Below are 115,343 nucleotides of genomic sequence, written 5' to 3'. Positions count from 1 at the left end.
TTCGCGTGGGTGACGCGCCAGTGTTCGATCACACCGGCCGACGCAGACTCGGCATCCGGTGCCTCGACGGTCAGGGTGCACGGAGGGCTCATCCAGTTGAGCGGGGCGTGCTGAATGTCCCGATGGAACGCGACGGTGCCGTCGGCCTTGATCATGATCAGGCGGGTCGCCAGCGGAAGATGGGTGTTCAGCCGTCCGGAGTAGTCGACGGAGCAGCGGGCGATGATGAGACGCACTCGTCCAGTCTCGCAGGGCGCGCGGGGAGAACCCGCGCGGTCGCTCAGAAGGGTGGCACGGATTCCGCGGGTGGATGCGGTGGTGGGTCGACCGTGAACGCCACGAGGGGGACGGGGGCGTCTTCTCGGTAGACCCGTCCGGTGGGTGAGGTCCATTCGAGGATGCCGCCGGGGTGTTGTCGCACTCTCCACGCGGTGAACTGCTTCATCGAGTGGTGCCGCTGACACAGGTGGGCGAGGTTCCAGAGGGCAGTGGGGCCGCCCTGCGCGTGGTCGACGGTGTGGTCGATCTCGCAGCGGATCGCTGCCCGTCGGCATCCGGGGAACCGGCAGTGCTGGTCGCGCGCGCGGAGAAATCGACGCTGCGACTGTGCGGTGCGGTACCGATCGACGGCGATCACGGTCCCGTCGACGGGGTCGGTGAGGATCCGGGTGAGCGTGGGCGCGTTTGCGGCGAGAGCGCGGGCGGTATCGGCGTCGACCGGGGTACGTCCGACGAGGTCGGCGGGTCCGTCGTCGGCGTCGAGCAGGGTGAGTGCGGGGACGATGACCTGAACCTGCGCGCGGATCGCGCCCAGGGCCCCGGGCCGGTCGCCGACCGCGCTGGGGTCGAGGGTCGGGCTGCCGGTGAGCAGCATGTCGCAGAGCACGTCGGCGCGAATCTGATCCATCGTCCGCGTATCGCCATCGCCAACGCCGTCGCCCTCGTGATGGCGGCTGTCGGCGATCACCATCGCCTGCTGCGTAAGACGGTCGAGGATGCCGTGGGCGATGACCGTCGGCACTGTCGCGACGAGGTCGGACATGCCATCAGCCCCGGGGATCACCCGGACCCGGCGGCACGCGCTCGCCGTGCGGTGGCGCTCGGTGAAGGAACGCTCCGCGGTGCGTTCGGCGAGAATCTCCACCGCCGCCCGCACCCGGTTGGGCGTATCCCCCTCACAGAGCCGGATCGCCTCCGCTTCGAACTCCGCCCGCCGCTCGGCGGGAACGAGCCCGCCGGCATCCACGATCACCCGCACATGACCACGCGTGATCCGCTCCGCCTCCCACGCGTCGAGGGTCGCGGGGTAGCTTTCGACGAGTTCACGCGCCTCACCGATCCGCTGCTGCACCGTCCGATCGGTCACCCGCAGCACCCCACCCAGCTCCGCCGCGATCGAGCGCAACACCATGTCATGCTCCCGCACCGACCCCCGCTGTGCCGCCGCCTCCCGCTCCGCGAGCTGACCCGCCCGCGCCAGCACCCGCACCTCCGCGACCTGCGCCGCCGTTACAGCGCGAGCCACCGCCTCAGCGTCCGCAACGAGACCCGACAGTACAGCCACGAACCGGCCGCCGCTCTCGATGACGCCCCCCGGCGCGATCTCCGTCATACCCCGAGTGTACGGCGACATTCGGACATTTGTTCGATATATCCACAGGTGACCGTCGCGGCATCCCGGGGAGAGCGACCGCCTCAGTGGTGTCCCGCGCCCACCTTCGACCCCGCGATCGGCTTGGCGGCGCCGGATGCCAAGCCGCTCATGGCGATGAGCCCGACGATGATCCAGAGGGTGTTCAGGATGCCGATCTGGTGGCTGACCCAGCCGAGGACGGGCGGTCCGCAGAGGAAGGCGACGTACCCGATCGTCGCCGCTGCGGAGACGGATGCCGCGGCCTTGCGGGGATCGTCGGCCGCAGCCGACATGCCGAGGGGGAAGCCCAGCGACGCGCCCGCCCCCCACAGGGCGACGCCGATGAAGGCGACCGGAAGGTTCGGCGCGAGAATGAAGACGACCAGACCCACCCCGGCGGCCACCGACAGGGCTCGCAGGGTCCACACGCGACCGATGCGGTCGACGAGCGGGCCGCCCACCGCGCGGAACACCGTCATCGCGACGGAGAAGACCGTGAGGAAGACCGCTCCGGTGGCCTCCGACTCGTTGTGACCGTCGACGACCGCGATCGTCAGCCAGTCGTTCGCACTGCCTTCGGCGAAGGCCATGCCGAGGATGATGGCGCCGATCGCGTAGGTGCGCGGATCGCGCCAGACCTCGAGCGCGGCATGCAGACGCTCGCGACGCCCCGGAGACGCGGCGTCGGGGTTGACCGAGACCTGCTCCTGCAGGGGGATGGATCGCAGCGCGTTGGCCGTGATCACGAGCCAGACGACGGCCACGGTGCCGAGGTGCCACGATGCACCGACGCCCCAGGCCGTCATCGCGACGCCGATACCGGCGCCCGCGACGGTGCCGAGGCTGAAGAACGCGTGGAAAAGCGGCATGAGAGTGCGCTCGAACGCCTGCTCGACCTCGGCCGCCTCGACGTTCATCATGACGTCCGTGGCGCCGAAGCACAGGCCGAGGGTCGCCAATCCGATCACCGTCAGGGGATAGGACGACAGCGCGTCCACTCCCAGCGCGGCCAGGAACAGGCCGATGGCGATGCCCACGATCGTGACGGACAGCCCGCGCTTGGCGCCCCAGCGAACGACCACGACGTTGGCCGACATCACGCCGATGAGCGAGCCGGCACCCATGGCGAACAGCAGGATGCCGACCTCGAAGTCGTCGATCGCGAGGTTCTGCTTGACGGCCGGCAGCCGCGACGCCCAGGACGCGAAGGTCACGCCGCACAGGAGGAACAGCGTGAAGATCGAGGTGCGCCAGCGGACGAGCTGGCGGCGGTCGAGGTGGGAGCGGGAGATCACCCCCTCACTGTATCCACATTTCTCGAATCGATTCGATCCTTCGACGACGAGCGCGCCACGTCCCCGATCTCCGGCCCGAAACGATTCGACGCGGGTTAGCATCGGGGAGTGACGAACCGCCGGGCCACCATCGCCGACGTCGCCCGCGTCGCGGGCGTCTCGCCGTCGACGGCGTCCGTCGTCTTCAGCGGCAAGACCCCGGTCTCCGACACCACGCGACTGCGGGTCATCGAGGCCGCCGACTCCCTCGGCTACACCGGGCCCGACCCCCGCGCCGCCTCGCTGCGTCTGGGCCGCAGCGGCATCGTCGCCGTGGTCGTCGGTTCATCCTTGAACTTCATGTTCGTCGACCCCGTCCAGCGTCTCCTGATGGACGGGCTCGCCGAAGCCGTCGCCCCCCTCGGTGCGGGCCTCCTCCTCCTTCGCCGCGACGCCGAGCTCGACATCGAGAACGCCCCCACCCTGACGACGGCGTCCATCGACGCCGCGGTGCTCATCGGCTGCGATGGGTCGCTCCGCGCGTCGCTGCCGATCGTCCAGGCCCGCGGCATCCCCGTCGTGGTGGTCGAAGGAGACGCCGGCGAGGGCATTCCCCGCATCGCTCTGGACAACCGTGACGCGCAGCGGCGGGCGGCGCAGCACGTCCGCGATCTCGGCCACACCCGCGTCGCGATCGTCACGCTGTGGCAGGACGCCGCCGGCACGGTCGGGTGGATCGCGCCGGATGCCGAGATCGCGGTCGACGTGACGCGCGATCGTCTTCAGGGAGCTCGTGACGTCTTCCCCGACGCGCCGGCCTTCGCGTGCGCGGGCAGCTCCATCGACGACGGATTCGCCGCGGGGCGCGTGCTGTTCGCCGACCCGCGCACCCGGCCCACCGCCGTCATCGCGCAGAGCGACCTTCTGGCCGCCGGTGTCATCCGCGCCGCCGAGGATGCCGGTCTGCGCGTGCCCCAGGACGTCAGCGTCACCGGGTTCGACGGCGTTCCCGTCGACGGGCTCGCCCCCTACGAGCTGACCACGCTCGTCCAGCCCGCGACGGCCAAGGGCCGCGCGGCAGGCGCCGCGATCGCTGCGATGCTCGACGGGCGTGAACCGGAGTCGGTCGACCTCACTTCTACATTCCGCATCGGTAATACGACCTCGCGCGCCGGGTGACACCGGGCGCCCGGTAGACTGGCCTTCCGACCCCCGCGACCCGTCAGGAGGCCAGATTGCTCGTGCTCCTGGCTGCGTTCGCGGTGATTCCGCTGGCGCTGCCGTGGCTGGTCGGGCGAATCGGCTCGCGAGCATTCTTCGTCGCAGCGCTGCTGCCGGTCGTGGCCTTCGTCCACGCCGCCATGGCCACGCCCGAGGTCATCGCCGGTCGGGTGCCGGCCGAGTCCCTTCCTTGGATCCCCCAACTCGGCATCGATCTCTCGATGCGCATGGACACCCTCAGCTGGGTCCTCACGCTCATCGTCACGGGGGTGGGAGCGCTCGTCCTGCTGTATTGCCGCTGGTATTTCGACGGCAAGACGCAGGGCGTCGGCCTGTTCGCCGCGGTGCTCCTCGGGTTCGCAGGGGCGATGTACGGACTCGTCCTGACGGACGACATCATCGTGCTCGTGATGTTCTGGGAGATCACCAGCATCCTGTCCTACCTGCTCATCGGCTTCTACCACGCGCGCGGCGCGAGCCGACGAGCCGCCCTCCAGGCGCTGCTCGTCACGACACTCGGCGGACTCGTGATGTTCGTCGGCGCGGTCATGCTCTCGGTGATCTACGGCACGAACAGCATCACCGCGATCGTGAGCGGTGCGGCGGCCCTGCGGCCGGGAAGTGACGGACTGCTCGCCACCGCGATCGTTCTCCTGCTGGTCGGTGCGCTCAGCAAATCGGCCATCTTCCCCTTCCACTTCTGGCTCCCCGGTGCGATGGCCGCGCCCACGCCCGTGAGCGCGTATCTGCATGCGGCCGCGATGGTCAAGGCCGGCATCTATCTGATCGCCCGGCTCGCGCCGGCGTTCGCCGAGAACGAGCTGTGGCGACCGATCGTCATCGGTCTGGGCATCTTCACGATGCTGCTGGGCGGCTTCCAGGCGCTGCGCGAATCCGATCTCAAGCGCATCCTCGCGTTCGGCACGGTGAGCCAGCTCGGCATGCTCACCGTCGTGTTGGGCTACGGAGAGCGCAACTCCGCGCTCGCGGGCCTCGCGCTGCTGATCGGCCACGCGCTCTTCAAATCGGCGCTCTTCCTCGTGGTCGGCGTCATCGACCGTCAGCTGTCGACCCGTGACATCGGCGAGCTGTCCGGTGTCGGTCGCCAGGCACCCACGCTCGCGGTGGTGTCGATCATCGCCATCGCGTCGATGGTGGGGTTCGCCCCCACCGTCGGTTTCGTTGCGAAAGAGGCGGTGCTCAGCTCGCTGCTCGAAGGCGGCACGCGCCCTGATGCGCTCATCCCTCTGCTCGGCATCCTTCTCGGCTCGATCCTCACGACCGCGTACGGTCTGCGTTTCGTGTGGGGCGCCTTCTGGACGAAGAAGGATGCCGCCGGCGCGGCCCGCCCTGCCACGCAATGGCCCGATCCACCGCTGGGCTTCCTCGCGGCGCCGATCCTGTTGGCCGTCCTGACTCTCGCCGCCGGCTTCGCGGCACCGTTGCTCGATCACGCCTTCTCCGGCTACGCCGACACGCTCCCCACCGCCGGCGGATATCCGTATCACCTGGCGCTCTGGCACGGATGGGAGCCGGCCCTGTTCCTGTCGCTGGCCAGCATCGCTGTGGGCGCGCTGGTGTTCACGATCGCGCAGCGCACGGGCCGCATGCCGCGTCGCGTGCTGCCGTTCACGGCCGCCGACGTCTACAACCTGGTGCTGCGCATGATCGCGCGCATCGCCGTGTGGACCACGACCTTCACCCAGCGGGGTTCGCTTCCGGTGTACGTCGGCACGATCTTCGTCGTCTTCGTGGCGGCCGAGGGCACGGCGCTGTTCGCGGGCGGCGACTGGCAGATCTCGCTCGACGCCTGGCAGACGCCGATGCAGCTGGTCGTCGCGCCGATCATGATCGTCGCGGGCATCTTCGCGGTACGGGCTCGGAAGCGCTACACCGGCGTCGTCCTCGTCTCGGCGACCGGACTCGGCATGATCGCCCTGTTCGCGACGAGCGGGGCACCCGACCTCGCACTGACGCAGATCCTCGTCGAGACGGTCACGCTCGTGGCGTTCGCGCTGGTGCTGCGACGGATCCCCGCGCGCCTGGGCGAGCACAACGCCTCGGTCAAGCCGATCCTGCGGGCGATCCTCGCCGTCGCCGTCGGCGCCACGATGGCGATGGTCGCGATGGTCGCGACCGGTGCGCGCGTCGCGACGCCGATCTCCGATCGCTTCCCCGACCTCGCCTATGAGCTCGGGCACGGCAAGAACGTCGTGAACGTCGCCCTCGTCGACCTGCGCGGCTGGGACACGATGGGCGAGCTGTCGGTCCTGATCCTCGCCGCCACCGGGGTGGCCTCGCTGGTGTTCGTCACCCACCGCTCCGATCTCATCTCGCGATCGATCTCGGCGCTGCCGACGGGGGTCACCCGCACGCGGCGGCCCCTCATCGAGACCGCGGAGGGGCCGCGTCCCCGCGGAAGCGATCCCGACAGCACGCGTCAGACATGGCTCGTGGGTGGACAGAAGGTACGCCCGGAGAATCGGTCGATCCTGCTCGAAGTCATCGTTCGGATCCTCTTCCACACGATCATCGTCGTGTCGATCTACCTGCTCTTCGCCGGTCACAACCTTCCCGGCGGCGGCTTTGCGGGTGGCCTGGTCGCCGGTATGGCGCTGGTCATGCGCTACGTCGCCGGTGGTCGGTACGAGCTCGGGGCGGCCGCCCCCACGGATGCCGGGCGCCTTCTCGGTGCGGGGATGACGCTCGCCGTGGCCTCCGCGGTGGTGCCGCTGCTGCTGTTCGGCCTGCCGCCCCTGAAGAGCGTGTTCTGGGAGGCGGAGATCCCGGTCGTCGGTCACATCGAGTTCGTGACGTCGACGCTCTTCGACATCGGTGTCTACCTCGTCGTGATCGGTCTCGTGCTCGACGTGCTGCGTTCGCTCGGTGGCGAGGTCGACCGGCAGACGCAGGAGCTTCGCGAGAGGGGGGTGCTCGTCTCGTGACCGTCTCGGCCGTTCTCATCGTCATCATGGCCGCCCTCTTCGCGTGCGGCGTCTACGCCATGCTCGAGCGCAGCCTCACCCGCGTGCTCATCGGCTTCCTGCTGCTGGGCAACGCCACCAACCTGTTCCTGCTCGTCGTCATGGGCCGCCCCGGCATCGCCCCGTTCTTCGGTGCGGGCGGCGTCGACGAGATGAGTGACCCGCTGCCGCAGGCGCTGACGTTGACGGCGATCGTCATCACCTTCGCCGTCTCGGCCTTCCTGCTCGCGCTCATCTACCGCTCGTGGCAGCTCGGCCAGGCCGACACGGTGGTCGACGACGAGGAAGACATCGCCGTGCGTGATCGCGGTGCCGTCGAAGAGGACGAGATGGACGACGAGACGTCCATCGAGGACGAGGATGAGGACGCGACGACCGACTTCATCGGCACCGAGACCGCCCCGATCACGGTGCTGCACCATCGCGATCTCGACGGCATCCGCGACGACGCCCCCGTCGACCGTCCGGGTCGAGACGGCCGAGACGGCGGTGATGCGCGATGAGCGCTCTGGTTCCCCTTCTCGTCGCCCTGCCGCTGCTCGGCGCCGGCATCGCGCTCGTCTTCGGTCGCCAGCGCCGCGTTCAGGTCGGTGTGTCGGTCGTCACGCTCACCCTCGTGCTGGCGATCGCCGCCGTGCTGCTGTACACCGTCGACTCGTCGGGGCAGGCGATCGCCGTGTCGGTGGGCGGCTGGCCGATCCCGTTCGGGATCGTGCTGTACGTCGATCGTCTCGCGGCGCTGCTCGTGGTGATCTCGAGCATCGTGCTGCTTGCCGTTCTGCTCTTCTCCGTCGGGCAGGGCGCCGCCGACGGCGACGACGACACCCCCGTGACGATCTTCCACCCCTCGTACCTCATCCTGTCGGCGGGCATCTTCAACGCGTTCATCGCGGGCGACCTCTTCAACCTGTACGTCGGCTTCGAGATCCTGCTGGTCGCCTCGTACGTGCTCATCACCCTCGGTTCCACGGAGTCGCGCATCCGCGCCGGGGTCGTCTACATCGTCGTATCGCTCGTCTCCTCGATCCTCTTCCTCGCCGCCATCGCTGCCATCTACGGCGCCCTGGGCACCGTCAACATCGCGCAGCTGGCCGAGCGGATGACGGAGCTTCCCGATTCGACGCAGCTCGTCCTGCATCTGATGCTGCTGCTCGCCTTCAGCATCAAGGCGGCCGTGTTCCCGCTGTCGTTCTGGCTGCCCGACTCGTATCCGACGGCGCCGGCACCCGTCACGGCGGTCTTCGCAGGCCTGCTGACGAAAGTCGGCGTCTACGCGATGATCCGCACCGAGACGCAGATCTTCCGGGACAACGACGTCAACACGCTGCTGCTGATCGTCGCGTTGGCGACCATGATCGTCGGCGTCCTCGGTGCGCTGGCCCAAGCCGAGCTCAAGCGCATCCTGTCGTTCACACTCGTCAGCCACGTCGGCTACCTCGTGTTCGGGCTCGCGATCGCGACGCCCCTCGCCCTCGGCGCGACCATCTACTACATGGTCCACCACATCATCGTGCAGACCACGCTCTTCCTCGCGGTCGGTCTCGTCGAGCGTCGTGCCGGCTCGACATCGATCCTGAAGGTCAAGGGGCTGATGCGCGCCGCACCCCTGCTCGCGGTGCTGTTCTTCATCCCGGCGATCAACCTCGGCGGGCTGCCGCCGTTCTCGGGATTCATCGGCAAGCTCGCGCTGTTCGACGCGGCGGCCGAGGTCGGCACGCCACTCATGTACCTCCTGATCATCGGCGGCATCGTCACGTCGCTGTTGACCCTGTACACCCTCATGCGCGCGTGGAACCTCGCCTTCTGGCGCGAGGACGACGACCATTCGGAGGAGACCGGCGTCGTCGAGCGCATCTCGTACCTCGGTGACGCCCCGGCCGCCGACGACGAGGGCGCGCGCCGCGTCATTCCGCGCATCATGACCGCGACGACGGCGGGGATGGTCGCGGTCACGGTCGCCCTCACGGTCTTCGCCGGTCCCCTCTACGCGCTGTGCGCGAGCATCGGCGACGCGCTGCTCACGCCCGTGACACTGGTGCAGCTCGACGACGGGGGCGGATCATGAGTCCGACGTCGTCGGTGGCGGCTGCCGTCTGGCGCCAGCTTCCCTTCTTCGTGTGGCTGGTCGCCCTGTGGATGCTGCTGTGGGGTCAGTTCACGGTGCTCGCCGCCGTGACCGGCGTCGTCGTGGCGCTCGTGGTCACCCGCGTGTTCCGACTGCCGGCGGTCGAGCTGTCGGGACGGGTGAACCTCTGGTACGGCCTCGTCTTCGTGGTGATGTTCTTCCTCGCTCTGATCCGTGGATCCTTGCTCGTCGCGTGGCAGACCCTCAATCCGCGGCGCTATCCGGGCACCGCGGTGATCGCAGTGCCGCTGCGCACCGACGACGACCTGATCATGGCCCACGTCGGCGTGACGGCGTCGCTCATCCCGGGCTCGCTGATCGTCGACGTCGACCGTGACCGGCGCATTCTCTTCCTGCACGTCATCGGCGTCTCCTCCGCCGAGGATGTGGAGAAGCAGCGCCGCGCCGTGCAGGGCTGGGAGGCGCGCATCGTGCGCGCGGTGGGATCGCGCGCCCAGCTGCGGGCCATTCAGCAGATCGGTGCGCGCTCGCCGCGGGAAGGCGGCGCACCTCGATGACCGTTCTCATCATCGCCATCTACGTCGTCTTCGCGGCGGCGGGCCTTCTCACGCTGTGGCGCATCATCGTGGGGCCGTCGATCCTCGACCGCGCCGTGGCATCGGACGTGCTGCTGACGCTCGTCATGTGCGCCCTGGGCGCGGACATGGTGATCAACCACCACACCCGGTCGCTGCCGGCGCTGCTCATCATCGCTGCCGTCGGTGTCTTCGGCTCCATCGCGGTGGCGCGCTTCGTCGCACGGAGGGACAACACCGACCGATGAACGATCTCCTCGACATCGCGGCCCTCGTGCTCGTGCTCATCGGCGGTTTGCTGTGCGTCACGGCGGCGATCGGGCTGCTGCGCTTTCGCGATGTGCCGACGCGGCTGCATGCCGCGACGAAGCCGCAGGTGCTCGGGCTCATTCTCATCTGCCTCGCGATCGCGCTGTCGCTGCGCAGCTGGCCGGTGGTCGCCTTCCTCGTCCCCGTGGTGATGATGCAGCTGGCCACCGCGCCGCTGTCGGCGCACATGGTCGGACGCCAGGCCTATCGCAACGGCACGATCGACGAACGCTCGCTGTACGTCGACGAGCTCGACGAGGCCCGTCGCACGCCCCCTGCGGCGGGCGGCTGAGCGCGAGAACTCCTCCCCATCGGCGGATGTGCGGGCGCTGCCGGCGGCACTTGTGGACAACGGCGCACTCGTCCGGCATCGCCGCCACACTGGACGAGTCGGGGGCCGGACCGTCAACTGGGGGGTCACAGGTCCGGCCCCGGCATCCCTCCGCTCGGTCCGCGGCCGCGTCCCCCGATCGGCGGGAAAGTCCGGACGCTCGGGCGATGCGGCCGACGCGGCGCGCTGGTGGACTGGAAGAACCGCGTGAGAGAGGCACGAATCATGACAACCGCGAGCACGCCACCCCTGACGCTCGAGCCGGCGATCCGCGACGACCTCGCCGACGTCGGTCGGCGCATTCAGGCGGCTTTCGCCCCCGCCGTGGAGAAGGAGACGGGGCAGCCCAGCACGGAACCCATTCCCAGCGATCGTGAGCTCGCAGAGTCGTTCGATGCTCCCGATGCCGAGGTGCTGCACCTGCTCGAGAACGGCGAACGCGTGGGAGGGGCGGTCGTCGTTCCGGGCCGGGAGGCGGGCCGCCGCGCGCTGGAGCTGTTCTTCATCGATGTCGGTCGCGAGGGCAAGGGACTCGGTCGGCGGGCGTGGCGCGCGATCGAGGAGCGCTACCCCGACACCCGCGTCTGGGAGACCTTCACGCCGCACTTCGAGGTGCGCAACATCCACTTCTACATCAACGTCTGCGGCTTTCACGCGGTCGAGTTCTTCCACGAGGGCCACCCGCATCCCGGCCCGCCCGAGGAGCCGGATGCAGCGGATCGACCGGGTGAGAGCTTCGACGGCGAGGATCGCGGCTTCCGCTTCGAGAAGGTCATGCTGCCGCTGCGGTGACGCGCCTCGCGCAGCGACCTCAGGGTGCGAGTGACGGCGTGCGGGCCATCCCGAACTCGTGTCGCAGCACGCTCCGCGCGGCGAACCATCCCGACTGCCCGTGCACCCCCGGCCCAGGGCTCGTCGCCGCGCCGCAGAGGTAGACGCCCGGCAGGGGTGTGCGCCACGGCTCGGCACTGAGCACGGGCCGTGCGAGCAGCTGGCGCAGGGTCGCGGCGCCGGCCGCGATGTCGCCGCCGATGTAGTTCGGGTTGTCGGCCTCGAGCTGCGCGGCCGACGTGCTGCGCGACGTGATGATGACATCGCGGAATCCGGGTGCGACGTTCTCGATCGCGCGGGTGACGGCCTCGGTCTGGTCGAGCGTCGAACCGGCCGGAACGTGCGTGTACGCCCAGAGGGCGTGGTGGCCGTGCGGCGCCCGTGTCGCGTCGAAGACCGATGGCTGGGAGACGAGCACATAGGGGGATGCCGCGTGTCGCCCGGCGAGCACCTCGCGTTCGGCCGCAGCGATGCGGGCGCGTGTGCCGCCGATGTGCACCGTGCCGGCCTCGGCGATCCGCTCGTCGGCCCAGGGGACCGGACCCGAGAGAGCGAACTGCACCTTGGCCGAGCCGCTGCCGTAGCGGAACTGCTCCAGGCGCCGCCGGTAGCCGCTCGGCATCCGCTCGCCGGCGAGCCGCACGAGCGCGCGCGGGGTGACGTCCAGCACCACCGCGCGAGCGTTCAGCTCGTCGAGCGAGGCGATCTCGTGGTCGAGCACGATCTCGCCGCCGTGTGCGCGGAGATCGTCGGCGAGGGCGTCGGAGATCGCCTGGGAGCCGCCCATCGGGATCGGCCAACCGGCCGCGTGCGCGTGCGTCTGCAGGGCGAGGCCGGCGGCCGCGGCGATCAGACTCGGCTGCGGCGCGATCGCATGGGCGGCGACGCCGGTGATCATCGCCGGAGCGACGGCGCCGCTGAAGGGCGCATTCCAGGCGGCGCTGCCCTGCAGAACCGCTCGCGCGCCGAAGCGGGCGCTGACGAGAGGATGCGGAGGCACGCGCAGCAGCGGGGAACCCGTGAACCGGGCGATCTCGCGCGAACGCGCGGCGAGCGGCGCGATCAGGCGGCGGTAGGCGGCGCCGTCGCGGCCCAGGCTCTCGACCGTGCGCTCCAGATCGCGATAGGCGATGCCGGAGCCGCCGTCGGCGGCGCTCAAGGGATGTGCGAACGAGATCTCCGGTGTGACGAACTGCACGCGACGCGCGAGCCCGAAGGCGCGGAAGAAGGGTGAGGCCAGCGCCAACGGGTGCACGGCCGAGCACGTGTCGTGGTGGAATCCGGGCGCGACCGTCTCGGCGGTGCGGGCTCCGCCGCCGAGGTGCGACATCCGCTCGAAGACGCGCACTGACAGGCCCGCGCGTGCGAGGGTGACGGCGGCGGCCAGTGCGTTGGGGCCTGAGCCGACGACCTCGACGTCGGTCATCGGCCATGCGCTGGTCGCCATGGAGCCTCCTCCGGGGTCCCTTCCCATCGTAGAGGCGGCCCGCCCGCCGTCGTCGGGCGGGCCGCCCGCCGTCGCCGGGCGGGCAGCCGACGGGACGATGCCCCGGCGCCCTATCCGATGAGACTCGGCTGCAGGTCGCGGAGCGTTCGGCGGTGGGTCATCCGGGTCACCCCCACCGCCGCCAGCGCCAGCGCCCCGCCGAGCCACAGCAGCAGCACGCCGATGTCCGTGCCCACGCGGGCGAGGTCGCCGCCGTACATCAGCTGGCGCATCGCGTCGACGACGTAGCCCATCGGCAGCACGTGATGCAGTGCTGCCAGCGGTGCCGGCAGCGTCTGCCAGGGGAAGGTGCCTCCCGCCGTCACGAGCTGCAGCACCATCAGCACGAGACCGACGAACTGGCCCACCGAGCCCAGCCAGACGTTCAACGCCAGGATGATCGCCGCGTAGGTGAAGGAGGCGAGCATCAGGATGCCGAGAGTGCCGAGTGGGTTCGCGAACCGGAAGCCGAGGGCGAACGAGAGCACGCCGAACAGCGCGACCATGCCGACGCTGCCCAGGAAAGCCGGGGTGAGCCAGCCCGCGATGGTGACCCGGACGGGCGAGCGCAGCGCCGTGACGGCTCGGCGCGAGATCGGCTTGACGATGAGGAAGAGGGCGTAGATGCCGATCCAGCCGGCGAGGGCAGCGAAGAACGGCGCGAGCCCGGCACCGTAATCGCCCGCGGAGGTCTGCGCACTCGAGCTCACCGCGACCGGATCGGAGATGGTCTTGGCCTGGGCGTCGCGGGTCGCGGCATCCGTGTCGGGAATCGCCTGCACCCCCGAAGCCAGACCGTCGCGCAGCTGTGCCGCGCCGCCGGCGACCTGACCAGCACCGGACGCGAGGGTCGCCGCGCCGGCCGCGGCCTGGTCGGCGCCGTCGCGGAGCGAGCCGGCGCCGCCGGCGACCTGCGTCGCCCCGGCGGAGACCTGCGCGGCGCCGGATGCGACCTGCGCTGCCCCGGACGCCAGCTGATCGACCTGTGACACCGCCGCCTGAAGACGGTTGTTGCCGGTCACCGCGGCGTCTCCGATGGGATCCAGCGCGGCGAGCACCCGGTCGATCGTGGCCTGGTCGACGCCGCGGTCGGCCAGCAGCGTCGCGATGTCGGCGCGGGCTTGCGGGAGGGCGGCGACCACCTGCTGCCCCGCGGATGCCGCGCGATCCGCGTATCCGTCGAGCGTCGCCGTCCCCGCCGAGACGCGGTCGGCGCCGTCGGCGACCTGCGCGGCGCCCGAGGCGACCTGGTTGGCGCCGTCGGTGAGCGTTCCCGCGCCCTGCGCCAGCGCGGCGGTGCCCTGCGCCAGTGTCGTGCTGCCTCCGGCGACCTGGGCGGCCCCGTCGGCGAGGGTCGTGGCGCCGTCGGACGCCTGCACGAGCTGGGCGCGGATGTCGGCGAGCCCTCCCAACAAGCGCGAAGCCGCCTCCTGGCCGACGAGCTCGGCGACCGAGCGGCGGATCTTCTCGACGGCCTGGGTGCCGATGGTCGATGCGAGGTAGTTGTTGGCGTCGTTGGTCTGCAGGCCGATGGTCGCCTGGCGCGGTGCGGAGCCGCCGGAGGAGACGAGGGCCGCGGAGAAGTCCGAGGGGATCGTGACGATGAAGTCGACCGTCCCCTCGTGCAGAGAGGTTGCGGCATCGGCCGCGCTCATCGCGCGCCAGTCGAAGGCGTGGCCGTCGATCAGCTGCTGCGAGACCTGGCTGCCGTACTGCGCCGCATCGCTGCCGGTCCCCGACCCCTCGTCGAGATCGACCAGGGCGACGGGAACCTCGGAGAAGTGCCCATACGGGTCCTGGTTGGCCCACAGGTACAGCCCGCCGTAGAGGACGGGCACGAGCATGAGGGCGACGAGAGCGATGACCGACATGCGCGTCGCCGTCAGGCGCCGCAGCTCGGCGGCGATCATGGCGGGGATCTTCATCGGTGGCCTCCGGCGAGGGGAGCGGTGGTGCGCAGGCGCACCCGACTGGGCTTGAGGACGCGGGCGCTGGAGGGATGCGGCGCCAGGGATGCCGAAGTGTCGATCAGGGCCGACGCGGCGGCCTCGCCGGCGATGACGAGCACGGCGTAGCCTCGCTCGCCGAACTCCTCGGCGAGCTCCCACCACTGCACGGGGTCGCCCCCGTGGCGGTCGGGGGAGACGAGGACGAGGCCGTCGACCCCGGGGCGCGCAGAGGCGAGTTCGAGAAGGATGCGCAGTCGGTGCGCCGGTGCGAGGTCGGCGATCGGCAGTCGCGCCGACGAGCGCAGGTCGTGCTCGTCGAGCCACCGTCGAGCCGACAGAGGATCGGAGGCGAGGCCTGCGAACATGAGCTCCTCGGCGACGACACCGGCCACCGCGATGTTCGGGGCGGGCTCGCTGACGTCGGGAGCATCGACCAGGGCAACCCGGCGGCGCAGCGCGTTGTGCGCGCGGCGGTCGGTGGCGTCATCGAGTGCGACGGTGCCGGCGTCGGGGCGCATACGCCCCGACGCGATGAGACCCAGCACGGTGGGGCGCTGTTCGGTCTCGGCGACCGCGAGCGTGGCGCGCCCGCTGCGGTAGGTGAGGCTCGTCGCCCCCAGGGCCTCGCCGCGGCGCCCCTTCTGCACCTCATCCAGACGTACGCGCATCACTTCGTCTCCAGCACATCGGGGTGGGCGTTCAGCAGGGCTTCGGACTCCCGCCAGGACAGCCCGGCGATGCTGAGGACGGCCCGCACGGCCAGCGAGGTCGCGATGGGCGACGATGCATCGATGCGGCTGACCGCCGCGCGCGCCGTCTCCTCGATGAGGCGGGCGAGAGTCGGGGCGGCCATGTCGACGCGGAGGGTGCCGTCGTCCTGGCCGGCGCGGACGACCTGGACGAGGGTGCGCCGCAGGGGGGCGAGTGCGGCGGCGGTCTGCTCGAGGCGGGTGTCGTCGAGCGCGAGCGCGGCGGCCACCTGCACGTGGGCGGCCTCCGCCCACAGGGCCGCCGTCAAGCGTGCGAGAGCGAGCGGGGGATGCGGCTCGTGGAGCGACGAGGCGATCGCATTGAAGCGCTGGGCGCCGGCGGCGATGAGCTCGGTGAGCAGTGCCTGACGGTCGTCGAAGTGTCCGTACAGCGCACGCCGTGACAAACCCGCCGCGCGCGCGATCTGATCGATCGAGGCGGACGGATCGAGCGCCAGGGTGGTCGCGGCCGCCTGCAGGATGCCGGCACGATTGGCAGCGGCATCCTTTCGGGGGCGTCGAAGGGGTGCGGTGGTGGTCACCCGATCAGTGTATTAACGTGCACAGCAGTGTGCAAGTTTCCTGAGCGAGGAGCGCAGCGACGGGTCGAAACGCGGACGAGTCGGAGCGCAGGCTCAGTCGGCGCCGAAGTCGAACGACGCCGACTCGGATGCCTCGTCGACCGCCTCGGCGAGCTGTTCGCGCGCCTCGTCGAACGGAGCCGCATGCCCGGTGATCTCCGCCGACGCGCCCGATGCGAGCTCGCCCACCAGTTCGGCGGTCGCACCGCCGATGAGCCCGAGACCCGCGTACTGCTCGAGACGGGCCCGCGAGTCGGCGATGTCGAGGTTGCGCATCGTGAGCTGGCCGATGCGGTCGGTCGGACCGAACGCGGCGTCTCCGACGCGCTCCATCGAGAGCTTCTCCGGCGAGTACGACAGGTTCGGCGACACGGTGTCGAGGATCGTGTAGTCCTCGCCGCGGCGAAGACGCAGGGTGACCGTGCCGCTGATGGCGGAGCCCACCCACCGCTGGATCGACTCGCGCAGCATGAACGACTGCGGCTCCAGCCAGCGTCCCTCGTACATGAGGCGGCCGAGCCGGCGACCCTGCTCGTGATAGGTCGCCAGCGTGTCTTCGTTCAGGATGCCGTTGACCAGGCGCTCGTACGCGATGAACAGCAGCGCCATGCCCGGCGCCTCGTAGATGCCGCGGGACTTCGCCTCGATGATGCGGTTCTCGATCTGGTCGCTCATGCCCAGTCCGTGACGGCCGCCGATGGCGTTGGCCTCCTTCACGAGCGCGACGGTGTCGGTGAACTCGGCGCCGTTGATGGCGACGGGACGACCGGCCTCGAAGGTGATCGACACGTCTTCGGTCGCGATCTCGACCGCCGGATCCCAGAAGCGCACGCCCATGATCGGGTCGACGATCTCGAGTGAGACGTCGAGGTGCTCGAGGGTCTTCGCCTCGTGTGTGGCGCCCCAGATGTTGGCATCGGTGGAATAGGCCTTCTCGACCGAATCGCGGTACGGGAAGTCATGGGCGACGAGCCACTCGCTCATCTCCTTGCGACCACCCAGCTCGGTGACGAAATCGGCGTCCAGCCAGGGCTTGTAGATGCGCAGGGCGGGATTGGCGAGCAGGCCGTAGCGGTAGAAGCGCTCGATGTCGTTGCCCTTGTAGGTGGATCCGTCGCCCCAGATGTCGACGCCGTCCTCCTTCATCGCGCGCACGAGCAGCGTGCCGGTGACGGCGCGGCCGATCGGTGTCGTGTTGAAGTAGGTACGGCCGCCGGAGCGGATGTGGAACGCGCCGCACGAGAGGGCGACGAGCCCCTCTTCGACCATCAGCGGCTTGCAGTCGATGAGGCGCGACTTCTCGGCGCCGTACTGCAGCGCGCGACCGGGGATCGATGCGATGTCGTCTTCGTCGTACTGCCCCAGGTCGCCGGTGTACGTGTACGGAACGGCGCCCCTGTCGCGCATCCACGCGACCGCGACCGACGTATCGAGCCCCCCGGAGAAGGCGATGCCGACGCGCTCGCCGACGGGCAGGGACTGAAGGACCTTCGACATGGAACCTCAGTCTACTGAGCGGCGGCGGTGCAACCTGCGGAGGCGGCCCCCCCACTCGCGGGGGTCACCGGATTCGCATAGCTGTGCATGTATGCCCTATGGTCGGACCCACGTGCGCCCTCCGATGTGGGATCGGGGCTGCCGACGTGGGGTCGGTGGCAGGGGCGCTCTACCTTGGGGGTAGTTGGCATGCGCGCTGCGCGCTCTTCTGTCGTGTCCGCGAAGCGTCCGTTCGTCGCGGGGCTTCTCGTCGTTCTTCTGGCGCTGGGCGGAGTCGTCGGCGGCATCGCGCCGGCAGCGACCGCCGCCGGCGGTCCCGGCGACTACCTGCAGATCGACAAGAGCGTCGACAAGCCGACGCCGCTCCCGGGTGACACGTTCACGTACACGGTCAAGGTCACGTGTTCGGAGCAGGACTGCCTGGGCGCTCAGCTCACCGATGCCTTCCCCGCCGCGCTCGTGGGCTTCGACATCGAGAGCGTGCGATTCGCTCCCGACACCACCCCGTACGCCGTGACCTGGACCGGGGGAGCGAGCACCCCGCCGGCGAAGGTCGCCGCCGGCACCGCCGTGACGGTCGACATCAAGGAAACGACCGACACCCCCGTCGGCGTCGGTATGTCGGCGGGCACCACCTTCTCGATGCTGGTCAGCCTCCGCGTGCCCGACAACTACCCGCCCGGCCAGAGCGGCGACATCGTCAACACCGCGAAGGTCACGGCGACCAACGCGAACCCGGTCGACAGCTCGGCGACGATCAACATCAACGTTCCCGAGAACATCGCTGTCGGCGTGACGAAGACATGGTCGCCGAACCGTCTGTCCTACGCGCCCGGAGCCGCGTCGGCCATCGCCCTCGGCGTCTCCAACGCCTCGAACGTCAACGTCGACAAGCTCGTCATCCAGGAGCCCAAGACCGCCGTCGACGGAGCGTCCACGCTCGACGCGAGCAACCCCTTCACGATCACCGACTTCACGGGGTTGCAGAACGTCTCGCTGCCGGCGTCGTGCACGTCCGTCCAGGTCGACGCGTATGTCTTCCAGGGCGGTACCTGGACGTGGAAGACGGGCCCGCCCGCCGCCACCCCGACCCTGCCGAACGGCGTCACGAATGCGCAGGTCGGCGGCATCCGCCTCACCTGCGTCGGCACCATCGCGCCCGGTGACACCGTCGCACTGGGGCTCGGCCTCGCCCAGCGCTCCACCCAGCGCGACACCGGAGCCGATCTGTCCACTGCCGAGCACCGCGTCGACAACGTGGCCAACGGCATCGCGGCCGTCGGTACGCGCACGGCCACGAAGGATGCCACGGCCAGCTACACGGTCGCACCCTCGATGCCGACGGTGCAGACCGCGAAGAACATCGCTCCCGGTCAGATCACCGCCGGCCAGAAGGCGTCGTCGACGCTCTCCGCCACCAACGGCGCGGTCCCCGTCAGCGAGCTGCGCGTGGCCGACCTCGACTTCTTCTCGACCGACGTGGCCTTCGGCGGGTTCACCGCCGCGCCCGTGTGGCCGGCCGGCGCCAGCGCGGCGAAGGTCGTCTACCACCTCGCCGCCGGCGGAACCCAGGATGTCTCCTTCGCGAATGGCGCCGTGCCGGCCGCGCCCGGAGGGCCCGTGACCGGCTTCGAGCTCGTCTTCACCGGCTCGCTGATCCAGGCGAACGCGACCGCCAACGCCGCCTTCACGATCGCCACCACCGAGAACGCGACCGGCGCAAAGCCGAGCGTCACGCTGACCAACACCGTCGCCTCGACGGTGACCGCCCCCAACGGTCTGACCGCGAAAGCGACCGACGATGCCACGCTGACGGTCATCGACCCGTCGGTCTCCGTCACGATCGACAAGACGGTGCGCCCGGGTGCCCCCGTCGCCCCCGGTGACAGCGTCATCGCCTCCCTGCGCACCGTGGCCTCGGCCACCGGTGACGGAGCCCGCATCAATGACATCGTCGTGGAGGACGCCTGGAACGGCGCGCAGGACGCGTTCTGGAACGCCTTCAGCTTCACCTCCGTCGCGCCCACACAGGTGCCGGCCAACACGACGCTGACCGTGCAGGTGCGTCGTCACGACGGAACGTGGGTGACGCTGGCGACCGCGCCCGCGCAGGCGCAGGCGTTCGTCTTCCAGATGGATGCCGCGGCCACCGCGGCCGCCCTCGCGCCGCTGGCTGCCGCCGACGTGGAAGGCATCCGTTTCACCTTCCACAGCGACGCGGGGTTCGCCGATACCACCAACGTCACGCCGAACCTCGTCTTCGACGCCCGCGCCGATCGTCGCACGGGCGGCGCGACGACTCCCGGCCCCGACAAGCCCACGACCTACACGAACACCGCGGTCTCGAGCGTCACCGGCAAGAGCGACGGCGGCAAGACGCTGATCGACGATGCGACCGACACGGCACCGGGAACGATCCAGACCGAGCAGAACCCGCCGGGCCCCGGACCCGACATCCAGAAGCGGTGGACGCGTGACTTCCTCGATGCCCAGTCCGGGCAGCGTGCCGACACGACGCTGCGCTGGAACGTCTCCTCGGGCTTCGCGCCGGTGACCATCACCGACCCCGCCACCGACGCCGGCACACCGTCGTCGACGGCCTATGACGCGTTCGACCTCGTCTCGGTGGCGGCGATCGCCCCGAGCGCCGACCCGTACAGCAACGGTTGGTACCTCAAGTACGACACCGTGACCGCGGTCGAACTCTTCTTCGACGGCACGTGGCACACCGTCGCCGCGCCCGGTGGCAGCTGGATGACGGCAGGCCGCGGCTTCGTCGGATACACCCTCACCGCGGAGGAGTCGGCGAAGACCACCGGCGTCCGCCTGGTGATCGATGAGACGGCGGCCGACACCGCGGCCCGTCAGGCCGCGCGCCAGACCGGTCCCGCTTTCGATCCGTTCGCGCCCGCCCCGGGCTCGGGAGTCGGCTCCGGCAGCGTGCAGCGAGAGTTCGACCTCACCTGGCAGCTGCGTGACGTCACGCGCTCCTCGGGAACCCCGATCACGGCGGACTCGCTGCTGAACACCTCCACCAAGGGCATCGTCGACAACGCCGTCCAGATCAGCTCGCACCCTCTCGCGGGCGGCGCGGACATCACCGACGGCGACCACGACACGATCCAGATCCTCAACCAGCCGCCGGGAGTGAAGGTCACCAAGTCGGCCACGCCGACGAGCCAGATCTTCACGCCCGTCACCGGCACGCCCGCGCAGAGCTATCCGACGGCGCAGTGGACGATGACCGCGCACAACGACGCCACGGCCAAGGCGAGCGCGTTGCGGATGACCGATCCGGCCACCTGCAGCCAGACCGCACTGGCCGGGTGTCAGTCCGATGTCTCCGCGGCCTTCGCCGACCCGTTCGACACGTCGAAGAACTACCTCACGGACAGCGGCACTCCGACGCCCTTCGATCGCTTCGACGCGACCAAGATCACGATTGCCTCGAGCATTCCTGCCCAGATCGACGCGTCGGGCTCCACGGTATGGCTCCTGCATCACTCCGGCGGCACGTACACGACGACCTCGCACACCATCGCTCAGGTGAACGCGTTCACCGCCGAACAGCTCTCCGACGTCGTGGGCGTCAGCGTCACGTTCCGCGGCGTGAGCGCGGCGAACACGGGCACGATCGACCAGAGCAACGTCTTCACGGTCACGATCGACAGCCGACTGCGACCCACGCTGCGATCCAGCGGCGATGCGCAGGTGCTGCCGGCAGGAAAGACGGTCGACGTCTCGAACCGCGTCTTCGCCCAGTCGTACGACCCGGTGCTGGCGCCGACCACGAAGACGGGTGACGTCGCCGACGCGAAGGTCGTCCTCACCGGCGGTGTCGTCAACATCACCCCGACGAAGTCGGTGAGCGCGGCCTCCATCGCCGAGCCGGCGAAGAGCACGCCCGTCACGGTGACCCTGGGTGCGAACCAGGGATCGAACCCGCGCAGCACCCTCTCTCCGAACGTCGTCGTCGTCGAGGACTTCGCCGACGCGACCGCCTTCTGGAACACGTTCGACCTCGTCGGGCTCGGCACGGTGACCCTGCCGGCAGGCGCCGACCGCGTGCGGGTGGATGTGCACACCGGGGGACGCTGGATCCAGGGAACCGCCGCGGCCACCGCCGCGCTGCCCGCGGGCACCGACGTCACCGCTGTCGACGGCATCCGCTTCACCTTCACGCGCGCCGACGGTGCTCTGTTCTCCAACACGCTCCCGGCGGCCAACTGGTCGGCATCGGCGGCCTTCACCGTGAAGGTGCGCGACGCCTACCGCGACGCCAGCGGTCCGGTGAGCTTCGACCACACCGTGACCAACACGCAGTCCTCGCAGTCGACGCGCGTCGACGGCAACGACTCCGCCCTGAAGCAGGCGTCCGCCCAGATCGCGCTCACGCAGGGCACGCACCAGATCGCGGTGAACAAGCTGAGCAACAACGGCGACCGCCTCGTGTCGGTCGGCTCGCCCGTGCCGTTCGATCTCACCTTCCAGAACACCGGCACCGGCTTCCTGACCGTGTCGGAGCTGACCGACACGCTGCCGGTGCAGCTGGACTACCTGACGACACCGGCGCCCGTGTTCACCAAGCAGGCCGACGGCCTCCTGTCGGACAAAGTCACGGTGGGCCTCAGCCCCGACGGTCGCACGGTCACGTTCACGTGGCCGTCGGACGGCAACCGCATGAAGCCCGGTGAAGTGTTCAAGGTGCGGCTGTTCCTCGAGCTGCAGCCCGGACTGTCGCAGGGCGACCGCGCGACCAACACGATGACGGTGAAGACGGCGCAGCAGCTCACCGCGTGCCGCAACACCGTACCCGGCGGATCGACGACCAGCGCGTTCGCGAACGACCCCACGACGTGCGGCACCACCGACTACGTCGGCGTGGTCGCCGGCTCGAACCTGTACACCGTCAAGGGTGTTTCGGGCGCGCTGCCCGGTGCGTACCAGCCGGGCGCCTCGGATGCGATCTGCCAGCAGAATCTCGTCGTCGGCGACAAGGGCTACTTCCGGTCGCCGTGTGTCGCGAACTCCGAGGTGGGCGGCACGGACGACTGGGTGCTGCACAACGTCAACGCGGGGACCGTCCCGGTCGCCGAGATGACAGTGTTCGACCAGCTGCCGACGCCGGGTGACACGCTGCTCATCTCGGGCACGGGTCGCGGCTCGACGCTGCGCCCCGAGCTCCTGGCGGGCTCGCTCAAGGTCGCCGCTCCGGCCGGCACGACGCAGACCGTCGAGGTCACCACCAGCACGGGAGTGTGCGTCAACACGTGGTCGACGCTCACGACCGCGCCGGTCTGCGAGCAGAACGGTGAGAAGTGGACCGTCGCGTCCGACGGCACCGATTGGTCGAAGGTCACCGGCATCCGCGTGCACCTCGACTTCCGCACGACGCCGGCCAAGGCGCTCACGCCGGGTCAGGCTGCCGACGTCACGTTCTCCACCGTGAACAAGCCGGCCGCCGCTGACCGTCCCGACGGCGCGTCGACGAGCGTCCCCGCGAGCGATCAGTTCGCCTGGAACCAGTACGGCGTCAAGTACGAGCTGACCACCGAGAGCACGTTCCGCAAGATCGCTCCGGCCGTCGTCGGCAGCCACCTGCGCTTCGGCTCGATCGCGGTCACCAAGAAGATCACGGGACCGGCGGCGCAGTACGCGCCGACGAGCTTCCTCGCCGATGTCGTCTGCTCCGCCGGCGGGTCACCGCTCGACCTCGGAGCGGCGTCGACCGTCACCCTCAGTGCGGCCAACGACTACACGGCGCGCATCGACGGCATCCCGCTCAGCGCCGAGGGCACGACGTGCACCGTCACCGAACAGGGCGCCGTCGGCGCGTTCGGTGAGACCTCCCGCAGCGGATCGCCCACGACGATCGCCGTCACCGAGCCGGCCCCGCAGGACGGCGATGCGGGCGACGTGCCCGCGCTGCAGGTCGCGACGCTGACGAACGACTACCAGTACAGCGGCCTGTCGGTCACGAAGCAGGTGCAGACCGAGGCGACGGCCGGCGAGTTCGGACCGTTCACGTTCTCGCTGACGTGCACGAGTGCGACGGGAATGCCGGTGGCGTTCGACGATCAGGGTTCCCACGAGCTCACCTTCACGCTCGAGGCGGGCCAGACCTGGACCGCTCCGGCCGACCGCATCCCCGCCCGGGCACGCTGCACGGTGACCGAGACGGACTCGTTCTTCGCGAACCACATCGTGTTCACGGGCACGAACGTCGTCGACGCCGGTGACGGCTCGGCCACGGTCACGCCCGGGGTGGATGCCGCCGCGGTCACCGTGACCAACGGGTACGACGCGGGTCGACTCACGGTCGGCAAGGTCGTGACCGGTGCGGGCGCCGACCTCTACGGCACGGGTTCGTTCGACTTCTCCGCCGTCTGCACGTACCAGGGTCAGAGCCTGCTCGACCAGCGCTTCTCGCTGCGCCACGGCGACACCGAGACGTTCGGTGTGTACCCGACCGGCACCGTGTGCGACGTGAAGGAGCTGACGACGGGCGGTGCGACCGCGGCGACGCTCGACCCGGCCGACGGCCAGGTCACGATCGTGGCGCCGACCGACCCGGTCGCGATCGGCGACGTCAAGGTCACGGCCACCAACCGCTTCGACCTGGCCTCGTTCGACGTGGTCAAGGAGCGCCAGGGCAACATGCTCAATCCCGGTGCGGCGGGACCGTTCACGGTCAGCGCGGTCTGCACGTACGTCGTGGACGGCACCGTCACCGACATCGCCGTGCCCGGGGGAGCGGAGCGCCAGCTCACCGCCGCGAACGACTACCGGGCGGCCTACACCGACCTTCCCGTCGGCGCGACGTGTGAGGTCACCGAGACCGTCACCGGTCACGCGGCCTCCACGAGCATCACGGTGGACGACGCCGACCCCGTGACCGGGACGAGCGCGACGATCGACCTTCACGGGGGCGACGAGCCGCAGCTCATGACCATCGCCAACACCTTCACCGCCGGTCAGATCTCGGTGACGAAGACGGTCAGCGGCACCGCGGCATCCGCCCACACCGGCGACACCTTCGGTGTGACGCTCGTGTGCACCTGGTACGGCGAGAACCTGCCGATCCCGGGCGGCGCCGTCCGCGATCTCACCGTGGGAACGCCCGTCGTCTACACCGATCTGCCGACGGATGCCGCGTGCGTGCTCACCGAGACGCGCACCGGCGAGGCGAAGCAGGTCACCATGACCGTCGACGGCGGCCACTCCGCCAACCCGGCGAGCGTCGTCATCACCGCCGACAGGACGATCGCGGTCGGCGTCGACAACCGCTTCGACAAGCCGTTGCCGGCCACCGGTGGCAGCTCGGCGCTCGTGCTCGGGGTGTCCGGCTTCGGGATCGCAGGTCTGATCGTCGGCATCGTGCTGTTGACGCGCCGCCGCCGTCGCGAGATCTGACGGATGCGCTGAGCGGACGGGCGAGGTGACCCTCGCCCGTCCGCTCAGCGGTGTCGGAGCGCAGGACGGGCCGCTCGATAGGATGGGGTGTACCGGCATTCCCGGTGCAACCGTCCGATATGCGCCAGAAGGCCGAAAACGGGGGAGCAGTCCATGCCAGGAATCGTGATCGTCGGCGTCCAGTGGGGAGACGAGGGCAAGGGCAAGGCCACCGATCTGCTCGGTGAGCGCACCGACTGGGTCGTCAAGTTCAACGGCGGAAACAACGCCGGTCACACCGTCGTCATCGGCGATGAGAAGTATGCACTGCACCTCTTGCCCTCCGGCATCCTGTCCCCCGGCGTCAACGCCGTCATCGGCAACGGCGTCGTCGTCGACCTCGAAGTGCTCTTCGCCGAGCTCGAGGCGCTCAACGCCCGCGGCCTCGACACGTCGCGCTTGAAGATCAGCGCGAACGCGCACGTCATCACCCAGTACCACCGCACGCTCGACAAGGTCACCGAGCGCTTCCTCGGCAAGCGCATGATCGGCACGACCGGTCGCGGCATCGGCCCGACGTACGCGGACAAGATCAACCGCGTCGGCATCCGCATCCAGGACCTCTTCGACGAGAACATCCTCCGCCAGAAGGTCGAAGGCGCGCTCGATCAGAAGAACCACCTGCTGGTGAAGGTCTTCAACCGCCGCGCGATCACCGTCGACGAGGTCGTCGACGATCTGCTCTCCTACGTCGAGCGCCTGCGCCCGATGGTCTGCGACACGGGGCTGCTGCTCAGCCGTGCCCTGGATGCCGGCGACGTCGTCGTCTTCGAGGGCGGCCAGGCCACCATGCTCGACGTGGACCACGGTACCTACCCGTTCGTGACCTCCTCCTCTGCCACCGCCGGTGGTGCGTCGACCGGGTCGGGGGTCGGTCCCAACCGCCTCGATCGCATCGTCGGCATCGTCAAGGCCTATACGACGCGCGTCGGTTCCGGACCCTTCCCGACCGAGCTGTTCGACGACAAGGGCGAGTGGCTCCGCAAGCGCGGCTTCGAGTTCGGCACGACGACGGGTCGGCCCCGCCGCGTGGGCTGGTACGACGCGCCGATCACGCGCTACGCGACCCGCATCAACGGCATCACCGACCTCGTGCTCACCAAGCTCGACATCCTCACCGGGCTCGAGCAGATCCCCGTGTGCGTCGCGTACGACGTCGACGGCGAGCGGTTCGACGAGGTGCCGGTCAACCAGAGCGACTTCCACCACGCGACACCGATCTTCGAGTACTTCCCGGGCTGGCAGGACGACATCTCCGGCGCGCGGAGCTTCGAGGATCTGCCCGTCGCGGCGCAGGAGTACGTGCTCGCTCTGGAAGCGATGAGCGGCACGCGCATCTCGGTGATCGGTGTGGGTCCCGCCCGGGACGCGGTCATCGTGCGCCACGATCTCGTCGACTGAGGTGCGCTTCTTCCTCGGCGGGTATTCCGCCGACATGGGCGGTCGCGCGGAGGGCATCAGCACGCTCCTGGCTGGAGACCCCGACGATGGATCGGCCGGGGGAGAGCTCGCCCGGCGCGCGGAGGTCGCCGTCGGCGCCGAGTCGCCGTCATGGATCGCGTGGCATCCGACGCGTGCGGTCGTCTACGCCGCGCTGGAGGGGCGCGGCGTCGTGCAGGCATATCGCCGCACCGGCGAGGAGGGCTTCATCGCCTTCGGCGCCCCCGTGGAGGCCGGCGATGCCGTCTGCCATCTCGCCGTCGCCCCCGCCGCCGACGCATTGATCGCGGCCTGCTGGGGGGATGGGCGCCTCGTGCGCATGTCGCTGGATGCCGAGGGACGCCCGTCCCAGCCGAGCGTGCTCGCCCCCGCGTCCGATCCGTATGCCCTGGTCGGCATGTCGCAGGAGCCGCGGCCGTCGCGCGCGCACCACGTGCGGTTTCTGCCGCGCGACACGATGGCGACGACCGATCTCGGGCTCGATCTCGTGCGTTTCTGGCGGGGCACGGGGACGCAGGGCTCGCGCGACGTCGCGCTTCCGCGGCAGACCGGGCCGCGCCACAGTCGATGGCATCCGTCGGAGCACCTCTTCGTGGTGACCGAGCTGTCGAACGAGCTCTATGCGCTGGCGCCCGACGCGAGCGGGCAGTGGCGCGTCGCCGCCGGCGTGGCGTTGTCGCCGGGCGCGCTCGCCGGAGACGCCGCGGCCGAGCTCGCCTTCTCGCGTGACGGCCGCTTCGTCTACGCGGGGCTGCGCGGTTCGAACACGATCGCCGTCGTGGAGGTGCGCGGTGACGGGGCGCAGCTGCGTCCCGTCGCGCTCGTCGACGCGGGCGTGGACGGGCCCCGGCATCACGTCGTCGTGCGCGACACCCTCCTCGTCGCCGGTCAGCACTCCGACGAGATCGCCGCGCTCACGCTGAACGAGCGCACCGGGGTGCCGGGGCGAGCGCGACGCCGTGTCGACGCCCCCTCGCCGACCTGTCTGCTCCCGGCATCCTGAGGCGTGGGGCTCAGACGGCGAACAGTTCGCTGCGGGGAGTGTCGATCAGTGCCGTGATGGGCATCAGCGCCGATCCGAGCGCGACCGTGTCGCCGCCGAAGGACGCCGGGACGATCTCGAACTGGGTGCCCAGGCGCGTCAGGCAGTTGCGCCGCACCGCATCGGCGATCCGTGCGGATCCGTGCTCCATCAAGCGCATCCCGACCCATCCGCCGACGACGATGCGTTCGGGGTTGGTCAGGTTGACGACGCTTCCCAGCGCCGCGCCGAGCGCCTCCACAACCCCGTCGACGACGGCGCGCGCGTCCGTGTCGCTGTCCGCCGCGGCCAGCAGCGCGCCGATCGCCTGCCACCCCGAGCCCTCGAAGGAGCCGCCCCGCGTCTGCCATTCGGCGAGGATCGCATCGGCGCCGAGGTAGGCCTCGACGCAGCCGTTCTGTCCGCACCGGCAGCGCGCGCCGCCGACCACGATCTTCGTGTGACCCCACTCGCCGGCGCTGCTGAACGCGCCGTGCGCGAGGGCTCCGTCGCTGATGACGCCGAGCCCGACGCCGCGACCGAGGAGGGCCACGACGGCATGGTCGATTCCGCGTGCGGCGCCGTACCAGAGCTCGGCCCGCGCCTGCGTCTTGGCACCGTTCTCCGCGAAGACGGGCAGATCCGCATCCAGGTCGCGCGGGATCGGCCACGGCTCCCAACCGAGACTCTGGGCGTAGAGCACCTGGGCACCGTCGGGTCCGGTCTCCACCACACCCGGAAGCCCGAGCCCGATGCCGAGGACACGCGGCCACCGCTCCTGATTGCGCATGCGCAACGCGGCGATGGCTTCGACGAGATCGCGGTGGATGTCCGGCGGGGTCTCGTCGTGGCCTCCGCCGCGGAATTCGCGGTCGACCATCGTCAACGACAGGTCGAAGAGCTCGACGGCGACGCCGCGCTCGCCGACATCGACGCCGATCGCGTAGGCACCTTCGGCGCGGGGCGCGATGAGTGAGATCGGTCGTCCGCCGCGCGAGGAGACCGAGCCGACCTCGGCCAGCAACCCGTCATCGATGAGCTCGGAGGTGATGTTCGCGGCGGATGCCGAAGAGAATCCGCAACGCCGCGCGAGATCGGCCCGGGTCGTCTCGCCCTGCTGCAGCACGAAGCGCAGAGCGGCCGCACGATTCTGCTGACGCAGCGTCGTGACGGTCGCCGAGGCGGGCGCCGCGGAGGCGGCGCCCCGCGCCTGTGCACTCATGGTTCGACGATAGCCCGTCACATGCTCACCTCGAGCCGTCGCACCCGCACGCGCTCCGAGGCGCTGAGTCGGAGGCTGCCCTCGTGCCAGTCCGCCGTCACGGCGTGGGATCGGTCGGCGTCGACCCGCCAGGATGCCGGGCGGGACGAGAACGCGAACGCGAGGCGGTCTCCGGGGGCGATCTCCACCGGAACGTACTCGGCGGCAGCGTAGGCCGCCCCCGCCGTGTGATGCCAGAGGCCCTCCGGCAGCGGGGCGGCCACCTGCTCGGAGATCGAAGTCTCCGCCTCGCCGCCCACCCCGGCCCACGCCGGCAGCTGCAGAGCGGGGCGCGCGAACAGTGCATCGAGAACGGCCGTGCGCACGTCGCAGCGCTCGACGGGGACGGCCGCCAGGAACTCCCGCAGAATCCGCCACGCGTGGTCGGGGTCGAGCTGCACCGTCGGGTCGGCGATCAGCTCCCAGCCTTCGGGGGTGCGCGCGGACAGCGGCGAGGTGAGAGTGTCGAGCTTCTTCCAGGGCCAGAAGTTCCATCCGATCCCGTGGCGCTCGTACAGGCGCGTCGCCGCGTAGATCCACCCGGGCGTGTTCTCGCCACCTTCGCCCATGTAGATCGGCAGTCCCGCGTCGCGACGCAGCTGGAGGAAGTCGGCGATGCTCGTCTCGTCGGGGGCGCACCAGTAGCGGTGGAACTGCACGGCCTGGTTCTCGTCGAAGCGCACCCGCACCGGGTCGGGGTTGGTCGCCCAGTGGCTGCCTTCGTACATGAGCAGGTGATTCGGGTCGATCTCGCGGATCGCCGCGGTCAGCTCGCGGTAGAGATCGACGAGCTCGTCCTGGTAGCGGTGCTGCCACTCGTTCGGCAGCGGTTCGTTGAGGAGGTCGTAGCCGAGCACGGTCTCGCTGTCGCGGAAGCGACGGGCGATCTCGCGCCATAGCGCCACCGTCTGCGCGCGGTAGTGCTCCGCCATGAACAGTTCCGGGATGCCGTGCGGCGAATCGTCGATGTTCGTTCCGGTCTGCCCGCCGGGAGCGCCGTGCAGATCGATCAGTACCCGCAGACCGTGGCGCTCCGCCCACTCGACCGCCCGGGCGATCAGTGCGAAGCCGTCCTCTTGGAAGCTCCCGTCATCGGCGATCACGCCGCGCGCGTTGAGAGGCAGGCGGACGTGATCGAACCCCAGCTGCGCGATGAGCGCGAAGTCCCTCTCGGTGACGAACTCGTCCCGGAACCGGCGCCAGAACTCGGCCGCCCGCGCGGTGCCGACCAGCTCGGCGATCCGCGCTTCGATCTGGCGCGGAGAGGCCAGCTCGTCGCCGAAACGCCACATGTACCCTTCCGCGAGCAGCCAATTGCCGAGTCCCACGCCGCGAAGGAGCAGCGGTCCCTCGTCGTCGACGAGCTCTGTGCCGACGGCGCGGACGAAACCGCGGGGGCGACGGGGTGGTGTCATGGTGTTCCTCACGGGACGGATGCTCATTTCAGACCGGACAGGGCGAAGCCTTGGACGACGTAGCGCTGGAAGACGACGAAGACGATGAGGATGGGCACGACCATCAGCGTCGACGCCGCCATCTGCAGCGACGGGTTGGTGGAGATCTGCTGATTGAGCAGCGAGATTCCCACCGAGAGGGTGTAGAGCCCCTGGTCATTGGCGATGATCAGCGGCCACAGGAAGCTGTTCCATCCCGCGATGAAGGTGAGCACCACCTGCACGGCCAGGATCGGTCCCGACATGGGCAGGATGATCCGGAAGAAGATGCGCCACTCTCCCGCGCCGTCCATCCGTGCGGCCTCGAGGATCTCTGTCGGGATCGTCGCCATGAACTGCCGGAACAGGAACACGGCGAATCCCGACACCAGCATCGGCAGGGCGATGCCGATGAGCGTGTTCGTGAGCTTCATCCCGTTGAGGATGAGGTAGCTCGGGATCATCGTGACCTGGCCGGGGATCATCATCGTCACCAGCACCAGGAAGAACAGGGCATCTCTGCCGGGAAAGGCGAACTTGGCGAAGCCGTAGCCGGCCGCCGCCATCAGCAGCAGGCCCACCATGCAGATGACGACGATCAGCAGGGTGTTCAGGAGGTAGCGCCCGAAGTCCAGCTCGGTGAAGAGCTGGATGAAGTACTCGAGCGTCGGATTGCGCGGCAGCAGCTGCGGGGGGAACGCGACGGACTCGCTGCGCGGCTTGACGGAGGCGAAGATCATCCACAGGAACGGGAACGCGGTGATCAGCGCGCCGACGGTCAGCAGCGCGCCGATCACGATGGTGCCGGTGCGGCCGCGGCGCCGTCCGGCTCGGGTGCCCCGTCGTGCGTCCGACGTCTTTGCGAGGCCCCGTCCGCCGCGGGTGATGAGCTCAGTGGTCGACATCGGACCTCCTCAGGCGCAGCTGGACGATGGTGATCGTCGCGATGATCGCGACGAGGACGACCGAGCCCGCACTGGCGTAGCCGAACTGACTCGACGAGAAGCCCTTCTGATAGAGAAAGAGCGCGATCGACGTCGACGAACCCAGCGGTCCGCCCTTGGTGAGCACGAAGGGTTCGTCGAAGAACTGCAGCCATGCGATGACGGTGGTGATGGTGACGAAGAAGATGGCGAAGCGCAGCAGGGGGAGCACGATCGAGACGATGCGGCGCAGCCCCGAGGCGCCGTCGATCGCCGCCGCCTCCAGGTACTCCTTCGGCACGCCTTGCAGGGCCGCGAGGAAGATGATGACGTTCAGCCCGAGGCCGCGCCATACGGCGACCAGCCCGACGGAGAACTTCACGACCGTGGGGTCGGAGAGCCAGGGAACCGGCGGCAGCCCGACGAGCGAGAGCAGATAGTTGAACAGGCCGAACTGCGTGTTGTAGAGGTAGCCCCATACGAGAGCCACGGCCACGATCGCGGTGATGGCCGGGACGAAGTAGAACGAGCGCAGCGCGCGGAAGAAGCGGCCCTGCGAGCTGTTGAGCGCGAGCGCGATCGCCAGGGAGAGGACGATCACGCTGGGTACCCCGACGACCGCGAACAGAGCGGTGTTGCCGAGGGCCTGCCAGAAGTCGGGGTCGGCGAACAGCGCCGTGTAGTTGTCGCCGCCGATGAACTGGATCCGCGACCAGTTTCCCAGGCCTGCGAGATTCATGTCGGTGAAGCTCACGAGGAGCGCCACGGCGATGGGCAGGATGCCGAAGACGATGAGCAGGAGCATCGCCGGGGCGATGAACGTATAGGGGACGATGCGGTTCTTCATGGCCTCGTGGCCGGGGGTGCGCGGTGATCGGGTCACCGCGCACCCCCGGAGCTCAGTTCGCGGGGGTCCCCGCGGTGGTCGTGAACAGCGTCTTCAGTGCGTCGTCGCGGTTCGCGCCGGTGAGCACGATCGAGTTGAGCGCGTCGAGCAGCGCCTTGCCCGTCTCGCCGTCCCAGTTCGGCACGAGCGGCAGCAGGCGGGAGGACGCGAGCTGCTTCGTGTAGACCGACACCATGGGGTCGCCCGTCAGCGCGCTGTCGGCGAGCGCCTTCTTCACTGTCGGCAGCTGCCCGTCGGACTGGTACCAGCTCACCTGCACGTCGGGCTGCGAGAGGTAATCGAGCAGCTGAAGTGCGCCGTCCTTGTTCTTCGTGGAGCCCCAGACTCCGAGGTTCGACCCGGCGAGCAGCGACGTGTCCTTCGCTCCGGACGGCACGGTGGTCACGTTCCACTTCCCAGCCAGCTCCGGCGCCGACTGCGAGATGGCGGCCGCAAGGTAGGGACCGCTGACGAGCATCGGCGTGCTTCCCGTGATGAAGCCCTGCGTCTGGTCGAAGTCGCTGTTGGTGGGCACGCTCTTGTCGGCGTAGAGGCCGGTGTACAGGTCGACCGCCTTACCGAACGCGGGCGTATCGAAGTCGATCTTGCCCTGGCTGTCGACGATGTCGCCGCCCTGGTCCCACGTCATGATCACGGGCAGTGCGCTGTCCCATTGGGGGATGTAGTAACCGTACGAGCCGTCACCGCGGCCGCCCAGTGTCTTCGCGTCGGCGCGCAGCTGATCCCAGGTCGCCGGCGGAGTGCTGATACCCGCTGCCTGGAGGATGTCGCTGCGGTAGAAGAGAACGCGCGTGTCCGACACCCACGGCACGGAGACGACCTTGCCCCCGATGGCGGTCGCATCTCCGGCGACGCCGTCGACGAAGTTGGATGCCGCGAGGTTCTCGTGACCCGACAGTGCCGCGTCGTCGAGGGTGAGCAGTGCGCCGCTGTCGGCATAGGTGCGCAGCTTGGAGAGTCCGATCTGCAGCACGTCGGGGCCGTCGCCCGAAGCGACCGCTGTCGTGAACTTCTGGTCGACGCTGTCCCAGGGGATGGCGACGGTCTTCACGTCGATTCCCGTCTTTTCTTCGAACGGCTTGACCAGCGCATTGAAGTGGGCAGAGCTGTCGCCCATGACCCAGACGGTCAGTTCCTTGGCGGCGGTGCCGCCGTCGGCGGGTGCGGATGACGAGCATCCGGCGAGGGTGGCGGCCGTCAGGGCGGCGGTGCCCAGCGCGAGCCAGCGCATTCTCTTCATCGAGAGGTCCTTTCGGGGTGCAGGAGGTGCGGTGTCGAATCGGGATTCGGCGGCGAGAGGACGGGAAGAGACTCCCTCGTCCTTTCTCTACGACTTAGATTAAGGCATGTCCCATTGTCTGGCAAGAGGCGGAGCGGCGAAACGAGCGCAGGGGGCCGCCACGTCGCGACCCCCTGCGCCGATCGTTGTCAGTACGACGAGTAGACCGTCACCTCGTCGATAGACCACCACTGCGGCGCCACGCCCGTCTGGGTGATGCGGATGTACCGCGCGCTGACCGGTGCGATCGAGATCGGACGCTTCCATCCGTAGGCGATGCCCGTGGCGGCTGTCGTCCACGACGAGCCGTCGAGGGAGGTCTCGACGGTGAATCCGCGCGGATAGTCCCACGTCGACGAGCTGTCGGTCTGCACCGTGACCATCGCGACCGTGCGGGTCGAGCCCATGTCGATGCGGTACCACTCCCCGCCCGCCATGGCCTGGCCGCTCTTCCACGATGTGCCGTTGGCGCCATCGATGCCCGCACTCGGCGAGCTGCCCGCCGCGGTCGTGGACGCCGTCGCGGTCCAGCCGGTGTGGCTCACCGCGGACGGGGCGAACGTCGACAAGCCGCCGGCGTACTTGGCGATGGTGGCGACGAACCGCGCGTTCTGCGTGAAGTTGGCGGTTGCGAACTGCGACAGCTTCGACTGGAAGGTCGCCGCATCGTCACTGTTGATGACCGGCACCGGCTTGCGGTCGTCGTAGTACATGCCCCAGTAGGCGAAGCCGTCCTCGGCCGAGCCCTTGACCTTGTATGACCAGTTCGACCACGACACCTGCGAGGCGTTGAGTCCCGCCATGAACCGTGCCCAGACGTCGTCGTTGTAGTACAGGGAGTATTCGCCGTAGAGGATCGGCACCCCCGGATTCGAGAGCTTCGCAGCCAGTCCGCCCAGTTCGTTCGTGACGAGTTGGTTCTGGGCCGTCCAGTCCTTCGAGTTCGGCATGTCGTACGGGTGGTATTCGTAGACGACGTTCGTCCACCCGTAGGTCGACGGCGGTGCGATCTTGTCCAGGCCGAAGAACGCGCCGAGGAAGATCGCGTGATCCGCATCGATGGCACGTACGGCGGTGTACAGCCGGTTGTAGTAGTCGCTCTTCTGGGCCACATCGTCGCTGTCTTCGTTGTAGTCGATCAGCGGCTCGTTGATGAGGTCGTAGCCGGCCACCGCGGGGTTGCCGTTGTAGCGCGTCGCGATCTTCTTCCAGATGTCCTCCACCCAGTTCTGATAGGTCGCGCTGCCCCAGAACCCGTTGGGGTTGGGTCCGATGCGACCGCACGACCCCCACGGGCAGCCGCCGCCCGGCACCGTGTGGAGGTCGATGAGGACATAGATTCCGCGCGCCGCGGCTTCGTTCACGACCCAGTCGATCTTCGACCACGGATTCGACTTCCAGGTGCCGTCGAGATTGAGGAACACGTTCCACCCGATCGGCACACGGATGAAGTTCATTCCCGTGGCCTGGATCGCGTCGAGGTCGTTCGCCGTGAACCATGTGTCCTGATGCGTGCCGACGACCGAGGCGGTCGTCGTCGCGCCGAAGCGCGCGGTCATCGTGTTCGTCAGCGAGTAGTCGTCGTTGTAGAGCCCGGCGGTGAGCTCGCCGATCGACCACCAGTTGCCTGCGGAGCCGGTCTGAGTGAGGCGGAAGTACCGTGCTGCCTGAGCCGTGAACCCGATGGTCGACGCCTTCTTGGTTCCCGCCCCGGTTGCGACAGTGCTCCAGGAGGACCCGTCGCGTGAGAGCTGGAGCGTGTACCCGCGCGGCCAGTCGTCCTCGTCGGTGGTGTTCTTCGCGGTGTCGGTCGTGACGTTGTTCAGCGTGATGAGCGCGCCCATGTCCACGGTGACGGCCTGACCCGGCGCCTGGGCCGCACCGGTGGTCCACCGCGTCGAGGTGGTGCCGTCGATCATGTTCGACGGGGAGGCGCCCAGCGAGGAGGTGACGACCCATCCGCCGCGATCGAGGGAGGTTCCGCTCGAGATCGCGACCTCGGCCACCGACCACCACTGCGACGAGGTGCCGTTCGAGGTGATCCGAAGATAGCGACCGTTCTTGGTCCCTTGGAAGTCGGCCTGCACGACGCGATTCGCGCCGTAGCCGCTCGCGACCTTCGTCCAGTTCGCGTTGTCGTAGGACGTGAAGACGTCGTAGACCCGCGGGTAGTCGTTCGCGGTGGTCGCGCCCGCATCGAACAGGACTTTGTCCATGTCCACGTTGCGCCCGAGATCGATCGTCAACGACTGCCCGGGCGCCTGCGGGGCACCGCTCTGCCACACCGTGGAGACGTTGCCGTCGAGCGTCATCTGGGCGTTCGTGCCGGGGGCGTTGGAGGTCGCCGTCGCGGTATGCGTGCCGTTGAACAGGACCGGGTCGCTGTAGAGGTTGATCTCACCGACCGACCACGCAGCGGCCGCGGCGCCGGTCTGTGTCACCCGCACGTAACGCGCGACCTGCGGGGCGAACTTCACCGTCGTGAGACCGTCCGTGCCGGGCTGGGCCGCCACGCTGGTCCAGGTCGAGCCGTTGGACGATGTCTCGATGTTGAGTGCTCGCGGCCACTGGCCCGCGTTGGCGGTGTTGTCGATGGTGAGCCGGTTGAAGAGAGTGGGCGCCCCCAGGTCGAGACGAATCCACTCCCCGCCGGCCTGATTCGCGCCGGTCGTCCACCGGCTGGTTCCCGATCCGTCGAGGGCGTTGGCCGGTGCTCCCGCGGACGCGGTTGCACTCCAGCCGGTGCGGTCGGCGGCGAACTCGCCGAGGGGCGACATCCAGTCCTCCTGGGTGAGCCATCCGCCGATGTTCGTGCCGCGGAGGTTCACCGCGGCGCCGGTCCCCGACGATTTCTTCAGGACGTTGCCGCTGGCTTTGAGGAAGTCGGCGGAGGTGAGGGCGGCGGCATGCGCCGCCGTCACGGGTAGGACGGCAATGGCCGCCACGGCCGCAGCTGTCACCAGCGCGGCGAGAACACGTCGTTTCACGATCCTCCTTGATCAGTGCGGAGCATGGCTGCGCTCCGTCGCTGGTCAGCATCGCGAGACGACGTCTACTTTGTCAAGGACTTAAAATAAGCCCAGCACTTACTGGGGCTCAGAGTGCGGCGTCCTGCTTGGGGATGAAGACCTTCTTGATGATCAGCAGGATGGAGGCGGTCACGGGAATCGCGACGAGCGCGCCGAGCAGGCCCATGAGCGTCCCCCCGACGAGCGCGCCGATCACGACGAGGGCTCCCGGCACCGCGATGGCCTTGTTCATCACCTTCGGCGTGAGCACGTATGCCTCGAGCTGCATGTAGACCAGATACGCGACGGCGAAGATGAGCGCCGACAGGGGGCTGGCGAAGAGCGCGACCACCGAGGCGATGCCCCAGAACAGCACGGTTCCGACGAGCGGAATGATCGTGAGGCAGAAGGCGACCACCGCCATCAGTGCGGGGAAGGGGAGGCCGAGAACCGTGTACAGGATGAAGCTCACGACCGCGTTGAAGAAGGCGAGCACGACCATGCCGCCCAGGTAGCCGCCGACCGACTCCGTGATCTGTTCGGTCAGATCGGCCGTGAGTGCGCGACTGCGGGCGGGCACCATGCGGTAGAACGCCTGCTTGATCTCCGGCAATGACGCGAGGAAGTACAGGCTCAGCACGATGATGATGATCATCCCGGAGATCGTCGTGCCGATGGAGATGCCGATCTGCAGCACGCCCCCGCCGATCGCCGCCAGATGGCCCGGATCGGTGAGGAACTTCTGCACCTCGGCGACGATCGCGGGCACCTGGTCGCCGAACTGATCACGTGCCCAGTGGTAGAGGTCGGTCTGCTGGAACGACGTCACGAGAGTCGGGACGTCCGTGATGAACTGGGCGATCTGGCGCACCACCGTGGGCACGATGAGCCACAGCACGGCCACGAGCAGCAGCGCCAGGGCGAAGTACACGATCACGATCGCCCAGGCTCTGCCGACGCCGTGCCGCTGCAGGCGCTGCACGACGGGGTTGAGTCCGAGAGCGACGAACAGGGCGAAGGCGACGTAGATCCACACCGTGACCAAGCTGGTGACGGCCATGCCCAGCAGGATCGCCACCAGGCCGCCGAGCGTCAGGAAGAAGCCCACGACGAAGGGGCGGTTCAGGGTCGTCCACACCGCGCGTCCCGTGTGCGGGCGATGCGCAGCAGCCTCGGACGACACCGCACCGTCGGTCGTTCTCGCCCGGTCGGAGTCCGCCGCGGTCTTCGCCCCACGCCGGAGGGAACGCGGGCGGGGCTCGTTGGATGCTGCTGCCATGGTCACACTCTAGGGCTGTCAGCGGATGCCGCTGGGAGAGGCGGTAATGTCGGCGAGGACGAGAGGAAGCCCATGACCGACGCCGCCGTTCACCTGCAGCGCCTGCGTGCCAGCATCGACAACATCGACGCGGCGCTGATCTTCATGCTCGCCGAACGCTTCCGCTGCACGCAGCAGGTCGGGGTGCTCAAAGCGGAGCATCGGATGCCGGCATCCGACCCCGCTCGCGAAGAGCAGCAGATCGCGCGTCTGCGTCGCCTCGCTCTCGAGGCCGACCTCGATCCCGAGTTCGCCGAGAAGTGGTTCAACTTCGTCGTCGCCGAGGTCATCCGCCATCACACCGCCGCGGCGGCCGCCGACTGATTCCGGCGCCCGTCCGGCGGCCCCGATGCGTCAGGGGATGGCGCGGCGCAGCGTGAGGAACGACGCGGCACCGAGGATGCACGTCAGCACGGCCAGCACCGCGGTCAGCCCCATCGGCCCCAGGTCGGCGAGCCACGTCCACACCGTCGCCCAGGCATCCATCCGCCCGACGAGCCACAGGGCGGCGATCAGCAGCACCCCCACGCCCAACAGCGTGAGCGTCAGCCCGAGAGCGCCGAAGCGGCGGTAGAGCGTCGCGCCCCAGAACCCGGCCACGAAGAGCACCATCGCCACTACGGCGAAGAAGAGCCCGGCGCCCCCGGGGCCGGCGGTCCACACCCAGTCCAGCGAGAAGAAGTAGCCGTTGACACCCCAGCCGCCCGTGGCGCGTTCGATCGCGCCGCCGACGGCGAAGACGGCGCCCAGCAGGACGGCCGTCACCAGTGCCGCGAGCATCGTGCCGAAGAAGAACTCCCGGCGCGTGATGCTGAGGGCCTGCGAGAACGGGAAGGTGTAGCTCAGCGACATGATGCCCAGGCCGAAGAAATACCAGATCGGAGCCTGGCTTCCGCCGCCGTACTTCGCCCCGCCGTAGGGGATGAGCGCGAAGATCGCGATCGAGAGCACGAGGCTGACGACGAGGATGAGCAGCGGCAGCCACACGAACGTGTACTTGTTGACGAACTGCATCCGGGTGACGGTGAAGACCCGATTCATCGGCGTGCTCCTTCGGCGGTGGTGGCCGCGGCGGCGTTCGCCGTGGCCGAGGATTCGGCATCGTGCTGGGTCAGGCGGACGATCAGCTGCTGCAGAGAGACCGCACCCACCTCGAGCCCGGATGCCGCGAGCTGCGCCCGGTCCTGGATGCCGAGTTCGCCGAGAACCGTCGCGCTGGCCACGCGGCCGAGGCTCTCGCGGTGGAGTACCTCGCGTCCCGCGGTGAAGGCGTCGACGGCGACGGCGTCGCCGATGATCGTCGAGGCCCGGCCGCGGACGGCATCGGTCTCCTCGTCGAGGATGATGCGCCCGCGATCGATGACGATCACCCGTTCGATGAGGTCGGCGACCTCGTCGATGAGGTGACTGGACAGCACGATGGTGCGGGGATGTTCGGCGTAGTCGGCCAGGAGGCGGTCGTAGAAGATCTGGCGGGCGACGGCATCCAGTCCGAGGTAGGGCTCGTCGAAGAACGTCAGCTCGGCGCGCGAGGCGAGTCCGATGATGACACCGACCGCCGACAGCTGCCCGCGGGAGAGCTTCTTGATCCGCGTCTTCATGGGCAGCTGGAACGCATCGATGAGCTCGTCCGCGAGATCCTGGTTCCAGTGCGGGAAGAACATCGCCGCCATCCGGAAGGCGTGGACGGGTCGGGCGTCGTCGGGATAGCGCTGACTCTCGCGGACGAAGCAGATCCGGCCCAGCACGCGGCTGTTCTCGTACGGGTTCTCGCCGAAGACGCTGACCTCGCCGCTCGTCGCGAAGTTCTGGGCGGTCAGGATCGACATCAGGGTTGTCTTGCCGGCGCCGTTGCGGCCCAGCAGGCCGTAGATGACGTTGGCTTCGAGCGTCAGCGACACCCCATCCAGGGCGGCGGCGTTCCTATAGCGCTTGACGAGATCGGTCACCTGGACGACGGTCATCGGGCGCCTCCTTCCGTGGTCGATGTGATGTGGGCGGCCGCGTGGTCGCGGACCATCGTGGCGAGTTCGTCGGCACTGAGGCCGAGCGTGTGAGCTTCTGCGAGCAGAGGCTCGATGAACCGGGCGGCGAAGGCGGCACGCCGCTCGGCCCGCAGGCTCTCGCGGGCGCCGACGGCCACGAACATGCCGATTCCACGGCGCTTGACGAGCACGCCCTTCTCCACGAGCATGTTCACTCCTTTCGCGGCCGTGGCCGGGTTGATGCGGTAGAACGCCGCCAGTTCGTTGGTCGACGGCGCGCGTGTGTCTTCGGGAAGGCTCCCGTCCACGATGGAGTCCTCGACGCTCTCGGCGATCTGCACGAAGAGCGCTCGTCCCTCATCGATCACGTGGCCTCCCGGCATCCAGTGAATTGGTTAGTTACTTGACTAAGTAACCACATAACGCTGGCGACGTCAAGCGCTGCCGGAGCGCCTCCGCCTTCGCGTGCGCGCGATAGCGAGAAGTCGGCGTCGCGTCCAATTTGCGTGCGCATTCACCCGGATGAAACGGTGGTGGCGGCCCCCACGCGGGGTCGACCCCCAGACCAGTCCGCGACCGCTGTCGTGCCCGTTGGCACCGGCGGACGTAAGGTCGGCGGCCTGTGCCCGGATCCGATGTCCGGTGCCGAGCGCTCTGCCCGAGCGCGAGTGGCCGTCACCCGGGCGTGACCGATGCAGCCTGTGCACCGGGCTGCCGAGGTGTTCTGTGACCGACGCTGTTTCTGCTGCGCCCCTGTTGGAGGCGCGGCATCTGTTCAAAGTCTTCGGGCGTGATCCGAAGGATGCCGTGGCGCGCCTGCGCGCGGGTCACTCCCGCGCCGACGTGGCCGATGCCGGCACCGCGGCCGTGGTGGACGCGAGCTTCACGGTGAACCGCGGCGAGATCTTCGTCATCATGGGGTTGTCCGGGTCGGGCAAGTCCACGATCATCCGCATGCTCAACGGCCTGCTGACCCCCACCGCCGGCGAGGTGACCATCGCCGGCCGCAACGTCACCACGGCCTCGCCGGCACAGCTGCGCACCATCCGCCGCGAGTCGGTGTCGATGGTCTTCCAGCACTTCGCCCTGCTGCCGCACCTGAGCGTGCTCGACAACGCGGCGTACGCGCTGGAGATCCAGGGCGTCGGCAAGACCGAGCGCCGCGAACGTGCGCGTGACATCCTCGAGCGCGTGGGCCTCGGCGATCGCGCCGATGCGCTTCCCGACCAGCTCTCCGGCGGCATGCGTCAGCGGGTCGGCATCGCGCGCGCCCTGACGGCCGGCACCGACATCCTGCTGATGGACGAGGCCTTCTCGGCGCTCGACCCGCTCATCCGCCGCGAGATGCAGGAGCAGCTGGTGGAGCTGCAGCGCGAGCTCGGCCGCACGATCGTGTTCATCACGCACGACCTCAACGAGGCGATGTTCCTCGGCGACCGCATCGCCGTGATGCGTGACGGTCGCATCGTGCAGAACGGCACACCGGAAGAGATCCTGACCGACCCCGCCAACGACTACGTGGCGCAGTTCGTTCAGGACGTCGACCGGGCGCGCGTGCTCACGGCATCCGCCGTCATGGAGCCGCCATCGCTGTCGACGCCGATCACGGCGGGCGTGCGCGGGGCACTGCGCACGATGCGTGAGAACCAGGCCGGTGCCGTGTTCGCGACCGAGAACCGCCGCCTCGTGGGCGTGGTCACCGACCGGGCGGTGATCCGAGCGGTGAAGTCGGGCGAGAGCGACCTGCGGCGCATCGTCGACACCCACGTGCCGACGGTCGGTCCCGACGACCTGCTCACCGACATCGTCGAGACCGCCGTGGAGGCGTCCGTTCCCCTGGCCGTCGTCGACGATCAGGGACGTCTGCGTGGAGTGATCCCGCGCATCACACTGCTCGCCGCTCTCGGCAACGTTCCGGCGACGACGCGCGAGATGGCGGTCGTGCAGACCCCGCTGGAGATGGTGGCCGAGTTCACGCCGCTGGTGGATGCCGCGACGGAGGGAGAGCGCTGATGGACGGGTTCCGCATTCCGGTGGGCCAGTGGGCCGAGACGGTCGTCGATGTCGTCGGCGACGCGCTGCGCGGACTGTTCGACGCGGTGGCGCTCGTTCTGGGCGTCGTCTACGACGCGGTGGACGCCGTGCTCATGGCGCCGCCGTTCTGGCTGCTGATCGTCGTGCTCGCCGCGGCGGCGTTCGCCGTGAGCGGCTGGCGCCTGGCGCTGGGCACCACCCTCGGCCTGCTCGTGATCGTGGGCGTCGATCAGTGGGACAACGCGATGGACACCCTCGCCTTGGTCATCGTCGCGGCGCTCGTCGCGATCGTGATCGCGATCCCCGTCGGCATCTGGGCCGCCCGCAGCGACGCCGTCTCGCGCATCGTGCGCCCCGTGCTCGACTTCCTGCAGACGATGCCCGCCTTCGTCTACCTCATTCCCGCGATCATCTTCTTCGGCGTCGGGGCGGTGCCGGGCATGATCGCGACGATCCTCTTCGCGATCGCCCCCGGCGTGCGGCTGACCGAACTCGGCATCCGCGGAGTCGACAGCGAGGTCGTGGAGGCGGGGTACGCGTTCGGGGCTTCGCCGGCGCGTGTGCTGCGGCAGATTCAGATCCCGCTGGCGCTGCCGTCGATCATGGCCGGCGTCAACCAGGTGATCATGCTCAGTCTCTCGATGGTCGTCATCGCGGGCATGGTCGGCGCCGGCGGACTCGGCGGCGAGATCGTTCGCGCCATCGGGCGCATCAACGTGGGCCTGGGCTTCGAAGCCGGCCTGTCGGTCGTCATGATCGCGATGATCCTCGACCGTCTGACTTCGGCGCTGGGCCGACCTCGTGCCCCGCGCCGGGCGGGTGCGGCGCGCCGCACCCGCAACGGCGGGTCGACGGCCCGCCCCAGCCGCGGAGAGTCCGCGGCTGACACCGACCGATCCGCGGACAGCACGCGGATGGAGAGGACGTCAGCATGAACAAGACCAAGAGCATCCTGGGCGGTATCGCCCTGAGCGCCGCCGCAGCGCTCACCCTGAGCGGCTGCGCCGGCGGCACGGGAGGCGCGGGCGGTTCCGACGCGAAGTCGATCGAGATCGCCGTGTTCAACGGGTGGGACGAGGGCATCGCTGCGTCGTACCTGTGGCAGTCGATCCTCGAGGACAAGGGCTATGACGTGACGCTCACGTTCGCCGACGTCGCGCCCGTCTACCAGGGCCTCGCTCGCGGCGACTTCGACCTCGTGCTGGACACCTGGCTGCCCACCACGCACGCCGACTACATGGAGCGCTACGGCGACAAGGTCGACGACCTCGGGGCCTGGAACGACGACGCGCGACTCACCGTCGCCGTCAACGCCGACGCGCCGATCGACTCGCTCGATCAGCTGGCCGCGGCATCCGACCAGTTCGGCGGTCGCATCGTCGGTATCGAACCGGGCTCGGGGCTCATGCGCATCACCGGCGACGATGTCGTTCCCGGCTACGGGCTCGAGGGGATGGAACTCGTGGAGTCGTCCACGCCGGCCATGCTCGCCGAGCTCAAGAAGGCGACGGATGCCGGGCAGAACATCGCGGTGACGCTGTGGCGGCCGCACTGGGCGTACAACGCGTTCCCGGTGAAGGACCTCGCCGACCCGAAGGGTCTGCTGGGGGATGCCGAGAGCATCCACTCGGTGGCGGCGAGCTCGTTCGCGAAGGACCATCCCGAGGTGCACGGCTGGATCTCGAACTTCACGATGCCCACCGACACGCTCGCCTCGCTCGAGAACGCGATGTTCAACGAGTACAGCGGTGACGACTACGCGCCGGTGATCAAGAAGTGGATCGCCGAGAATCAGGAGTGGGTCGACAGCCTCACGTCCTGACGATCGCGGTCAGGAACGGGGTCCGGCGTCCGCCGGGCCCCGTTCGTCGTCGGGGGTCGGGCGCGGACGCTCGAGCTGCAGGGCGACCTTGGTCTCGAGACGCTCGACGGCCTCGTCGGAGAGGGCCAGCAGGCCGTCGACCTCCTCCCGCACCCGGCGATAGGCGACCTGACGCTCCGCCGGGGTCGCGGACTGGTCGAGCGCGACGGCCAGCAGCTGTTGCGCCGTGGCCAGACGCTTGCGCTCGGCATCGCTGAACTGGGAGTCACGCACGCGCCGGGCGTCACGCTCTGCGAGATCGAACGCGACCTCGTAATCGGTGACGGCGCCGCGGTACTCGGCGACCTGTTCCGCGCTGACCCGCGCATCCGCCGACGCCGGGCGCAGCCGGTCGGCGATCTTCTTGGCGCGCAGGAACGCGGCGGTCAGGGGCTGCCGCCCGTCGCTCATGGTGGGAAAGGCGATCATGCGAGCGACGTCGAGCTCGTACTCCAGCCAGCGCGCGGTGACGTCGTCGTGCACCGCGAACAGTTTCTCGAGCTGATCGGGCAGCGGTGACGGCTTCGTGATCGGTTGTGGTTCGCCGGCGCTGCTGACCCGTGTGGACGCGGTGACGGACTTCAGTTCGGCCTTCGCCCGCATGACCTCAAGCCGGCGCGCGTGACGGCGCTGCGCCAGCACGTCCCAGCGACGCACGACGCCGCCGGCCACGCCGAGAAGGGGGAACACCAGCCACCAGTAGCTGCCGGCGAAGGTCCAGAAGTGATCCACGGGCTTACCTTACGCGCGCGGGCGCCCGGGGACGGGCCACACGCGACGCCCGTCATCACCGTCGGCATCCGGACCTCCCGCGGCGCCGGCTCCGGTCGCCGTGCCCGAGGATGCCGTGGGGCGCGTCGCCGGCGACGTGCGCGCCGCCACCACCCGGGCCAGCGCTTCGGTGCCGCGCGCGAGCGCGGTCTGCGTCAGGCTCTGCGCGATGATCGTCCACTGCTCGCGCACCGGGGCACCGCCGCGCGCGGCATCCGGATCTCCGGTTTGGGGGCGTGCGGGTGCGTCACCCGCCGCGCGCGCCTGCCGCCAGGCCTCGGCCTCGGCCACGGCGAAGGCGCGCCCGGCTGCCGCCACCGCGTCGCGGTACGCGGTGAAGCGAGCGGGTGCGACACGGGCGTGCGCCGTGGCGGGGCGGTGCTGTCGCGCCACCTGATCGGCGGCGAGGAAGGCGGCGGTGGCGGGCTGGCGCGCGTCGGTCATCGCGGGGAAGGCGATGAGCCGCGCCGGGTCGGTCTCATAGGTCATCCACCGCGCGATGATCTCGTCGTGTGCGGCCATCACGCGCGCGAGCGGCAGGTGCGCGTCGTCTCCCGCCGGCGGCAGTGCCGCACGAGCGGCCGACACGTGTGCACGCCGCGAGCGGGCCGTCGCGGCCGCCACGCGGACCTCGTCGGTGGCGCGATCCAGCTCCCGACGGGCCGCGGCGACCTCTGCCGCGCTCGCCCGACCGGTGGTGCGCTCAGCCTGCAGCCGATCGAGCTCTGCGCGCGCCACCCGCACCGCGGCACGGGCTGTCGCCGCATCGCGCTTCGCGGTGCGCAGCTCGAGTCGGGCCGCGTCCAGCTCGATGCGCCGGCGGCGCTCGCGCCGTTCGCGGCGCAGGCCGAGCCAGCCGAGGGTGCCGGTACCGATCGTCGCCGGTCCGATCCACCAGAACTCGGCGATCGTCGCCCAGAGCGGATCCACGCCCTCAGCCTAGCCAGCCCGCCTGGGAGCGCTCGCAGAGAGGGATGCCGCGGCATCCGCCCGGGTGAGCCGTGACGAACTCCGCAGATTGTGACGAACTCCGCACGTGCGCAGGCGTTGCGCCGCGGAGTACGTGCGTTCCTGCGGAGGTGGTGGCGTGGCTCAGCCGAAGAGCAACGCGAGCACGGTCGCGCCGCCGCCCACGAGGATGAGGGCGACGATCGTGACCCAGGCGATGATGCGGGTACGGCGCGTGCGCGCCTCGTTCATGCCCTCGTACTCGTCCTGCTCGCTCATGCGGCTCAGCCTACGGGCTCGACCACCGTCGGCCCGAACGCGGCCGGCAGTGTCGCCTGCGACCGCGCGCGCAGCTCGGAGACGGTCAGGGTGAACACGTCCTGCACCTCCAGGGCGTTCTCGGCCGCGTCCGTCGCGGCGTCGGTGACGCCGATGCGCAGCACCGGGTAGCCCCGACCCTCGCACAGCCCGCGGAACTTCACGTCCTCCTCGCGCGGCACCGAGACGATGACGCGGCCGGTGGACTCGCTGAACAGGGCGGTCGCGGCATCCACACCGTCGCGCTCCATGATCTCGCGCAGCCAGACGCGGGCGCCGACGCCGAAGCGCGTCACCGCCTCAGCCAGGGCCTGGGCGAGCCCGCCCGACGAGAGGTCGTGGGCGCTGGAGACCAGCTCCTGCTGGGATGCCGCGTGGATGAGCTCCGCGAGACGCTTCTCCTGGGCGAGGTCGACCGCCGGCGGGCGTCCGCCGAGGTGGCCGTGCACGGTCTCTGCCCACGCCGAGCCGCTCAGCTCGGTGGCCGTGACGCCCAGCAGGTAGATGTTCTCGCCGGCATCCTGCCAGCCGCTCGGAATGCGACGGGCGACGTCGTCGATGATGCCCAGAACGCCGACGACGGGTGTCGGGAAGATCGGGGTGTCGCCGGTCTGGTTGTAGAAGCTGACGTTGCCGCCGGTGACCGGCACGCCGAGCTCGAGGCACGCGTCGGCGAGACCGTCGACCGCCTGACCGAACTGCCACATCACCTCGGGGTTCTCCGGGCTGCCGAAGTTGAGGCAGTCGGTGACGGCGGTGGGCACCGCACCGGTGACGGCGACGTTGCGGTATGCCTCGGCGAGGGCCAGCTGCGCGCCCGCGTAGGGGTCGAGCTGGCAGAAGCGTCCGTTGCAGTCGGTGGCGATGGCGAAGCCGAGGCCGCTCTCCTCGTCGACGCGGATCATGCCGGCGTCGTCGGGGAAGCTGAGGGCGGTGTTTCCCATGACGTAGTAGTCGTACTGGTTGGTCACCCAGCTGGTGTCGGCGAGGTTCGGGCTGCCGAGCAGGTCGAGGAACTGCGCCTTCAGCGTCGCGGCGTCATCGGTACGGGGCAGGGCGGATGCCGAGTCGTCTCGCAGGGCGTCGATCCATGTCGGGTAGGCGACGGGGCGCTCGTAGACGGGGCCGTCGACGGCCACGGTCGAGGGGTCGACGTCGACGATCTGCTCGCCGTGCCAGAAGATCTGCAGCCGGCCGTCGCCGGTCACCTCGCCGAGGACGCTCGTCTCGACATCCCACTTGCCCGTGACGGCGAGGAACGCGTCGAGCTTCTCGGGCGCGACGATCGCCATCATGCGCTCCTGGCTCTCGCTCATGAGGATCTCCTCCGGCGTGAGCGTGGGGTCGCGCAGCAGCACGTTCTCGAGGTCGACGCGCATGCCCGAGCCGCCGTTGGCGGCCAGCTCGCTCGTCGCGCAGGAGATGCCCGCGGCGCCGAGGTCCTGGATCGCCTCGACGAGTTCGTCGCGGTACAGCTCCAGGCAGCACTCGATGAGCACCTTCTCGGCGAACGGGTCGCCCACCTGCACCGCGGGACGCTTGGTGGGGCCGCCGTCGGCGAAGGTGTCGGAGGCGAGGATCGACGCGCCGCCGATGCCGTCGCCGCCGGTGCGGGCGCCGAAGAGCACCACCTTGTTGCCGGCGCCGGTGGCGTTGGCGAGTTTGATGTCTTCGTGGCGCATGACGCCCACCGCGAGGGCGTTGACCAGCGGGTTGCCCTGGTAGACGGAGTCGAACACCGTCTCGCCGCCGATGTTCGGCAGGCCCAGGCAGTTCGCGTAGAAGCTGATCCCGCTGACCACGCCGTGCACGACGCGGGCGGTGTCGGGATTGTCGATGGCGCCGAAGCGCAGCTGGTCCATGACGGCCACCGGGCGCGCACCCATCGAGATGATGTCGCGGACGATGCCGCCCACGCCGGTCGCCGCGCCCTGGAAGGGCTCGATGTAGCTGGGGTGGTTGTGGCTCTCGACCTTGAAGGTGACGGCCCAGCCCTCGCCGACGTCCACGACGCCCGCATTCTGGCCCATGCCGACCATGAGGCGGGCCTTCATCTCCTCCGAGACCTTCTGGCCGAAGCGGCGCAGATAGATCTTCGACGACTTGTAGGAGCAGTGCTCGCTCCACATCACCGAGTACATCGCCAGCTCGCCGCTGGTGGGACGGCGGCCGAGGATCTGCTTGATCTGGTCGTACTCGTCGCTCTTGAGTCCGAGTGCCGCGTACGGCTGCTCCTTCTCCGGCGTCTGGACGGCGTTCTCGACAGTGTCTGCGACCTTGCTGTCGGATGCGGGGGTGCTCACGCGGCGGGACTCCAAGACTCGGGTGCCGGGGACGGCCTCAGTCTAGCCGGGCCGCCGTCGGCCGGGCGGCCCCGAGCTCCGCCACCCGCGGTGAGATGGAGGAGGCCGGGGCGGGCCCGGTCAGGCCTCGTCGTCGATCACGCCGATGCCCACGGCGTGATGGCTGGGTTCTTCTGCCTGCGGCAGCGTGGGTTCGATCGGGTTCGGGGCCAGCGGCTCGTCGGGGTTCGGGGCGAGCGGCTCGTCCGGGTGCGGCGCCAACGGCTCTTCGCCGGGATCCTTCTCCGTGCTCGGCTCGGTCAGCTCCTCGGTATCGGGCTCGGTCGCGGCGGGGGCGTCTTCGGTCCCGACGCCAGGCGTCGTGTCGGGGGATGTCTGCGGGGTGGTCATGTCGTCCTCCTTCGTCATGAGCTCCACTGTTCGCTGCCGTCGGCGGCGACGCACGGGGGTTGACAGGAGGGGTCGTGGATGTCGTCGCCGCGACGTATCCTCGCCCTCATGACCGGACTCACTCCGTACCTCTCCTTCGACGGCACCGCACGCGACGCCCTCGAGTTCTACCGCGGGGTGTTCGGCGGCGAGCTCGTCCTCGCGACGTTCGGCGAGTTCGGGCGCGACGACGGGCCCGCCGACCGCATCGCGCACGGCATGCTGCAGGGGGTCGTCGAGCTCTTCGCCTCGGATGCCGCGGCCGGCCAGCCCACGCTTGCGCTCAGCGGCATCCTGTTCTCCCTGCTGGGGACGGCCGAGCCGGCCGTCTTGGAGGAGTGGTTCGCGGCGCTCGCCGACGGGGGCGACGTGCTCGACCCGCTCGCCTTGCGACCCTGGGGTGACCACGACGGTCAGGTGCGCGACCGGTTCGGGGTGACCTGGCTCATCGGCTACCAAGGATGACCGACCCGGTCGACCGGCTTCGCGCCCACGCGGCGGAGCTCGACGCGTTGTGGGCCCGGCTGGACGCCGACGAGGCGTCGGTGCTCTCCGACCGTGCCGACGCGACCGCCGACGACGAGCACGATCCGGAGGGGTCGACCCTCTCCGGCGAGTGGCAGCGCATCGACGCACTGCGTCGTTCGGTGCAGGACGAGCGGGCCGAGGTCGCGGCCGCGCTTTCCCGCGTGGATGCCGGGACCTACGGCATCTGCGTCGTCTGCGGCGGGCCCATCGCCGCGGGCCGGCTCGAGGCCCGGCCGATGGCCACGACCTGCATCGCTTGCGCCGCCTGAACGGAGCCGTGCGGACCCGCGAGGCGGAGCGATGTCAGGCCTGACGCTGCTCCCGGCCGTCCAGCAACCGCGTGTGGGTCTCATCGCCCGGACGTGCCATCACGGCGTTCACAACTCCGGAACCGTAGCCAGAGAACCCCGCGACGCGCCGAGGTCTCGCCGTCATGGCCGCGAATCTCCGGAGTTGTGGACGGCATGACAGTCGGCGCCTTCCCGACGCTCGACGACGAGGGTGTTGACACTCGGCATCCGCGGTTCTAACCTACAACCAAATGGTTGTACAAACTGAGTTGAGCGACGATGAGACCGACCGGCTGTTCCACGCCCTGGCGGCGGCGACGCGGCGCGACATCCTGCGCCGCACCATCGTCGACGAGCAGTCGGTGTCGGCACTCGCCGCGGACTACGACATGTCGTTCGCCGCGGTGCAGAAGCACGTCGCCGTGCTGGAAGCGGCCGGCCTCGTCATCAAGCGCGCCGAGGGACGCGAGCGCCTCGTGCGCGCCGATCCGCGCATGATCGCGCGTGCCCGAGCGCTGCTTGCCCGCTACGAAGAACTCTGGCGCTCGCGGATCGACCGCCTCGACGCCCTGCTCGCTGAACCCCACGATCCCCGTCCCACGCAAGGAGACTGACATGCCCGTCACCGACATCACCACCGATCCCGAGAACCTCACGATGACCCTCGTCGCGGATGCCGCGGCACCCGTGTCCCGCCTTTGGGAGGCCTTCACGAACCCGCGTCAGCTGGAGCGGTTCTGGGGCCCTCCCGGGTGGCCCGCCACCTTCACGGCGTTCGACCTCCGCCCCGGCGGCCGCGTCGACTACCGGATGACGAGCCCGCAGGGCCAGCGCTCCGCCGGATCGTGGGAGGTGCTGAACGTCGACCCCGGACGCAGCTTCGAAGTCCTCGACTCCTTCGTCGGCGACGACGGCGAGAAGCTCGACGGCTTCCCCTCGATGCGCATGGTCTTCTCGTTCGAGGCGACCGCCGACGGCTCGCGACTCACCAACACCACCTACTTCACCTCGCTCGAGGCGCTCGAGCAGGTCGTCGCGATGGGGGCGATCGAGGGTTCGCGTCTGGCGATGAGCCAGCTCGACGCCGTGCTGCAGGACCTCCGGGCGTACGCGCAGGGCAAGGGCACTCGCACCGAGCTGCTGACCGATCAGCACGTGCGCATCACGCGGCTCATCGAGGGTTCGCGCGAGCTCGTCTGGCGTGCCCACCACGAGCCGGAGCTGCTGCGTCAGTGGCTGCTCGGCCCCGACGGCTGGCAGATGGTCGAGTGCGAGGTCGGCGAGACCACCCGCTTCGTGTGGCAGCAGGGTGACGACGAGTCGACCCGCTTCGGCTTCGAGAGCGAGCGGCTGCTCAGCGAGCCGATCTGGCGCGAGGTGTCGACGGAGCGCATGATCGGCACCCCGGGGCCGTCGACGGTCAACGACCTGCAGTTCTACGAGGAGGACGGCGCGACCCTGCTCACGCTGCTGATCGAGTACCCCGACAAGGAGACCCGCGACATGATCCTCGCGACGGGGATGACCGACGGCATGGAGGCGTCGTACGCGCGCCTCGAGGCGGTCGTCGCGGGCTGACCCGTCTGCGGCGCGGGTCAGTCGCCGAGCACGAGTCGGTAGCCCATGCCCTGCTCGGTGAGCAGATGCTGGGGATGCGCCGGATCGCGCTCGAGCTTCTTGCGCAGCTGCGACATGTAGAGGCGCAGATACCCCGAGTCGGCCACCTGATCGGTTCCCCAGATGTCTCTCAGCAGGTTCTGCCGGGTCACGAGCGTGCCGGGGTTGCGGGCGAGGAACTCGAGCATCCGCCATTCCGTGGGCGTCAGGTGCACGACCTCGCCGCCGCGGACTACCCGGGTTGCGGCGAGGTCGACCTCCACATCGCCGAAGCGCACGACAGGCGTGTCCACGGATGCCGCCGCTGCCACGCCCCGCCGACGTACGAGGGCGCGCAGGCGTGCGAGCAGCTCGTCGATCTGGAACGGCTTCGTGACGTAGTCGTCGGCGCCGGCATCCAGAGCTTCGACCTTGTCGGCCGAGCCCGTCCGTCCGGACACGACGAGGATCGGCACGTCGGTCCACCCGCGCAGCGCGTGGATCACCTCGATGCCGTCCAGGCGCGGCATGCCGAGATCGAGCATGACGACATCGGGGCGCGCCTGCGCCGCCGTGGCGATCGCGGCGGCGCCGTCGGGCGCGGCGATGACGTCGTAGCCGTGCGCGGCGAGGGTGATCCGCAGCGCCCGCACGAGCTGCGGATCGTCGTCGGCGACCAGGATCTTCACGACCTCATCCTCCCGCTTCGGCGACCGAGGGCGCGGCGAGAGTGGATGCCGCGGCATCCACCGGCAGCGAGACCACCATCGTCAGCCCCCCGCCGGGCGTGGTCTCGGGCGTCAGCGTGCCGCCCATGCCCTCGGTGAAGCCCTTCGACAGGGCGAGCCCGAGCCCCAGCCCCGTGGTGTTGTCGGTGTCGCCGAGCCGCTGGAAGGGAGCGAAGATGTCGTCCTGGCGGTCGGCGCTGACGCCCGGGCCGTGGTCGACGATCCGCAGCTCGACGGTCGAGCCGAGCCGGCTGGATGCGATGCGTACGCGCGTGCCGGGCGGCGCGTAGCGGCGCGCATTGGCGAGGACGTTGACGATGACCCGCTGCAGCAGCACGGGGTCGGCGCGCACCGCAGGAACGGTCGGATCGAGCGCGAGTTCGACGACGTCGGGTCCGATGCCCAGCTCGTCGAGGGCTTCGAGAACTGCCCCCGCGAGATCGACGGGGGAGAGCGAGACGGCGAGCACCCCCGCTTGCACGCGGCTCACATCGAGGAGGTCGGTGACCAGCGCCGCGAGCGCGGCGAGCGACTCGTCCGCGGTTTCGACGAGTTCGTCGCGGTCGGCTGCGGTGAGCGAGGGCCCCGCGGCACGCAGGCCGCCGACGGCGGCGATGGCGGCCGCGAGCGGCCGGCGCAGATCGTGGCTGACCGCCGACAGCAACGCCGTGCGCACCTGGTCGGTCGCGGCCAGGGCGTCGGCGGTGCGGGCCGTCTGCGTGAGCTCGCTGTGCTCCAGGGCCGCAGCGAGTTGCGCGGTGATGACGTCGAGGAGGCGTCGTTCGGGGCCGCCGACATCGCCGCCGTGCAGCTCCAGCGTGGCCCGAGGGCCGCCCGCGGCATCCGTGCCGACGGGCACCACGACCGCCCGGCCGTCGCGCACCGGCTCGCCGTCGGTCGCCAGCACCTGCTGCGTCGATCCGTCTCCGGCCAGCAGGCGCGCCCCGCTCACGCCGAACGCTTCCCGCGTGCGACTGACCAAGGCCGGAACGGCGCTCTCGCCCCGCAGCACGCTGCCCGACACCGTCGCCAGCAACTCCGACTCCGCAGCGGCGCGCCGTGCCCGGCGGGTACGCCGCGCGGCCTGGTCGACGATCCAGCTCACCAGGATCGCGATCACGACGTACAGCACGAGCGCCAGCGCGTGCAGCGGGTTGTCGATCGTGACCGTGAAACGCGGATGGATGAAGAGGAAGTCCAGCGTCAACCCCGACAGCACCGCCGCGAACAGCGCCGGCCAGATCCCGCCGATCAACGCGACGACGACCACGAGCAGTTGGTAGGAGAGCACGTCGGAGGTGATCGTCTCTTCGTTCGCGGTCGCGAACAGCAGCCACGACAGCAGCGGCCCGCCGGTGAGAGCGACCACCAGCCCCAGGATGCGCCGCCGCCAGCCCAGCGCCCCTCCGGTCAGCCGCGGCAGGTGCAGGTTTCCGCCTGCGGCGGCGTGGGTCACGATGTGCACGTCGATGTCGCCCGACTCGCGGATGACCGTGGCCCCGATGCCCGGACCGGTGAAGGCCGCGCCGAGCCGGCTGCGACGACTGGCGCCCAGCACGAGCTGGGTCGCGTTGACCGACCGGGCGAACTCGACCAGCGTCCGCGGCACGTCCTCGCCGATCACCTGGTGGTAGCTGCCGCCGAGCGACTCGACGAGTGCGCGCTGGGCCGCGAGGGCACCGGGGGCGGCCGCACGCAGCCCCTCCTGCGTCGTCACGTGCACCGCGAGCAGCTCGCCCCCGGCGGCACGCGCGGCGATGCGCGCTCCGCGCTGCAGGAGCGTGTCGCCCTCCGGGCCGCCGGTGAGGGCGACGACGACCCGCTCGCGCGCCTGCCACGCCCCGCGGATGCCGTGCTCCTCGCGGTAGCTCTGCAGCGCGCTGTCGACCTCGTCGGCGAGCCAGAGGAGGGCGAGTTCGCGCAGGGCCGTGAGGTTTCCGAGGCGGAAGTAGTTCGACAGGGCCGCGTCGATGCGCTCGGCGGGATAGACGGCGCCGGCGGCGAGCCGGTCGCGCAGCGACTGCGGCGCGAGGTCGACGACCTCGATCTGGTCGGCGGCGCGCACCACGGCATCCGGCACCGTCTCGCGCTGAGTGACCCCGGTGATCTGCGCGACCACGCCGCCCAGCGAGGCGATGTGCTGGACGTTGACGGTCGTGATCACGTCGATGCCGGCGGCCAGCAGCTCCTCGACGTCCTGCCAGCGCTTCTCGTTGCGGGAGCCCGGTGCGTTGGTGTGGGCGAGCTCGTCGACGAGCGCGATCTCGGGATGCCGATCCAGCAGGCCGTCGAGGTCGAGTTCGTCGAGGTCGACCTCGCGATGGCGCAGACGCCGGCGTGCGAGCGTGGGCAGGCCCTCCGCCCGGGCCGAGGTGGCCGCGCGGCCGTGGGTCTCGACGATGCCGACGACCACGTCGCGCCCGTCGGCGAGCAGACGGTGTCCCTCGGACAGCATCTCGTAGGTCTTGCCGACGCCCGGCGCCGCTCCGAGCAGCACGCGCAGTCTGCCCCGCTTCATGCGTTCACCCTAGTTCTCCCGCCGCCGCGCAGCCGCCCCGACCGACGTGCAAGCGATGTCGGCGGACGCGCCGCGTCGCACGTCACCGCAGCCATCGTCATCGCGTGGCGGCGTCGAGGGCGAGGTTCAGCTCGAGCACGTCGACGCGGGGCTCGCCCAGGAAGCCGAGGTCGCGCGAGCTCGTGTGCTGATCGACGAGCGCCGAGACCACCGCCGGGTCGAGGCCGCGCGCCGCGGCGACCCGGGCCACCTGCAGTTCGGCGTACGCCGGCGAGATATGCGGGTCGAGTCCCGACCCGGATGCCGTGACGGCGTCGGCCGGGATGTCGCCCACCGCCACGCCGTCCGCCGCGGCGATCGCGGCCTGGCGCTCGCCGATCGCGGCCACGAGGTCGCTGTTCTCGGGTCCGAGGTTCGACCCGCTCGAGGCGGTGCCGTCGTAGCCGGTGCCGGCGGCGGACGGGCGCGACTGGAAGTACTGGGGGAGGGCGGCGCCGTCGGCATCCGTGAAGGACTGGCCGATCAGCGCGCTGCCGACGACCTGACCGCCGGCGTCGCGCACGAGGGAACCGTTGGCCTGCGCGGGCAGGACCACCTGGCCGATGCCCGTGATGACGGCGGTGTAGGCGATGCCGAGGACGACCGTGGCGAGGAGCATCGCGCGGGCGGCGACGCCGAGATGGCGGAGGGAAGTGCGGGTGGACATGACGATGCCTTTCGAAGAGACCGGTCAGAAGCCCGGGAGAAGGCTCACGACGAGGTCGATGAGCTTGATGCCGACGAAGGGGGCGATGACTCCGCCCAGTCCGTAGACGAGGAGGTTGCGCCCGAGGATCTGCGAGGCGCTCGCCGGCCGGTAGGCGACGCCCTTCAGCGCCAGCGGGATCAGCACCACGATGATGATCGCGTTGAAGATGATGGCGCTCGTGACCGCCGACGCGGGCGAGTGCAGCTGCATGAGGTTCAGCGCGGCGAGTCCCGGGAAGACGCCCATGAACATCGCCGGGATGATCGCGAAGTACTTCGCGATGTCGTTGGCGAGGGAGAACGTCGTCAGTGCTCCTCGGGTGATGAGCAGCTGCTTGCCGATGCGGACGATGTCGATGAGCTTGGTCGGGTCGCTGTCGAGGTCGACCATGTTGCCGGCCTCTTTCGCGGCCGACGTGCCCGTGTTCATTGCGACGCCGACGTCGGCCTGCGCGAGCGCGGGGGCGTCGTTGGTGCCGTCGCCGGTCATCGCAACGAGGGCACCACCGGCCTGTTCGCGCTGGATGAGCGCCAGCTTGTCCTCCGGGGTGGCCTCGGCGAGGAAGTCGTCGACGCCCGCCTCGGCGGCGATCGCCCGCGCCGTCAGGGGGTTGTCGCCCGTGATCATCACGGTGCGGATGCCCATCGCCCGCAGCTGCGTGAACCGCTCGGCGAGGCCCTCCTTGACGACGTCCTTCAGGTGCACAACGCCGAGCACGCGCGCCCCTACGGCATCCTGAACGGCCACCACCAGCGGCGTGCCGCCCGACTGCGACACGGACTCGATGTCCGAGGTCAGCTGCGTGCGCACGGAGGCCGACACCGGACCGGTCTGCTCCATCCAGGCGAGCACGGCGCTGCCGGCGCCCTTGCGGATGACGGTGCCGTCGGCGAGATCCAGACCGCTCATGCGGGTCTGGGCGGTGAACGGGACGGCGACGGCATCCGCCGGGGCGGAGACCTCGACGCCGCGCGCGCTGGCGAGCTCGACGATCGACACCCCTTCGGGGGTGGGGTCGGCCAGCGACGACAAGGCGGCGGTGCGGGCGAGTTCGGTCTCCTCCACCCCGGTCAGCGGCAGGAAGGCGCTCGCGCGACGGTTGCCGTAGGTGATCGTGCCGGTCTTGTCGAGCAGCAGCGTCGTGACGTCGCCGGCGGCTTCGACCGCGCGGCCCGACATGGCCAGCACGTTGTGCTGCACGAGACGGTCCATGCCGGCGATGCCGATCGCCGACAGCAGCGCACCGATCGTCGTGGGGATGAGGCAGACGAGCAGCGCCACGAGCACGGGGATGCTGACCGGGCTCGCCGCGTACGAGGCGATCGGGTTGAGGGTCAGCACGACGACGACGAACACGATCGACAGGCTTGCCAGCAGGATGCCGAGGGCGATCTCGTTGGGGGTGCGCTGACGGTTCGCGCCCTCGACGAGAGCGATCATGCGGTCGACGAAGGTCTGACCGGGCGTGGACGTGATGCGGACGACCACGCGGTCGCTGAGCACCCGCGTGCCGCCGGTGACGGCGCTGCGGTCGCCGCCGGATTCGCGCACGACGGGGGCCGATTCGCCGGTGATGGCCGATTCGTCGACCGTCGCGATGCCCCAGATGACGTCGCCGTCGCCGGGGATGAGCTCGCCGGCCGACACGACCACGACGTCGTCCAGGGTCAGCTCCGACGAAGCCACGTCTTCGGTCGCGGCGGTGGTGGCCGCGGCATCCGCGGCGGCGTCGTAGCCGCGCACTCGGTGCGCGACCGTGGCCGTGCGGGTCGTGCGCAGGGCCTGCGCCTGCGCCTTGCCGCGGCCTTCGGCGACCGACTCGGCGAGGTTCGCGAACAGCACCGTCAGCCAGAGCCACACGGCGATTCCCCACGTGAAGCCGCCCGGCACCGGGGTGCCGCCCGAGCTCTGCGGACCGCCGAGGAAGGGCTCGGCGATCGCGATCGCGGTGGTGAGGGCCGCGCCCACCCACACGAGGAACATGACGGGGCTGCGCCAGAGCTCCGCGGGGTTGAGCTTGCGCAGCGCCCCCGGAAGCGCCTCGATCAGCTGGCTCCAGCCGAAGGCGCGGCGGGTCGGAGCGGGCGAGGACGCACGGTCGTCACCGGTGGGTTGCGGACGGTCGAGGACCGGAGCGGACGTGTTCATTTCAGGAAAGACCTTCTGCCAGGGGACCCAGCGCGAGAACGGGGAAATACGTCAGTGCGGTGATGACCACGGTCACGACCGCGAGGAGCCCGACGAACTGCGGGCGGTGCGTCGGCAGCGTGCCGGCGGTGGCGGGCACGCGCTCCTGCGCGGCGAGCGAGCCGGCCAGGGCGAGCACGAGCACGATCGGGACGAACCGTCCGAGCAGCATCACCACACCCAGCGCCGTGTTGAACCAGGGCGTGTTCGCGGTGAGTCCGGCGAACGCCGAGCCATTGTTGTTCGCGGCCGACGTGAACGCGTACAGCACCTCCGTCATCCCGTGGATGCCGGGATTGAGGATCGAGGTCGCCTCGACGTCGGCGCGCACGGCGGGGATGCCGAAGCTCAACGCCGTTCCCGCCAGCACCAGGGTCGGAGTCACCAGGATGTACAGGCTCGCGAGCTTGATCTGGGTCGGGCCGATCTTCTTGCCGAGGTATTCGGGGGTGCGACCGACGAGCAGACCTCCGACGAACACGGCGATGATCGCGAGAACGAGCATGCCGTACAGGCCCGAGCCCACTCCGCCGGGGGCGACTTCGCCGAGCATCATGTTCAGCAGCGGAATCATGCCGCCCGTCGCGGTGTACGAGTCGTGCATCGAGTTCACGGCGCCGGTCGAGGTGAGCGTCGTGACGGCCGCGTACAGCGCCGAGCCGACGATGCCGAACCGCTGCTCCTTGCCCTCCATCGCGCCGCCGGCCAGCTGCGGGGCGGTGCCGTGTCCGGCGACCTCGAGCGCGCTCACCGCGGCGATCGACGCGATCGCGAGGGTCGACATGACCGCGAGGATCGCGTAGCCCTGGCGGTTGTCGCCGACCATGCGACCGAACGTGCGCGGCAGCGAGATCGGGATGACGAGGATCAGCAGCAGCTGGAACAGGTTCGTCCACGGCGTCGGGTTCTCGAAGGGGTGCGCGGAGTTCGCGTTGAAGAACCCACCGCCGTTGGTGCCGAGCATCTTGATCGCCTCCTGCGAGGCGACCGGTCCGCCCGGGATCGACTGGGTGGCGCCCGCGAGGGTGTGCGCATCGACGAAGCCGTTGAGGTTCTGGATGACGCCGCCCGCCAGCAGCACGACCGCAGCGACGAGCGCGATCGGCAGCAGCAGTCGGCCGAGGCCACGCGTGAGATCGACCCAGAAGTTGCCGATCGTGCTCTGCCCGCGCCGCGCGAACCCGCGCACGAGCGCGACGGCGACGGCGATGCCGACGGCGGCCGACACGAAGTTCTGCACCGTGAGGCCGGCGAGCTGCACGAGGTAGCCCATCGTCGCCTCGGGGGAGTACGACTGCCAGTTCGTGTTGGTGACGAAGGATGCCGCGGTGTTGAACGCCAGGCCCTCGGGCACGGCCGGCAGCCCGAGCGAGGCCGGCAGGAACGCCTGCAGGCGCTGGAGCGCGTAGACGAAGAGCACACCCATGAGTGAGAAGGCGAGGACGCCCCGGGTATAGGCCTGCCAGGTCTGTTCGCTGCGCGGATCGACCCCGATGAGGCGGTAGACGAACCGCTCTGCGGCGGCATCCTTCTCGCCCGTGAAGATGCGGAACATGAGGTCGCCGCCCGGGCGGTACAGCAGTGCGAGCAGCAGGACGAGGGTGGCGATCTGGAGCACACCGAACCAGATGTCGGCGGAATCGACGCCCATCAGAAGCGTTCCGGTTTCACGAGGGCGACGACGAGGTAGACGACGCTGGCGACGCCCAACACGGCGCCGATGATCGAGAAGACGTCCATCAGAGTCGCTCCGCCCCCTTCGCGACGAGGGCGACGATCGCGAACACCGCGACCGTCACGACGACGTAGATCACATCGAGCACAGCAACTCCCGGACACTGACCACGCTCCGACGTCGGCGCGGGCGCCCACGGTGGGCACGGCATCCGATCCAACTCCTGCGCGGCGGCCGCTCCCGGCGTCCTTACGGTTTCCCTACGGCTCGGCGGGCGGTCCTCACGGCACGCTCACGTCGCCGGCGGGGGTGGGGCGTTTCGACTCGCTGCGCTCGCTCGACGACCGGGGACTGCGCTCGCTCAACGACCGGGAGCTTCCCCGCTGTGGTGCGGTCGAATGTGACGGTCGTGTAAAGCTTCGCCGAATATCTGAAAAAAAACTTCATAACGTGGTTCACTGGGCGACGTCACCTTCCGCACCGTCTCGTGAGGACACCATGAAGCGAAATCTTGCGATCGTCGGCGCCGCTGTGGTCGCTCTCGTCGTCATCGGCGGCGTCTCCGCCGCCGCGCAGGCGCCCAGCGCATCGGCGCCGACTGCCACCACCGCCGTCGCCGTCGCGACGGCCGACGCCGCTGCCGCCGAGGCCGACGGCTGGACTGTCGCCTCCAGCGAGGGGAGCGCGGTGCCGCAGGGCGGTCGTGTCGTGGCCGCCGCGCCACACGACGTCGCGCCGATCCAGGTCTCGCTCGACCAGACCTCCATCGAGCAGTACTGGATGTGGGCGTCGGGTGTCGAGGTGACCGCTCACGGCATGACCCCGGGTGCGACGGCGACGATCTCCATCACGTTCGCCTCGGGCCTGCAGAAGCACTGGGCACCGGTCACCGCGGATGCCGACGGCTCGATCGTGACCCGGGTGCGAACCCTCGACGTCGACCCCGAGAACACCCAGCCGGAGCCCGGCGTCGCCCGCATCACCGTCGAAACCTCCACGGGAGAAGCAGGGTCCGCTCTCCTGGACATCACCGTCCCCGCCGGCGAGCGCCTGAAGGTGTGGAGCGACCCCGCATCGATCACCCAGGACGAGTTCCTGGACAAAACCGTCGTCGTTCACGCGAGCGGCTTCGCCCCGATGACCCACGTCTTCTTCAACCTCGGCATGCCCGACACCACGATGGTGGCGATCGGCGAGAACGAGGGGCTGCACTCGGATGAGAACGGCGATTTCTCTTACGAGATGCAGATGATCTCCGTCAACGCGCTCGTCGGCGAATGGCTCATCAGCCTGCAGTCCGCGGACGGCACCCAGCAGGGCTCCGGCACGTTCTTGGTCACCCCGGGGGCACCGCGCACGCAGAACAAGACGCTCACACCGTCCACACCACAGATCTCGGCCGCCGCGTTCGCGACCGCGCCCGGCATGGCCTTCGACGTGACCGGCTTCATCCCCTTCGATACGTACGAGCTCACCCTGGTGACCTCACGCGGCATTCGAATCCCGCTGGGCATCTCGCGGACGAATGGCGAGGGACGTCACCACAACAGCGTCAAGGCGCCCGACGGTGTGCCCGAGGGCGTCTACACTCTGGAGGCGCGCTCCACGATCACCGGTGACTACGCCATCGGGACGTTCACCGTCACCGGAAATCCCGACGGTCCCACGTCCTCGTTCGCGTTGACGCCGTCGACGGTCGCGGCCAGCGTGCTCAGCGATCCTGCCGGAGGGATCGTCGTGACCGGCGCGGGAATCCCGTCGGGAACATCGCTGCGGGTGTCTCTCCGGGACGCGCAATGGAAGCGGATGCCGCTGACCGCCGGCGCCGATGCCTACGTCGATGCCGGGGAGGACGGCACCATCCGGATGCCGCTGGTCACCCTCGACCCGATCGCCGCGGGCTCCTACACCGTGTGGATCACCGCCGGCAGCGCGCCGTTCGGGTACAGCATCCAGCTGCCGCTGATGGTCACCGCAGAAAGCTCCGCCGCGCCCAGTGCGGACAGCGCTCCGCGCTCCGGCGCCTCCAGCAGTGCTGTGGCTCCCGCTCCGAGCTCGCCGCTGGCTGCCATCACGCCGTCCACGACGATGCCGCGCGTCGACCGACCCGCTCCACCCGCGCCGAGCCCGTCGCCGTCGCCAGATGTCGATCCGCTCGAGGGCGACATCGCACCCTCGGCGCTTCCCGTTCCCACCTCGCCCGCTCGTTGAACCCAGGAAAGCACACGATGCCCCGCACACCCCTTCGCGCTCGGGCGGCCGCGGCCGCCCTGATCGCCAGCTGCCTCGTCGCCGCCGGCGCCGCGCCTGCCTTCGCTGACACCGGCTCGCTGGACGAGATCCCCATTGCCCCGGCATCCGCCGGCGGGCGCACGGCAGTACTGCCCGACAGCATCGCCTCCGCCGCCGGCCCCGTGGACGTCTTCATCCAGACGGACGGCGAAGGTGCGCTGGCCGCGAGTACTGACCAGCGGCGGCAGGGCGCATCCTCCGCCACGGCGAGTTCGGTGGCCGAGGACGTCGCGGCGAAGAACGAGGAGAAGACGAAGGACGTCGCGGCTGATGTCACCGCCGTCGACAGCGACGCGCGCATCCTCTACACCTCGACGTATTCCGTCCCGGGTGTCGCCGTGACCGCTGACGCTGCGACGCTGGCTCAGATCGCCGAGCGCCCCGACGTGGTCAAGATCTCGCGCATCGTGCCGCAGTCGATCGAGGTCCCCGCTGTAGATGGGGCCACGCCGAGCAACGGCGCCTCGGATGCGTTGACGCGAGCCGTCGACACGTGGCAGCAGACGGGGCACACGGGCACGGGCGTCACGGTGGCCGTCATCGACACCGGCGTCGACTACACGCACGCCGATTTCGGAGGCCCGGGCACGTCTGCCGCCTACGCCGCGGCGCTGGCGTCCACGGACGCGCCTCAGCCCGGTTCGTACGATCCGAGCGTGTATCTCGGCGGGTGGGACTTCGCCGGTCCCACCTACAACGGCGCCATCGGTCAGCCCGGCTACGATCCCATCCCGGTGCCCGACGCCAACCCCATCGACGGCCCGGGCGGAAACCACGGCACGCACGTTGCCGGAACGGTCCTGGGGCGCGGCGTCAGCAACGACCTCACCACCTTCCGCGGCGACTACCGCAGTCTGTCGTCGGAGAGCGTGCAGAAGGACTTCTCGATCAGCCCCGGGGCTGCGCCGCAGGCCGGCCTCATCGCGCTGAAGGTCTTCGGCGACGGCGGCGGCAGCACGTCGCTCACCGGAGCGGCACTGGAGTGGATCGCGCAGAAGGTCGCGTCCGGAACCGAGATCGATGTCGTCAACCTCTCCCTCGGCACGAACTACGGCGCCATCGACGACCCCGACAACGCGAAGCTCGATCAGATCGTCAAAGCAGGAGTGCTGCCCGTCGTCGCGGCGGGCAACTCCGGCGATGTGACGGACGTGGCCGGCAGCCCGGGCACCACCGAGAGCGCCTTGACCGTCGCGGCATCCGCGAGCGGTCACGGTCTCGCCGACGCGGCGCTGGCGACGATCGGCGATCCGGCTCAGAACGCCGCGGAGCAGATCCGGGTGCAGTACGGCCAGTCCTACGTGTGGGACTTCGACGTCACCGCCTCGGTCATCGGGCTCACCGACACGAGCAACCTGGACGGATGCCGGCCGTTCAGCGCGGCGGACGCGCAACGAGCGAGCGGCAAGATCGTGTGGCTGGAGTGGGACGACAGCAACGTGGCGTGCGGTTCGGCGACGCGTTTCGACAACGCTCGCGACGCGGGGGCCGTCGGCGTCGTCCTCACCAGCCAGTCCGACAGCTTCGAGAACGGCATCGCCGGCAACGCGGACATTCCCGGTGCGCAGCTCACCGGCGGAGAGTCGCAGAGTCTGCGCTCCGCGATGACGTCCGGCACACTCGTGATCGAACTGCGCAGCGACCTGCGGCACGTCATCGATCACACCGACCCGTCGCGCATCGATACGATCGCCTCGTTCACCTCCCGTGGAACGCACGGCTCGATCGACAACGTGCTCAAGCCCGATGTGGCCGCCCCCGGCGTGACGATCACGTCGGCCGGGAACGGCAGCGGCGCAGGGCGCGAGGTCATGAGCGGTACTTCGATGGCCACCCCGCATGTTGCGGGCATCGCCGCGCTCGTGAAGGAAGCGCATCCGGATTGGGCGCCCGAGCGGGTGAGGCAGCAGATCATGAACACCGCGGCTCACGACGTGCTCACCGTCGGCAGCAACCCGATCGCATACGGCCCGGCGCGCGTCGGCACGGGACGGATCGACGCGCTCGCCGCTGTCGGCGGGACGATCAGCCTGCTGTCGGAAGAGAACGGGGATCTGCTGAGCGCGTCCTTCGGCGTCGTCAACGTCGGCACCCAGCCGGTCGTCCAGACCCGGACCATTCGGGTCGGCAACGATGGACCGACCGCCCAGACCGTCGCGTTGCGCTACGCGCCGCGCACGGAGACACCGGGCGTCAGCTACGACGTCTCGCCGGCCTCCGTGACCGTTCCGGCGAAGGGGTCCGTGGCGGTGACGCTGACCTTGCGCATCGACGATCCGACCGCACTTCGGCACACGATCGATCCGACCATGTCGAAGATCGTCGACACGGCGCCGCGGCAGTTCGTGACCGACGCTTCCGGTGTTCTCGAAGCGATCGGGCCGGTCGGCACCTTCCCGGTGCGCCTGTCCGTGTACGCTGCACCGCGTCCGTACTCCGAGACGCATGTCGACGGTGTCGCATTCCAGGGCGCCACCGGCTCGCTCGCCATGTCGGGCCGCGGGCTCGACCAGGGCGCCGGCAGCGAGCGCTACCGGTCGATGATGGTTCCGCTCATCCTCGGCGCGACCTCCCCTGCACTGTCGTTCCCGGCCGGATCGGCGCAGCACACGCTGAAGAGCGCCGACATCCTCGCCGTCGGAGCGTCGTCGACGGCGCCGCTGCTGAGCGACCCCACGCAGGGCGTGCTGACGTTCGGCGTGCAGATGGCCGGCGAATGGGCGCGGATGTCGCCGCTGACGTGGCCGATGGTGCAGTTGGATGTCAACGGCGACAGCCGCCCCGACTTCATCGTGCAGCTGCAGCCCGGGCAGGACGCCGACGGGGACATCCCGGTCGCGATGACGATCGACGCGGTGACCGGAGACGTCATCGAACAGCGTCCCGTGAATGTCCTCTTCGGCGACCAGGGCACCAACGTCTTCGACAACACGGTGGTGACCCTGTCGACCTCCCTGTCGGCGCTGGGCTACACCGCGAAGACCACCGCGACGACGGTGCGCTACATCGTGCAGACCCGTTCGTTCTACAACCCGGCCTTCGACGGCGGCATCCGCAGTGCGCTCGTCGATCAGACGGCGCCGGCGACCATCGACGCCTACCGGCCCTCACTGCAGTTCGGCACGACCGGAACGCCGATCTTCGCCGACCAGCCCGGTTCGCTGACGGTGACCCGTCGTGGCGACGCCTTGCCGCAGATGCTCGTGCTGCACCTGCACGGCGACGGTGCGGCGCGCGCGGAGGTCGTGACGCCCACCGCGACGGATGCCGGTGGGTCGACCCCGACCCCCGTAACGCCCGCGCCGGGAGGCTCCACCCCCGGCGATCCGACGGGATCGGGCGGCTCGGTGAGCAGCGCGCCGCGGGGTGGGTCACTGGCCACATCCGGGCAGGACGGGACCGGAGTGCTCCTCCTGGCGGCGTTCGCCGGCATGCTCGTCGCGGGCGGCTCGGTGCTCGTGTGGCGTCGTCGCCGCCGGTCCTGACCGCCGTCGTCGCAGGCGCCCCGCATCCCGAAGGGTGCGGGGCGCCCGCGGGCGCGGCAGACTGGGCAGGGATGTCCTCGCATACCCTCCTGATCTCCGACCCCCGCGCGGTCCGAGCCATGGCGAACCCCTTGCGCCAGGTGGCTGTCGACGAGCTGTATCGCCGCCAGGGGCCGGCCACGGCCACCGAGCTGGCGGAGCTGGTCGGGTTGTCGCCGAGTGCGATGAGCTACCACCTGCGCGCGGTCGAGGCGACCGGGCTCATCCGCCGCGGGGAGTCCACCGACGGCCGGGAACGGCCGTGGCTTCCCGCCGCCCCGGACTACTCGCTCGTCGCGAGCGCCGACGCCGACGCCGTGCACCGCACCATCTTGATCGACTCGCGACTGACCCCGATGCGTCAGCGCATGGAAGAGGTCCTGGCGGCGCGGTCGGTACGACCTCCGGATGCCGATATCGCCTACATGGTGCTGGCCACGGGCCAGATGCTCCTCGCTCCCGATGAGGTGGCCCGTCTGCAGGAGCGCGTGCAGGAGATCTTCGACGAGTACGAGGCATTGAGCGCCGACCGTCGTGAAACCGGGGATCTGCGCCGCTCGCGCTACATGTGGTCGGTACTTCCGGAACGCGTCGAACCGGAGGACTAGACCGTTCCTGCTTCCGAGACGCCTCCGCGGAAGTGGGCGATCTTGTCGTCCATGACCGCGATCGCGCGAGACAGCACCCGCCGGCGCTCTTCGAGGGCGGCACGCCGCTCCCGGAGGAAGTCCACGGGGTTCACCGCCCCGCGCGACCCGTGCAGCAGATCGGCGAACGTGCGCAGGTCGTCGATGCCGAGTCCGGCATCCTTCATACACGTGACCACGCCGATCCAGGCGAGATCGCTGTCGCTGAACACCCGATGATTGCGGTGATCGCGCTCGAGCGGGCCGATGATCCTCTCGTCCTCGTAGTAGCGGAGGGTGTCGGCCGAAAGGCCGCTCGCCGCGACGGCCTCGCCCATCGTGAGCATCGTGGTCATTGCGCATCCCTTCCGTCGAGCGTGGCGCGCGCCTCGGAATCCAGCTGCAAGGCGAGCGCGTCCATCGCCTCATCCAACTGTGCGATGTCGGACACGCCGACGATGGGCGTGACCGCCGGCGTGCCGCCGATCAGCCACGCGAGCACCACCTGGCTGCGCGTGGCGTCGAGGCGTTGCGCGACGCGGTCCAGCGCAGCCAGGCGCCGCTCGGTGTCGGGATGCCGGTACGCGTGCGGTAGCCGCTCCGGTCGTGCGTACGCGCCCGAGAGCAGCGTCGTGTAGGCCCACATGCCGAGCCCCTCGGCGGCGGCGTAGTCGAGGGATTCGGCGGTGGCGGCCATGTGGCCCGACGGCAGCGGCACGAAGGGGATCGCCTGGAGGTAGCTGTGCCGCAGTTGGATGGCGTCGTAGGAGGCCCGTCCGCGCGTGCGAGCGAGGGCACGGGCACGCTCGACGCGCCAGGTCGCGTGGTTCGACGCACCCAGTCGGCGGACGCGCCCCTCGGCGACGAGCGATCCGAACGCCTCGACTTGCTCCTCGAGGGGAGCCGCGCGGTCCTCGATGTGCGCCCAGAGCAGATCGATGACGTCCACACCGAGACGGGCCATCGACGATGCGAGCGCCTCCTCGACGGCGCGCGGGCCCAGACCCTCCATCGGTGCGTCCCACGTGCCGGGCACCGTCGGGTTCGCGCCGACCTTGGTCGAGATCGAGATGTGCTCGCGGATGCCGGGGTTCCGGCGCAGCCATCGTCCGATCACGGTCTCGCTCGCGCCGCCGTGCCCTGTGGGTGACTCCCAGAAGGCGTAGTTGTCGGAGGTGTCGAGCCAGCGGCCGCCCCGCGCCACGTAGTGGTCGAGCAGCGCGAACGCGGTGTCCTCATCCTGTCGCGTTCCGAACCAGATCGTGCCGAGAGCCAGCTCGTTGCGGTGAGTGGTGTCCATGGCTCCACAGCACACCACCTGGAGCGCGCTCCATGTCAAACGCAGAACGGGAGCTCAGCCACGCGACCCAGCCGTGTACCTTAGGTAAGGCAATCCTTATCCAAGATCGGCCCCGGTCGTCGTCCCACAGGAGCTCCCGTGCGCCCTGCCCCGTTTGCGCGTTCCGCCGCGATCGCCCTGCTCGCGGTCGTTGCGGCCGTCTCTCCCGCAGACCCCGCCGCCGCGACGGGAGAGGCCGATCCCGCCGACTGCACGGTGACGTCCGCATCGCTGACGTGGGGGTTCAAGGAGTCGTTCCGCTCCTACATCTCGGGCTCGATCGCCCGCGGTGGGTGGGAGACGGTCGATGGTGCGACATACACCACGCCCGCCTTCCACTGGTCCGCCGGCACCGGCACCGTCGCCCCGGACGGCACCGTCGGCGCGGTCTCCTTCCCCGGCGGCATCCGGTTCACGGGGCACGACGGACTGCTCGACACGACCGTCGCCCACCCCACGCTCGAGCTGTCGGCGGATGGGGCTCGGCTGCTCCTCGACGTCGCGGGCGTCTCGATGGAGAACGCAATGGCCGGCGACGGCACCGTCGACACGGTCACTCAGACGCCGTTCGTCACGGTCGACGCGGCCGCGATCGAGTACATGCGTGCCGGTGACGTCGTCACGGTCTCCGCGACGGATGCCGCGACCGCCGTGACCGAGGAGGGCTTCGCCGCCTTCGGCAGCTATCCGGCCGGAACGGCGTTCGACCCGTTCACGTTCTCGGTCACGGCCTGGTGCCCGGCATCCACCCCGACCGCCGAGGTGGCGCCCGGCGCCCCTGCGGAATCCGGGACGGACGACGCCGCACTCGCCGCGAGCCGTGAGCCCTCGGCGCCGGTCGGGGCGGTCGCCGGAGCGGCCGCCGTTGTCGTCGCGGCCGCAGCGGCCGCGCTGCTCTTCGTCCGTCGGCGTCACAACCGCGCCGGCGCGGAAGGGGAGGGCTCGTGATCCTCCGCCGCGTCGCGGCGACGGCGCTGAGCCTCGTCGTCGTGCTCCTGGCCGGCTGCTCCGCCGCGGCGGCGCCCGCCGAGCCCATGGCGTCCGCTCCGCGCGTCGCGTTGTCGGAAGTCAGCCCGCTCGCCGACCCCAAGGCGTACGTCGGCCCCTCGACCGCGACGCTCGACGACGCCGCGATCGAGCCCGTCCTCGCCTCGCCGTCGTCGCAGCTGCCGGTCACCGTGACCTCCCACGACCTGTCGGGCGATGTGGAGGTCACCGTCACCGACGCCTCCCGGGTCATCGCCATGGACCTCTCCGGTTCCCTCGCGGCGACCGTCGCGGGGCTCGGCTTCGCGGATCGACTGGTCGGCCGCGACATCTCGACCACCTTCGCGGGCGTGAGCGACCTGCCCGTGATCACCTCCAGCGGCCACTCCGTCAACGCCGAGGCGATCATCGGGCTCGCGCCGACGCTCGTCATCACGGACGGGAGCATCGGTCCGGCCGACGTCGTCCAGCAGCTGCGCGACGTCGGCATCACGGTGGTGTTCGTCGAGCGCTCGTCCTCGTTCGCGGGCGCCGTCGCGCAGGCGCGCGCCGTCGCCGCGATCTTCGGTGCCGCCGACGCCGGAGACCTGCTGGCAGGCCGCATCGAGGGCGAACTGCAGACCGTCACCGCGCAGATCTCCCGGATCGCGCCCGCCGCCGAGTCCGACCGACTGCGCATGGTCTTCCTCTATCTGCGCGGGACGTCGGGCATCTTCTACCTGTTCGGCAGCGAGTCCGGCGCCGACGACCTCATCGGCGCCCTCGGCGGCATCGACGTCGCCGGCCAGCTGGGCTGGCGCGGCATGCAGCCGCTGACCGACGAGGCGATGGTCGCCGCCGATCCCGACCTGATCCTCGTCATGACCTCCGGCATCGCCTCGGTCGGCGGCATCGACGGGCTGCTCGCCGAGAAGCCCGCGATCGCGCTCACCGCCGCGGGCCAGCACCGACGCTTCGTCGACATGGCGGACGGACAGATCCTCTCGTTCGGCCCGCGGTCGGCGGAGGTGCTGGACGCGCTCGCGCGGGCGGTCTATGCGCCCGACGATCCGTCGGATGCCGCGTCGCGGGCCGTGCCGGGGGAGCCGGGCCCGTGACCCGGGTCGCCCCCGCCATCTACGCGGTGACGGCGGCCCTGCTCGTTGTCGGGGTCATCCTCTCGGCGGGGATCGGTCAGTTGCCCATCGGCCCGGCGGAGGTCGTCGGCTCCCTGCTGCGCTCCCTCGGCATCCCGAACGCCTGGGCACCGTCGACGCCGTTGATCGAGCAGACGCTGTGGCAGATCCGGTTTCCCCGCGTGGTCATGTCGGTGCTGGTGGGAGCGTTGCTGGCGCTTGCCGGCGCCGTCATGCAGGCCATCTTCGCCAACCCCCTGGCCGAGCCCGGCGTCGTCGGGGTGTCGTCGGGCGCCGCCGTCGGGGCCGCCGCCGCGATCACTCTCGGCCTCACCCCCCTCGGCGGCTGGGCGACCGCCGCGTTCGCCTTCGTCGGAGGGCTGGCGGCGACCCTCGTCGTCTACGCGACGTCGCGGTCGCAGGGGCGTACCGAATCGGTCACGCTGATCCTCACCGGCATCGCGGTCAATGCCTTCACGGGAGCCGCGCTCGCCGTGCTGATGTTCGCGGGCGACACGGCTTCTCGCGAGCAGATCGTGTTCTGGCAGCTCGGCTCGATGAACGGCTCCCGGTGGACCGAGGTCGGGCTCGTCGCCCTGGTCGGGCTGGCCGCGGCATCCGCCACGGTCGGTCTCGCCCGCCGGCTCGACCTGCTGGCCCTCGGCGACCGGACGGCGGCGCACCTGGGGGTGCGGGTCGAACGGCTGCGCGTGGTCGCGATCGTGCTGGTCGCCCTGCTCACGGGGGTCGCCGTGGCCTTCGTGGGCATCATCGCCTTCGTGGGGCTGGTGGTGCCGCACGTGATGCGGATGCTGCTGGGTCCCTCCAACCGCGCGCTGCTTCCCGCCTCGCTGCTCGGCGGGGCGGTGGTGCTGGTCTACGCCGACCTTCTCGCCCGCACCGTGATCCCGTCCGCGGACCTCCCCATCGGCGTGCTGACGTCGCTCGTCGGCGGGCCGTTCTTCTACGTGCTCATCCGCCGCACCCGTCGCCGCGCCGGAGGCTGGGCATGAGCGGGCTCGCCTATGCGCTCCGCGACGTGTCCTATCGGGTCGGGGCGCCCGGGGGAGGCGTCGAGATCCTCGCGGGCGTCACCCTCGACATCGCGTACGGACGGGTGCTGGCGCTCGTCGGCCCCAACGGCGCCGGGAAATCTACTCTCCTGAGCGTGCTGACCGGGGATGCCCCGCCTTCCGCCGGCACGGTGGAGCTCGACGGGCGTCCGCTCGCCCAGTGGCGGGCGCGGGAGCTCGCACGCGCACGGTCGGTCCTTCTGCAGTCGCATCAGGTCGCATTCTCGTTCACGGCGGCCGACGTCGTGGAGATGGGCCGAGCGCCCTGGATCAACACGGCGCGGGCCGACGACGACGATCGCCTCATCGCCGAGGCGCTGAGGCGGGCGGACGTGTCGCACCTGCGTGAGCGGGAGTTCCCGTCGTTGTCGGGCGGCGAGAGGGCGCGAGTGTCGCTGGCCCGCGTGCTGGCGCAGGACACGCCCGTCGTGCTGCTCGACGAGCCCACGGCCGCCCTCGACCTCCGTCACCAGGAGGACGTGCTGCGGATCGCGCGAGAGCTGGCGGCGGAGGGGCGCGCGGTGGTCGTGGTGCTCCACGACCTGTCGCTCGCCGGCGCCTACGCAGACGAGATCGCGGTCATCGATCGCGGACGACTCGTCGCGCACGGCCAGCCCGCGGACGTCTTGGCGGAGGAGCGGATCGCCGAGGTCTACGGCATCCCCGTGCGCGTGCTGGCCGACCCCGACACCGGCCGGCCGATCGTCCTCGTCCGGCGCGGTCCATCGCGATGAATGGACTAAATAAGGTTAGGCTAAGCTAAGTTAAAGCTGAGCGTTTGCCCTGCGGCATGCGCATCCTTTCGCCACACTCCTGGAGGTTCTCCCGTGCACAGAACAAGGAGGCCGTCGCTCAGACGCGCCCTCGCAAGCGGGCTGGCCGCCGTGCTCGTCACCGCCGGCGCGCTCGTCGGCGTCGCCGCGCCCGCGCAGGCCGCGTCCGATCCCGCGCTGACGGCCACCGTGACCGTCAACCCGGGGAGCGGCATCGAGATCGCGGTCGCAGGCACCGGGTTCCAGGACGTGCAGGCCCAGCCGGGTCAGACGGCACCGAGCGTCTACCTCGCGCTGGTGACGCGCGACGGCTACGACGTCGACCAGGCGAGCACTCCGAACACGGACGCGGTCGTGGGTGCCGACGGGAGCATCGCCGGAACCCTCACGCAGACCGCCGCGAAGCTGGACCGCGCGACGTCGTACGACGTGATCGCGTGGCCGTCGCGATCGTTCCCGTCGGCGTCGAATCTGCTCGCGCGCGCCGCGGTCACCATCGACGGGGAGGCGCTGTACCCGCCCGCCTCGACCACGACGACCCTCGCCGTGTCGCCGAGCGGGACCGCCGCGTCGGGCACGAGCGTGGGACTGACCGCGACCGTGACGCCCGCGGCATCCGGCGCCGTGGAGTTCTTCGACGGCTCCGCGTCGCTGGGCTCCGTCACCGTCGCCTCCGGCTCGGCGCGGGTGAGCACCTCGACATTGAGCGTCGGTGGCCACACGCTGACGGCCGTGTTCACCCCGACCGACACCGCCTCCACCGGCTCGACGTCGGATGCCGTCGCCTACGACATCACCGCGGCCGTCGAGCCCGAGAAGCCGACACCCGCCGTCTCGGTGTTCCTCGCCGACGGCGTCACGGCGTACACGGGTCAGCCGCTGTACGACGGCGACACCGTCGTCGTGAAGGGCAGCGGCTTCGTGCCGAACGCACCGGCGACGGACGGGACGCGTCCGCCTCTCGCGGGTGCCTTCGGCGGCGCGTACGTGGGCTTCGGCTCGTACGCCGGCGACGTCTGGACCTCGGCGGGCCGCACCGCGGAGTACACCAAGTGGGCCGTCTCCGAGGGCGATGTCGCCAAGATCGGCGGTGCGACGGCGGGTGCCGTGGCCATCGCCGCCGACGGCACCTTCTCCACGACGCTGAGCGTCGTGCGCAGCGCGACGGCACCCGACGGCGCCCGCTTCGGCGTGCGCACGTGGGCTGCCGGCGGTGCGGTCTACGCGCCGTTCTCGACGTTCACCGTCGTCGACGCGTCGGGGCCGGCACCGGAACCCACCCCGACCCCGAAGGTCACCGTGTCGAAGACCGCGGATCTCGACCCGAACGGCGAGACCGTGACGGTCACCGGCTCCGGCTTCCTCCCCCACGCGCCCGACACCGACGGCACCCGGCCGCCGCTGCAGGGCTCGTTCACCGGGGCCTACATCGTGTTCGGGTCGTTCGCCGCCGACTGGCGACCGAGCACCGGCGCGATCTCCTCCGCGCGCAAGGGCTTCGACACGAAGTGGGGCCTGCTCGCTTCTGACATGGCGAAGGTCGGGGGCGCCGCCGCCGGCGCCGTCGAGATCGCCGCCGACGGCAGCTTCTCGACCACGCTGCACGTCTCGAAGGCCGACGGCGCTCTCGCGGACGGCACGTGGGGGGTGTACACCTACGCCGCCGGCGGTGCGACGTACGCGCCGTTCGAGACCGCCACGCCGCTCTCGTTCGCGGCCGAGGTTCCCCCGGCCGATGGTCCGAAGGTCACCGTGACCCCGGCATCCGAGGTGGACCCCGCCGTCGAGAACGTCCTGACCGTCTCGGGCACCGGCTTCAGCGGACCCGGTGCGGCCAACGGCGTCTACGTGCTGTTCGGCGAGACCTCGCTGTGGTCGGGGCAGTCCGCCCTCCCCGCCGGCGGGTGGATCGCGCAGGCCTGGGTCCCGACGATCCTCGACGGCGCGTTCACCACGACGCTGACGATCCCGGCCGGCACCCTCGAGCCGGGCACGAGCTACCAGGTCGCGACGTCCGCGGCCCACGGACTGTCGTTGACGGACCGCACCCTCGACACCTTCACGCCGGTCGCGGTGGCGACGCCGACCACTACGACACCCACCGTGTTCCTCAGCGCGCCCAGCGTCGTCCAGGGCGGCTCGCTCACGGTGCGCGGCAGCGGCTTCCCCGCCGGGGTCGCCGTCACCGTCGAGGTGCACTCCGACGTGGTCACCCTCGGCACCACGACCGTCGGCGACGGCGGCCTCTTCTCGGTCACCGGCGTCATCCCGGCCACCCTGCCCGCGGGCGCGCACACGGTCGTCGTCCGTGCGGGCGACATCACCGTGGAGCAGCCGATCGCGGTCGAGGCCGCATCGGCATCCCCCGCACCCGAGGCGGTCGCCGCGCCGGTCGCGGTCTGCACGGCGCGTGCGATCGACGGGGCCGCCCTCACGTGGGGTGTGAAGCAGAGCTTCGTGTCTTACGTGAACGGCCCGATCGCGAAGGGCTCCGCGTCGATCGCGTGGCGCAGCGGGTCGGGGGCCTTCAACACCGAGGAGGGCATCGGCCGGGTGGCCTTCGGCGGAGCGGCGAGCTTCACCGGACACGGAGGACTGCTCGACCTGACGATCTCGAACCCCGTGATCCAGGTCACCGGCGCGCGCACCGCGACGCTCAGCGCCTACGTGCAGTCGAAGGGATACGGCGGCAGCCCGTCGGTCGACGGCCGCGTCGTGCTCGCGAACCTGACGCTCCCGGCGGCGATGACCCGCGGCGGCGCGCTCGCGTGGGCGGATGCCGCGGCGACCCTGACCGCGGCCGGAGCGGAGGCCTTCGGAGGCTTCTACTCGGCGGGCGAGAGCCTCGACCCCGTGTCGTTCACCTTCCCGCTGGGTGCGGAGGTGCCGTGCGACACGGCGACGTCGGGAGCACTCGCGGCCACGGGTGGAACGATGCCGGACGGAACCGTCTGGGTGGGGCTCGGAACGCTCCTGCTCGGTGCGGGCCTGGTCGCACTCCGCCGACGCGCTGTCGCAGGTCGCTCGGCCTGAGCCCTCGAACCCGCAGCGCCCGCCTGGCTTCGGCGGGGCGCTGCGGCGTTCCGGCCCGCCGCGGCTCGACGCCACGCGGGTCGGTGAGGTCAGGCGAGGGGCGAATCAGTCGCCATCGACTCCGGCGCTCACGCCGGCGTCGGCATCCGCGGCCGCGCGCTGCTCGGGCGTGAGCCGGCGGCGCTGCGCCTTCGACGGTCGGATCGCCGGCACGTCGCCGACGATCGGCACCGGCGTCCGGTACAGGTGCACGCCGTAGCGCGCGACCAGACCGATGAGCACCATCAGCTTGTTGCGCGGACCGAGCAGGCTCGTGATGTGGACGAAGAGCCACGTCAGCCAGCCGAACGAGCCGGTGAGGGCGACCGTCTTGCGCAGGAGCGGAATCTTCGAGAGGAAGCGCAGACGGTGCAGTCCCGGGAGGTTGGCGATGCCGGGCAGCTCGCCGATGGCGGCGCGTCGGCCGATGATCGCCAGCTGCCCCTTGTCGTAGTACGAGAACGGCTCCGTGGGCTGTCCCGCGATGAGCCGCACGATCTGGCGGGCGACGTGCTCGCCGCCCTGGATCGCGGGCTGGGCGAGCTGGGGGAGGTCCTGTGGAGCGACGGCGACGTCGCCGGCGGCGAACACTCCGTGCAGTCCCTCCACCTGCAGGTCCGCGCCCACGCGGATGCGGTCGCCCGTGTCGAGCGGCAGGCTCCAGTCGCGCACCTCCTCGTGGGGCGCGACGCCGGTCGCCCAGACGGTGAGATCGGAGGGCAGCACGGTGCCGTCCGAGAGCACGACGGCATCCGGTCGCACCTCGTCGACGCCCGCGCCGAGGCGCAGCTCCACGTCGCGGCGCCGCAGCTGCGCCGCCGCGTAGTCGCGCAGCTTCGGCAGGAACGGCTTCAGGATCTCGCTGCGCTGCACCAACGTGATGCGGAACGCGTCACCGTCGAGTTCGGGGTAGGCCGGCTCCAGGCCTTGGTCGCGCAGCTCGGCGAGAGCTCCCGCCATCTCGATGCCCGTGGGGCCTCCGCCGATCACCACGACCGACAGTCCCTTGGTGCGCCCGTCCCGCACGGCCGCTCGCTCGAGCCGGGTGAAGAGGGAGTCGCGGATGGCGATCGCCTGCGAGCGCGAGTACACCGCGAACGAGTTCTCCTTCGCGCCGGGCGTGCCGTGATAGGCCGTGGTGACGCCGTTGGCGACGAGGAGGTAGTCGTACGACATCTCCTGGCCGTCGAGCAGTCGCACCGTGCGGCCTTCGGGATCGATCTCCATGAGGTGCTCGTGCACGACATCGAGGTTGGGCTGGCGCACCCGCAGGCTCCGGAGGAAATGGGTCACGTCGCCGGGGTTCAACCCGCCCGTGGCGACTTGGTACAGCAGGGGCTGGAACGTGTTGTACACGCGGCGATCGATGAGCGTCACCCGCACGTCGGCGTGCCGCAGGGCTCGCGCGGCGCTGATCCCGGCGAAACCGCCACCGACGATGACCACGTGCGGCCGCGTGTCGTGCGTCGTGTTCGTCGAGCCGTCGGAAGCCTGGGATGCGGATGCCGTCATAGCCGCAGATTACCGCGACCGCGTGAACCGCCCCTGTCGCACCCCCATGCTTGACACGGTGGGACAATGGGTGCATGAGCTCCTCCGCCGCGCACCGCATCGAGACCGCGCAGGTGCGCCGCAGCCCGCGATACACGGTGTTCCTGCTGGCGGGCGCGGTCCTCGGCATCCTGGCCGCCCTCGTGCTCACGTTCGCCTTCGGAGGCGGCGAGAACGAGAGCGCGACCACCGGCGTCTCGTACTCGACGACGCAGGTCTTCGGGTTCATCTGCCTCTTCGCGATCCCGGTCGGCGTCGCCGTCGGCGGTGTGGTCGCGCTCGTTCTCGACCGCTCGCTGGCCCGTCGCGCCCGTGAGGTGCGCGTCGAGCGCGAGGTCATCACGATCGCCGACGCGGAGTAGTCGCGCCGCGCCAGAGCGCCCGTGCTCGGCCGCGCGGCGGACGCCGCGACCGGCGGACGCCGTCAGGCGATGTCGGCGATGATCGGCGCGACCGCGGCGTCGAAGGCGGCGATGTCGCCGCGCAGGCCGTCGGTCACCGCGATCGTGAGCGCCCCGATCCACCAGACGCCGCGCTGCGTGAACGGCAGCACTTGGACGTTGAGTTCGAACGAGTGCGCGCGCCGTCCCACGACGCGTTCGTGTTCGGCGATCGCGCTGGCATAGGCGCGGTACGACGCACCCGTACCCAGACGCGACCGATAGCGCTGATGCTCGGCGCGGGCGTAGGCCACGGCATCCGTCCCGTGCGGGGCGATCGCATCGGCGAGCTCGTCGAAGCCCTCGACTGGGAGCGCCACCACCGTCTCGAACCCGTCGATGAGCTCGAGGGGCACGGGAGAGGGATTGGCCTGCGGCTCGACCGTCAGATCCCAGTACGCGCGCCACTGCCGCTCGATCGCCGAACGGTCGTCGTACTCGCTGATCGGTGCGCTCAGGGGAGGGATTCCGCGCAGGTGCGGAAGCTCCTCCGGAAAGCGGATGCCGAGGACCTGGCGCAGATACAGCGCGACGAGCACCGGAAGCGTGGCGTCCTCGCGGACGATCCACTCCGGTGCTTCCGCGGCTGCCATGTCGCCATCCTAGGGACAGCGCTCGGCGCGGCGACAGGGTGCGATCGGCTCCTCTGCGCCGACGGTCCGCGCGTCCCGCCCCTGCCGGTAGGCTGTTCGCGTGGCAGAAGCCCCACAGAATCCCTATTCCGAAGCCGGCGTCGACACCGCGGCGGGAGATCTCGCCGTCGAACTGATGAAGTCGGCTGTTCGTCGCACCCACGGGCCCGAGGTGCTGGGCGGTGTCGGCGGGTTCGCCGGCCTGTTCGACGCCTCGGCGCTGCAGTCCTACGAGAAGCCCCTGCTGGCCACCTCGACCGACGGCGTGGGCACCAAGGTCGCGATCGCGCAGGCGATCGACAAGCACGACACGATCGGCCAGGACCTGGTCGGCATGGTGGTCGACGACATCGTGGTGGTGGGCGCGAAGCCCCTGTTCATGACGGACTACATCGCGTGCGGCAAGGTCTTCCCCGAGCGCATCGCCGACATCGTCCGCGGCATCGCCTCCGGCTGCGAGCAGACAGGCACGGCGCTCGTCGGCGGCGAGACCGCAGAGCACCCGGGCCTGCTCGGCGTCAACGACTACGACGTCGCCGGAGCGGCCACCGGCGTCGTGGATGCCGGCGACGTGCTCGGCGCCGACCGCGTGCGCGCCGGCGACGTCGTGCTGGCCCTGGCCTCCAGCGGAGCGCACTCAAACGGCTACTCGCTCATCCGCCACATCGTCGCGGGCAAGGGCATCAGCTACGGCGCCCCGGCCGCCGACTTCGGTCGCACGTGGGGTGAGGAGCTCCTCGAGCCCACGCGCCTGTACACGCTGCCGCTGCTGAACGTGCTCACCGCGCTGCCCGGCGCCGTGCACGCGCTCAGCCACGTGACCGGTGGCGGTATCGCCGCGAACCTCGCTCGCGTGCTGCCGCCGCAGGCGTGGGTCGAGGTCGACCGTTCGACGTGGTCGCCCAGCCCCGTGTTCCGCGTGCTCGCCGATCTCGGCGGGCTGCGTCTGGAAGACACCGAGGGCACGTGGAACCTCGGCATCGGTTTCGTCGCTGTCGTCGCGCCCGAGAAGGCGGATGCCGCGGCATCCCTCCTGTCGGACGCCGGTATCGCGACCTGGCAGGTGGGCGTCGTCCAGGAGGGCGCGCGTCCCGAGGGCCATTTCGAGCAGGGCGCCAAGGGCGTGGACGGCGGCGCCGTGCGCCTCGTCGGCGCGTATTCATCAGCCGTCTAGGTTCATCGGCCGCCGAGGTGCATCACCGTCTCGGCGCAGAAACGGATTGAGCAACACCACATGTGCGGAATCGTCGGCGTTGTCGGACAGGGCCCGGTCAATCAGGACATCTACGACTCGCTGCTGCTGCTGCAGCATCGCGGTCAGGACTCGACGGGTATCGCGACGGCCGAGACCAGCGGCGTCTTCCATCTGTTCAAGGCCAAGGGTCAGGTGCGCGAGGCGTTTCGCACCCGCGACATGCGCGCCCTCCTGGGCAACATCGGCCTCGGCCACGTCCGCTACGCCACGAAGGGCACCGCGTCGAGCGAGGAAGAGGCCCAGCCCTTCTACGTCAACGCGCCCTACGGCATCGTGCTGGTGCACAACGGCAACCTCACCAACACGCGTGAGCTGACCCAGGAGCTCTTCAGCAAAGACCGCCGTCACCTCAACACGAGCTCCGACACCGAGCTGCTCGTCAACGTGCTCGCCAACGAGCTGCAGTCCTCCATCTCCGGCCTCGAACTCGACCCGGCGCAGGTGTTCCAGGCGGTCACCCGGGTGCACGAGCGCGTCGAAGGCTCGTACGCGACCATCGCGCTCATCGCCGGTTACGGCCTGCTCGCATTCCGCGACCCCTTCGGCATCCGCCCCCTCATCCTCGGCACGCGTCCCGCGGTGGATGCCGAGGGCAACGCCACCGGTCGCTACGAGTGGATCGTCGCCTCCGAATCGCTGGTGCTGGAAAACGGCGGCTTCGAGGTCGTCCGTGACGTCGAGCCGGGCGAGGCCGTCTTCATCGACGTGGACGGCCGCCTACACACGCAGCAGTGCGCGACGAACCCGCAGCTGGTCCCGTGCTCGTTCGAATACGTCTACCTGGCGCGACCGGACTCGATCATGAACGGCATCTCGGTGTACGAGGCGCGCCTGCGGATGGGTGAGCGCCTGGCCGACACGATCGCCAAGTACACCCCCGCCGGCACGATCGACGTCGTCATGCCGATCCCCGACAGCTCGCGCCCGGCGGCCATGCAGGTGGCGCGCAAGCTCGGCATCGAGTACCGCGAGGGCTTCTACAAGAACCGCTACGTCGGCCGCACGTTCATCATGCCCGGCCAGGCGGTGCGCAAGAAGAGCGTGCGTCAGAAGCTGAATGCCATGTCGAGCGAGTTCAAGGGCAAGAACGTGCTGCTCATCGACGACTCGATCGTGCGCGGGACGACCTCCAAGGAGATCATCCAGATGGCTCGGGATGCCGGCGCCAAGACGGTGACGTTCGCCTCGGCCGCCCCGCCCGTGCGCTTCCCGCACGTGTACGGCATCAACATGCCCTCGCGTCACGAGCTCGTCGCGCACGGCCGCACGATCCCCGAGATCGCCGAAGAGCTCGGTGCGGACTACATGGTCTATCAGGAGATCGACGACCTCAAGGCCGCGATCCTCGAAGGTTCGCCCGACGTCGACGACCTCGACATGAGCTGCTTCGACGGGCGCTACATCACCGGCACCGTGTCAGAGGAGTACCTCGCCTGGGTCGAAGGCACGCAGGAGAGCTGACCCTTCCCCGCGCGCCCTAGGCTGGATCGGGTGACCGATCCCCGCCCGCGCTCCCTCTGGCGGGGACGCCTCCTCGCGCTGGTGGGCGTCGTGCTCGTCGCGTTCTCCCTGCGTTCGGCCGTCGCCGCGCTGTCGCCGATCATCTCGGAGGTGCAGGCCGACTTCGCCGTGCCGACGTGGGTGGTGGGTCTCATCGGCACCGCGCCGCCGGTCTGCTTCGCCGTCTTCGGCATCGTGACCCCGATGCTCGAACGCCGGTTCGGGCTGGAGCGGCTCGCGGCGGCATCCATGCTCATCGTCACGGCCGCCCTCCTCGCGCGCGCTCTCGCGACGGACGCGGCCACGCTGCTGCTGGCGACGACGGTCCTGTTCGCGGCGGTGGGCGTGGGCAACGTCGTGCTGCCGCCACTGATCAAGACGTACTTCCCCGACCGCGTGGGCACGATGACCGCGCTGTACTCCGCCCTTCTCGCGATGGCCGCGTTCGTGCCGCCGTTGGTGGCGGTGCCCGTCGCGGATGCCGCGGGGTGGCGGTTCTCGCTGGGCATGTGGGCGATCCTCGCACTTCTGGCGGTCGTGCCCTGGGTGACGCTCGTGGTGCGCGCGAACGTCGCCCGCACCCAGGCGCCCGCCGCGGTGGATCTCGACGCCCCGGCGCCCGGCGTGTTGGGACGCCTGCCGCGGCTGTCGCTCGCGTGGGCGCTGGCCGGGACCTTCGGCATCTCTGCGGCGAGCGTGTATGCGTGCTTCGCCTGGCTGCCGGTGGTGCTCGTCGACGTCGCGGGCGTCTCGCACGCCGAGGCCGGCGCGCTGCTATCGCTGTTCGGCGCGATGGGCCTGCCGTGGTCGATCATCGTGCCGATCCTGATCACACGCTTGCGCAGGGTCGGCGTCGTGTACGCCGCCGCCCTGATCGCGGGGCTTTCGGGCGTGGCGGGAATGCTGATCGCGCCCGGGACGGCCACGGTCCTCTGGGTCGTGCTGCTGGGAACGCCGCAGGCGTTGTTCCCGGCGGTGCTGGTGCTCATCCAGCTGCGCTCGCGCACCCACGAGGGCGCCGTCGCGCTCAGCGGCTTCGCGCAGAGCGTCGGGTACGGCATCGCCGCGCTGTTCCCGCTGATGTTCGCGGTCGTCCACGAGGCGACCGGACAGTGGCAGCCGGTGCTCGTGGTCTTCGGCCTGCTGTTCCTCGCGACGATTCCGACCGGCCTCGTCGTCACGCGGCCGCGCACGATCGAGGACGAGTGGGAACGTCGCCACGGCGCGTGGTGAGTGGACGTGCGTGAGGGCGACCTTTCCGCCACGATGGTCGCGTGGATGAGCATGACGCGTCACCGAAGGGACGTGCCCCCGCCGAGCGACGGGCGCTGAGGGCGCACCCGGCGCTCGTGCTGGCGACGGTCTGCGGCGCGCTCGCGCTGGTGTCGATCGACGTGACCATCCTCCACGTCGTCGCGCCGACCATCGCCCGCGAACTGGGCGCCACCGACACCGAGCTGCTGTGGATCATCGACATCTTCCCGTTCGTCATCTCGCCCCTGCTGCTGTCGGCGGGCGTCATGAGCGATCGGTACGGGCGGCGCGCGTTCCTGGTCGGCGGGCTCGTCGTCTTCGCGCTCGCGTCGGCGGCCGCGGCCTTCGCCTCCAGCCCGCAGTTGCTCATCGCGGCGAGGGCCGCGATGGCCGTCGGCGCCGCAGGGGTTCTCCCGTCGACGATGTCGCTGCTGCGCGTCGCCTACCCCGATCGGGACAAGCGCGTGCGCGCCGTCGCGATCTGGTCGATGTCGTCCGCCGCCGCGGCGGCGGCGGGACCCGTGATCGGCGGCTTCGTCGTCGAGCACAGCACGTGGGGTGCGGTGTTCCTCATCAACCTGCCGCTGTGCGCGCTCGTCATCATCGCGGCGGCGGCGTTCGTTCCGGAGTCGCGCTCCACGCGGCCGGGCAGCACCGACCTCGTCAGCCAGGGGCTCGCGATCGGAGCGGTGCTGGCGGCGGCCGTGGCGATCAACAGTCTGGCCGAACACCATGTCGAACTCGTCCTCGGCGGACTGGTCGTCGCGGCCGGGTTGGGCACGCTCTTCGTCCGGCGACAGCGCGCGACGGTGCGTGAGCGACGGACGCCGATGCTCGATGTCGCACTCTTTCGCAATCGCGCGTTCTCCAGTGCGCTGATCGCGGTCGCGCTGGCGATGTTCGCCATCGTCGGCCTGGAACTGCAGTTCGCGAGATACCTACAGCTGGGGCGCGGCTTCGAACCCCTGGATGCCGCGATCGCGCTGATCCCGCTCGCGTTGGCCACCCTGGTGGGCGCCTTCCTCTCACCGTGGTTCCTGCGGCGCCTCGGTCATCGCGCGGCGATCTCGGGCGCCCTCATCGCCGCGGGGGCGGCGCTGGCGGCGGTCGCGTTCGCGCCCGACCCCGTGCACCTGGCCGTCTTCGCCGTCGCGACTGGACTGGCAGGACTGACGATCGAGATCGCCGCCGTCGGGGCGAACGATCTGATCGTGTCGTCGGCCGGCCTGCACGAAGTGGGCGGAGCGGCCGCGCTGGAGGAGATCTCCTACGACCTGGGCGGCGGCTTCGGCACCGCCGTGCTCGGCGCGATCGCCGTGTCGGCGGCGTCGGTGACCGAGGGCTTCCACGCCGCCGTCATCGCCTCGGCGGTGATCCTCGCGGTCGCCGGGGTCGCGATGATCCTCACCCTGCGTCCCGCGCGAGCGGCCGCAGCGGCGCCGCGGCACTGATCACGGCGCCGACGGATCACATCACCCACACGACGGCGCCGGCCGAGGCCGCCGGAAGAGCGTCAGGCTGTCTCCAGCTCGTCCTCGTCGTCGGCGTACTGGTCGGCCCACTTGTCGACGTACGGGTCTTCCTCGTGGTGTCCGAGCTCCTTTTCGAGCGCGGAGTAGTTCACGTTGTAGGTGTCGTACTTCAGCTCGCGAGCGATCTTGGTGTGCTTCGCTTTCTGACGGCCACGCCCCATGCGAGACCCCCTCATTTCTGAGTCACGGACGATGCGGGTTTTCCGCATTTCGTCCGGCGCATTCACGATGCGATTGACGATCCGGCTTCCTGCCGGGAAGAGTAGCATTCAGAATAACACGGTGCCCCCGGCGCCTCGCGGTGCGGGGGAGGACGGGGAAGGTCGCATGGCCGAAACAGACGAGAGTCCGGTTCCTCAGCGGGCGGTGATCGTCGGCGTCATTCCCGACCAGCCGGCTCGCGTGCTCAAAGAAGCAGCCCGGTACGCGAAGCTCTTCTCGGCGCCCTTGATCGTCGCCCACGTCGACGTCACGCGCTTCGTCACGTACGAGGATCCGGACGGCTATATGCACACCGCGCCGATCGACATCGACCTCGCCATCGGGGAGGCGCAGCTGAGCGCGGTCGAGGGCGTCGCGGCATCCGCGCTGGACGGCTCGGGTGTCGAGTGGAGCGTCACCCAGCTCGTCGGCGACCCGGCTCTGGCGATCAAGCACCTCGCCGAGAAGGCGCAGGCGCGCCTGATCGTCGTCGGTACCCGCCGCCGCGGGTTCGGAGAGTCGATCCGCGAGTTCTTCACGGGCTCGGTCGCCGCCCGTCTGGCGCACCGTCAGTCGCGCCCCATCCTCGTCGTCCCCCTGGAAGACCCCGTCGGCGACGACGAGGACCTCTGGCCCGCGTCGTAGCCCCCTCCCCCTATCTCCCCCTTCCCCTCCCCGCGAGCCGCTACGAACTCGCCGAGCCGCCATCTTTTGACACGCCGGAGTGTGGCGGATCGGCGGAAAGATAGCGGCTCGGCGGAGAAGGCGAGAGCGGACGGGGCCGTGCGTCAGCGGAGTGCGCGGGTCAGGGCGGCCAGGGCGTCGTCCAGCGCGCGCGACAGGTCGTCGACGGCGTCGGCCGCGAGTTGTCCGCCGTGCGCCAGATGCGTGCGCAGATCCGCGCGCACGGTGGCGCGGAATTCGCTCACGATCGCCTCGGCCCGCCTCATCTGCTCTCGCGACGACTGGCGCGCCTCTTCCCCCGCCGACGCGGATGCCGAGGCGCGTGCGCCGGTGCGGTCACGGTCGGCGTTGTCTCGTTCCGACTGCGCCGAAGCGGCGAGATCGGCGCGGAGGCTCTTCATCGCCTCGCGGACGCTGCCGCGGACCTCGTCGGCGATCAGCCGCACGCTGTCGGCAAGCCCTGCCTCGATCCCCTCGAGCTCGCGGGCGCGAGCGGCCACCTCGGCGCGCCCCGCCTCGGTGATCGCGTAGACGGTCTTGCGGCCGTCCACGGTCTTGGTGACCAGGCCCTCCTCCTCGAGCTTCGACAGCCGGGGATAGATGGTGCCGGCGCTGGGCGTATAGGTTCCGCCGGTGCGATCGGACAGCGCCTGCATCAAGTCGTAACCGTGGCGCGGCGACTCGTCGAGCAGGTTCAGCAGGTAGAGGCGCAGGTCGCCGTGCGAGAAGACGGGAGGCATGCTCAGTTCTCCTCGGCGGTCGCGGATGCCGCGGCATCCGGAGCGGCCGGCGAGCGGCGCAGCACCGTGACGTCGCCCGAGACCGAATTGGCGCGCACGTCGGCGAAGCTGCCGCTGAGCTCCCCGACGGAGTCGACGTAGTTCGAGGGCCCAGAGCTCGAGCGCTTGACGCCGTCGACCATGAGCCGCCCGCTGACGCTGCGGAGCACGAAGTTGGCCGGGTGGCCCTCGTCGAGACGCACGGTCGCGTCGCCCGACACGGTGTTGAGGCTGACCAGGTCGACCCGATCGGTCGAGTCGACGAGCATGCCGCCCGAGACGGTGTCGATCGTCGCCTTGCGGATGCTGCCGGTGGCTGCCACATCACCGGACACCGAGTTGGCGCTGAGTGCGCCGTCGAGGCCGCGGATCTGCACGTCGCCCGAGACGGCGTTGACCGACAGGTCGCCGGTGAGGCCGTCGACGATGATGTCGCCGGAGACGGTGTTCAGGCGCGCGCCCGAGGCGAGGCCCGACACGAGCGCGCTCGCGGAGACGACACCGAGGGTCAGCAGGATGCCGCGGGGGACCGCGACGCTGATCTCCGCCTTGGGGCCGCCGGAGCCGAAGTTGCGGAAGACTTCGAGGAAGTTGTCCCAGCGCAGCTGCGGATGGTCGATCTCCACCACGTCGCCGGAGGCCTCGATGCGGAGGTCCTTGATGGTGACGGCGTGCACTTCGATGCGCACGCCGGGCTCGTCGTGCGCGACGACGTCGATCTGGCCGCCGACGAGGCCCACCTTCAGCTTGCGGATGTCTTCGAGGTCGATCACCCGGGTCTCGCCCGGCTTGATGAGCCACTTCTCCAGAGTCATCTGTTTCTCCTGACGTGAGGCGATTCGAGATATATCGCGTTATTCGAGAGTAACACGATATATCTCGATTTGCCAGCGTGTTCGTCCGACTTCCCGGTTGATCCGTCCCTTCTTGCCGGCGGCGGGCGGCGTCAGCGACGAGACGGACCGGACGAACGGAGCGGGACGAGGTCGCCACAACGCGGACGCGCCGGCCCACCGTGAGGTGAGCCGGCGCGTTGTCCGGTTGTGCGACGTCGCTACGCGCGACCGCCGCGAACGAGTCGCAGCAGGAACGCGATGATCGCGATCACGGCGACGATCAGGGCGACCCACAGCAGCCAGTTCAGGGCGGCGTTCATGCCGCCGACGATGGCGAGCACGATCGCGACGACGATGATGATGATCAGAGCGAGATTCATGTGATTGCTCCATTCTCGGGGGACTCCATGACCCCCTGAAACTAGTCCCGTTCCGCGGGGGAGGCACCCCCCTTGCCGCGGCCTTCGCACCTGCGGTAGGGCGGGTATATGCCACAGAACAGCACACCTCCTTCATTGAAGGATCCAGAGCTCTACGAGGAGCTGCGCAAGGACGGCGCGTCGAAGCAGAAGGCGGCGCGCATCTCCAACGCCGCCGCGCGGGACGGCCGGAAGGCCGTCGGGCGACGAGGTGGCGAGTCCGGCTCGTACGAGGACTGGACGGTGGCCGAGTTGCGCGCTCGCGCGAAGGAACTCGGCATCCGCGGGTACTCCGGTGCGCGCAAGGCGGAGCTCATCGACATGCTTCGAGACTCCTGACGTGCCGCGCCTGCGCCGCGTCCGCCCCGGACGCGACCTCGGCTACCGGCGCCTGCGCTCCGGTTCGGGATTCCGCTACGTGGATGCCGACGGCGCCGCCCTCCCTGCCGCGGAGCGCGAACGCGTGGTCGCGCTCGTCATCCCCCCGGCGTGGGACGACGTGTGGATCTGCGCCGCCGCGAACGGCCACATCCAGGCCACCGGCGTGGATGAGGCCGGACGGATGCAGTACCTCTACCACCCGGACTGGTCGACCACCCGCGACAAGGGCAAGTACGCGCGGGCGCTGCAGCTCGCCGAGAGCCTGCCGCGCGCCCGCGGGCGCATCACCGCGTCGCTGCGCCGCGACGACCTCGACCGCGAGCGGGTGCTCGCGACCGCGTTTCGCCTGCTCGACCAGGCGGCCCCGCGAGTGGGCAGCGAGCGGTACTTCACCGCGCACGGCAGTCGGGGGCTCACCACGCTGCAGCGGCGGGATGCCGCGGTCAGCGGTACCGTCACGAGCCTGCGTTTTCCGGGCAAGAGCGGCAAGCGGCAGAGCCTCGACGTGGACGACGAAGACCTCGCCGTCGTCGTCGAGATGCTCGCTGCGGGTCGGCCGGCTGCACCTCTTCTGGCGTACGCGCGCGGTCGCCGGCGCGTTGCCCTGACCCCGCGGGACGTCAATGTGTACGTCCGCACCATGACCGGCGGCAGCTTCACCGCGAAGGATTTCCGCACGCTGCGCGGCACCATCCTCGCGGCCGACGCGCTGGCGCGCATCGGGACCACCACCACGAAAGCCGATCGCAAACGCGCCGAGGTGCTCGCCGTCAAGGCGGCGGCCGCAGCCCTCGGCAACACGCCGACGGTGGCCAAGAGCTCGTACATCGATCCCCGCGTGTTCGCGCGGTATCGACGCGGTGAACTGCTGGACACGACGGTTTCGCCGGAATCGGCGATCCGTGCGCTGCTGGGTCCGTGAGGCGACGCTAGTCTGCGGACGTGACTCGTCCCCGCTGGTTCTCGCCGGTCGCCCTCGTGCTGGTGATCCTGGGCGGCATGATCGGCGTCGCGATCCGCGCGGCCGTGGTGGTGCCCCTGGGGGCGGTGAACCCGCATCCGCTTGTCGTGCCGGCCGTCACGCTCGTCATCAACCTGCTGGGTTCGCTGCTGCTGGGCGTCATCGTGGGCTGGTTCGCCGATCGGCATCCGCGCGCTCGACTCTTCCTCGGCACGGGAGTCATGGGCGGGTTCACGACGTACAGCGCGTTCGCCGTGCAGACCCTCTCGACCTCGAGCGCGTCGCCCTACGTCGGCATCATCCTCGTCGTGGTCTCGCTGTTCGGCGGCGTCTTCGCCGCCGTGGTGGGACTGGCGGCCGGGCGGCGCATCGCCGACCGTCCCGGCGAGGTCGAGCGTCCGGAGGATGCCGAGTGAACCCGGTCGAGATGGCGGCACTCGTCGTCGGCGGGGGATTGGGCGCCGGTGCGCGCTACCTGATGGACGCCGCGATCATGCGCGGGCGATCGGGCGCGTTCCCGATCGGCATCCTTCTCGTGAACGTGCTCGGCTCCTTCCTGCTGGGGCTCGTCACCGGTCTCGGGCCGAACGTGGCGCCGGCATGGGCGAGCATTCTCGGCGTGGGCGTACTGGGGGGCTTCACGACCTTCAGCACGGTGTCCACGGAGACGGCGCTGCTGGCCGAGCGGGGTCGCCGTGACTGGGCCTGGATCAACCTCATCGGCACGCTCGTGCTCGCCCTCATCGCCGCCGCCGCCGGCCTCGTCATCGGCGAGCTCTTCCCGCGCTGAGCGTCGACGCCCGTGGGCTCCGAGCGTCCGGATTCTCGGGTTATCCCCCGGCTTCCGTCGCCGCCCGCCGTCTGTCCGCGTGCGAGAATGAGGCGGATACACGCGTGTATCGGTTTTTCGTCCGCGCCTTCCGACAGCAAGGGTTTTCCGTGTCGCATCTCGCCGTCCTGAGCTTGAAGAACCGGGCGCTGATCGCCCTGATCACGATCGTCGCTGCGATCTTCGGTGGCCTCGCCCTCACGAGCCTCAAGCAGGAGCTCATCCCCTCGGTCGAGTTCCCCCAGCTGTCGATCCTGTCGACGTACCCCGGCGCGTCGCCCGATGTGGTCAACAACGACGTATCGACGCCCATCGAGACGGCGATCCAGGGCATTCCGGGACTCGAGTCCACGACGGCGACGAGCACCACGAACGCCTCGATCATCCAGGCGTCCTTCACCTACGGAACCGACCTGGCGACCGCGGAGCAGAAGATCCTGCAGGCGATCAACCGCATCAAGTCGACGCTGCCCACCGGTGTCGAACCCAACGTGGTCTCCTTCTCGATCGACGATCTGCCCGTCATCGCCCTCGCCGTCACCGGATATGGCGATGAGAAGACGATCCAGGCCCAACTGCAGGCCAGCACGATCCCCGACCTCGAAGACGTCAAGGGCGTCAGCGCCGCCACGATCGTGGGCGGCCAGGGCCAGCGGGTCACGATCACCCCTGATCAGGCGAAGCTCGCTGCCGCCGGCTTCACCCAGACGGCACTGACCGACGCCCTCAAGCAGAACGGCGTGCTCTTCCCGGGTGGCACGGTCACCGAAGGCGACCAGACGCTCACGGTGCAGACCGGCAGCAAGCTCACCTCGGTCGATCAGATCTCGGCGCTGCCGCTCGTGCCCACCTCGGCGGCCCAGTTCGAGGGGGCGGCTAAGAACGGTCCCCTGAAGATCGGCGATGTGGCCACCGTGGCGCTCGCGCAAGACCCCGTGACCTCGATCTCGCGCGTGAACGGCGAGCCCGCGCTCACCATCTCCATCACCAAGCTGCCCTCCGCCAACACCGTCGACGTCAGCCGAGCGGTCACGGCCCTGCTGCCGAAGCTGCAGAGCGACATCGGCGGCGACGCGAGCTTCAGCGTCGTCTTCGACCAGGCGCCCTACATCGAGCAGTCGATCGAGTCGCTGGCACAGGAGGGTCTGCTGGGCCTCGTCTTCGCGGTGCTCGTGATCCTCGTCTTCCTGCTGTCGGTGCGCTCGACGCTGGTGACCGCGATCTCCATTCCGACGAGCGTCCTCATCACCTTCGTCGGCATCCAGGCCTTCGGCTACTCGCTGAACATCCTGACGCTGGGCGCCCTCACGATCGCGATCGGCCGCGTCGTCGACGACTCCATCGTCGTCATCGAGAACATCAAACGCCATTACGTCGAGGGTGCCGAAAAGCTCTCGTCGATCCTGCTGGCGGTTCGCGAGGTCGCCGCCGCGATCACGGCGTCGACCATCACCACCGTCGCGGTGTTCCTGCCGATCGCGTTCGTGGGCGACGTCACCGGCGAGCTGTTCCGGCCCTTCGCCATGACCGTGACGATCGCGATGGCGGCGTCGCTGTTCGTCGCGCTGACGATCGTTCCCGTGCTCGCCTACTGGTTCCTGCGCCCCGGAAAGCCCGTGCGCGATGCCGAGGGCGACCCGATCGACCCGGAAGACCCCGCCGCGCCCCCGTCCAGGCTGCAGCGTGCGTACCTGCCGATTCTCGGCTGGACCCTGAAGCACTCGTGGGTGACCCTGTTGGTCGCCGTGCTCGTGCTCGGCGGCACGATCGCCGCGGCCCCGTTCATGAAGACCAACTTCCTCGGCGACAGCGGACAGAACACCTTCACCGTCACGCAGCAGGTCGGCCAGGCCCCCAGCCTCGACGCCGAGGATGCCGCCGCGAAGAAGGTCGAGACCGCTCTGAAGGGCGTCGCCGGCATCACCACGGTGCAGACCTCGATCGGATCGAGCGGTTCCGCCGTGCGCGATGCGTTCCGCGGGGGCAGCACCGGCATCACCTACTCGGTGACCACCGACACGTCAGCCGATCAGGTGACCGTGCGCAACGACGTGGAGAAGGCGCTCGCCGACCTCACCGACGTCGGCACCGTCACCGTCTCGTCCGGCCAGGGCGGCTTCGGCTCCACGGACGTCGAGGTCGACGTGACCGCGCCGTCGGGCGACGCGCTGCAGAAGGCGACCGATGCCGTGGTGGCGGCGCTGCAGGGTAAGGCCGGCATCGGACAGATCACGTCCAACCTGTCGGCATCCCTGCCCTACATCGCGGTGACGGTCGATCGCGCGAAAGCCGCGCAGCTCGGGCTGTCGGAGGTCGCCGTCGGCGGCCTCGTCTCGAACACGATGCAGCCGAGCCAGATCGGCTCCGTCGAGATCGACGGCACCGCCCTCACCGTCTACCTGCAGGCGGCGTCCGTGCCGAAGACGATCGACGAACTCAAGGGGCTGCAGGTCGCCTCGGCGAGCGGGCTCGTGCGCCTCGATCAGGTCGCGACGGTCGAGCAGAGCCAGGGGCCGACCTCCATCACGACCCAGCGCGGTCAGCGGACGGCGACGGTCACCGTGTCGCCCTCGACCGACGACCTGAACACCGCCTCCGCAAGCGTCCGCACGGCGCTGACCGGCCTGGACCTTCCGACCGGTGCGGCCGCGAAGGTCGGCGGTGTGGTGACCCAGCAGTCCGATGCGTTCGGCCAGTTGGGCCTCGCGATGCTCGCGGCCATCCTCATCGTCTACATCGTGATGGTCGCGACGTTCAAGTCGCTGCGTCAGCCGCTGCTGCTGCTGGTGTCGGTGCCGTTCGCCGCCACCGGCGCGATCCTCCTGCAGATCGCGACCGGCGTGCCGCTCGGCGTCGCGTCGCTGATCGGCGTGCTGATGCTCATCGGCATCGTCGTCACGAATGCGATCGTGCTCGTCGACCTCGTCAATCAATACCGCGCCAAGGGTCTGAGTGCGCACGATGCGACCGTCGCCGGTGGATCGCGACGTCTTCGTCCGATCTTGATGACGGCGCTGGCGACGATCTTCGCGCTCACGCCGATGGCGCTCGGCATCACCGGCCACGGCGGCTTCATCTCGCAGCCGCTCGCGATCGTCGTCATCGGCGGTCTCATCTCCTCGACCGTGCTGACCCTGCTCGTCCTGCCCACGCTCTACAACCTGGTGGAGGGTGCGCGCGAGCGACGGGCAGCCCGGCGGGCCGGTGGCGGCGACGACGGGACGGACGTGGATGCCGCGGCCTCCGCGGACGGGTCCGCCGCTCTGCACCCCCGGCGGTCGCGTCGTCGATAGGCTCGGCCGCATGCGACGAAACGTTCTGTCGGCAACGATCGCGGCGCTGGCTCTCGCGGGTGCACTCAGCGGTTGCGCCGCCGGCGTTGCGCCCGATGCCGTTGCCATGACCGCTTCGCCAGACTCAACCTCCAGCGCGAGCGCCGTGCCTCCATCGCCCTCGGGGTCGGGGTCGGGGTCGGGGTCGGGGTCGGGGCCGTCGTCGCCGCCGGCGAGCGCGGTGCTCGTCTTTCCGCGGTGCGAGGACTTCATCCCGATCTCTGTCCTGCAGAAGTACTTCTCGGCCGACGCCGTCGCGTACGCGGATCCTGGCTGGACCCTTGAACAGCGGCTTCCCGGCCCGCTGGCGCGCGCTGCCGTCACGAAGGCGGAGCGAGCCAGCCAGTGCGCCTGGGGCGTGCGAGGGGGTTCGGACGGTGGCGTCCAGGCGGGTCTGCTCGAGCTTCCGACCGACGTGCGTGACGAGCTGATCACCGCGTTGCGCAGCAGTGCGGACTACACCGAAGCGGCGATCGACGGTGCCACTGTCTTCACCGCTCACGTGGCGGGTGAGATCGCTGATGGCGCGGTCGGCTACGCCTTCGAGGGGAACACGTGGATCGCGGTCGTCGGCAACAGCAAGGAAGCGGCCATGCTTTCCGGGTACCTTCCCGCCGCCCTTGCGGCCCTTCACGCCGCGAACGCGCGATGAGGCAGAGACCGTCGGGGTAGGCGCTTCCTGACCGGCACTCTCACAGGTGGACCGGGTACAGTGGTGGGGTCGGCTCTGGACACCGCGCTGCGGCGCGGGTGGGTTTGTGAGTCCAAGGGGCCGATGGTGAGCGTCGATCGACGCGCATGACCATCACTGTTGAATGGCCCCCGGACCACCGGGTTGCCCGCCGCCCCGATCCGCCCGGCCTCCTGGTCGCTCCGGCTCTCGCTGCGCGGCGGCGCTGTTCTCGCGCGAGAAAACCCAGGAAGAACACCATGCCCAAGAGCAAGAAGCCGGCCGGCGGCCGCGCCCAGAACTTCGAGCCGCGTTACGGCGCGAAGACCAGCTACCAGGACGCCAAGCGTCGCCCCGGACAGTCCTCCGCGGGTAAGCCCGGCAGCAAGAGCCCGAACCACCGCGGCTACCGTCCGGCCGAGGCCGCGGAGTCGGGTACTGCGCCGAAGCAGCGCTGGAGCGCCCAGGAGCGGGCCGGACGCGACGAGGCTCGCGGCATCCGCTCGCGCGCCAACGGCGAGCGCCCGCGTCGTGATGACCGCGACGGCTTCCGCCCCGCGCGCGACGATCGTCCGGCTCGTTCCTTCGAGGATCGCCCGCGTCGTGACGACCGTCCGGCTCGTTCGTTCGAGGATCGCCCGCGCCGTGACGACCGTCCGGCTCGTTCGTTCGACGACCGCCCGCGCCGCGACGAGCGCGGTGGCTATGGCCGCAACTCCGCAGATTCGACGCGCGGCAGTCGCGATGGCGCGCGTGCGCCGCGCGAAGGCCGCGACTTCCGAGACGCGGAACGTCCGCGTCGCGACGACCGTCCGGCTCGTTCGTTCGACGACCGTCCGGCTCGTTCGTTCGACGACCGCGGACGCCACTCCTCCACCTCGCGCTCGGATCGACGCGAGCGCCCTGATTTCGCTGCGCGAGATGCGGATCGGAGGAGTTACGACCGTCCGCGCCGCGACGACCGCCCGGTTCGCACCGGCGGCAACCGTTCCGACTGGAACTCGGACGCAAAGGATGCCGCGGCGCGCAAGGCCTATGAGGAGCACGCCGATGTCGTGCACGAGAAGCTGCAGGCGCAGGCCGTGCAGGCCGAAGAGGTCGCGGATGTGAGCTTCGCGAGCCTCGGTCTCGGTGACAACATCGTGCGGACCCTCGCCGAGCTCGGCGCCGCGGCCCCGTTCCCGATCCAGGCCGCCACGATCGCGCCGATTCTCGCGGGCAAGGACGTGCTCGCCCGCGGCCGCACCGGTTCGGGCAAGACCATCGCGTTCGGCGCGCCGCTCGTCGAGGCGGTGCTGCGCAGCCAGGCCGGCAAGCGTCGCGCGTTCGGCCGCAGCCCGAGGGCGCTGATCCTCGCCCCGACACGCGAGCTCGCGCTGCAGATCGACCGCACCATCCAGCCGATCGCCCGCAGCGTCGGCCTCTTCACCACGCAGATCTACGGCGGCGTGCCCGCCGGGCGCCAGGTCGGGGCGCTGAAGAAGGGCGTCGACATCATCATCGGCACTCCCGGACGCATCGAAGACCTGCAGAACCAGGGCAAGCTCGACCTCTCCGAGGTCGGCATCGTCGTGCTCGACGAAGCCGATCACATGAGCGAGCTCGGCTTCCTCGAGCCGATGCAGCGGATCCTCCGGCTCGTCGACCCCGACGCGCAGAAGCTGCTCTTCTCGGCGACCCTCGACCGGGAGGTCGCAGCCCTCGTCGATGAGTTCCTCGTCGACCCCGCCGTCTACGAGGTCGCCGGCGAAGACCAGGACTCCGGCACGATCGACCACCGCGTGCTCGTCATCGACCACCGCGACAAGGCGGAGATCCTCACCTCGCTCGTCGACCGCGCCGGCAAGACCCTCGTGTTCGCCCGCACCCGGGCCTACGCCGAGATGCTCGCCGAGCAGTTCGACGACGCCGGCATCCACGCCGTCGCCCTCCACGGCGACCTGAACCAGGCCAAGCGCACGCGCAACCTCGAGCGCCTCACGTCCGGTCGGGTCAGCGTGCTCGTCGCCACCGATGTCGCCGCGCGCGGCATCCACGTCGACGACATCGACCTCGTCGTCCAGGCCGACGCCCCCGACGAGTACAAGACGTACCTGCACCGGTCGGGTCGAACGGGCCGTGCCGGTCGTGTCGGAACGGTCGTGACTCTCGTCCCTCGCCAGCGCCGCCGTCGCATGACGGAGATGCTCGAGCGCGCCGAGATCGACGCGCCGTTCGAGGACGCCCGTCCGGGCGACGACGTGCTCGAGGAGATCTCAGGGCGTCAGGCAGCGCACGTCGACCGCTGAGTTCGACGCGCTCTCGAGGCGGAGGGGCCGCGGTGTTCGCGCCGCGGCCCCCGCCGACTCCCTGTCAGAACAGCATCGCGGGGGCGGATGCCGCGACCGACGATGATGCCGCTGCCCGCGCGGTCGTCCGCACCGGACCCGGTCGCGCCGGCCGCGCCTCGACCTCGTCCTCCGGACCACCGGTGAGACGGTGCCGTCGCAGCAGCGGACGCACGCGGGCCGCCAGCCACTTCCGGTACCCGACCGGCGCGTAGACCGTCGCGCCGGGGTAGAGCCCTCGATAAGCGGGCACGAGCTCCGGATGCTCGCGTTCCAGCCACTGCCAGAACCACTCCCGGGCGCCGGGACGCAGGTGCAGTGCCCCGAAGACGACGCGCACGGCGCCGGATGCCGCGATGCGCGCAAGCGTGTCGTCGAGCACCGCCACGGAGTCGGTCAGGTGCGGCACGATCGGCATCAGGAACACCGTCACGGCGAATCCGGCTTCGGTCGCCGCACGCACGGTGTCCAGGCGTGCCTGGAACGTCGGTGCACCGGCCTCGAGTGTCTGCCGCAGCCGCTCGTCGGGCATGGCGATCGACATCGCGAGGTGGACGGGCACGCGACGCCGCGCCTGCGCGAGCACCGGCAGGTCGCGGCGCAACAGCGTGCCCTTGGTGAGCACCGAGAACGGCGTTCGGCTCGCCGCGAGGGCATCGATGATCTCGGGCATGAGCCGATAACGCCCCTCGGCGCGCTGATACGGGTCGGTGTTGGTGCCGAGCGCCACCGGCTGCCGCTGCCACGACGGCGCGGCCAGTTCGCGGCGTAGGACCTCGGCCACGTTGACCTTCACGACGATCTGCTCGTCGAAATCGCGCCCGGCGTCGAGATCGAGGTAGGTGTGGGTGCCCCGCGCGAAACAGTACGAGCAGGCGTGGCTGCAGCCACGGTACGGGTTCACCGTCCAGTCGAACGGCATCGCGGATGCCGAGGGCACATGATTCAACGCCGACTTGGCCGCCACCTCGTGGAAGGTCATCCCGGCGAACTCCGGGGTCGTGACGGTGCGGACCAGGCCGTCGAGGCGCTCCATGCCGGGCAAGGCAGCGGCATCCGCTGCATCGATACTCTGTCCACACCACCGCATGCCGTACATTCGAACAGAGATACGACAAATGTGCAACGGGCAGGTGTCACACGGGCTCGGCGTGCAGAATAGGCGGGTGCCGCACCCCGAGCAGCCGACCAGTCGCCGCGCCGCGCGCGCCGCTGCCCCGCGCCCGCGAGCGCGCCGAGAGTGGCTCTCGAACGTGCCGCTGCGCGTGCGATGGACGGCGTTCGCGATCGTGTTCTGGGCCGTTGCGGCCGTCGTCGGCATCTCGGCCTTCTCGCTCAGCGGCGCGCGCGGCCCGAGTGGCGCCGCGACCACAGCGATCGCGGCGGCCGCCGTCGCTCTGCCGAGCGGAGCCGACGCGACGGCGCCGCCGGCCACGGGTCTGCCGGTACCCGCACAGACCGGCGCTGCGGCGCTGTGCGACGACCCCGCCGTGGTCGCAGCGCTCGCCGCGGGGCAGGACGAGGACGTCATCGCCGCCTTCGGTGGCGGTGCGGCTTTCCGCAACGCCGTCGTCGCCGGCTCCGCACCCTGCATCGATCTCGGCGACCCGCATCGGCTCTGGATCGTCGTCGACAAGAAGCGGCCCCTGAACCCGCTGGATGTCGAGCCCACGGAGCTGGTCGCGCCCGCCGACATGCAGCGCACGGTCGACGGCAGACTGCAGCCCGCGGCGGCGCAGGCGCTGACGGCTCTCGTCGCCGCCGCCGCTCAGGAGGGCGTCGGGGCGATCGGCCTCAACAGCGCCTACCGATCGTTCGCGTCCCAGACGCGCACCTACAACGGGTACGTGAACTCGCTCGGTCGCGACGTCGCCGATCAGCAGAGCGCCCGCCCCGGCTTCAGCGAGCACCAGACGGGACTCGCCACCGACGTCGCAGCCTGCGACGGCGGCTGCGGTGCCATCGAAGCGTTCGGCGGTACGCGCCAAGGCGCCTGGGTCGCCGCGAACGCCTGGCGATTCGGTTTCGTCGTCCGTTACGAAGAGGGCTACACCTCCATCACCGGTTACGAGGCCGAGCCCTGGCACCTGCGCTACATCGGGCCCGCGCTGGCGAAGGCCTACCGCGACGGCGGTTTCCACACTCTCGAGGACTTCTTCGGCCTGCCGGCGGCGCCGGACTACTGATTGTCGAGCGCCACGCCCGGGGTGAAACCCAGTACCATGGATGCTGGGATGCGATGCCACCGGCATCCGGGATTCCTCCCGCGGCATCCGGCAGATTCCACACTCGACGACGAGAGGACGGGCGCACCATGGAGCGCGAGATCTACGACGAGGACCACGAGGCGTTCCGCGACGTCGTGAAGGAGTTCCTCAAGCGCTTCGCCACCGAAGAGAAGCGCAAGCAGTGGGAGGCGGACGGTGAGATCGACCGCGCGACCATGCTCGCTGCCGGCGAAGCCGGCATCATCGGTTTGAGCGTGCCCGAGGAGTTCGGTGGCGCCGGCATGCTGCAGGACTATCGATTCCGCTCGATCGTCCTGGAGGAGACCATCGGAGCCGGGCAGGGCTCGCTCGCCGGTGCCTTCGGCATCCAGGACGACCTCGCCGTGCCGTACATCGTGCACATGGGAACGCAGGAGCAGAAGGAGAAGTGGCTGCCCGGCATGGCGACGGGCGAGATCCTCGGCGCGCTCGCGATGACGGAGCCCGGCGCCGGAAGCGACCTGCGCGGCATCAAGACGACCGCGAAGAAGGTCGACGGCGGCTATCTCGTCAACGGCGCGAAGACGTTCATCTCCTCGGGGAAGACCGCCGACATGGTGGTCACGTTCGTGAAGACCGGCGAGGGCAACCGGCCGGATGCCTTCAGCCTGCTCATCCTCGAAGACGGCATGGAGGGTTTCGACCACAGCAAGAAGCTCGAGAAGATGGGCTTCCACGGGTGGGACACCGCGGAGCTCAGCTTCACCGACGTGTTCGTCCCGGAAGCGAACCTCATCGGCGGCAAGGAGGGCATGGGGTTCATCCAGCTCATGATGAACCTGCCGCTCGAGCGTCTGTCGATCGGTGTCGCGGCTGCGGCCGCGGGCGAGGCCGCGTTCGTGTGGACCCGCGACTACGTGCTCAGCCGGGAGGCGTTCGGTGAGCGGATCGCCGACTTCCAGAACACCCGGTTCCTGCTCGCCGACATGGCGACCACGGTCGACGTCATGTGGACCTACAACGATCGCGCGATGATGCTCTACAAGGACAAGAAGCTCACGGCCGAAGAGGCGGCGAAGGTCAAGTTCTGGTCGACCGATCGTGAAGCGGAGCTGCTCGACATCGGCGTGCAGCTGCACGGAGGCTACGGCTACATCACCGAGTACCCGATCGCGCGCGCCTACCTCGACGCCCGCGTGCACCGCATCTACGGCGGCACGAACGAGATCATGCGCGACATCGTGTCGCGACAGATCGTCGGCAAGCGCTGATCCGCCCCCGCGCGCTGATCTGCCCGCGCGCGCTGATCTGCCCGCGCGCGCTCCCGCGGCATCCCTCCTCGTCCGCGAGACACCGGTTCTGCACCGAGACACCTGGCCACAACCGGTGTTTCGGTGCGTAGACGGTGTCTCGCGGTCGGAGGGCGATCGGGTCGCGGTCGGGGGCGGCGGCCGCGGGTGTCGGCGGGGCGCGGTAGCGTGCGGGGGTGTCGCGGCGGGAGGAGTGCGTGCTGTGCGGGCTCGCACGGCCAGAGGCGGATGCCGACGGCATCCTGACCTGTCCGGTGTGCGGGTGGCGGCTCGGCGACAGCCCCGATCCCGATCTGCCGCGCCCGCGCGTCGAGGTCGTCTACTACCTGCGGTGGGAAGAGCGCATCAAGATCGGCACCAGTCGCGAGCCACGCCAGCGCCTCGCCGCGATCTGGCATCAGGAGCTGCTGGCGTTCGAGCGCGGCGGCCGCGCGGTCGAGCGCGCGCGTCATGAGCAGTTCGCGCCCCTGCGCGAGGGCGGCGAGTGGTTCCGTGCCGCGCCCGAACTGCGCGCGCATGCGGCGGCGCTCGCCGACGGCATCCCGCCCTGGCACAGCTATGCCCGCTGGGTCGCCGACGCCCTCCGTCGTTCGGTCAGCTGACGCGCGTTCAGACCACCGCGCGGTGGCGGGCCAGGCGTGCGACTCCCGCGGCGCGCAGCCGGTCGGCGATCAGAATGGCCAGAGCCGTCCCGCCGACGCAGGATGCCGCGCACAGCGCGATGAATCCGACGAGCACGGGCATGGCCATCGACCAGAGGTCGAACGACTGCGCCGCGAGGATCGGATACGCCACGCCGATGAGAGCGGCTCCGGCGTAGTGCAGCCACGTCGCCCACCGTCGGTACAGCGTCACCATGAACGGGAGTTCGGGGAAGAAGGCCCAGAACAGCGTCGTCGCGACGGCCGAGATCGTATAGAACGGGGCGAGAACGAGCCCCGAGATGAGCCCCACCAGCAGGCCGGCGAACGGACGCTGCAGCAGGCGCAGTGCCACGACCGGCGGAATCACCCACAGGCCGGCGATCGCCACCGTTGCGAACGGCACTGTCGCGAACAGGGCGAGCGAGAGCCACCAGCCCGCCGCGAGCACGACGCCCCCGGCCACGCCGATCGCGGCGCACGTCAGCAGGTACGCGGTCGACGCCCTGCCCATCAGTGCACCTCCGAAGCGGCGTGCGCTGTCGCGGTGGCCGCGCCCCGCCGCCAGTACCCGACGAAGCTGATGCGATCCTTCGAATGCCCGAGGCCGACGAGGTGACGCCGTGCCGCCACCGGGAGGGACTGCTCGCCGGCGACGAACACGTGGGTATCGGCCGTGGGGGCGCCCAGCGCGCGCAGGGCCTCGAGCGCCGGGGTGCCGGGGGATGCCGCGGCATCCCGCACCAGCCACGTCACGTCGACCCCCACGGGCGCCTCGAACGTCAGAACATCGTCCGCGGACGGCGCTTCCACGACGACCGTCCCCGTCGCCGCGGCGGGAAGCGATGCGCAGATGCCGGCGAGGGCCGGGGCGGCCGTCTCGTCGCCGACCAGCAGCACCCGGTCGACACCGCGCTCGGGCGCGAAGCCGATGCCTTCGTCGATGATCACGACCGATTCGCCCACCGCCGCCGTCTCCGCCCAGCGCGAGGCGGGACCCGCCGTCGGGCCCGACCCGTGGAGGACGAAGTCGACGTCCAGTTCCGCACCGCCGCTCGGACCCGAGGCGCGATAGGCCCGCACCGAGTAGTTGCGCATGACCGGACGGATGCCCTCCGGGATGCGCAGGTAGCTCAGATAGCCGAGGATGCTGTTCGCCTTCGCCGGGATCCGCTCGAGCCCCGTGCCCGCGCTGTCGCTGCGGTGGGGAAGGAACAGGCGAAACCACTGGTCGTAGCCCATCGGCGAGAAGCGGGCGATGTCGCCGCCGCCGAGGGTGATGCGCATCCAGTGCGGCGCGAGGCGTTCGGTGCGGACGACCTCGAGGCGCAGGAGCGGCTGTGCCGACGGCTTCGTGAGGCGGGACGAGCGGGCCAAGGGAGCCCCTTTCGTGTGTGTGGACAGGGATGCGCAGTGCGGCGTCAGAGGGTCCAGGGGAAGAGGGCGATCAGGATGGCGCCGCTCACCAGCCAGAAGACGACCACGAAGACGGTGTCGCGCCGGCGCCACGGGACGAGGTGACGCTCGGTGCGGTCGGGGTGGGCGCCGAAGGCGCGGGCATCCATCGACAGCGCGACGCGCTCGGCGTGGCGGATCGCGCCCGCGAGAAGCGGCACGAGATAGCCCCACCAGCGCGCGATCGCGGCGAACGGTCCGGGGCCGCCGTGCGACCCACGCACCCGGTGGGCCTGGCGGATCACGTCGAGCTCGTGCCCGAACCGCGGCACGAAGCGGAAGGCGGCCAGTGCGGTGTAGCCGACCCGGTACGGCACGCGCAGCTGCTGCACGCTCGCCCGGACGAGGTCGGGGCCCGTGGTCGTCAGGCCTGCGATCAGCGCGAGCGCGACGATCGCGGCCAGGCGCAGTCCTGTCGCGAACCCGACTGCCAGGGCTCCACTGGTCAACGTCCACGAGCCGACGTGCGCGAGAACGGCGCCGCCGACGCGGGCGGGATCGGTCCACAGGCTCATCGACGCTCCGATGACGAGGGCCGCGGCGGGCAGCGCGACGAACAGCAGCAGGGCCACCCGGGCGGTCAGCCGCGCGCCGAGGAGCACGACGACATAGGCGACGGCGATGAACGCGAGCGGGGTGGCGAGGTCGCGCACGAACACCAGCAGGATCATCGCGGGCAGGGGCGCCGCGAGCTTCGCCAGGGGGTTGATGCCCTCCAGCGTGCGAACGCTCTCGCTGTCGGTGCGCGCCCACGGATCGGTGACGGCGGCGCTCACGGGGCCGTCACCCCCACCGGCAGATCGGTGAGGCGGGTGACCTCGGCAAGAGAAGGATGCCGCGTCATCCCTGCGAACGCGCGTCGCAGCGGCGGCTGACGGAGACCCGCCGCGCGCACCAGATCGTCGTCTGCGAAGATCGCGGCGGTCGCGGCATCCGCGATCACGCGCCCCTCGGAGACGACGACCGTGCGATGCGCGTGCTCGGTGACCAGCTGCATGTCGTGGGTGACGACGAGGATCGTGGTGCCGTCGGCGCTCAGGCCCTCCAGCAGATCCATGAGCTCGTCGGCCCGCGCCCGATCCTGACCGAACGTGGGTTCGTCGAGGGCGAGCACGGGCGCACCGGCGACGAGAGCGGTGCCCACCGACAGGCGCCGCTTCTGCCCGCCGGAGAGCAGGAAGGGGTGCACGTCGGCCTTGCCGTCGAGGTCGAACCGGCGCAGCACATCGAAGGCCCGCTCGCGCACCTCGTTCTCGGCGAGCCGCTGCCGCCGCAGGCCGTGCGCCAGTTCGTCGAACACCGTGTGCGCGATGAACTGGTGCTCCGGATTCTGGAACACGAAGCCGATTCGCCGCGCCAGCTCGCGCGGATCGCTGCGCGCGACGTCGATGCCGTCGAGCACCACCTGCCCCCGCGGCACCGGGACGACTCCCGCGAGCGACTGCAGCAGCGTGGTCTTTCCCGCGCCGTTCGCGCCGACGATGGCGACGAACTCGCCCGCCGCCACATCCAGGTCGATGCCGTGCAGGATCTCGCGACGACCCCGCACAGTGCGCAGCCCGCGGACGCGTATCAACGGCTCTGCGGAGGCGACCGGCGCCGCATCGGCTGCGGATAGGACGGATGCCGCGGGCGAGCCGGCCGGTGCGTCCGCCGCGTCGAGGGCGGTGCGCAGTTCGGTCGGGTCGAGCGGCAGAGGATCGAGCGTCCATCCCGCGGCGCGCAGACGCAGTGCGGCGAGGGTCGAGACGGGCAGCCAGACCCCCATCTCATGCAGCTCGGCGGCGCGGGCGCGCAGCACCTCGTCGACCGTGCCGTCGGCCACGGTGCGCCCGGTGCGGTCGAGCACGACGACCCGGTCGACGATGCCGACGACGGCGTCGAGGTTGTGCTCCACGAGCACGATCGCGCGATCGCCGGCGGCGACGAGCGCGCCGAGCGTCGCGTAGACCTCTTCGACGCCCTGCGGGTCGAGGTTCGCCGTCGGCTCGTCGAGCACCAGAAGCGGTGAGCCCATCGCGAGCGCGCACGCGATCGCGAGGCGCTGGCGGCCGCCTCCGCTCAGGCGGTCGGGGTTCTCGTGCCGCCGGTCCCACAGGCCGACCCGGCGCAGGGCTTCCTTTGCGCGCTCCAGCACGTCCGTCACGGGAAGACGCAGGTTCTCGGGGCCGAAGGCCACTTCGTCGAGGAGGGTTCCGGTCACCAGCTGCGCGTCGGGATCCTGGAACACCATGCCCACTCGCGTGCTCAGCACCGACACCGGGGTCTCGGCGGTGTCGAGACCGTCGACCTCCACCCGTCCGCGCACCGTCGCCGGCACCGCGTGGGGGATGAGCCCGTTGAGCGCGAGTGCCAGCGTCGACTTCCCGGCCCCGCTCGGACCGAGAAGCAGCACCACTTCGCCGCGGTTGACGACGAACGAGGCGCCGGCGGGAGCCTCGGCATCCGCGCCGTCGTGACGGATACCGAGGTCGCGCACGCTCAGCAGAGCACCGGACGCGCGGGTATCGGGCACCGCGGCATCCGCTCCAGGCTCAGCAGTGGTCACGGTTCGTCCCAGGGTCGGTCGGGCGTCTCCCCTCAGGTTAGCCGAACCTAACTTCTCCCACCTAGCTCCTGTCCGGAACCCCGTATCAGCGCCGAACGATCTGCCGCGCGACGCCGGCCCGCCGCAGCGACGCGCCGACGCCGAGTCCGATCGCCGTCCAGGCCACCGGTCCGCACACCGACAGGGCGAGATAGGCGATCTGGGCCCAGAGCGGGTAGGCGCTCAGATGCGCGGCGAAGAAGACCACGACCGCCACGAGCACACCGATCACGACCGCGGAGATGAAGAACCGCCACGCACCCCACGCGCGGTAGCGGGTGAGCGCGGCCACACCCTCCTGAATCGCACCGAACAGCAGTGCCGTGCCGAGGAAACGCGCGCTCCAGATCGGCGCGAACGCGCTGGCGACCAGCGCTGCCAGGACATGCGTCAGCACGGCCACCAGCGGCAGGCGCAGCACCTCCTGCGCGATGATGCCGGGAAGCACGTGCGCGCCCAGCACGAGGCCGTAGACGATGGCCAGACCGGGTACGGAGAGGACGATCGGCGTCACGAGCCCGGCGATGCCGCCCAGGATGCCGGTGGCCACGCCGATTGCCGCGCACACCAGCAGGACGCGCGTCGACAGGACGGTGTTTCGGGCCACGCCTCCAGCGTAGCTGCGCGCTCGCGGAGCCCGGGCCGGGAAAAACCCTCAGACCGTGCGGCGTCGAGGAGTCAGTCGCACCGCCGGAAGGGGAGGCGCCGGCACCCGCTCACGGTCGTGTCCGATGACGTGCCCGAAGCGCGCCGCGGCGGGATCGCCGCCGTCGGCCTCGCTCTCCCATGCTTCGCGCGCGGCCACGATCTCATCGTGCGAGCGCCCCACGAAGTTCCACCACATGACGATGTCCGACTCGAACGGTTCGCCGCCGATCAGGAACAGCGTCGTGTCCTCTTGCGCCGTCACCTCGACCCCGTCGCGATGGATGCCGAGGTACAGCAGCCCCTGGTCGGGGAGGGCGGTCGCGGCATCCTCCGCGGTGCGCACCTCGGGCACCCCGGCGACACCGACGAGGGCGTACTCCCAGGCCGGATCGAGCGGAAGGCGCACCCGCGCCCCCGCCGGCAGGCGGATCTCGGCGCCGACGATCGGCGTGTGTATCGTCGCGGGCGACGGCACGCCGGCGAAGACCCCGACCACGACCGTCGCCGTGGCCCCGGCGCCGTGCTCCCCGTCGTCGAGGGTGACGATCGGCAGGTTCTCGTGCCGTTCGAAGTCCGCCGCGCCGTGGCGCCGCGACTCCGGGAGGGCGACCCACAGCTGCAGTGCATCCAGTGGCACGGCGTCTTCGCCCAGGGAGTACTCGGAGTGTGCGATGCCGGCGCCGCTGGTCATGAGGTTGAGGACGCCGCGCCTGACCACCACGTCGTTGCCGAGCGTGTCGCGGTGGCGCACCTCGCCCACGAGCGGCCAGGTCACGGTCTGCAGGCCGATGTGGGGGTGCGGCTCCACCCGCATGCGCGCGGTCTGCGGCCCGAACCTGTCGAGGAAGCACCAGGCGCCGACCATCGGCAGTGTGCGCTGGGGCAGACTGCGGTGCACCTCCATCGCCCGCACGCCGCCGAGCGGGACCTCGCGGGCCTCCAGCAGCAGCGAGCGGGGACCGTCGCAGGCGGCCGGTCCGGCCAGGTCGGGGGCCGCGTCGTCGAGCCTGGTCATCCTCGGGACGACCCCACCCCTTCGTCGCCCGGCGTCGGTTCGGCGGTCGACGCGGCGCTCGCCGCTTCGACGTCGCCCTCGCGCCAGGCCACGGCGAGGCCGGGCACCTCGTTCTTCTGCAGGTAGCTCACGACGAACGGGCACACGGGCACCACGGGAACCCCGCGCGCGGACTCGCCCTCCATCGCCGCCGCGACGAGCTTCGTGCCGAGTCCGCGTCCGCCGTAGGCGGGGTCGATCTCCGTGTGCGGGAAGACGTGCCGGCCCTCGGCATCCGCTTCGTACTCGGTGAAACCGGCGACCCGTCCGTCGACGAGGATCTCGTAGCGGTCGGCGTCGTCGTTGCGGGCGATGCGGATGTCGTCGCTCATGACGTCCCTTTCGTGTGCAGGTGTCCTCCCACCGTAGGCCGGTTCTCGGTCAGGGCACCAGGCCTGTCGCGGCGGCGGGCGAACCGGGAGGATGGCGGGGTGACGTCTTCTTCCGGCCTCCGTTCGCGACGGCTCTCGCGCGCGCTGCGTTCCGCCGCGGCCGCCGCGGTGATCGCCCTCGGCCTGGCGGGTTGCGGTGCCTACGGTCCGTCCCCGTCCCCGTCGACCTCCGCTCCGTCACCCGCCCCGACGACGACTCCCACCCCGAAGCCCACCGTCGACCCGCTCGCCGGTCTGGACCTGCGCCAGCGCGTCGGACAGCTCTTCATCGTGGGCACGCAGATCGATGCCGCGACGCCGGCCACGATGGCGGCGGTCACCGACCGGCACGCGGGCGGGATCTTCCTGCACGGGCGTTCGCAGGCGGGGGCGGCGGCGGTCGCGGCGCTCGTGGGCTCGTTCACGAGCGCGGATGCCGACGGCATCCCCCTCTGGGTCTCCACCGACCAGGAGGGAGGCGAGGTCCAGGTGCTCACGGGGCCGGGTTTCGATGACATCCCGTACGCGATCCGGCAGGCGGACCTGCCCGACGACCAGCTGCGCGCCTCCGCGACGACGTGGGGGCAGCAGCTCGCCGCCGCCGGCGTCACCCTCAACCTCGCGCCCGTCGCCGACATCGTCACGAGCGAAGCGACGCGCTTCGACAATCCGCCGATCGGTGCGCTCGGCCGTCAGTACGGCTACGACGAGGCGACGGTGGTCGCCAAGGCCGGCGCGTTCGCCGACGGGATGCGGGCCTCGCGTGTCATGCCGGTGTTCAAGCACTTCCCGGGGCTCGGTCACGTCACCGCCAACACCGACACCACCGCCGACGTCGTCGACACGACCGTCACCGCGGACGGCCCCGACGTCGCCGTCTACCGCCGTCTGCTGCAGGGCGGCCCCGCCGCCGTGATGGTCTCGAGCGCGATCTACCAGAACATCGACCCCTCTGCACCGGCGGTGTTCTCACCGACGGTGGTGGGCCTCGCCCGGTCGCTCGTGGGGCCCGACGCGATGATCGTCACCGACGACCTCTCCGCGGCACAGGCGGTGCAGGCGTGGAGCCCGGCCGATCGCGCGGTGCTCGCCGTGAGCGCCGGGGTCGACGTCGTGCTCGCATCGACGGACCCCAGCGTCTTCGCGGCCATGTACGACGCGGTGCTCGCCAAGGCGCAGGCCGAACCCGCGTTCGCACAGCGTGTGGACGACGCCGCACGACACGTGCTCGCCGCCAAGGCCGCGCGCCCCTGATCCCGCCGCGGCGGCACCGTGCGGCGGTGGCACCGCGGCGCCTGGCAGACTCGGGGAATGACCTCGCCCGCGGCACTGAACGATCTCGTGCCCGTCGGCGCGTCGGCGGATGCCGCCTATCAGGGCTTCGTCGATTGGGCCGCCGGGCGCGGGCTGGCGCTCTATCCCGCACAGGACGAAGCCGTCATCGAGCTGGTGTCGGGCGCCAACGTGATCCTGTCGACGCCGACCGGCACCGGCAAGTCGCTCGTCGCGATCGCCGCGCACGCGGCCTGCCTGGCCGCGGGCGGCCGCTCGTATTACACGGCCCCGATCAAGGCGCTGGTCAGCGAGAAGTTCTTCGCGCTGGTCGAGGTGTTCGGCGCCGAGAACGTCGGCATGGTCACCGGCGACTCGTCGGTGAATCCGGATGCCGCGATCGTCTGCTGCACCGCGGAGATCCTCGCCAACATCGCCCTCCGCCACGGCGCGGATGCGGAGATCGCCCAGGTCGTCATGGACGAGTTCCACTACTACGGCGATCCCGATCGGGGATGGGCGTGGCAGGTGCCGCTCCTGCTGCTGCCGCAGGCGCAGTTCCTGCTGATGTCCGCCACTCTCGGCGACGTCACACCGATCGCCGACGATCTGGAGCGCCGCACGTCCCGTCCGGTGGCGCTCGTCACCGGCGTCGAGCGCCCGGTCCCGCTGCACTTCTCGTACGAGCGCCGGCCGGTGCACGAGGTGCTGACGATGCTCGTCGACGAGCGCGAGGTGCCGGTCTACATCGTGCACTTCGCACAGGCAGCGGCCCTCGAGCGTGCGCGGGCCCTGGCATCCGTCACCCTCACCACCCGCGCCCAGCGCGACGAGATCGCCGACGCCATCGGCGGCTTCCGCTTCACGACCGGCTTCGGCAAGACGCTGTCGCGCCTCGTCAGGGCCGGCATCGGCGTGCACCACGCGGGTATGCTGCCGCGCTACCGACGCCTCGTCGAGACGCTCGCCCAGCGCGGGCTGCTGCGGGTGATCTGCGGCACCGACACCCTCGGGGTCGGCATCAATGTGCCCATCCGCACCGTCATGATCACCGCGCTCAGCAAATACGACGGCACGAAGATGCGCCAGCTCACCGCGCGCGAGTTCCACCAGGTCGCCGGGCGCGCGGGACGTGCCGGCTATGACACCCACGGCAACGTCGTGGTCATGGCGCCCGAGTGGGAGATCGAGAACGCGGTCGCGCTCGCCAAGGCCGGCGACGATCCGGCAAAACGCAAGAAGATCGTCCGCAAGAAGGCCCCCACCGGTGTCGTCAACTGGGGCGAGGGATCATACGAGCGGCTCATCGCCGCCGCTCCCGAGCCGCTCGTGCCGCAGCTGAAGCTCACCGCCGCGATGCTGATCAACGTCATCGGTCGCGGGGGAGACGTGTTCGGCCACGTTCGCGCGCTCGTGTTCGACAACCACGAGCCGATCGCGCGTCGGTTCGCCCTCGCCCGACGCGCGATCGCGATCTTCCGCACGCTCGTGGATGCCGGGATCGTCGAGATCGACCGCTCCCCGGCATCCGGCCCGCGCATCGCGCTCACCGTCGACCTGCAGCCGAACTTCGCGCTCAACCAGCCGTTGTCGCCCTTCGCGCTCGCCGCCATCGAGCTGCTGACGCCGGACGACGACGTCCTGCCGGGCGGAGCCCCCGCGCAGGGTGGTGTCGGCACCGGCCACTACGCCCTCGACGTGCTGAGCGTCATCGAGTCGACCCTCGATGACCCGCGCGCCATCCTCGCCCAGCAGGAGTACCGCGCCCGGGGCGAGGCGGTCGCCGCCATGAAGCGCGACGGCATCGAGTACGACGAGCGCATGGCGCTGCTCGAGGAGATCACCTACCCGAAACCGCTCGCCGACCTGCTGACGCAGTCCTTCGAGGTGTTCGCCTCGTCGCAGCCCTGGGTGCGCGACTTCGAACTGAGCCCCAAATCGGTGGTCCGCGACATGTTCGAGCGGGCCATGTCGTTTGCGGAATACGTCTCCTTCTATCAGCTGTCCCGCAGTGAAGGGCTGGTGCTGCGCTACCTGTCCGACGCCGACCGTGCGATTCGCCAGACCGTTCCCGCCGATGCGAGAACCGATGAGCTGCGCGACATCATCGAGTGGCTCGGCGAACTCGTGCGCCAGGTCGATTCGAGTCTCGTCGACGAGTGGTCGGCGCTCATCGACCCGACGGCGGTGCTGCCTGAGGACGGCGCTCCGGTCGTGCCGCCGGCGCCGCCCTCCATCCTCACGAACGAGCGCGCGTTCACGGTGCTCGTGCGCAACGAGCTGTTCCGGCGGGTGCAGCTCGCGGCTCGGCAGGACGACGACGCGCTGGTCGCCCTCGATCCCGACGTCGACTGGCCGCAAGCCCTCGACCGCTATTACGACGAGCACGACGAGATCCTCACCGGCGGCCCCGCGCGCTCACCGCGGCTGTGTGCGATCGACACGGCGGATGCCGCGGCATCCGGTCTCTGGCGCGTCGAGCAGACGATCGACGATCCGGCCGGAGACCACGACTGGAGTATCCGGGCCGAGGTCGATCTCGCCGCCTCCGTCGAGGAGGGAGCCGCCGTCGTCCGCGTCACCGAGGTCGTGCGGCTCTAACCCGCCGCGCCCGCCCGCGAGCACCCCGGCGACCCGGGGATCGCCGAACCGCCATGTTCTGCGCGAGCCGCCATGATCTGTCGTGGCGGCTCGGCGGGATCGTGGCGGCTCGGCGGGGTGTGGGTGGGGTGTGTGGGCGGTGCGGGTGTGGGTGTCGGATGCCGCGGCTAGCCTGGACGGGTGAGTGCAGCCACCGATCGGTACGACGACCCCTACGCGGACGTGCCGTGGGATGTGGATGAGCTGACTCCGCCCGACGACGCCGACGCCCCGCCGCCGCCGGAGTACGACGGGTATGCCGGTGCGCTCGCTCGCGCGACACGGGACGCGGCACCGGCCGCCAACCCGGTCGCCACCGCACCCGCCCGCCCGGCCGCGCCGCGCGCCGCGTCTGCGTCCGACCCGAAGGCCGTCCTGAAGGAGGTCTTCGGCTACGACGAGTTCCGCGGCGATCAGGGCGACATCGTGGCGCACGTCGTCGCCGGCGGCGACGCCGTGGTGCTCATGCCCACCGGCGGCGGCAAATCGATCACGTATCAGGTTCCCGCGCTCGTCCGTCCCGGCACGGGGCTGGTCATCAGTCCGCTCATCGCACTGATGCACGACCAGGTCGACGCCCTGCGCGCCAACGGTGTGCGGGCGGCGTATCTGAACTCCACCCAGAGCCCGCCCGAACGCGCCGGTGTCGAGCGCGACTTCCTCGCCGGTGAGCTCGACCTGCTCTACGTCGCGCCCGAACGCCTCAGCGCTCCCGCGACGAGTGCCCTGCTGCAGCGGGGCACACTCAGTGTGATCGCCATCGACGAGGCGCACTGCGTCAGTCAGTGGGGTCACGACTTCCGTCCCGACTACCTCGCGCTTGGAGATCTGAGCGCGCGCTTCCCCGGGGTGCCGCGCATGGCGCTCACGGCGACGGCCACGCGCGCGACCCATCAGGAGATCACCGAGCGGCTGCGCCTGCCCGACGCACGGCATTTCGTCGCGAGCTTCGATCGTCCCAACATCCAGTACCGCATCGAGCCGAAGGTCGATCCGCGCCGTCAGCTGCTGCAGTTCGTGCGCGCCCAGCCGGTCGGCGCCGCCGGAATCGTCTACGCCCTCAGCCGTAAGTCGGTGGAGCAGACGGCCGAGTATCTGCGCACGCAAGGGGTCGACGCCCTGCCGTACCACGCGGGATTGGATGCCGCGGTGCGTGCTCACCACCAGCAGCGCTTCCTCCGCGAAGACGGCGTGGTGATGGTCGCCACGATCGCTTTCGGAATGGGCATCGACAAGCCGGACGTACGCTTCGTCGCCCACATCGACCTGCCGAAAGCGGTGGAGGGCTACTACCAGGAGACGGGCCGGGCCGGCCGCGACGGCGAGCCTGCCATCGCCTGGATGGCCTACGGCCTCGGCGACGTGGTGCAGCAGCGGCGCCTCATCGATCAGTCGCCGGGCGAGCGGTCGTACAAGATGCGGCTCGGTCAACACCTCGACGCGATGCTCGCCCTCTGCGAGACGGTCTCGTGCCGCCGGCAGAACCTTCTTGCCTACTTCGGGCAGAGTTCCGAGCCGTGCGGCAACTGCGACACCTGTCTCGACGGGCCCGACACCTGGGACGGGTTGGTCCCCGCCCAGAAGCTGCTGTCGACGATCGTGCGGCTGCAGCGCGAGCGCAATCAGGCGTTCGGTGCCGGGCACCTGGTCGACATCCTCCGCGGAGCGTCGACCGAGCGCATCCGTCAGCAAGGTCACGACACGCTCGCCACGTACGGGCTGGGAGCGGACCTCAGCGATCAGGACTGGCGCAGCGTCATCCGACAACTGCTCGCTCGCGGCGTCATCGTCGCGCGCGGCGAGTACGGCGTGCTCGCGGTCGGCGACGAAGGCGCGGCGGTGCTGCGCGGTGAGACGCCGGTGCCGCTGCGCCGCGACGTCCTCGGGCGCGGCGGGGGTGCGGCGCGCGTCCGCAAGGCCGCGGCGTCCGACGCCGTGGCCGACGGTGACCGCGACCTCTTCGAAGCCCTTCGCGCCTGGCGTGCCGGGGTCGCGAAAGAACAGGGCGTGCCCGCGTACATCGTCTTCGGCGATGCGACGCTGCGGGCGCTGGCCGAGCAGCGCCCGGCATCCATCGCGGCGCTCGACGGCATCACGGGCATCGGCGCGAAGAAGCGCGAGGCCTACGGCGAGGGCGTCCTCGCGGTCATCGCCGCGCACTGACGCGCGTGCGCGAGTTGCGGGCTCAGCGGGGTGCCCGTCCATGCAGCGACGACCGGATCCGATGCGAGCCGTAGGCCGCAGGCCACCCGCCGCCGACGGTGGCCGATCAGCGTCGGGGGAGGATGTCGTCGAGGTGGGCGGCGAGCTCTGCGGCCACGTCCACGCTCTCGCGGTCGTACAGCCACTGGTACTGCAAGCCGTCCCACAGTGCGACGAGCCGGATCGCCTCACGGGCGGGATCGCGGTGGGCCGGCAGGTCGCCGTCCTGCTGCGCCGCGCGGAGGACGGCGGTGAAATGGTCGATCGTGGCGGCGAAGCGCTGCGTGAAGTAGTCGTGCGCCGGATGGTCGGGCGGCAGTGCCTCGCACGAGAGCACCGCGTACACCTCGATGAGTCCGGGCGCGGACGCCGCATTGATCGCAGCGTTGCGCGGCAGATCCCGCAGCGCATCGGCAGCGCGCTGGGCGTGCGCGGGCGGTGACACCGAAATGGCACGATCGCGCTCGGCCAGCACGGCGCGCAGCAGCGCATCCTTCGACGGGTAGTGGTGCAGCAGGGCCGACTTCGAGACCCCCACGCGCTCGGCGATCTCTCGCAGGCTGGTGTCGGCGTACCCATCCCGGGCGAACAGCGCCGTCGCGTCGCGCACGATCCGAGATCGCCGCTCGCGCCCGACGCGGTAGCCCTCCGTCGTCTCGGGCTCTTCGTCGACGAGATCGAGCGTCGGCCAGGGCGCGGGACGGGCGGATGCCGCGGCATCCTCACCCCCGTCGCGTTGCGCCGGACCGGGCGCGCCGGGGGCTGCGACCAGCATCTCCTGCATGTCGGCGAGCAGCGACACGAGATCCACGCGCCGGGGCAGATAGAGCTGGAGCAGCTGCAGGCCGTCCCAGACCGCCGCGATGCGGACGGCCTCGCCGCCCACGTCGCGGCCGGGATGCACCGCGCCGACGGTGCGGGCCGCGGACAGCTGCGCGACGAACACCTCGCGCAGTCGACGGTAGCGCTCGCGCATCGCCGCGTGCGCGGGGTGTCCGCGGGTGGAGCCCTCGCCGACGAGCGCCGCATACAGCGCGAGATAGCCCTCGATCGTCGCGTTCCTCGCCGCGACCGACGAGAAGAGCAGCGCGCCGGCCTCGCGCGCGCCGTCGTGGTCGGCGAGAGCCGTCTCGGTCGATCGGTCGAACCCGGCGACGACGGCGGCGAGGAGCATGTCCTTCGTCGCGAAGTGCTTCAGAAGCCCCGGGTGGCTGATGCCCGCCGCGGTCGCGACATCGCGCAGCGACGCCGCACGATACCCGCGAGAGATGAAGACCTCACGCGCGGCCTCGACGATGCGCGCGCGCGTCGCCGCAGCATTGCGTGTTCGCGCCACTGCCGTCGTCATCCTGCCTCCCCGCTCACCCTAACCCCGGCCTGCGGCGCCCGCCGGAAAGAGTTACCAATCGGTCGGGTTTCGTGTACGGTCGGCACAGAGGCGCACCGGATCCGTGCGTCGCCGTGAAAGGACCCCTCCATGACAGAGCTGTCATCCGCCCCGACCCTCCCCGACGTCGGCGCCCGCCCCTGGCTCGACGCGACGCTCTCCGTCGACGAGCGCGTGGACCTGCTGCTGGCCGAGATGACGGTGGAGGAGAAGGCGGGCCTGTTCTTCCAGACGATGATCACGATCGGCCCCGACGGAGAGCTCTCCGGCGGCGACCCCGCGTTCGGGCTCCCGTCCACCGAGGAGTACGTGCGCGAGCGTCACATGACGCATTTCAACCTCCTGGGCGCCGCGCCCTCGGCGGGCGACATCGCACGCTGGCACAACCGGCTGCAGGAGCTCGCAGCCTCGACCCGGCTCGGCATCCCGGTGTCGCTGTCCACCGACCCCCGCCACTCGTTCACCGACAACCCCGGCGCGGCGATGCACGCCGGTCCGTTCTCGCAGTGGCCTGACGCGCTGGGGCTCGCCGCGACCCGCGACGAGGATCTCGTGCGCAGCTTCGGCGACATCGCCCGGCAGGAGTACACCGCCGTCGGCATCCGTGTCGCCCTGCACCCGCAGGTCGATCTGGCGACCGAGCCGCGTTGGGCGCGCCAGCTGCAGACGTTCGGAGAGGACGCCGAGCTGTCGGCGCGCCTCGGCGCCGCCTACATCCGCGGATTCCAGGGCGAGACGTTCGGGCCCGGCTCGGTGTCGACCATGGTCAAGCACTTCCCCGGCGGCGGGCCGCAGAAGGACGGCGAGGACCCCCACTTCGCGTACGGCCGTGAGCAGGTCTACCCCGGTGATGCGTTCGAGCTGCACCTGACGCCCTTCGCGGCCGCCTTCGACGCCGGCGTGCGCCAGGTCATGCCGTACTACGGCATGCCGATCGGCACCCCCTACGAAGAGGTCGGCTTCGGTTTCAACAAGAGCGTGCTCACGGGCCTGCTCCGCCAGCGCTTCGGTTTCGACGGCGTCGTCTGCACCGATTGGGGCCTCATCACCGACAGCGACATCATGGGCACGCCCTTCCCGGCCCGCGCGTGGGGGGTGGAGCACCTCACGCCCGCCGAGCGCATGGCGAAGATCCTGGATGCCGGGGCCGACCAGTTCGGCGGTGAGCGCTGCACCGAGATCCTGGTGCAGCTCGTGGCCGACGGTGTCGTGTCCGACGCGCGCCTCGATGTGTCGGCGCGACGCCTGCTGCGCGAGAAGTTCGTCCTGGGGCTCTTCGACGACCCGTTCGTGGATGCCGAGGCGGCCGACGCGATCGTCGGCTCCGCCGCATTCCGTGCCGCGGGCGAGGCTGCGCAGCGCGCCTCGATCGCGGTGCTGTCCGCGACGGCATCCGTGCCCTTCGCCGGCGGCGTCAAGCTCTACGTCGAGGGGGTGGATGCAGCCGTCGCGGCCGCCTATGGCGAGCTCGTCGCAACCCCCGCGGAGGCCGACGTCGCGGTGCTGCGGCTTCAGGCGCCCTACGAACAGCGAGGATCGGCGTTCGAGAACTTCTTCCACGCCGGTTCGCTCGACTTCCCTGCCGAGGTGGTCGCGCACGTCGCCGAGGTCGCGGCAGTGGTGCCCACCGTGGTCGACGTCTTCCTCGATCGTCCCGCGATCCTCACGCCCTTCGCCGAGCTCGGCGTGAGCCTCACCGCGAACTGGGGCGCCGGTGCCGCGGCCCTGTTCGACGTGCTGTCGGGCCGCGCGTCGGCGCGCGGAAAGCTCCCGTTCGATCTCCCTCGTTCGATGGCCGCGGTCGAGGCCTCACGTCCCGACGTCCCGTTCGACACCGCCGACCCCCTCTTCCGCTTCGGTCACGGCCTCGAGCTCTGACCCCGGATCCCACCCGGGCTCTGACCCCGGATCCTGACCCCGTTCCCACATCGGATTCGGGCCCGCGCAACAGAATCGGATGCCGCCGCGCACGGCATCCGATTCTGTGCGCGTGATCCGCATCCGCTGCGGCGCCGCGGCCCTCCGCGCGCCCGCCGGGCGGCTGCCACGCTCACGCGCGTTACCCCCGCGATCGCCCCGCGTCAAGCGGAGGCGCCGACGGTGCACGCAGGAGTAGAACTGTGCCCGACGTACGCGAGGTCGCGCGTCGGAGAGGAACGGCGATGGCGTCGTCGAAGATGCAGGTCAAAGAGGTGCGTTCGCTCGTGCCCGCGCGGATGGACCGGCTGCCCTGGGCCCGTTTCCACTGGATGATCGTCGTGGGCCTCGGCTTCTCGTGGGTGCTCGACGGCCTCGAGGTGCAGATCGTCGCAGCCAACGGGTACGCCCAGACCCTCGGGATGGACTCGTTCCAGGTCGGCCTTGCGGGCACGTTCTACCTGCTCGGCCAGGTCACCGGCGCCCTCGTCTTCGGCCGGCTGACCGACCGGCTCGGGCGCAAGAAACTGTTCATCCTCTCGCTCGCGATCTACCTCGTCGGCAGCGCCATGGCCGGGCTCGCCTTCGCGCCGTGGTTCTTCTACGTCTTCCGCTTCATCGCGGGAGCAGGCATCGGCGGTGAGTACGCGGCGATCAACTCGGCGATCGACGAGATCATCCCGTCGAAGTACCGTGGCCGGGTCGACATCGCGATCAACGGCACCTACTGGGGTGGGGCGGCCCTCGGCGCCGTCGCGAACGTGTTCTTCCTCAACACCGACATCCTTCCGCAGGACATCGGCTGGCGGCTCAGCTTCTTCCTCGGACCGCTCCTGGGCCTCTTGATCATCTGGCTGCGTCGCCACATCCCCGAGAGCCCCCGCTGGCAGATGACGCACGGGCAGGAGGATGCCGCGGAGCGCACGGTCGACGGCATCGAGGAGCGCATCCGCCGCGAGGGCAAGGACCTGCCTCCCGTCGACGAGTCCAAGGCGATCGTCGTCAAGGAGTACGGCCGGGTGCCGTTCCTCACGATCGCGAAGGTGCTCTTCCAGAAGTACCCGCGTCGCACGCTGGTGGGCGTGACGATGATGGTCACGCAGTCGTTCCTCTACAACGCGATCTTCTTCACCTACGCGCTCGTGCTCGAGAACTTCTACGACACGCCTCCCGCCGCGGCATCCACGTACTTCATCGTCTTCGCCGTCGGCAACCTGTCGGGCGCACTGCTGCTCGGCCACTTCTTCGACACCTGGGGGCGGCGCCGGATGCTGTTCGGCACGTACGTGCTCGCCGGCCTCATCCTGCTGGTGAGCGCCTTCCTCTTCAACGCGGGGGTCCTCAACGCGGCCACGCACACCGCGTTCTGGTGCGCCTCGTTCTTCTTCGCGTCGGCGGGTGCCTCCGCGGCCTACCTCACGGTGAGCGAGATCTTCCCGCTGGAGCTTCGCAGCCAGGTGATCTCGTACGTCTTCTCGATCGGGCAGCTGGTCGGCGCGGTCGCCCCCGCGCTCTACGGCGCGATGGTCGGCGACGGCACCGATCGCGGACCGCTGTTCTGGGGGTACGTGCTGGGCGCCGCGGTGATGATGTTCGGCGGTGTGATCGCGGGTGTGTTCGGCATCAGCGCGGCCGGCAAGTCGCTCGAGGACATCGCCGACCCCCTGTCGCTCGTCGAGGGTCCCGACGGTGCGGTCCGTGCGGGCGACGGAGGGCCGACGCGGTGAAACCCGGTGGAACTCAGTCTCACCAAACGTGGGTGTGGGTCTCATACAGGTGAGGATGCCGCTGAGGCGCGCCGCTTTGTGGGCAGCGCGCAAGCGTTTTGCGAGGCGCCCGGCGCGCTCCTAGCGTCGAGCGTGAGTCTTCCTGTCCGCTGTCGAAAGGTACGCCGATGACCGACGCCGCCGTCCGTCCGAAGAAGCCCGCCACGAACACGCGAACGCCCGCCGGCGGAGCCCCGACCGCTGCGCACACCGCCGCAGAGGCCCACGAGCCGCGCATCCACGTCGACACCGTCACCGATCTGCTGCTGGGAACGTGGGCGCAGACCCGACGCGAGGCCCGCGAGATGATCAAGGATCCGGCGCTCTGGAAGATCGAGGGGCTGTCGGTCGCCGACCACCGCGAACGCGTGTTCGGCCAGCTGCAGACCCTCGTCGACAACAACGGGTCGCGGCGCGCGTTCCCGAAGAAGTACGGCGGCCTCGAGGACAACGGCGCGAACCTCGCCGGATTCATGGAGCTCGTTCTGGCCGACCCGTCGCTGCAGATCAAGTCGGGTGTGCAGTGGGGCCTGTTCGGCTCCGCGATCTACCAGCTCGGAACCGAGAAGCACCACGATGCGTGGCTGCGCGATGTCATCGAACTGACGCTGCCGGGGGCGTTCGCGATGACCGAGATCGGACACGGCTCCGACGTCGCCGCCATCGGCACGACCGCCACCTACGACCCGGAGACCGAGGAGTTCGTCATCAACACGCCGTTCCGCGGCGCGTGGAAGGACTACCTCGGCAACGCCGCCGTGCACGGTCGGGCCGCGACCGTGTTCGCCCAGCTCATCACCGGGGGCGTCAACTACGGCGTGCACTGCTTCTTCGTCCCCATCCGCGACGACGAGGGCAACATGCTGCCGGGCGTGCAGAGCGAGGACGACGGCGTCAAGGGCGGGCTCAACGGCATCGACAACGGACGGCTGGCGTTCGACCACGTTCGCGTCCCGAGATTCAACCTCCTGAACCGCTACGGCGACGTCGCCGCCGACGGCACCTACAGCTCCGACATTCCGAGCCCCGGGCGCC

At 70.2% G+C, this 115,343-nt stretch carries 96 protein-coding genes (2 of these 96 only partly in view); 49 read left to right on the top strand and 47 right to left on the bottom strand.

The genetic code is table 11. From position 1 onward, the window contains the following. The 3 genes from nucS to PP359_RS08305 all read right to left on the bottom strand — a co-directional run. Window positions 1-236, bottom strand: partial view of an endonuclease NucS gene (nucS, locus tag PP359_RS08315; protein WP_039415284.1) — the 5' end (the start) only. It extends 457 nt beyond the left edge of the window; the window shows 236 of its 693 coding nt (coding positions 1-236); its start codon is at window positions 234-236; the stop codon falls past the left edge of the window. 44 nt (window positions 237-280) lie between these two features. Further along, on the bottom strand, window positions 281-1,612 hold the full coding sequence (locus PP359_RS08310) for an HNH endonuclease signature motif containing protein (RefSeq protein ID WP_499250321.1): 1,332 nt from the start codon (window positions 1,610-1,612) through the stop codon (window positions 281-283). A gap of 83 nt (window positions 1,613-1,695) precedes the next feature. Further along, window positions 1,696-2,928 carry an MFS transporter gene (locus PP359_RS08305; protein ID WP_499250320.1) on the bottom strand — a complete coding sequence of 411 codons (1,233 nt, stop codon included), beginning with the start codon at window positions 2,926-2,928 and terminating at the stop codon, window positions 1,696-1,698. Between the two features lie 108 nt (window positions 2,929-3,036). Between PP359_RS08305 and PP359_RS08300 the strand changes: the two genes are divergently transcribed. From PP359_RS08300 to PP359_RS08265, 8 genes are all read left to right on the top strand, one after another. After that, a complete protein-coding gene (locus PP359_RS08300; protein WP_036319437.1) occupies window positions 3,037-4,086 on the top strand; it encodes a LacI family DNA-binding transcriptional regulator in 1,050 nt (349 codons plus the stop codon). A 62-nt stretch (window positions 4,087-4,148) separates the two neighbouring features. Then, window positions 4,149-7,073: a Na+/H+ antiporter subunit A gene (locus PP359_RS08295; protein WP_499250815.1), complete on the top strand. Its 2,925-nt coding sequence runs from the start codon at window positions 4,149-4,151 to the stop codon at window positions 7,071-7,073. After that, the gene (locus PP359_RS08290; protein ID WP_039415297.1) at window positions 7,070-7,615 is read left to right on the top strand and encodes a Na(+)/H(+) antiporter subunit C; all 546 of its coding nucleotides are present in this window, start codon (window positions 7,070-7,072) and stop codon (window positions 7,613-7,615) included. The genes PP359_RS08295 and PP359_RS08290 overlap by 4 nt, the downstream gene beginning before the upstream one ends. Further along, a complete protein-coding gene (locus tag PP359_RS08285; protein WP_036319434.1) occupies window positions 7,612-9,177 on the top strand; it encodes a Na+/H+ antiporter subunit D in 1,566 nt (521 codons plus the stop codon). The genes PP359_RS08290 and PP359_RS08285 overlap by 4 nt, the downstream gene beginning before the upstream one ends. After that, window positions 9,174-9,755 carry a Na+/H+ antiporter subunit E gene (locus PP359_RS08280; RefSeq protein WP_036319432.1) on the top strand — a complete coding sequence of 194 codons (582 nt, stop codon included), beginning with the start codon at window positions 9,174-9,176 and terminating at the stop codon, window positions 9,753-9,755. The genes PP359_RS08285 and PP359_RS08280 overlap by 4 nt, the downstream gene beginning before the upstream one ends. Further along, window positions 9,752-10,021: an MrpF/PhaF family protein gene (locus PP359_RS08275; protein ID WP_036286829.1), complete on the top strand. Its 270-nt coding sequence runs from the start codon at window positions 9,752-9,754 to the stop codon at window positions 10,019-10,021. The genes PP359_RS08280 and PP359_RS08275 overlap by 4 nt, the downstream gene beginning before the upstream one ends. Next, on the top strand, window positions 10,018-10,374 hold the full coding sequence (gene mnhG, locus PP359_RS08270; RefSeq protein ID WP_036286831.1) for a monovalent cation/H(+) antiporter subunit G: 357 nt from the start codon (window positions 10,018-10,020) through the stop codon (window positions 10,372-10,374). The genes PP359_RS08275 and mnhG overlap by 4 nt, the downstream gene beginning before the upstream one ends. A gap of 264 nt (window positions 10,375-10,638) precedes the next feature. Beyond that, window positions 10,639-11,205, top strand: a complete 567-nt coding sequence (locus PP359_RS08265) for a GNAT family N-acetyltransferase (protein WP_499250319.1) — start codon at window positions 10,639-10,641, stop codon at window positions 11,203-11,205. A gap of 19 nt (window positions 11,206-11,224) precedes the next feature. Here PP359_RS08265 and PP359_RS08260 read toward each other — a convergent pair whose 3' ends face one another. From PP359_RS08260 to argG, 5 genes are all read right to left on the bottom strand, one after another. Further along, a complete protein-coding gene (locus PP359_RS08260) occupies window positions 11,225-12,691 on the bottom strand; it encodes a phytoene desaturase family protein (RefSeq protein ID WP_499250318.1) in 1,467 nt (488 codons plus the stop codon). Window positions 12,692-12,801: 110 nt separating this feature from the next. Continuing rightward, window positions 12,802-14,655 (bottom strand): YhgE/Pip family protein, encoded by a 1,854-nt coding sequence (locus PP359_RS08255; protein ID WP_499250317.1) that lies wholly within the window; start codon window positions 14,653-14,655, stop codon window positions 12,802-12,804. After that, complete coding sequence (locus PP359_RS08250) at window positions 14,652-15,347, bottom strand: hypothetical protein (RefSeq protein ID WP_036286837.1); 696 nt, start codon at window positions 15,345-15,347, stop codon at window positions 14,652-14,654. The genes PP359_RS08255 and PP359_RS08250 overlap by 4 nt, the downstream gene beginning before the upstream one ends. After that, window positions 15,347-15,970 (bottom strand): TetR/AcrR family transcriptional regulator, encoded by a 624-nt coding sequence (locus PP359_RS08245; protein WP_039415311.1) that lies wholly within the window; start codon window positions 15,968-15,970, stop codon window positions 15,347-15,349. The genes PP359_RS08250 and PP359_RS08245 overlap by 1 nt, the downstream gene beginning before the upstream one ends. A gap of 93 nt (window positions 15,971-16,063) precedes the next feature. Beyond that, window positions 16,064-17,506, bottom strand: a complete 1,443-nt coding sequence (gene argG / locus PP359_RS08240) for an argininosuccinate synthase (protein WP_294981882.1) — start codon at window positions 17,504-17,506, stop codon at window positions 16,064-16,066. Window positions 17,507-17,719: 213 nt separating this feature from the next. Between argG and PP359_RS08235 the strand changes: the two genes are divergently transcribed. From PP359_RS08235 to PP359_RS08225, 3 genes are all read left to right on the top strand, one after another. Beyond that, on the top strand, window positions 17,720-24,919 hold the full coding sequence (locus PP359_RS08235; protein ID WP_347418193.1) for a DUF5979 domain-containing protein: 7,200 nt from the start codon (window positions 17,720-17,722) through the stop codon (window positions 24,917-24,919). A gap of 153 nt (window positions 24,920-25,072) precedes the next feature. Further along, window positions 25,073-26,359 (top strand): adenylosuccinate synthase, encoded by a 1,287-nt coding sequence (locus PP359_RS08230; RefSeq protein WP_036286848.1) that lies wholly within the window; start codon window positions 25,073-25,075, stop codon window positions 26,357-26,359. Continuing rightward, the gene (locus PP359_RS08225; RefSeq protein ID WP_499250316.1) at window positions 26,307-27,401 is read left to right on the top strand and encodes a lactonase family protein; all 1,095 of its coding nucleotides are present in this window, start codon (window positions 26,307-26,309) and stop codon (window positions 27,399-27,401) included. Before PP359_RS08230 ends, PP359_RS08225 begins: the two co-directional genes overlap by 53 nt. 10 nt (window positions 27,402-27,411) lie before the next feature. Here the strand turns inward: PP359_RS08225 and PP359_RS08220 are convergent, their stop codons facing one another. From PP359_RS08220 to PP359_RS08190, 7 genes are all read right to left on the bottom strand, one after another. Next, window positions 27,412-28,641 carry an ROK family transcriptional regulator gene (locus PP359_RS08220; protein ID WP_499250315.1) on the bottom strand — a complete coding sequence of 410 codons (1,230 nt, stop codon included), beginning with the start codon at window positions 28,639-28,641 and terminating at the stop codon, window positions 27,412-27,414. Window positions 28,642-28,658: 17 nt separating this feature from the next. Beyond that, the gene (locus tag PP359_RS08215; RefSeq protein WP_499250314.1) at window positions 28,659-30,095 is read right to left on the bottom strand and encodes a glycoside hydrolase family 5 protein; all 1,437 of its coding nucleotides are present in this window, start codon (window positions 30,093-30,095) and stop codon (window positions 28,659-28,661) included. 23 nt (window positions 30,096-30,118) lie between these two features. After that, entirely contained in the window at window positions 30,119-31,018 is a 900-nt protein-coding gene (locus tag PP359_RS08210) for a carbohydrate ABC transporter permease (protein ID WP_112932219.1), read from the bottom strand. Then, window positions 31,005-31,919: a carbohydrate ABC transporter permease gene (locus PP359_RS08205; RefSeq protein WP_239640092.1), complete on the bottom strand. Its 915-nt coding sequence runs from the start codon at window positions 31,917-31,919 to the stop codon at window positions 31,005-31,007. Before PP359_RS08205 ends, PP359_RS08210 begins: the two co-directional genes overlap by 14 nt. Before the next feature lie 16 nt (window positions 31,920-31,935). After that, window positions 31,936-33,183 carry an extracellular solute-binding protein gene (locus tag PP359_RS08200; protein ID WP_499250313.1) on the bottom strand — a complete coding sequence of 416 codons (1,248 nt, stop codon included), beginning with the start codon at window positions 33,181-33,183 and terminating at the stop codon, window positions 31,936-31,938. 188 nt (window positions 33,184-33,371) lie between these two features. Then, window positions 33,372-36,209, bottom strand: a complete 2,838-nt coding sequence (locus PP359_RS08195; RefSeq protein WP_499250312.1) for a discoidin domain-containing protein — start codon at window positions 36,207-36,209, stop codon at window positions 33,372-33,374. A 109-nt stretch (window positions 36,210-36,318) separates the two neighbouring features. Then, entirely contained in the window at window positions 36,319-37,509 is a 1,191-nt protein-coding gene (locus PP359_RS08190; RefSeq protein ID WP_112932223.1) for an AI-2E family transporter, read from the bottom strand. A gap of 72 nt (window positions 37,510-37,581) precedes the next feature. On the opposite strand from PP359_RS08190, the gene PP359_RS08185 reads away from it, so the two are divergent. Then, complete coding sequence (locus PP359_RS08185) at window positions 37,582-37,872, top strand: chorismate mutase (protein WP_036288797.1); 291 nt, start codon at window positions 37,582-37,584, stop codon at window positions 37,870-37,872. A gap of 30 nt (window positions 37,873-37,902) precedes the next feature. On the opposite strand, the gene PP359_RS08180 is transcribed toward PP359_RS08185, so the two are convergent. The 3 genes from PP359_RS08180 to PP359_RS08170 are packed head-to-tail and all read right to left on the bottom strand — an operon-like array spanning window position 37,903 to window position 39,901. After that, window positions 37,903-38,589: a hypothetical protein gene (locus PP359_RS08180; RefSeq protein WP_499250311.1), complete on the bottom strand. Its 687-nt coding sequence runs from the start codon at window positions 38,587-38,589 to the stop codon at window positions 37,903-37,905. Next, complete coding sequence (locus PP359_RS08175; protein ID WP_295817875.1) at window positions 38,586-39,512, bottom strand: ABC transporter ATP-binding protein; 927 nt, start codon at window positions 39,510-39,512, stop codon at window positions 38,586-38,588. Before PP359_RS08175 ends, PP359_RS08180 begins: the two co-directional genes overlap by 4 nt. Then, window positions 39,509-39,901: a GntR family transcriptional regulator gene (locus tag PP359_RS08170; RefSeq protein ID WP_036288828.1), complete on the bottom strand. Its 393-nt coding sequence runs from the start codon at window positions 39,899-39,901 to the stop codon at window positions 39,509-39,511. The genes PP359_RS08175 and PP359_RS08170 overlap by 4 nt, the downstream gene beginning before the upstream one ends. A 358-nt stretch (window positions 39,902-40,259) precedes the next feature. Here PP359_RS08170 and PP359_RS08165 point away from each other — a divergent pair, with 358 nt between their 5' ends. The 3 genes from PP359_RS08165 to PP359_RS08155 are packed head-to-tail and all read left to right on the top strand — an operon-like array spanning window position 40,260 to window position 43,389. Beyond that, window positions 40,260-41,546 carry a quaternary amine ABC transporter ATP-binding protein gene (locus tag PP359_RS08165; protein ID WP_051498821.1) on the top strand — a complete coding sequence of 429 codons (1,287 nt, stop codon included), beginning with the start codon at window positions 40,260-40,262 and terminating at the stop codon, window positions 41,544-41,546. Beyond that, entirely contained in the window at window positions 41,546-42,502 is a 957-nt protein-coding gene (locus PP359_RS08160) for an ABC transporter permease (RefSeq protein ID WP_499250310.1), read from the top strand. Before PP359_RS08165 ends, PP359_RS08160 begins: the two co-directional genes overlap by 1 nt. Beyond that, entirely contained in the window at window positions 42,499-43,389 is an 891-nt protein-coding gene (locus PP359_RS08155; protein ID WP_499250309.1) for a glycine betaine ABC transporter substrate-binding protein, read from the top strand. Before PP359_RS08160 ends, PP359_RS08155 begins: the two co-directional genes overlap by 4 nt. A gap of 9 nt (window positions 43,390-43,398) precedes the next feature. On the opposite strand, the gene PP359_RS08150 is transcribed toward PP359_RS08155, so the two are convergent. The 5 genes from PP359_RS08150 to PP359_RS08130 all read right to left on the bottom strand — a co-directional run bounded on the left by PP359_RS08150 (window position 43,399) and on the right by PP359_RS08130 (window position 48,158). Continuing rightward, on the bottom strand, window positions 43,399-44,160 hold the full coding sequence (locus PP359_RS08150) for a hypothetical protein (protein ID WP_499250308.1): 762 nt from the start codon (window positions 44,158-44,160) through the stop codon (window positions 43,399-43,401). A 9-nt stretch (window positions 44,161-44,169) separates the two neighbouring features. After that, entirely contained in the window at window positions 44,170-45,129 is a 960-nt protein-coding gene (locus PP359_RS08145; protein WP_499250307.1) for a hypothetical protein, read from the bottom strand. Window positions 45,130-45,291: 162 nt separating this feature from the next. Then, window positions 45,292-45,426, bottom strand: coding sequence for a hypothetical protein (locus PP359_RS08140; RefSeq protein ID WP_259457186.1), 135 nt, complete (start codon window positions 45,424-45,426; stop codon window positions 45,292-45,294). A gap of 5 nt (window positions 45,427-45,431) precedes the next feature. Then, window positions 45,432-47,768 carry a phosphoribosylformylglycinamidine synthase subunit PurL gene (gene purL / locus PP359_RS08135; RefSeq protein ID WP_295817860.1) on the bottom strand — a complete coding sequence of 779 codons (2,337 nt, stop codon included), beginning with the start codon at window positions 47,766-47,768 and terminating at the stop codon, window positions 45,432-45,434. Between the two features lie 120 nt (window positions 47,769-47,888). Continuing rightward, window positions 47,889-48,158 carry a hypothetical protein gene (locus PP359_RS08130; protein ID WP_061681242.1) on the bottom strand — a complete coding sequence of 90 codons (270 nt, stop codon included), beginning with the start codon at window positions 48,156-48,158 and terminating at the stop codon, window positions 47,889-47,891. Between the two features lie 108 nt (window positions 48,159-48,266). On the opposite strand from PP359_RS08130, the gene PP359_RS08125 reads away from it, so the two are divergent. The 4 genes from PP359_RS08125 to PP359_RS08110 all read left to right on the top strand — a co-directional run bounded on the left by PP359_RS08125 (window position 48,267) and on the right by PP359_RS08110 (window position 50,593). After that, window positions 48,267-48,662: a VOC family protein gene (locus tag PP359_RS08125; RefSeq protein ID WP_295817857.1), complete on the top strand. Its 396-nt coding sequence runs from the start codon at window positions 48,267-48,269 to the stop codon at window positions 48,660-48,662. Then, window positions 48,659-48,994: a TraR/DksA family transcriptional regulator gene (locus tag PP359_RS08120; protein WP_499250306.1), complete on the top strand. Its 336-nt coding sequence runs from the start codon at window positions 48,659-48,661 to the stop codon at window positions 48,992-48,994. Before PP359_RS08125 ends, PP359_RS08120 begins: the two co-directional genes overlap by 4 nt. Before the next feature lie 290 nt (window positions 48,995-49,284). Continuing rightward, window positions 49,285-49,629, top strand: coding sequence for an ArsR/SmtB family transcription factor (locus PP359_RS08115; protein WP_499250305.1), 345 nt, complete (start codon window positions 49,285-49,287; stop codon window positions 49,627-49,629). Window position 49,630: 1 nt separating this feature from the next. Next, entirely contained in the window at window positions 49,631-50,593 is a 963-nt protein-coding gene (locus tag PP359_RS08110) for an SRPBCC family protein (protein WP_036319298.1), read from the top strand. A 17-nt stretch (window positions 50,594-50,610) separates the two neighbouring features. Here the strand turns inward: PP359_RS08110 and PP359_RS08105 are convergent, their stop codons facing one another. From PP359_RS08105 to PP359_RS08075, 7 genes are all read right to left on the bottom strand, one after another. Then, window positions 50,611-51,300 (bottom strand): response regulator, encoded by a 690-nt coding sequence (locus PP359_RS08105; RefSeq protein ID WP_295777385.1) that lies wholly within the window; start codon window positions 51,298-51,300, stop codon window positions 50,611-50,613. Between the two features lie 4 nt (window positions 51,301-51,304). Further along, entirely contained in the window at window positions 51,305-53,857 is a 2,553-nt protein-coding gene (locus tag PP359_RS08100) for a DUF4118 domain-containing protein (protein ID WP_499250304.1), read from the bottom strand. A gap of 97 nt (window positions 53,858-53,954) precedes the next feature. Then, window positions 53,955-54,563, bottom strand: a complete 609-nt coding sequence (gene kdpC / locus PP359_RS08095) for a potassium-transporting ATPase subunit KdpC (protein WP_499250303.1) — start codon at window positions 54,561-54,563, stop codon at window positions 53,955-53,957. A 24-nt stretch (window positions 54,564-54,587) separates the two neighbouring features. After that, window positions 54,588-56,753, bottom strand: coding sequence for a potassium-transporting ATPase subunit KdpB (kdpB, locus tag PP359_RS08090; RefSeq protein WP_499250302.1), 2,166 nt, complete (start codon window positions 56,751-56,753; stop codon window positions 54,588-54,590). 1 nt (window position 56,754) lies between these two features. Then, on the bottom strand, window positions 56,755-58,443 hold the full coding sequence (gene kdpA, locus PP359_RS08085) for a potassium-transporting ATPase subunit KdpA (protein ID WP_499250301.1): 1,689 nt from the start codon (window positions 58,441-58,443) through the stop codon (window positions 56,755-56,757). Further along, the gene (gene kdpF, locus PP359_RS08080) at window positions 58,443-58,532 is read right to left on the bottom strand and encodes a K(+)-transporting ATPase subunit F (protein ID WP_060959093.1); all 90 of its coding nucleotides are present in this window, start codon (window positions 58,530-58,532) and stop codon (window positions 58,443-58,445) included. The genes kdpA and kdpF overlap by 1 nt, the downstream gene beginning before the upstream one ends. Then, on the bottom strand, window positions 58,532-58,678 hold the full coding sequence (locus tag PP359_RS08075; protein WP_167487182.1) for a hypothetical protein: 147 nt from the start codon (window positions 58,676-58,678) through the stop codon (window positions 58,532-58,534). The genes kdpF and PP359_RS08075 overlap by 1 nt, the downstream gene beginning before the upstream one ends. 287 nt (window positions 58,679-58,965) lie before the next feature. On the opposite strand from PP359_RS08075, the gene PP359_RS08070 reads away from it, so the two are divergent. The 3 genes from PP359_RS08070 to PP359_RS08060 all read left to right on the top strand — a co-directional run bounded on the left by PP359_RS08070 (window position 58,966) and on the right by PP359_RS08060 (window position 64,891). Then, entirely contained in the window at window positions 58,966-60,678 is a 1,713-nt protein-coding gene (locus PP359_RS08070) for a hypothetical protein (RefSeq protein WP_499250300.1), read from the top strand. A 17-nt stretch (window positions 60,679-60,695) separates the two neighbouring features. Continuing rightward, window positions 60,696-64,244: a S8 family serine peptidase gene (locus PP359_RS08065; RefSeq protein WP_499250299.1), complete on the top strand. Its 3,549-nt coding sequence runs from the start codon at window positions 60,696-60,698 to the stop codon at window positions 64,242-64,244. Window positions 64,245-64,315: 71 nt separating this feature from the next. Next, window positions 64,316-64,891: a winged helix-turn-helix domain-containing protein gene (locus tag PP359_RS08060; protein WP_135949577.1), complete on the top strand. Its 576-nt coding sequence runs from the start codon at window positions 64,316-64,318 to the stop codon at window positions 64,889-64,891. Here PP359_RS08060 and PP359_RS08055 read toward each other — a convergent pair. Together PP359_RS08055 and PP359_RS08050 are read right to left on the bottom strand one after the other, a co-directional pair. Further along, entirely contained in the window at window positions 64,888-65,265 is a 378-nt protein-coding gene (locus PP359_RS08055) for a MerR family transcriptional regulator (protein ID WP_294943065.1), read from the bottom strand. The genes PP359_RS08060 and PP359_RS08055 overlap by 4 nt on opposite strands. Beyond that, window positions 65,262-66,209, bottom strand: a complete 948-nt coding sequence (locus PP359_RS08050) for an aldo/keto reductase (protein ID WP_499250298.1) — start codon at window positions 66,207-66,209, stop codon at window positions 65,262-65,264. Before PP359_RS08050 ends, PP359_RS08055 begins: the two co-directional genes overlap by 4 nt. A 138-nt stretch (window positions 66,210-66,347) precedes the next feature. Between PP359_RS08050 and PP359_RS08045 the strand changes: the two genes are divergently transcribed. The 5 genes from PP359_RS08045 (at window position 66,348) to PP359_RS08025 (ending at window position 73,229) form a co-directional block, all read left to right on the top strand. After that, window positions 66,348-67,196 (top strand): HtaA domain-containing protein, encoded by an 849-nt coding sequence (locus PP359_RS08045; protein ID WP_499250297.1) that lies wholly within the window; start codon window positions 66,348-66,350, stop codon window positions 67,194-67,196. Further along, the gene (locus PP359_RS08040) at window positions 67,193-68,332 is read left to right on the top strand and encodes a heme/hemin ABC transporter substrate-binding protein (protein WP_363316200.1); all 1,140 of its coding nucleotides are present in this window, start codon (window positions 67,193-67,195) and stop codon (window positions 68,330-68,332) included. The genes PP359_RS08045 and PP359_RS08040 overlap by 4 nt, the downstream gene beginning before the upstream one ends. Further along, window positions 68,329-69,363 carry a FecCD family ABC transporter permease gene (locus tag PP359_RS08035; RefSeq protein ID WP_499250296.1) on the top strand — a complete coding sequence of 345 codons (1,035 nt, stop codon included), beginning with the start codon at window positions 68,329-68,331 and terminating at the stop codon, window positions 69,361-69,363. Before PP359_RS08040 ends, PP359_RS08035 begins: the two co-directional genes overlap by 4 nt. Then, entirely contained in the window at window positions 69,360-70,157 is a 798-nt protein-coding gene (locus tag PP359_RS08030; RefSeq protein WP_294943075.1) for a heme ABC transporter ATP-binding protein, read from the top strand. The genes PP359_RS08035 and PP359_RS08030 overlap by 4 nt, the downstream gene beginning before the upstream one ends. Before the next feature lie 150 nt (window positions 70,158-70,307). Then, window positions 70,308-73,229 carry an HtaA domain-containing protein gene (locus PP359_RS08025; protein WP_499250295.1) on the top strand — a complete coding sequence of 974 codons (2,922 nt, stop codon included), beginning with the start codon at window positions 70,308-70,310 and terminating at the stop codon, window positions 73,227-73,229. A gap of 105 nt (window positions 73,230-73,334) precedes the next feature. Here the strand turns inward: PP359_RS08025 and PP359_RS08020 are convergent, their stop codons facing one another. Next, complete coding sequence (locus PP359_RS08020) at window positions 73,335-74,780, bottom strand: NAD(P)/FAD-dependent oxidoreductase (protein ID WP_433720039.1); 1,446 nt, start codon at window positions 74,778-74,780, stop codon at window positions 73,335-73,337. 74 nt (window positions 74,781-74,854) lie between these two features. Between PP359_RS08020 and PP359_RS08015 the strand changes: the two genes are divergently transcribed. Continuing rightward, window positions 74,855-75,181 (top strand): hypothetical protein, encoded by a 327-nt coding sequence (locus PP359_RS08015; RefSeq protein WP_499250294.1) that lies wholly within the window; start codon window positions 74,855-74,857, stop codon window positions 75,179-75,181. A gap of 62 nt (window positions 75,182-75,243) precedes the next feature. On the opposite strand, the gene PP359_RS08010 is transcribed toward PP359_RS08015, so the two are convergent. Beyond that, on the bottom strand, window positions 75,244-75,852 hold the full coding sequence (locus tag PP359_RS08010) for a hypothetical protein (RefSeq protein WP_036319224.1): 609 nt from the start codon (window positions 75,850-75,852) through the stop codon (window positions 75,244-75,246). A 100-nt stretch (window positions 75,853-75,952) separates the two neighbouring features. Here PP359_RS08010 and purM point away from each other — a divergent pair, with 100 nt between their 5' ends. The 4 genes from purM to PP359_RS07990 are packed head-to-tail and all read left to right on the top strand — an operon-like array spanning window position 75,953 to window position 81,351. Continuing rightward, a complete protein-coding gene (purM, locus tag PP359_RS08005) occupies window positions 75,953-77,065 on the top strand; it encodes a phosphoribosylformylglycinamidine cyclo-ligase (RefSeq protein ID WP_135949583.1) in 1,113 nt (370 codons plus the stop codon). A gap of 60 nt (window positions 77,066-77,125) precedes the next feature. Further along, entirely contained in the window at window positions 77,126-78,607 is a 1,482-nt protein-coding gene (gene purF, locus PP359_RS08000; protein WP_294943082.1) for an amidophosphoribosyltransferase, read from the top strand. 30 nt (window positions 78,608-78,637) lie between these two features. Further along, window positions 78,638-79,879, top strand: coding sequence for an MFS transporter (locus PP359_RS07995; RefSeq protein ID WP_499250293.1), 1,242 nt, complete (start codon window positions 78,638-78,640; stop codon window positions 79,877-79,879). Between the two features lie 41 nt (window positions 79,880-79,920). After that, window positions 79,921-81,351: an MFS transporter gene (locus tag PP359_RS07990; protein ID WP_499250292.1), complete on the top strand. Its 1,431-nt coding sequence runs from the start codon at window positions 79,921-79,923 to the stop codon at window positions 81,349-81,351. Window positions 81,352-81,413: 62 nt separating this feature from the next. Here PP359_RS07990 and PP359_RS07985 read toward each other — a convergent pair whose 3' ends face one another. Continuing rightward, the gene (locus PP359_RS07985) at window positions 81,414-81,593 is read right to left on the bottom strand and encodes a DUF3073 domain-containing protein (protein ID WP_005054410.1); all 180 of its coding nucleotides are present in this window, start codon (window positions 81,591-81,593) and stop codon (window positions 81,414-81,416) included. A 166-nt stretch (window positions 81,594-81,759) separates the two neighbouring features. On the opposite strand from PP359_RS07985, the gene PP359_RS07980 reads away from it, so the two are divergent. After that, entirely contained in the window at window positions 81,760-82,278 is a 519-nt protein-coding gene (locus PP359_RS07980; protein WP_112932252.1) for a universal stress protein, read from the top strand. A 143-nt stretch (window positions 82,279-82,421) separates the two neighbouring features. On the opposite strand, the gene PP359_RS07975 is transcribed toward PP359_RS07980, so the two are convergent. The 3 genes from PP359_RS07975 to PP359_RS07965 all read right to left on the bottom strand — a co-directional run bounded on the left by PP359_RS07975 (window position 82,422) and on the right by PP359_RS07965 (window position 84,312). Beyond that, window positions 82,422-83,057, bottom strand: a complete 636-nt coding sequence (locus tag PP359_RS07975) for a PadR family transcriptional regulator (protein WP_499250291.1) — start codon at window positions 83,055-83,057, stop codon at window positions 82,422-82,424. 2 nt (window positions 83,058-83,059) lie between these two features. Next, entirely contained in the window at window positions 83,060-83,911 is an 852-nt protein-coding gene (locus PP359_RS07970; RefSeq protein WP_061681104.1) for a DUF4097 family beta strand repeat-containing protein, read from the bottom strand. A gap of 239 nt (window positions 83,912-84,150) precedes the next feature. After that, the gene (locus PP359_RS07965; protein WP_005054418.1) at window positions 84,151-84,312 is read right to left on the bottom strand and encodes a hypothetical protein; all 162 of its coding nucleotides are present in this window, start codon (window positions 84,310-84,312) and stop codon (window positions 84,151-84,153) included. Between the two features lie 108 nt (window positions 84,313-84,420). Here PP359_RS07965 and PP359_RS07960 point away from each other — a divergent pair, with 108 nt between their 5' ends. From PP359_RS07960 to PP359_RS07930, 7 genes are all read left to right on the top strand, one after another. After that, complete coding sequence (locus PP359_RS07960; RefSeq protein WP_112932255.1) at window positions 84,421-84,690, top strand: DUF7218 family protein; 270 nt, start codon at window positions 84,421-84,423, stop codon at window positions 84,688-84,690. Window position 84,691: 1 nt separating this feature from the next. Further along, a complete protein-coding gene (locus PP359_RS07955; RefSeq protein WP_295777426.1) occupies window positions 84,692-85,654 on the top strand; it encodes a DNA topoisomerase IB in 963 nt (320 codons plus the stop codon). A gap of 20 nt (window positions 85,655-85,674) precedes the next feature. Continuing rightward, on the top strand, window positions 85,675-86,109 hold the full coding sequence (locus tag PP359_RS07950; RefSeq protein ID WP_499250290.1) for a fluoride efflux transporter FluC: 435 nt from the start codon (window positions 85,675-85,677) through the stop codon (window positions 86,107-86,109). Beyond that, a complete protein-coding gene (crcB, locus tag PP359_RS07945) occupies window positions 86,106-86,483 on the top strand; it encodes a fluoride efflux transporter CrcB (protein WP_499250289.1) in 378 nt (125 codons plus the stop codon). Before PP359_RS07950 ends, crcB begins: the two co-directional genes overlap by 4 nt. A gap of 149 nt (window positions 86,484-86,632) precedes the next feature. Then, window positions 86,633-89,815, top strand: coding sequence for an efflux RND transporter permease subunit (locus tag PP359_RS07940; RefSeq protein WP_499250288.1), 3,183 nt, complete (start codon window positions 86,633-86,635; stop codon window positions 89,813-89,815). A 10-nt stretch (window positions 89,816-89,825) separates the two neighbouring features. Further along, window positions 89,826-90,506 (top strand): hypothetical protein, encoded by a 681-nt coding sequence (locus tag PP359_RS07935; protein WP_499250287.1) that lies wholly within the window; start codon window positions 89,826-89,828, stop codon window positions 90,504-90,506. A 278-nt stretch (window positions 90,507-90,784) separates the two neighbouring features. After that, window positions 90,785-92,812, top strand: a complete 2,028-nt coding sequence (locus PP359_RS07930) for a DEAD/DEAH box helicase (RefSeq protein WP_499250286.1) — start codon at window positions 90,785-90,787, stop codon at window positions 92,810-92,812. A gap of 64 nt (window positions 92,813-92,876) precedes the next feature. Here PP359_RS07930 and PP359_RS07925 read toward each other — a convergent pair whose 3' ends face one another. Beyond that, a complete protein-coding gene (locus tag PP359_RS07925) occupies window positions 92,877-93,941 on the bottom strand; it encodes an Rv2578c family radical SAM protein (protein ID WP_499250285.1) in 1,065 nt (354 codons plus the stop codon). 76 nt (window positions 93,942-94,017) lie between these two features. Here PP359_RS07925 and PP359_RS07920 point away from each other — a divergent pair, with 76 nt between their 5' ends. From PP359_RS07920 to PP359_RS07910, 3 genes are all read left to right on the top strand, one after another. Continuing rightward, on the top strand, window positions 94,018-95,037 hold the full coding sequence (locus PP359_RS07920) for a M15 family metallopeptidase (protein ID WP_294978776.1): 1,020 nt from the start codon (window positions 94,018-94,020) through the stop codon (window positions 95,035-95,037). A gap of 128 nt (window positions 95,038-95,165) precedes the next feature. Further along, window positions 95,166-96,329: an acyl-CoA dehydrogenase family protein gene (locus tag PP359_RS07915; protein ID WP_036319164.1), complete on the top strand. Its 1,164-nt coding sequence runs from the start codon at window positions 95,166-95,168 to the stop codon at window positions 96,327-96,329. A 215-nt stretch (window positions 96,330-96,544) separates the two neighbouring features. Then, complete coding sequence (locus PP359_RS07910; RefSeq protein ID WP_499250284.1) at window positions 96,545-96,970, top strand: GIY-YIG nuclease family protein; 426 nt, start codon at window positions 96,545-96,547, stop codon at window positions 96,968-96,970. A 7-nt stretch (window positions 96,971-96,977) separates the two neighbouring features. Here PP359_RS07910 and PP359_RS07905 read toward each other — a convergent pair whose 3' ends face one another. The 7 genes from PP359_RS07905 to PP359_RS07875 all read right to left on the bottom strand — a co-directional run bounded on the left by PP359_RS07905 (window position 96,978) and on the right by PP359_RS07875 (window position 103,178). Continuing rightward, window positions 96,978-97,523: an ECF transporter S component gene (locus PP359_RS07905; protein ID WP_499250283.1), complete on the bottom strand. Its 546-nt coding sequence runs from the start codon at window positions 97,521-97,523 to the stop codon at window positions 96,978-96,980. Continuing rightward, window positions 97,523-98,386: a siderophore-interacting protein gene (locus PP359_RS07900; protein ID WP_295817779.1), complete on the bottom strand. Its 864-nt coding sequence runs from the start codon at window positions 98,384-98,386 to the stop codon at window positions 97,523-97,525. The genes PP359_RS07905 and PP359_RS07900 overlap by 1 nt, the downstream gene beginning before the upstream one ends. A gap of 44 nt (window positions 98,387-98,430) precedes the next feature. Further along, on the bottom strand, window positions 98,431-99,240 hold the full coding sequence (locus PP359_RS07895; protein WP_499250282.1) for an energy-coupling factor transporter transmembrane component T family protein: 810 nt from the start codon (window positions 99,238-99,240) through the stop codon (window positions 98,431-98,433). Continuing rightward, window positions 99,237-101,012 (bottom strand): ABC transporter ATP-binding protein, encoded by a 1,776-nt coding sequence (locus PP359_RS07890; RefSeq protein WP_499250281.1) that lies wholly within the window; start codon window positions 101,010-101,012, stop codon window positions 99,237-99,239. The genes PP359_RS07895 and PP359_RS07890 overlap by 4 nt, the downstream gene beginning before the upstream one ends. A gap of 85 nt (window positions 101,013-101,097) precedes the next feature. Then, window positions 101,098-101,658, bottom strand: coding sequence for an ECF transporter S component (locus PP359_RS07885; protein ID WP_039413055.1), 561 nt, complete (start codon window positions 101,656-101,658; stop codon window positions 101,098-101,100). A gap of 48 nt (window positions 101,659-101,706) precedes the next feature. Then, the gene (locus tag PP359_RS07880) at window positions 101,707-102,714 is read right to left on the bottom strand and encodes a pirin family protein (RefSeq protein WP_499250280.1); all 1,008 of its coding nucleotides are present in this window, start codon (window positions 102,712-102,714) and stop codon (window positions 101,707-101,709) included. Continuing rightward, on the bottom strand, window positions 102,711-103,178 hold the full coding sequence (locus PP359_RS07875; protein ID WP_347418563.1) for a GNAT family N-acetyltransferase: 468 nt from the start codon (window positions 103,176-103,178) through the stop codon (window positions 102,711-102,713). The genes PP359_RS07880 and PP359_RS07875 overlap by 4 nt, the downstream gene beginning before the upstream one ends. A 6-nt stretch (window positions 103,179-103,184) precedes the next feature. On the opposite strand from PP359_RS07875, the gene PP359_RS07870 reads away from it, so the two are divergent. The 3 genes from PP359_RS07870 to recQ all read left to right on the top strand — a co-directional run bounded on the left by PP359_RS07870 (window position 103,185) and on the right by recQ (window position 109,199). Then, complete coding sequence (locus PP359_RS07870; protein ID WP_499250279.1) at window positions 103,185-104,378, top strand: glycoside hydrolase family 3 N-terminal domain-containing protein; 1,194 nt, start codon at window positions 103,185-103,187, stop codon at window positions 104,376-104,378. Between the two features lie 57 nt (window positions 104,379-104,435). Continuing rightward, window positions 104,436-106,997, top strand: a complete 2,562-nt coding sequence (locus PP359_RS07865) for a DEAD/DEAH box helicase (protein WP_499250278.1) — start codon at window positions 104,436-104,438, stop codon at window positions 106,995-106,997. A 180-nt stretch (window positions 106,998-107,177) separates the two neighbouring features. Beyond that, window positions 107,178-109,199: a DNA helicase RecQ gene (recQ, locus tag PP359_RS07860; protein ID WP_499250277.1), complete on the top strand. Its 2,022-nt coding sequence runs from the start codon at window positions 107,178-107,180 to the stop codon at window positions 109,197-109,199. A gap of 106 nt (window positions 109,200-109,305) precedes the next feature. Here the strand turns inward: recQ and PP359_RS07855 are convergent, their stop codons facing one another. Continuing rightward, window positions 109,306-110,586 (bottom strand): TetR/AcrR family transcriptional regulator, encoded by a 1,281-nt coding sequence (locus PP359_RS07855; protein WP_499250276.1) that lies wholly within the window; start codon window positions 110,584-110,586, stop codon window positions 109,306-109,308. Window positions 110,587-110,715: 129 nt separating this feature from the next. Here PP359_RS07855 and PP359_RS07850 point away from each other — a divergent pair, with 129 nt between their 5' ends. The 3 genes from PP359_RS07850 to PP359_RS07840 form a co-directional block, all read left to right on the top strand. After that, window positions 110,716-112,503 carry a glycoside hydrolase family 3 protein gene (locus PP359_RS07850; protein ID WP_499250275.1) on the top strand — a complete coding sequence of 596 codons (1,788 nt, stop codon included), beginning with the start codon at window positions 110,716-110,718 and terminating at the stop codon, window positions 112,501-112,503. Window positions 112,504-112,787: 284 nt separating this feature from the next. After that, window positions 112,788-114,269, top strand: coding sequence for an MFS transporter (locus tag PP359_RS07845; RefSeq protein ID WP_135949606.1), 1,482 nt, complete (start codon window positions 112,788-112,790; stop codon window positions 114,267-114,269). A gap of 167 nt (window positions 114,270-114,436) precedes the next feature. After that, on the top strand, window positions 114,437-115,343 hold the beginning of the coding sequence (locus PP359_RS07840; RefSeq protein WP_036319123.1) for an acyl-CoA dehydrogenase family protein. It continues 1,199 nt past the right edge of the window; only the first 907 of its 2,106 coding nucleotides appear in the window; it begins with the start codon at window positions 114,437-114,439; its stop codon lies off the right edge, out of view.

This window comes from Sphingomonas sp. BLCC-B65 (assembly GCF_028550675.1).
Lineage (GTDB): Bacteria > Actinomycetota > Actinomycetes > Actinomycetales > Microbacteriaceae > Microbacterium.
The sequence above is the reverse complement of the archived record's forward strand: the minus strand, read 5'-3'. Positions and strand labels throughout refer to the sequence as shown.

Bases quoted from the DNA above. Each gene is read 5' to 3' on its own strand.
- PP359_RS08310 (WP_499250321.1), bottom strand. From the start codon at position 1,612: ATGACGGAGATCGCGCCGGGGGGCGTCATCGAGAGCGGCGGCCGGTTC.
- PP359_RS08285 (WP_036319434.1), top strand. From the start codon at position 7,612: ATGAGCGCTCTGGTTCCCCTTCTCGTCGCCCTGCCGCTGCTCGGCGCC.
- PP359_RS08280 (WP_036319432.1), top strand. From the start codon at position 9,174: ATGAGTCCGACGTCGTCGGTGGCGGCTGCCGTCTGGCGCCAGCTTCCC.
- PP359_RS08275 (WP_036286829.1), top strand. From the start codon at position 9,752: ATGACCGTTCTCATCATCGCCATCTACGTCGTCTTCGCGGCGGCGGGC.
- mnhG (WP_036286831.1), top strand. From the start codon at position 10,018: ATGAACGATCTCCTCGACATCGCGGCCCTCGTGCTCGTGCTCATCGGC.
- PP359_RS08265 (WP_499250319.1), top strand. From the start codon at position 10,639: ATGACAACCGCGAGCACGCCACCCCTGACGCTCGAGCCGGCGATCCGC.
- PP359_RS08260 (WP_499250318.1), bottom strand. From the start codon at position 12,691: ATGGCGACCAGCGCATGGCCGATGACCGACGTCGAGGTCGTCGGCTCA.
- PP359_RS08255 (WP_499250317.1), bottom strand. From the start codon at position 14,655: ATGAAGATCCCCGCCATGATCGCCGCCGAGCTGCGGCGCCTGACGGCG.
- PP359_RS08250 (WP_036286837.1), bottom strand. From the start codon at position 15,347: ATGCGCGTACGTCTGGATGAGGTGCAGAAGGGGCGCCGCGGCGAGGCC.
- argG (WP_294981882.1), bottom strand. From the start codon at position 17,506: ATGTCGAAGGTCCTTCAGTCCCTGCCCGTCGGCGAGCGCGTCGGCATC.
- PP359_RS08230 (WP_036286848.1), top strand. From the start codon at position 25,073: ATGCCAGGAATCGTGATCGTCGGCGTCCAGTGGGGAGACGAGGGCAAG.
- PP359_RS08220 (WP_499250315.1), bottom strand. From the start codon at position 28,641: ATGAGTGCACAGGCGCGGGGCGCCGCCTCCGCGGCGCCCGCCTCGGCG.
- PP359_RS08215 (WP_499250314.1), bottom strand. From the start codon at position 30,095: ATGACACCACCCCGTCGCCCCCGCGGTTTCGTCCGCGCCGTCGGCACA.
- PP359_RS08210 (WP_112932219.1), bottom strand. From the start codon at position 31,018: ATGTCGACCACTGAGCTCATCACCCGCGGCGGACGGGGCCTCGCAAAG.
- PP359_RS08200 (WP_499250313.1), bottom strand. From the start codon at position 33,183: ATGAAGAGAATGCGCTGGCTCGCGCTGGGCACCGCCGCCCTGACGGCC.
- PP359_RS08190 (WP_112932223.1), bottom strand. From the start codon at position 37,509: ATGGCAGCAGCATCCAACGAGCCCCGCCCGCGTTCCCTCCGGCGTGGG.
- PP359_RS08185 (WP_036288797.1), top strand. From the start codon at position 37,582: ATGACCGACGCCGCCGTTCACCTGCAGCGCCTGCGTGCCAGCATCGAC.
- PP359_RS08180 (WP_499250311.1), bottom strand. From the start codon at position 38,589: ATGAATCGGGTCTTCACCGTCACCCGGATGCAGTTCGTCAACAAGTAC.
- PP359_RS08175 (WP_295817875.1), bottom strand. From the start codon at position 39,512: ATGACCGTCGTCCAGGTGACCGATCTCGTCAAGCGCTATAGGAACGCC.
- PP359_RS08160 (WP_499250310.1), top strand. From the start codon at position 41,546: ATGGACGGGTTCCGCATTCCGGTGGGCCAGTGGGCCGAGACGGTCGTC.
- PP359_RS08155 (WP_499250309.1), top strand. From the start codon at position 42,499: ATGAACAAGACCAAGAGCATCCTGGGCGGTATCGCCCTGAGCGCCGCC.
- PP359_RS08140 (WP_259457186.1), bottom strand. From the start codon at position 45,426: ATGAGCGAGCAGGACGAGTACGAGGGCATGAACGAGGCGCGCACGCGC.
- PP359_RS08130 (WP_061681242.1), bottom strand. From the start codon at position 48,158: ATGACCACCCCGCAGACATCCCCCGACACGACGCCTGGCGTCGGGACC.
- PP359_RS08125 (WP_295817857.1), top strand. From the start codon at position 48,267: ATGACCGGACTCACTCCGTACCTCTCCTTCGACGGCACCGCACGCGAC.
- PP359_RS08120 (WP_499250306.1), top strand. From the start codon at position 48,659: ATGACCGACCCGGTCGACCGGCTTCGCGCCCACGCGGCGGAGCTCGAC.
- PP359_RS08110 (WP_036319298.1), top strand. From the start codon at position 49,631: ATGCCCGTCACCGACATCACCACCGATCCCGAGAACCTCACGATGACC.
- PP359_RS08100 (WP_499250304.1), bottom strand. From the start codon at position 53,857: ATGAAGCGGGGCAGACTGCGCGTGCTGCTCGGAGCGGCGCCGGGCGTC.
- kdpC (WP_499250303.1), bottom strand. From the start codon at position 54,563: ATGTCCACCCGCACTTCCCTCCGCCATCTCGGCGTCGCCGCCCGCGCG.
- kdpB (WP_499250302.1), bottom strand. From the start codon at position 56,753: ATGAACACGTCCGCTCCGGTCCTCGACCGTCCGCAACCCACCGGTGAC.
- kdpA (WP_499250301.1), bottom strand. From the start codon at position 58,443: ATGGGCGTCGATTCCGCCGACATCTGGTTCGGTGTGCTCCAGATCGCC.
- kdpF (WP_060959093.1), bottom strand. From the start codon at position 58,532: ATGGACGTCTTCTCGATCATCGGCGCCGTGTTGGGCGTCGCCAGCGTC.
- PP359_RS08075 (WP_167487182.1), bottom strand. From the start codon at position 58,678: ATGCCGTGCCCACCGTGGGCGCCCGCGCCGACGTCGGAGCGTGGTCAG.
- PP359_RS08070 (WP_499250300.1), top strand. From the start codon at position 58,966: ATGAAGCGAAATCTTGCGATCGTCGGCGCCGCTGTGGTCGCTCTCGTC.
- PP359_RS08065 (WP_499250299.1), top strand. From the start codon at position 60,696: ATGCCCCGCACACCCCTTCGCGCTCGGGCGGCCGCGGCCGCCCTGATC.
- PP359_RS08060 (WP_135949577.1), top strand. From the start codon at position 64,316: ATGTCCTCGCATACCCTCCTGATCTCCGACCCCCGCGCGGTCCGAGCC.
- PP359_RS08055 (WP_294943065.1), bottom strand. From the start codon at position 65,265: ATGACCACGATGCTCACGATGGGCGAGGCCGTCGCGGCGAGCGGCCTT.
- PP359_RS08050 (WP_499250298.1), bottom strand. From the start codon at position 66,209: ATGGACACCACTCACCGCAACGAGCTGGCTCTCGGCACGATCTGGTTC.
- PP359_RS08030 (WP_294943075.1), top strand. From the start codon at position 69,360: ATGAGCGGGCTCGCCTATGCGCTCCGCGACGTGTCCTATCGGGTCGGG.
- PP359_RS08020 (WP_433720039.1), bottom strand. From the start codon at position 74,780: ATGACGGCATCCGCATCCCAGGCTTCCGACGGCTCGACGAACACGACG.
- PP359_RS08015 (WP_499250294.1), top strand. From the start codon at position 74,855: ATGAGCTCCTCCGCCGCGCACCGCATCGAGACCGCGCAGGTGCGCCGC.
- PP359_RS08010 (WP_036319224.1), bottom strand. From the start codon at position 75,852: ATGGCAGCCGCGGAAGCACCGGAGTGGATCGTCCGCGAGGACGCCACG.
- purF (WP_294943082.1), top strand. From the start codon at position 77,126: ATGTGCGGAATCGTCGGCGTTGTCGGACAGGGCCCGGTCAATCAGGAC.
- PP359_RS07985 (WP_005054410.1), bottom strand. From the start codon at position 81,593: ATGGGGCGTGGCCGTCAGAAAGCGAAGCACACCAAGATCGCTCGCGAG.
- PP359_RS07980 (WP_112932252.1), top strand. From the start codon at position 81,760: ATGGCCGAAACAGACGAGAGTCCGGTTCCTCAGCGGGCGGTGATCGTC.
- PP359_RS07975 (WP_499250291.1), bottom strand. From the start codon at position 83,057: ATGCCTCCCGTCTTCTCGCACGGCGACCTGCGCCTCTACCTGCTGAAC.
- PP359_RS07970 (WP_061681104.1), bottom strand. From the start codon at position 83,911: ATGACTCTGGAGAAGTGGCTCATCAAGCCGGGCGAGACCCGGGTGATC.
- PP359_RS07965 (WP_005054418.1), bottom strand. From the start codon at position 84,312: ATGAATCTCGCTCTGATCATCATCATCGTCGTCGCGATCGTGCTCGCC.
- PP359_RS07960 (WP_112932255.1), top strand. From the start codon at position 84,421: ATGCCACAGAACAGCACACCTCCTTCATTGAAGGATCCAGAGCTCTAC.
- PP359_RS07935 (WP_499250287.1), top strand. From the start codon at position 89,826: ATGCGACGAAACGTTCTGTCGGCAACGATCGCGGCGCTGGCTCTCGCG.
- PP359_RS07930 (WP_499250286.1), top strand. From the start codon at position 90,785: ATGCCCAAGAGCAAGAAGCCGGCCGGCGGCCGCGCCCAGAACTTCGAG.
- PP359_RS07925 (WP_499250285.1), bottom strand. From the start codon at position 93,941: ATGCGGTGGTGTGGACAGAGTATCGATGCAGCGGATGCCGCTGCCTTG.
- PP359_RS07915 (WP_036319164.1), top strand. From the start codon at position 95,166: ATGGAGCGCGAGATCTACGACGAGGACCACGAGGCGTTCCGCGACGTC.
- PP359_RS07905 (WP_499250283.1), bottom strand. From the start codon at position 97,523: ATGGGCAGGGCGTCGACCGCGTACCTGCTGACGTGCGCCGCGATCGGC.
- PP359_RS07880 (WP_499250280.1), bottom strand. From the start codon at position 102,714: ATGACCAGGCTCGACGACGCGGCCCCCGACCTGGCCGGACCGGCCGCC.
- PP359_RS07865 (WP_499250278.1), top strand. From the start codon at position 104,436: ATGACCTCGCCCGCGGCACTGAACGATCTCGTGCCCGTCGGCGCGTCG.
- PP359_RS07855 (WP_499250276.1), bottom strand. From the start codon at position 110,586: ATGACGACGGCAGTGGCGCGAACACGCAATGCTGCGGCGACGCGCGCG.
- PP359_RS07850 (WP_499250275.1), top strand. From the start codon at position 110,716: ATGACAGAGCTGTCATCCGCCCCGACCCTCCCCGACGTCGGCGCCCGC.
- PP359_RS07845 (WP_135949606.1), top strand. From the start codon at position 112,788: ATGGCGTCGTCGAAGATGCAGGTCAAAGAGGTGCGTTCGCTCGTGCCC.